Source organism: Acetobacter senegalensis, from assembly GCF_001499615.1.
Lineage (GTDB): Bacteria > Pseudomonadota > Alphaproteobacteria > Acetobacterales > Acetobacteraceae > Acetobacter > Acetobacter senegalensis.
Genome location: NZ_LN606600.1, coordinates 3,422,501 through 3,537,843, shown reverse-complemented (window position 1 = coordinate 3,537,843; position 115,343 = coordinate 3,422,501). Strand labels below are relative to the sequence as shown.

Annotated in this window: 85 protein-coding genes, 1 tRNA gene, 2 rRNA genes and 3 pseudogenes (2 of these 91 running past the window's edge); 32 read left to right on the top strand and 59 right to left on the bottom strand. The window is 53.4% G+C overall.

Translation table 11 applies throughout. The annotated features are described in order from the left end of the window. On the bottom strand, positions 1–543 hold the 5' portion of the coding sequence (locus tag ASN_RS16325; RefSeq protein ID WP_006557208.1) for a hypothetical protein. The gene continues 294 nt to the left of window position 1, outside the view; the window shows 543 of its 837 coding nt (coding positions 1–543); it begins with the start codon at positions 541–543; the stop codon falls past the left edge of the window. Positions 544–1,042: 499 nt separating this feature from the next. On the opposite strand from ASN_RS16325, the gene ASN_RS16320 reads away from it, so the two are divergent. From ASN_RS16320 to ASN_RS16310, 3 genes are read left to right on the top strand one after another with little or no spacing between them, the layout of a single operon-like run. Beyond that, positions 1,043–4,213, top strand: coding sequence for an efflux RND transporter permease subunit (locus tag ASN_RS16320; protein ID WP_058988834.1), 3,171 nt, complete (start codon positions 1,043–1,045; stop codon positions 4,211–4,213). After that, positions 4,206–5,396, top strand: a complete 1,191-nt coding sequence (locus ASN_RS16315; RefSeq protein ID WP_231948287.1) for an efflux RND transporter periplasmic adaptor subunit — start codon at positions 4,206–4,208, stop codon at positions 5,394–5,396. Before ASN_RS16320 ends, ASN_RS16315 begins: the two co-directional genes overlap by 8 nt. Further along, a complete protein-coding gene (locus ASN_RS16310) occupies positions 5,386–6,876 on the top strand; it encodes an efflux transporter outer membrane subunit (RefSeq protein WP_231948286.1) in 1,491 nt (496 codons plus the stop codon). Before ASN_RS16315 ends, ASN_RS16310 begins: the two co-directional genes overlap by 11 nt. Before the next feature lie 37 nt (positions 6,877–6,913). Here the strand turns inward: ASN_RS16310 and ASN_RS16305 are convergent, their stop codons facing one another. The 3 genes from ASN_RS16305 to ASN_RS16295 form a co-directional block, all read right to left on the bottom strand. Next, positions 6,914–7,798 (bottom strand): NAD(P)-dependent oxidoreductase, encoded by an 885-nt coding sequence (locus tag ASN_RS16305; protein WP_006557213.1) that lies wholly within the window; start codon positions 7,796–7,798, stop codon positions 6,914–6,916. After that, positions 7,795–8,916 (bottom strand): alkene reductase, encoded by a 1,122-nt coding sequence (locus ASN_RS16300; protein WP_058988833.1) that lies wholly within the window; start codon positions 8,914–8,916, stop codon positions 7,795–7,797. The genes ASN_RS16305 and ASN_RS16300 overlap by 4 nt, the downstream gene beginning before the upstream one ends. 75 nt (positions 8,917–8,991) lie before the next feature. Next, positions 8,992–9,873: a LysR family transcriptional regulator gene (locus tag ASN_RS16295; RefSeq protein WP_058988832.1), complete on the bottom strand. Its 882-nt coding sequence runs from the start codon at positions 9,871–9,873 to the stop codon at positions 8,992–8,994. 155 nt (positions 9,874–10,028) lie between these two features. Here ASN_RS16295 and ASN_RS16290 point away from each other — a divergent pair, with 155 nt between their 5' ends. The 4 genes from ASN_RS16290 (at position 10,029) to ASN_RS16275 (ending at position 16,754) form a co-directional block, all read left to right on the top strand. Beyond that, a complete protein-coding gene (locus ASN_RS16290; RefSeq protein WP_058988831.1) occupies positions 10,029–11,072 on the top strand; it encodes an SDR family oxidoreductase in 1,044 nt (347 codons plus the stop codon). Between the two features lie 114 nt (positions 11,073–11,186). Beyond that, positions 11,187–12,299: a nitroreductase family protein gene (locus tag ASN_RS16285; protein ID WP_231948285.1), complete on the top strand. Its 1,113-nt coding sequence runs from the start codon at positions 11,187–11,189 to the stop codon at positions 12,297–12,299. A gap of 641 nt (positions 12,300–12,940) precedes the next feature. Further along, a complete protein-coding gene (locus ASN_RS16280; RefSeq protein WP_231948284.1) occupies positions 12,941–14,227 on the top strand; it encodes an MFS transporter in 1,287 nt (428 codons plus the stop codon). A 637-nt stretch (positions 14,228–14,864) separates the two neighbouring features. Continuing rightward, entirely contained in the window at positions 14,865–16,754 is a 1,890-nt protein-coding gene (locus ASN_RS16275) for an N-acyl-D-amino-acid deacylase family protein (protein WP_058988828.1), read from the top strand. A 336-nt stretch (positions 16,755–17,090) separates the two neighbouring features. On the opposite strand, the gene ASN_RS16270 is transcribed toward ASN_RS16275, so the two are convergent. From ASN_RS16270 to ASN_RS16250, 5 genes are all read right to left on the bottom strand, one after another. Continuing rightward, positions 17,091–19,412: an ABC transporter permease gene (locus tag ASN_RS16270; protein ID WP_231948283.1), complete on the bottom strand. Its 2,322-nt coding sequence runs from the start codon at positions 19,410–19,412 to the stop codon at positions 17,091–17,093. 125 nt (positions 19,413–19,537) lie between these two features. Then, positions 19,538–20,935 carry a TolC family outer membrane protein gene (locus tag ASN_RS16265; protein ID WP_058989416.1) on the bottom strand — a complete coding sequence of 466 codons (1,398 nt, stop codon included), beginning with the start codon at positions 20,933–20,935 and terminating at the stop codon, positions 19,538–19,540. Positions 20,936–20,937: 2 nt separating this feature from the next. After that, positions 20,938–23,406 carry an ABC transporter permease gene (locus ASN_RS16260; RefSeq protein ID WP_058988826.1) on the bottom strand — a complete coding sequence of 823 codons (2,469 nt, stop codon included), beginning with the start codon at positions 23,404–23,406 and terminating at the stop codon, positions 20,938–20,940. 12 nt (positions 23,407–23,418) lie between these two features. Beyond that, positions 23,419–24,102: an ABC transporter ATP-binding protein gene (locus ASN_RS16255; protein ID WP_058988825.1), complete on the bottom strand. Its 684-nt coding sequence runs from the start codon at positions 24,100–24,102 to the stop codon at positions 23,419–23,421. A gap of 16 nt (positions 24,103–24,118) precedes the next feature. Further along, complete coding sequence (locus ASN_RS16250; RefSeq protein WP_231948282.1) at positions 24,119–25,441, bottom strand: efflux RND transporter periplasmic adaptor subunit; 1,323 nt, start codon at positions 25,439–25,441, stop codon at positions 24,119–24,121. 156 nt (positions 25,442–25,597) lie between these two features. Here ASN_RS16250 and ASN_RS16245 point away from each other — a divergent pair, with 156 nt between their 5' ends. Both ASN_RS16245 and ASN_RS16240 read left to right on the top strand, forming a co-directional pair. Then, positions 25,598–26,818, top strand: coding sequence for a sigma-54-dependent transcriptional regulator (locus tag ASN_RS16245; protein ID WP_058988823.1), 1,221 nt, complete (start codon positions 25,598–25,600; stop codon positions 26,816–26,818). Then, positions 26,819–28,033 (top strand): sensor histidine kinase, encoded by a 1,215-nt coding sequence (locus tag ASN_RS16240; protein WP_058988822.1) that lies wholly within the window; start codon positions 26,819–26,821, stop codon positions 28,031–28,033. Positions 28,034–28,295: 262 nt separating this feature from the next. On the opposite strand, the gene ASN_RS16235 is transcribed toward ASN_RS16240, so the two are convergent. Further along, the gene (locus tag ASN_RS16235) at positions 28,296–29,195 is read right to left on the bottom strand and encodes a LysR family transcriptional regulator (RefSeq protein ID WP_058988821.1); all 900 of its coding nucleotides are present in this window, start codon (positions 29,193–29,195) and stop codon (positions 28,296–28,298) included. Between the two features lie 164 nt (positions 29,196–29,359). Between ASN_RS16235 and ASN_RS16230 the strand changes: the two genes are divergently transcribed. From ASN_RS16230 to ASN_RS19765, 4 genes are all read left to right on the top strand, one after another. Continuing rightward, the gene (locus ASN_RS16230) at positions 29,360–30,517 is read left to right on the top strand and encodes an iron-containing alcohol dehydrogenase (protein WP_058988820.1); all 1,158 of its coding nucleotides are present in this window, start codon (positions 29,360–29,362) and stop codon (positions 30,515–30,517) included. Positions 30,518–30,571: 54 nt separating this feature from the next. Beyond that, entirely contained in the window at positions 30,572–31,933 is a 1,362-nt protein-coding gene (locus tag ASN_RS16225; RefSeq protein ID WP_058988819.1) for an MFS transporter, read from the top strand. A gap of 26 nt (positions 31,934–31,959) precedes the next feature. After that, positions 31,960–33,453 carry a CoA-acylating methylmalonate-semialdehyde dehydrogenase gene (locus ASN_RS16220; RefSeq protein ID WP_058988818.1) on the top strand — a complete coding sequence of 498 codons (1,494 nt, stop codon included), beginning with the start codon at positions 31,960–31,962 and terminating at the stop codon, positions 33,451–33,453. 226 nt (positions 33,454–33,679) lie between these two features. Next, positions 33,680–33,928, top strand: a complete 249-nt coding sequence (locus ASN_RS19765; RefSeq protein ID WP_157765206.1) for a hypothetical protein — start codon at positions 33,680–33,682, stop codon at positions 33,926–33,928. 122 nt (positions 33,929–34,050) lie between these two features. Here ASN_RS19765 and ASN_RS16215 read toward each other — a convergent pair whose 3' ends face one another. Continuing rightward, positions 34,051–35,250: an oligogalacturonate lyase family protein gene (locus ASN_RS16215; RefSeq protein WP_231948281.1), complete on the bottom strand. Its 1,200-nt coding sequence runs from the start codon at positions 35,248–35,250 to the stop codon at positions 34,051–34,053. Positions 35,251–35,457: 207 nt separating this feature from the next. On the opposite strand from ASN_RS16215, the gene ASN_RS16210 reads away from it, so the two are divergent. Together ASN_RS16210 and ASN_RS16205 are read left to right on the top strand one after the other, a co-directional pair. Next, complete coding sequence (locus ASN_RS16210) at positions 35,458–37,758, top strand: TonB-dependent receptor (protein WP_157765205.1); 2,301 nt, start codon at positions 35,458–35,460, stop codon at positions 37,756–37,758. 291 nt (positions 37,759–38,049) lie between these two features. Beyond that, positions 38,050–38,727: a DUF6250 domain-containing protein gene (locus ASN_RS16205; protein ID WP_058988815.1), complete on the top strand. Its 678-nt coding sequence runs from the start codon at positions 38,050–38,052 to the stop codon at positions 38,725–38,727. Positions 38,728–38,884: 157 nt separating this feature from the next. Here the strand turns inward: ASN_RS16205 and ASN_RS16200 are convergent, their stop codons facing one another. The 13 genes from ASN_RS16200 to ASN_RS16135 all read right to left on the bottom strand — a co-directional run bounded on the left by ASN_RS16200 (position 38,885) and on the right by ASN_RS16135 (position 61,116). Next, positions 38,885–39,865, bottom strand: coding sequence for a CmpA/NrtA family ABC transporter substrate-binding protein (locus ASN_RS16200; RefSeq protein ID WP_058988814.1), 981 nt, complete (start codon positions 39,863–39,865; stop codon positions 38,885–38,887). Continuing rightward, complete coding sequence (locus ASN_RS16195; RefSeq protein ID WP_058988813.1) at positions 39,862–40,476, bottom strand: ANTAR domain-containing response regulator; 615 nt, start codon at positions 40,474–40,476, stop codon at positions 39,862–39,864. The genes ASN_RS16200 and ASN_RS16195 overlap by 4 nt, the downstream gene beginning before the upstream one ends. Continuing rightward, the gene (locus ASN_RS16190; protein WP_058988812.1) at positions 40,476–44,468 is read right to left on the bottom strand and encodes a bifunctional nitrate reductase/sulfite reductase flavoprotein subunit alpha; all 3,993 of its coding nucleotides are present in this window, start codon (positions 44,466–44,468) and stop codon (positions 40,476–40,478) included. The genes ASN_RS16195 and ASN_RS16190 overlap by 1 nt, the downstream gene beginning before the upstream one ends. Before the next feature lie 7 nt (positions 44,469–44,475). Continuing rightward, entirely contained in the window at positions 44,476–47,373 is a 2,898-nt protein-coding gene (gene nirB, locus ASN_RS16185) for a nitrite reductase large subunit NirB (protein WP_058989415.1), read from the bottom strand. 29 nt (positions 47,374–47,402) lie between these two features. Further along, on the bottom strand, positions 47,403–49,043 hold the full coding sequence (locus ASN_RS16180) for an alginate export family protein (RefSeq protein ID WP_058988811.1): 1,641 nt from the start codon (positions 49,041–49,043) through the stop codon (positions 47,403–47,405). A 33-nt stretch (positions 49,044–49,076) separates the two neighbouring features. Continuing rightward, on the bottom strand, positions 49,077–50,297 hold the full coding sequence (locus tag ASN_RS16175; RefSeq protein ID WP_058989414.1) for a nitrate/nitrite transporter: 1,221 nt from the start codon (positions 50,295–50,297) through the stop codon (positions 49,077–49,079). Positions 50,298–50,561: 264 nt separating this feature from the next. Continuing rightward, complete coding sequence (locus tag ASN_RS16170) at positions 50,562–51,371, bottom strand: RBBP9/YdeN family alpha/beta hydrolase (RefSeq protein ID WP_082666740.1); 810 nt, start codon at positions 51,369–51,371, stop codon at positions 50,562–50,564. 51 nt (positions 51,372–51,422) lie between these two features. Then, positions 51,423–52,177, bottom strand: a protein-coding gene (locus ASN_RS19055) for an IS5 family transposase (protein WP_099048343.1) whose coding sequence is annotated in 2 segments (ribosomal slippage) — positions 51,423–51,847 and positions 51,847–52,177 — 756 coding nt in all. Because the reading frame shifts where the segments join, the coding sequence is not laid out codon by codon here. 73 nt (positions 52,178–52,250) lie between these two features. Beyond that, positions 52,251–52,904 carry a peroxiredoxin gene (locus ASN_RS16155; protein ID WP_058988809.1) on the bottom strand — a complete coding sequence of 218 codons (654 nt, stop codon included), beginning with the start codon at positions 52,902–52,904 and terminating at the stop codon, positions 52,251–52,253. A gap of 796 nt (positions 52,905–53,700) precedes the next feature. Beyond that, a complete protein-coding gene (locus ASN_RS16150; RefSeq protein ID WP_058988808.1) occupies positions 53,701–55,185 on the bottom strand; it encodes an ArnT family glycosyltransferase in 1,485 nt (494 codons plus the stop codon). A 12-nt stretch (positions 55,186–55,197) separates the two neighbouring features. Next, positions 55,198–56,064: a polyprenol monophosphomannose synthase gene (locus tag ASN_RS16145; RefSeq protein WP_231948280.1), complete on the bottom strand. Its 867-nt coding sequence runs from the start codon at positions 56,062–56,064 to the stop codon at positions 55,198–55,200. A gap of 850 nt (positions 56,065–56,914) precedes the next feature. Next, complete coding sequence (locus tag ASN_RS16140) at positions 56,915–59,500, bottom strand: glycoside hydrolase family 31 protein (RefSeq protein ID WP_231948279.1); 2,586 nt, start codon at positions 59,498–59,500, stop codon at positions 56,915–56,917. Positions 59,501–59,787: 287 nt separating this feature from the next. Beyond that, entirely contained in the window at positions 59,788–61,116 is a 1,329-nt protein-coding gene (locus ASN_RS16135; protein ID WP_231948278.1) for a TonB-dependent receptor domain-containing protein, read from the bottom strand. A 28-nt stretch (positions 61,117–61,144) separates the two neighbouring features. Here ASN_RS16135 and ASN_RS16130 point away from each other — a divergent pair, with 28 nt between their 5' ends. After that, complete coding sequence (locus ASN_RS16130; RefSeq protein ID WP_058988266.1) at positions 61,145–62,224, top strand: IS5 family transposase; 1,080 nt, start codon at positions 61,145–61,147, stop codon at positions 62,222–62,224. A 68-nt stretch (positions 62,225–62,292) separates the two neighbouring features. Here the strand turns inward: ASN_RS16130 and ASN_RS16125 are convergent, their stop codons facing one another. Further along, positions 62,293–63,915: a TonB-dependent receptor gene (locus ASN_RS16125; RefSeq protein ID WP_231948277.1), complete on the bottom strand. Its 1,623-nt coding sequence runs from the start codon at positions 63,913–63,915 to the stop codon at positions 62,293–62,295. Between the two features lie 284 nt (positions 63,916–64,199). On the opposite strand from ASN_RS16125, the gene ASN_RS16120 reads away from it, so the two are divergent. Together ASN_RS16120 and ASN_RS16115 are read left to right on the top strand one after the other, a co-directional pair. Beyond that, on the top strand, positions 64,200–64,703 hold the full coding sequence (locus ASN_RS16120) for an RNA polymerase sigma factor (protein ID WP_082666737.1): 504 nt from the start codon (positions 64,200–64,202) through the stop codon (positions 64,701–64,703). After that, complete coding sequence (locus tag ASN_RS16115) at positions 64,700–65,671, top strand: FecR family protein (protein WP_157765204.1); 972 nt, start codon at positions 64,700–64,702, stop codon at positions 65,669–65,671. The genes ASN_RS16120 and ASN_RS16115 overlap by 4 nt, the downstream gene beginning before the upstream one ends. Before the next feature lie 515 nt (positions 65,672–66,186). Here ASN_RS16115 and ASN_RS16110 read toward each other — a convergent pair. Beyond that, positions 66,187–66,819 carry a TetR/AcrR family transcriptional regulator C-terminal domain-containing protein gene (locus tag ASN_RS16110; protein WP_058988805.1) on the bottom strand — a complete coding sequence of 211 codons (633 nt, stop codon included), beginning with the start codon at positions 66,817–66,819 and terminating at the stop codon, positions 66,187–66,189. A gap of 83 nt (positions 66,820–66,902) precedes the next feature. On the opposite strand from ASN_RS16110, the gene ASN_RS16105 reads away from it, so the two are divergent. Continuing rightward, complete coding sequence (locus ASN_RS16105; RefSeq protein ID WP_058988804.1) at positions 66,903–68,354, top strand: FAD-dependent monooxygenase; 1,452 nt, start codon at positions 66,903–66,905, stop codon at positions 68,352–68,354. A gap of 103 nt (positions 68,355–68,457) precedes the next feature. Continuing rightward, entirely contained in the window at positions 68,458–69,645 is a 1,188-nt protein-coding gene (locus ASN_RS16100; RefSeq protein WP_058988803.1) for an alpha/beta hydrolase family protein, read from the top strand. Positions 69,646–70,100: 455 nt separating this feature from the next. On the opposite strand, the gene ASN_RS16095 is transcribed toward ASN_RS16100, so the two are convergent. The 8 genes from ASN_RS16095 to ASN_RS16055 all read right to left on the bottom strand — a co-directional run bounded on the left by ASN_RS16095 (position 70,101) and on the right by ASN_RS16055 (position 79,379). Further along, positions 70,101–71,452, bottom strand: a protein-coding gene (locus ASN_RS16095) for an IS3 family transposase (RefSeq protein ID WP_099048284.1) whose coding sequence is annotated in 2 segments (ribosomal slippage) — positions 70,101–71,116 and positions 71,116–71,452 — 1,353 coding nt in all. Because the reading frame shifts where the segments join, the coding sequence is not laid out codon by codon here. A gap of 307 nt (positions 71,453–71,759) precedes the next feature. Then, positions 71,760–73,241, bottom strand: coding sequence for a sugar porter family MFS transporter (locus ASN_RS16085; protein WP_231948276.1), 1,482 nt, complete (start codon positions 73,239–73,241; stop codon positions 71,760–71,762). Between the two features lie 333 nt (positions 73,242–73,574). Beyond that, positions 73,575–74,132: a VOC family protein gene (locus tag ASN_RS16080; protein WP_058988802.1), complete on the bottom strand. Its 558-nt coding sequence runs from the start codon at positions 74,130–74,132 to the stop codon at positions 73,575–73,577. 37 nt (positions 74,133–74,169) lie between these two features. Continuing rightward, entirely contained in the window at positions 74,170–75,300 is a 1,131-nt protein-coding gene (locus ASN_RS16075; RefSeq protein WP_058988801.1) for a Gfo/Idh/MocA family protein, read from the bottom strand. Positions 75,301–75,336: 36 nt separating this feature from the next. Further along, on the bottom strand, positions 75,337–76,515 hold the full coding sequence (locus ASN_RS16070; protein WP_058988800.1) for a Gfo/Idh/MocA family protein: 1,179 nt from the start codon (positions 76,513–76,515) through the stop codon (positions 75,337–75,339). Continuing rightward, complete coding sequence (locus ASN_RS16065; RefSeq protein ID WP_058988799.1) at positions 76,512–77,474, bottom strand: hydroxyacid dehydrogenase; 963 nt, start codon at positions 77,472–77,474, stop codon at positions 76,512–76,514. The genes ASN_RS16070 and ASN_RS16065 overlap by 4 nt, the downstream gene beginning before the upstream one ends. Beyond that, entirely contained in the window at positions 77,474–78,286 is an 813-nt protein-coding gene (locus tag ASN_RS16060) for an HpcH/HpaI aldolase family protein (RefSeq protein ID WP_058988798.1), read from the bottom strand. Before ASN_RS16060 ends, ASN_RS16065 begins: the two co-directional genes overlap by 1 nt. Position 78,287: 1 nt before the next feature. Continuing rightward, positions 78,288–79,379 carry an aldehyde dehydrogenase family protein gene (locus ASN_RS16055; protein ID WP_231948275.1) on the bottom strand — a complete coding sequence of 364 codons (1,092 nt, stop codon included), beginning with the start codon at positions 79,377–79,379 and terminating at the stop codon, positions 78,288–78,290. Positions 79,380–79,460: 81 nt separating this feature from the next. On the opposite strand from ASN_RS16055, the gene ASN_RS19760 reads away from it, so the two are divergent. Then, positions 79,461–79,859 carry a hypothetical protein gene (locus ASN_RS19760; RefSeq protein ID WP_157765203.1) on the top strand — a complete coding sequence of 133 codons (399 nt, stop codon included), beginning with the start codon at positions 79,461–79,463 and terminating at the stop codon, positions 79,857–79,859. Here the strand turns inward: ASN_RS19760 and ASN_RS16050 are convergent. Then, a complete protein-coding gene (locus tag ASN_RS16050; protein WP_058988797.1) occupies positions 79,832–80,254 on the bottom strand; it encodes a MerR family transcriptional regulator in 423 nt (140 codons plus the stop codon). The genes ASN_RS19760 and ASN_RS16050 overlap by 28 nt on opposite strands. Before the next feature lie 70 nt (positions 80,255–80,324). On the opposite strand from ASN_RS16050, the gene ASN_RS16045 reads away from it, so the two are divergent. After that, on the top strand, positions 80,325–80,972 hold the full coding sequence (locus tag ASN_RS16045; RefSeq protein ID WP_099048322.1) for a cation transporter: 648 nt from the start codon (positions 80,325–80,327) through the stop codon (positions 80,970–80,972). Positions 80,973–81,000: 28 nt separating this feature from the next. On the opposite strand, the gene ASN_RS16040 is transcribed toward ASN_RS16045, so the two are convergent. Continuing rightward, a complete protein-coding gene (locus ASN_RS16040) occupies positions 81,001–81,936 on the bottom strand; it encodes a DUF2493 domain-containing protein (protein WP_058988795.1) in 936 nt (311 codons plus the stop codon). Here ASN_RS16040 and ASN_RS16035 point away from each other — a divergent pair. Beyond that, positions 81,935–82,261: a hypothetical protein gene (locus ASN_RS16035; protein ID WP_058988794.1), complete on the top strand. Its 327-nt coding sequence runs from the start codon at positions 81,935–81,937 to the stop codon at positions 82,259–82,261. The two genes, ASN_RS16040 and ASN_RS16035, sit on opposite strands and share 2 nt — an antisense overlap. Here the strand turns inward: ASN_RS16035 and ASN_RS16030 are convergent. Further along, positions 82,251–82,586 (bottom strand): annotated as a pseudogene (locus ASN_RS16030) (toprim domain-containing protein); the annotation flags it as partial. The gene ASN_RS16035 and the pseudogene ASN_RS16030 overlap by 11 nt on opposite strands. Before the next feature lie 72 nt (positions 82,587–82,658). Between ASN_RS16030 and ASN_RS16025 the strand changes: the two are divergent. Then, the gene (locus tag ASN_RS16025; protein ID WP_058988792.1) at positions 82,659–84,035 is read left to right on the top strand and encodes an IS1182-like element ISGdi16 family transposase; all 1,377 of its coding nucleotides are present in this window, start codon (positions 82,659–82,661) and stop codon (positions 84,033–84,035) included. 73 nt (positions 84,036–84,108) lie between these two features. Here the strand turns inward: ASN_RS16025 and ASN_RS16020 are convergent. Continuing rightward, a pseudogene (locus ASN_RS16020) lies at positions 84,109–84,858 on the bottom strand (DUF7146 domain-containing protein); the annotation flags it as partial. 92 nt (positions 84,859–84,950) lie between these two features. Between ASN_RS16020 and ASN_RS16015 the strand changes: the two are divergent. Then, positions 84,951–85,226 (top strand): HU family DNA-binding protein, encoded by a 276-nt coding sequence (locus tag ASN_RS16015; protein WP_058988791.1) that lies wholly within the window; start codon positions 84,951–84,953, stop codon positions 85,224–85,226. Between the two features lie 77 nt (positions 85,227–85,303). Here ASN_RS16015 and ASN_RS16010 read toward each other — a convergent pair whose 3' ends face one another. From ASN_RS16010 to ASN_RS15950, 14 genes are all read right to left on the bottom strand, one after another. Further along, on the bottom strand, positions 85,304–86,506 hold the full coding sequence (locus ASN_RS16010; protein ID WP_058988790.1) for a hypothetical protein: 1,203 nt from the start codon (positions 86,504–86,506) through the stop codon (positions 85,304–85,306). A gap of 137 nt (positions 86,507–86,643) precedes the next feature. Further along, positions 86,644–88,725, bottom strand: a complete 2,082-nt coding sequence (locus tag ASN_RS16005; RefSeq protein ID WP_058988789.1) for a ParB/RepB/Spo0J family partition protein — start codon at positions 88,723–88,725, stop codon at positions 86,644–86,646. Positions 88,726–88,886: 161 nt separating this feature from the next. Further along, positions 88,887–89,855, bottom strand: a complete 969-nt coding sequence (locus ASN_RS16000; RefSeq protein WP_231948274.1) for a LysR family transcriptional regulator — start codon at positions 89,853–89,855, stop codon at positions 88,887–88,889. Positions 89,856–89,925: 70 nt separating this feature from the next. Next, a complete protein-coding gene (locus tag ASN_RS15995) occupies positions 89,926–90,786 on the bottom strand; it encodes a c-type cytochrome (protein ID WP_231948273.1) in 861 nt (286 codons plus the stop codon). A gap of 2 nt (positions 90,787–90,788) precedes the next feature. Further along, positions 90,789–91,145: a hypothetical protein gene (locus ASN_RS20335; protein ID WP_231948272.1), complete on the bottom strand. Its 357-nt coding sequence runs from the start codon at positions 91,143–91,145 to the stop codon at positions 90,789–90,791. A gap of 57 nt (positions 91,146–91,202) precedes the next feature. Then, complete coding sequence (locus ASN_RS15990; RefSeq protein ID WP_197603304.1) at positions 91,203–93,434, bottom strand: xanthine dehydrogenase family protein molybdopterin-binding subunit; 2,232 nt, start codon at positions 93,432–93,434, stop codon at positions 91,203–91,205. Continuing rightward, on the bottom strand, positions 93,431–93,904 hold the full coding sequence (locus ASN_RS15985; protein ID WP_197603378.1) for a (2Fe-2S)-binding protein: 474 nt from the start codon (positions 93,902–93,904) through the stop codon (positions 93,431–93,433). The genes ASN_RS15990 and ASN_RS15985 overlap by 4 nt, the downstream gene beginning before the upstream one ends. A gap of 411 nt (positions 93,905–94,315) precedes the next feature. Next, a complete protein-coding gene (locus ASN_RS15980) occupies positions 94,316–94,711 on the bottom strand; it encodes a (R)-mandelonitrile lyase (protein ID WP_025829351.1) in 396 nt (131 codons plus the stop codon). A gap of 71 nt (positions 94,712–94,782) precedes the next feature. Further along, positions 94,783–95,904: an MFS transporter gene (locus ASN_RS15975; RefSeq protein WP_197603303.1), complete on the bottom strand. Its 1,122-nt coding sequence runs from the start codon at positions 95,902–95,904 to the stop codon at positions 94,783–94,785. 424 nt (positions 95,905–96,328) lie between these two features. Beyond that, entirely contained in the window at positions 96,329–97,075 is a 747-nt protein-coding gene (locus ASN_RS15970) for an SDR family oxidoreductase (RefSeq protein WP_025829352.1), read from the bottom strand. Between the two features lie 17 nt (positions 97,076–97,092). Then, on the bottom strand, positions 97,093–97,905 hold the full coding sequence (locus ASN_RS15965) for a class I SAM-dependent methyltransferase (RefSeq protein ID WP_231948271.1): 813 nt from the start codon (positions 97,903–97,905) through the stop codon (positions 97,093–97,095). 78 nt (positions 97,906–97,983) lie between these two features. Next, positions 97,984–98,895, bottom strand: a complete 912-nt coding sequence (locus tag ASN_RS15960) for a LysR family transcriptional regulator (RefSeq protein WP_025829354.1) — start codon at positions 98,893–98,895, stop codon at positions 97,984–97,986. Between the two features lie 96 nt (positions 98,896–98,991). Continuing rightward, a complete protein-coding gene (locus ASN_RS15955; RefSeq protein WP_197603302.1) occupies positions 98,992–99,699 on the bottom strand; it encodes a dihydrofolate reductase family protein in 708 nt (235 codons plus the stop codon). A gap of 121 nt (positions 99,700–99,820) precedes the next feature. Beyond that, entirely contained in the window at positions 99,821–100,468 is a 648-nt protein-coding gene (locus ASN_RS15950) for an NADPH-dependent F420 reductase (protein ID WP_058988785.1), read from the bottom strand. Between the two features lie 502 nt (positions 100,469–100,970). On the opposite strand from ASN_RS15950, the gene ASN_RS15945 reads away from it, so the two are divergent. Genes ASN_RS15945 through ASN_RS15935 form a run of 3 tightly spaced genes read left to right on the top strand, consistent with a single transcriptional unit; the run spans position 100,971 to position 106,805 of the window. Then, positions 100,971–104,162 (top strand): efflux RND transporter permease subunit, encoded by a 3,192-nt coding sequence (locus tag ASN_RS15945; RefSeq protein ID WP_058988784.1) that lies wholly within the window; start codon positions 100,971–100,973, stop codon positions 104,160–104,162. Continuing rightward, a complete protein-coding gene (locus ASN_RS15940) occupies positions 104,152–105,330 on the top strand; it encodes an efflux RND transporter periplasmic adaptor subunit (RefSeq protein WP_058988783.1) in 1,179 nt (392 codons plus the stop codon). The genes ASN_RS15945 and ASN_RS15940 overlap by 11 nt, the downstream gene beginning before the upstream one ends. A 2-nt stretch (positions 105,331–105,332) precedes the next feature. Further along, on the top strand, positions 105,333–106,805 hold the full coding sequence (locus ASN_RS15935) for an efflux transporter outer membrane subunit (protein ID WP_058988782.1): 1,473 nt from the start codon (positions 105,333–105,335) through the stop codon (positions 106,803–106,805). Positions 106,806–107,019: 214 nt separating this feature from the next. On the opposite strand, the gene ASN_RS19755 is transcribed toward ASN_RS15935, so the two are convergent. The 4 genes from ASN_RS19755 to ASN_RS15915 all read right to left on the bottom strand — a co-directional run bounded on the left by ASN_RS19755 (position 107,020) and on the right by ASN_RS15915 (position 109,914). After that, the gene (locus ASN_RS19755) at positions 107,020–107,160 is read right to left on the bottom strand and encodes a hypothetical protein (RefSeq protein WP_157765202.1); all 141 of its coding nucleotides are present in this window, start codon (positions 107,158–107,160) and stop codon (positions 107,020–107,022) included. A gap of 469 nt (positions 107,161–107,629) precedes the next feature. Beyond that, entirely contained in the window at positions 107,630–108,646 is a 1,017-nt protein-coding gene (locus ASN_RS15925; RefSeq protein WP_058988780.1) for an alpha/beta hydrolase, read from the bottom strand. Between the two features lie 15 nt (positions 108,647–108,661). Then, the gene (locus ASN_RS15920; protein WP_167541323.1) at positions 108,662–109,612 is read right to left on the bottom strand and encodes a PQQ-dependent sugar dehydrogenase; all 951 of its coding nucleotides are present in this window, start codon (positions 109,610–109,612) and stop codon (positions 108,662–108,664) included. A 17-nt stretch (positions 109,613–109,629) separates the two neighbouring features. Further along, positions 109,630–109,914 (bottom strand): hypothetical protein, encoded by a 285-nt coding sequence (locus ASN_RS15915; protein ID WP_058988778.1) that lies wholly within the window; start codon positions 109,912–109,914, stop codon positions 109,630–109,632. A gap of 304 nt (positions 109,915–110,218) precedes the next feature. Between ASN_RS15915 and ASN_RS15910 the strand changes: the two genes are divergently transcribed. The 4 genes and pseudogenes from ASN_RS15910 to ASN_RS15895 all read left to right on the top strand — a co-directional run bounded on the left by ASN_RS15910 (position 110,219) and on the right by ASN_RS15895 (position 112,230). Beyond that, on the top strand, positions 110,219–110,983 hold the full coding sequence (locus ASN_RS15910; protein WP_058988777.1) for a glucose 1-dehydrogenase: 765 nt from the start codon (positions 110,219–110,221) through the stop codon (positions 110,981–110,983). 6 nt (positions 110,984–110,989) lie between these two features. Continuing rightward, positions 110,990–111,652, top strand: a complete 663-nt coding sequence (locus tag ASN_RS15905; RefSeq protein WP_197603301.1) for a cyclophilin-like fold protein — start codon at positions 110,990–110,992, stop codon at positions 111,650–111,652. A gap of 75 nt (positions 111,653–111,727) precedes the next feature. After that, positions 111,728–112,021: pseudogene (locus ASN_RS20330) on the top strand (transposase); the annotation flags it as partial. Continuing rightward, complete coding sequence (locus tag ASN_RS15895; protein ID WP_058988776.1) at positions 112,009–112,230, top strand: hypothetical protein; 222 nt, start codon at positions 112,009–112,011, stop codon at positions 112,228–112,230. The pseudogene ASN_RS20330 and the gene ASN_RS15895, both read left to right, overlap by 13 nt. A 205-nt stretch (positions 112,231–112,435) precedes the next feature. Here the strand turns inward: ASN_RS15895 and ASN_RS15890 are convergent. The 3 genes from ASN_RS15890 to ASN_RS15880 form a co-directional block, all read right to left on the bottom strand. Further along, positions 112,436–112,512: transfer RNA gene (locus ASN_RS15890), tRNA-Met, on the bottom strand. 29 nt (positions 112,513–112,541) lie between these two features. After that, positions 112,542–112,657, bottom strand: a 5S ribosomal RNA gene (rrf, locus tag ASN_RS15885). 111 nt (positions 112,658–112,768) lie between these two features. Continuing rightward, positions 112,769–115,343, bottom strand: a 23S ribosomal RNA gene (locus tag ASN_RS15880) (it continues 166 nt past the right edge of the window).

The following is a 115,343-nucleotide window of genomic DNA, read 5'->3' as shown; positions in this document are numbered from 1 at the left end:
ATCGCCCATCGGGCCTCTTGATGGCATGACGGCTGGTATCAGCACTGTAAGGACATAGGAATCATAATGAAAGAAATAAGCGTGCTGCTCCCCCGTGTCGCCGGAAAACCAGCGCAGGATGTGATAAAATGTTTGATCTGGACCAGTTTTTCCCGTTCCTAATCTATAGATTGTCCGGCAGGACCGATTGAATTCGGATGAGAGAGACAGCGCATTCAGTAAGGAATCGCTGCCTGAGTGACCGGGATCAAAAGGACCATATTCGCCGCGTTGTTCGACAACCTTCTGCATAATGAAGGCTCTCAGGGAAGACAGGTGTGCCTCGTCAATACACTTCTCCACCATGCCGAAGCCGTTCTGGTTCATGTCCTGGACGATGCGGGCGAGAGTACTATCAGCTAAGTCCGGAAAGACCGGAGCAGATAAAAGTCTTTCTGCTGAGCTTATCTCTGCCGCAAATGTCGATTTTGTATTTTTTAAGCTCTCACCCCCAGTAGACGCAGAGTTCTCCGGGTGCAGAGGCGCAGGTCCATTTTTGTCCATTATTATGCTCCTGCGGCATGATTATGGGGAACGACCTATCGACACGAGAGTTCTTCCTCACGGCAATCATGTCTTGACGTCAGACCAGATCAGACACTGTGTACCATGAGCATTGATCGCAGGAAAATCGTTTAAACCATTCTGTGTAAAGAATAGATGAGAGAAAGCTGCTTATGGGAGGCCGAGGTTCTCGCTATTTTTTCACCCAAATGTGAACCCGCTCAAAGCCTTTCGATTGAAGACGAGGCTTCTACATATGGCCGGAAATGCGCCATGATCGTTCAGAGGTGAACAATCAGGTGCCACGCATCTGGGATCGACATCTCTCTTTAAAGTGGACCATCTCACACAAGTGCAAAGGGTCCTCTCTCTACATCATCGAAAGACACCACTTCATGCATCATCAAAGGAGTGGCAAACAGGTCTGTAACTCAGGAGACAGTGCGTTCGTTGTCACCGTGCGTTTGCAGCCCCCTCCACGGAATAGCCTTCTGTCGCCATGAACGCCATTGTTCGTCTGGCGCTCTCGCGGCCTTACACATTTATTGTTATGGCGATCTTGATCGTGATTGCGGGCGTTCTATCGGCAATCCGTACGCCAAAGGATATTTTCCCCAACATCGCTATTCCAGTTGTTGCGGTTGCGTGGACCTATACCAACCTATCCCCGCAGGACGTATCAGGCCGTATCCAGCTTCCTTTTCAGCGGTCGTTGACCACAACGGTTAATGATATCGAACATATTGAGGGGCAGGCGCTGACGGGTATCGGTATTACCAAGATTTTTTTTCAGCCCGGCGCAGATATCCGCCTTGCCAACGCTCAGGTTACCGCGATTGCGCAGACATTGCTGCGTCAGTTGCCGGTCGGAACAACCCCTCCCCTGATTCTGAATTACAATGCCTCAACCGTACCCATTCTTCAGCTTGGTCTGTCTGGGGCGGGGCTGACCGAACAGCAGCTCTATGATTACGGCTTCAACTTCATCCGTACCCGACTTGTCATGGTGCCAGGCGCCGCCCTCCCCTTCCCTAATGGTGGCCGTGTGAGGCAGATCCAGATGGATCTCGATCCTTCGCAATTGCAAGCGCGCGGCGTGTCCGGACAGGACGTGGCCAGCACACTGGCGATGCAAACCCAGATTACCCCAGCCGGTTTTGTCAAGATTGGGGAATATCAATATAATTTCCGGTTAAACAACGCTCCGCTGTCTGTCGAGCAACTCAATATGTTGCCTATCAAGACTGTGAATGGGGCGGTGGTGCGTGTGCGTGATGTTGCTCATGTGCGTGATGGCTCCCTGCCACAGCAGAATGTTGTGCATGTGGATGGTCAGCGGTCGGCCATGCTGACTGTTCTCAAATCGGGGGCAACCTCAACCATCGCCATTGTAGAGGGGATTAGGGCAACCATTCCCGATGCTGTGCGCGGGCTGCCAAAACAGCTTCAGGTCACCCCCGTCAATGATCAGTCGCTCTTTGTCAGGGCCGCCGTAAGTGGTGTTCTGCGTGAGGGGGCGATTGCAGCTGGTTTGACCAGTTTAATGATCCTGCTCTTTTTGGGTTCATGGCGTTCCACCCTGATCGTAGCAACCTCCATTCCGTTGTCTATTCTGGGTGCAATTGCCATTCTCTCAGCGCTTGGCGAGACATTGAATGTCATGACATTGGGGGGGCTGGCGCTGGCCGTCGGCATTCTGGTGGACGAGGCAACGGTCACAATCGAGAATATCGAACGACATCTGGAGATGGGTAAGGATGTTCATGCCGCCATTATTGACGGCTCAGGTGAAATTATCGTTCCTGCTTTCCTTTCACTGCTCTGCATCTGCATTGTTTTTGTACCGATGTTCTATTTGCCCGGCGTGTCGGGTTTTCTCTTCGTGCCTATGGCGCTGGCCGTCATATTCGCCATGATGATGTCTTTCCTTCTGTCACGCACACTCGTCCCGACGATGGCCATGTTCCTGCTACGGCCGCATGACAGGGAGAACAAAGCGCGTCCGGGTATTTTCACGCGCTTTGAGCAGAGGTTCGAGCATCACTTTGAAGCGTTTAAAGAGCGTTATGGCGGCGTGCTGGAAGTCGCGTTGGAGCATCGCTGGCGGTTTGTACTTGGCTTTCTCTGTTTCGGGTTTCTCAGTTTGGCGCTGTTACCTTTCTTGGGGCGCAACTTCTTTCCCACGGTAGATGCGGGCGCGATGACCCTTCACGTGCGGGGTCCTATCGGCATGCGGATCGAAGAAACCAGCGCTTTGTTTCTCGATATTGAAAAACAGATCCGTGCACGTATTCCTGCCGATGAGGTAGACTCTATTGCTGATACGATCGGCCTGCCGAATAGTGCCATCAACGTCGCGTATAACGCCTCCGGCACGATCGGCCCGGAAGATGGTGACATCCTGATTGCGCTCAAGGAGAACCATCATCCCACCCAACACTATGTGCGCATATTGCGTGCTGACCTGCGTCGGCTTTTCCCTCAGGCTGAATTTGCCTTCCTTCCCTCCGATATCACCAGTCAGATCCTCAATTTCGGCGCACCCGCCCCTATCGATATTCAGATTGTCGGGCCCAAGCCGGAAGAAACACGCCAGTTCGCTGAACTGGTGCTACGTGCGATACGCCACATTGACGGCCTGGTTGACGCACGCATTCAGCAATCCGCCAATTATCCAGAACTGCGTTTTGATGTAGATCGCACGCGGATCAGTCAGCTTGGTTTAACGGAAAACGATGTCACCAACAGTATAGCAACATCAATTGCAGGGACGACACAGACCGCACCGCTCTATTGGCTGAACCCGCAGAACAATGTGACCTATCCCATTGCGGTGCAGATGCCGGAATACCGGATTGCGGCTCTGGCGGATGTAATTGGCCTGCCTGTAACAGGCAGCGTTGCGTCAACCATGCGGCTTCAGGTGTTGGGGGCATTGGGCAAGATTACCCGCGGTACAACGTCTCCTGTGGAGGGGCAGTATAACATTCGTCCGCTCATCAACATTTTTGCGGGCAGTGATGGACGTGATCTTGGTGGTGTTGCCTCTGATGTACAAGCTGTCCTGGCGCGGCTGGATCATCAGCGGCCAGCTACAGTAAGCGTTGTATTACGAGGCCAGTACCAATCCATGACAACGGCTTTTTCCGGTCTCGGTGCGGGTCTTCTGGGCGCTATCGTGCTTATTTATCTCCTGATTGTCGTTAATTTTCAAAGCTGGATAGATCCTTTCATCGTCATTCTTGCCTTGCCAGTGGCGTTGGCTGGAATCTGTTGGATGTTGTTTGCAACTGAAACGCCTCTTTCTGTCCCGGCACTGACAGGAGCCATCATGTGCATGGGGGTCGCGACAGCGAACTCCATCCTTGTCATAGCGTTCTGCCGTGAGCAACTCAGCGAGCATGGTGATGCGTTGCAGGCGGCGCTGGTGGGAGGAAAAACCAGATTGCGCCCCGTGCTGATGACGGCTCTGGCCATGATTATCGGAATGTTGCCCATGGCGCTGGGGTTTGGTGAAGGGGGTGAACAGAATGCGCCTCTGGGCCGAGCCGTCATTGGTGGCCTTATCTTTGCAACCTGTGCCTCGCTTTTTCTGGTCCCGACCTTGTTCGCCATCATCTACCATCGCCGCAGACAGGATGGAGAGCATGGAGCATCACCCCATGCCTGATGTCATACCCCGCCCCTCACAGGAAAACAGCAGATCACAAGCAACAGGGCGTCCTCCGCGCCTTCGTTGGTTCATTCTGGCTGCGGGACTAACGTTTGGCCTGATTCTGGCCAGTGGCGTTTTTCTGCGTGTACATGCACGCCATCAGCTTCACGCAGTCACTGCTGCCGCAGCTATTCCTACCGTGACCATTGTCCATCCGGGTGGCATGGCCCCAGATAAGCTGGTTCTGCCGGGACGGCTGCAAGCGTGGTACAGTGCGCCTGTCTACGCACGCACCAACGGTTATCTCCTGCGGTGGTATGCCGATATCGGCCAAAAGGTACACGAAGGTCAGCTATTGGCGGAGATCGATACTCCCGATGTGGACCTGCAACTGAAAGGGGCACGCGCCGCGCTGGCAACCCGTGCCGCGCAGCGCAATCTGGCTGGAATTACCACCCGCCGCTGGGACCGCCTCAACGCACAGAATGCGGTATCACAACAGGAAACGGATGAGCGGCGCGGAAATTTTGCAGCCAGCGAGGCAATGCAGCGTGAGGCTTCGGCTGAAGTGGGACGGCTTGAAACCCTCTCCGGGTTCAAACATATCGTGGCCCCTTTTACGGGCGTCGTCACCAGCCGCGCGACGGATATCGGCGCATTGATCGTCGCCGGCGCGTCTTCTGCACAGCCGCTGTTCACTGTTTCGGATGTTTCACAGCTTCGCATCTATGTCAGTGTTCCGCAGGCCTATATTGCCCGTATGCGCGAGGGTATGGACGTTGCGTTCACAGTGCCAGATTATCCGGGCAGAACCTTTCAGGCCCATCTCATTCGTTCTTCTGATGCCGTTGACCCACAATCAGGCGCGATGCTTGTTCAGCTTCTCTACGAAAACTCGGAGAATTTGCTGAAGCCAGGATCTTATGCCCAAATTGCCTTCACCTTTCCCGGCACCAGCACCACCAACGCCGTGCGCATTCCCGCCAGTAGTCTTCTGTTCCGGCGCGCTGGCCCAACCATTGCGGTCATGGAGGCCAATCATCACGTCAAGATCCACCCTATTACCATTCTAACCGATTTTGGCACAGAACTTGAGGTCACGGGACTGTCTTCTGAAAGCGCCATTATCGATAACCCGAGAGACGATCTGCGCGACGGTGACGAGGTGAAACCTCAGGAGAATGGGCATGACAGTTGAGGCCGAGCGGCAAGGACAATCCGCGCGGCATCAGAAGTATAAAAAGCGCCTGTGGTTTGCGAGAATTTTCATGCCTGCCGATCTGACAGGGCGTGGGGTTGTGATTATGCTGTTGTCCGCCCTTTCTGGCTGCAACCTTGCGCCGCATTACCAAAAACCGGCGCAGACCGCCCTTCCGCTTACATTCAAGGAAAGTGGGCTCTGGACGCCCACACGTCCTGAGATGGCGATACCGTCTTCCGACTGGTGGGCCGTCATGCAAGATGAGCAACTGAACGGACTTGAAGCACGGATCGACACAGGCAACCCACAACTGGCGGCCGCCATTGCTCGATACGATCAGGCACGCGCCATGGTGCGAAGGGCACGTGCCGAATTCTTTCCTCAGATTAACGCTACAGCGAGTGCAGAACGGGAACAAACCCTGTTTTTACAAACCGGTTCCTACTTCGATTATCGTAATTATGCGGCAGGAGGAACTGTCTCCTGGGAACCGGATCTTTGGGGGCGTATCCGCAACCTCGTTTCTGCCGCGCGTTCAGGGGCTCAGGCCAGCGCAGATGATCTCGCGGCCATGCGTCTCAGCCTGCAAGCCGAACTGGGTGATGATTATTTTCAGCTTCGTGGCCTTGATGCTCGCATGGAGGTATTGCGGCAGACCGTTTCCTCCTATGAGGCTGCACTACAGCTGACTACCAATCGTTTTACAGGCGGCGCTGCCAGTGAACTTGATGTCGGGCGGGCAAGAACCCAACTGGCATCCACACAGTCCCGACTGGAACAGCAAGCAGCCGATCGTGCCCTGCTTGAACATGCCATTGCTGTATTGATTGGCGAAGAACCAACACTTTTCTCGCTTCCGCCCGTTAAATCCCTGGCGGCTGTTCCTGTCATTCCCATTACTGCACCGTCTTTATTACTGCAACGGCGGCCTGATGTGGCGGCGGCAGAACGCCGTGTGGCAGCAGCAAATGCCCGGATCGGTGTGGCCCGAGCAGCCTTTTTCCCCAACATTACGCTCGGATCGTCAGGCGGGTCAGAAACAACCGTCAGCACACTTTTTTCCGCCGGGACAGGTGTGTGGGCACTCGGCCCTGCCCTCGCCACTCTGGCTATTTTTGACGGTGGACGACGTTTTGCCGATTTGGCTGCCATGCATGCCGCCTATACCGAAGCAGCCGCAAATTATCGGCAGGTATCGTTACGTGCTTTTCGGGAAGTAGAAGATCAACTCGCCTTGCTCAATCATCTGGCTGATGCTTCGTCACGCCAGAACGAGGCTGTTACCGCCGCCACTCGTACAAACCAACTGGCGTCAATCCAGTATCGTGAAGGTGCTGTGGATTATTTACAGGTTGTTATTGCTCAGACGGCTGAACTGCAGGCACGAGAGGATATGATCACCCTCATGACACGCCGTCTGGTTGCAGGGATTGACCTTGTTCGCGCCATGGGGGGCGGATGGCAACCGAACAGATAGGGCCCGTAAGCCGGCACAGACCCATTACAAACCATGATTATTTCAGCCCGCTATCCTGCCGAGCCCGCTCCATAAGCACCACAAAATCCCGATCGGCGTCGCCTGCACTGATAGCGCTTAGAAGACGATCCCGCACCACGGAAGCGTAAGGCAGCGGAACGTCATAGTCGCCGCCAGCTTCCAGAAACATTTTCATATCCTTGAGGCCAAGTGTTACCGGCGGGGCGCCTGGGTGATCGTATTCATGCTCTACCATCAGCTTGCCGTAATTCTTATGAACGGGTGCCGTATAAAAACTATTGGTCATGATTTCAAAGATCTTGCGCGGATCTGTTCCTGCCTTCTCGTTGAGCGCAAAAACTTCTGCCATCTGCTCAATCGTGGAGTAAATCATGAAATTGAGAGAAAGTTTCACGAGGTTGGCTTGCACAGGGTCCCGTCCGGCATCAAATATCTGGGTTCCAAAACACTCGAGTAGCGGGCGCAGGTGCTTCACCGCCTCCTCTGCGCCTCCCGTGATGACGAACAACTCTCCCGCCGCAGCTGCCGGCGGGCGCCCCAGCACGGTGGCGCTCACATAAGTCTGGCCTCGCTCGGCGTGTCCATCTCGCAAACGGCGCGCCTGCGCCAGAGACAAGGTGCTACAGCAGACATGGATTGCGTTCTGAGACAGCCCTGTTGCGACACCGTCTTTGCCAAACGTCGCCTCTTCCGTGCTTGCGTCGTCAAACAACATCGAGAAAGTTACCTCAGCTTGACGGGCAACGTCTGCAGGTGTCTCGACAAATACAGCCCCTTGATCGATCAGATCATCTGCCTTGCTACGTGTCCTGTTATAGACGATGAGAGTATGACCACCTTTGAGCAACCGCTCCGCCATTGCATGCCCCATGGCGCCAAGTCCGACAAAGCCGATTTTCATGCATTTCCCCCTTCCTTAGCCTGGGCGAACGGGTAATCCGTCAGGCCAATTTCCGTTCCACCGTAATAATAGTCTTCCCGCACGGGGTTTAAGGTAACCCCGTGTTCCAGCCGCCAAGGCAGGTCAGGATTGGCAATAAACGGACGACCAAAGCCTATCAGATCGGCCCATCCAGCCCGCAATGCGTCTTCAGCACGCGCCTGCGTGTAACGGCCAGCATAAATCATCGTTCCACGATAGACGATCCGAAGAGCTTCCTTGAACGCCACGGGCATGTCCGGTGCATCGTCCCAATCCGCTTCTGCGATATGGATATAAACAGCGCCTAGATCGTCCAGCAGTTTTGCCGCCGCAACGTAGGTGGCTTGCGGCGTGGCATCACGCGTGCCCTGATGGGTCGTAAGCGGCGCCAGGCGCACCCCGACGCGGCGTGCGCCTATGGCCCCGATCATTGCTTCCGTCACCTCTTCAAGCAGACGCAGCCGGTTGCGGAGGCTTCCGCCATACTGATCATCCCGATGGTTGGATTCCGAGCAGATAAACTGGCTGATAAGATAACTATTAGCCGCATGAAGCTCGATACCGTCGAAGCCTGCCGCAATCGCATTGCGCGCAGCCTGCGCGTAATCGGCGATGATCTGGCGGATTTCGGGAACCGTCAGGGCGCGCGGCATAGAACTCTGCACCATCTGTCCGGCACCCGAAGCTGCGCCTTTATGGTTAAGATCCACATAGACTTTCACTCCTTCGGCCTGAATAGCTGAAGCCGAAACAGGTGCAGCACCCCCCGGCTGGAGGGACACATGAGACAGTCTCCCTACATGCCATAATTGAGCAAAAATACGCCCGCCTTTCGCATGCACTGCATCCGTGACCAGTCGCCAACCGTTTATCTGGGCCTCGCTGTAAATTCCTGGCGTCCACGCATAACCGCGCCCCTGTGGACTGATGGGTGTGCCTTCGCTGACAATGAGTCCGGCACTTGCTCGTTGCGCATAATACTCAGCCATCAACGCTGTGGGAACGTCACCGTCACCCGCTCTGCACCGCGTCATCGGCGGCATGACAATCCGATTAGGTAATGCAAGCTCGCCAAGGCGATAGGGGGTAAACAACATGCCTGTTTCCTGATGTTAGAGAAAAACGTCCCACAGTAACCGTCCCCCATGAGGCCCGGATATTGATCCCTCCCCTCAGCAGACGTCAACGAGATAATCCAGAAAGGCCTGCACGCGCCGTGAAAGATTCTGACCAGCAGCATGCACGGCATAAATGTTGATATCGTCCTGCTTGAAAGCGTCCAATGCCGTCTCCAGCCGTCCTGCTTGCAGATCTGCAGCGACATCGTAATCCGTCTTCAGCACGACACCAGCGCCAGCAATAGCCCATTGCCGCAGCAAGGCACCATCATTGGCTGTTCTATCACCAGACACATTCACTGAAACCAGAGTGCTGCCGTCGTGAAAACGCCAGATACTTTGTGGATCCCCCTTGCGTGAGAGGACGAGGCAATTGTGGCAGGCGAGATCCTCCGGGCGGTCAGGCTTGCCGTGAATGGCCCAGTAAGATGGCGCGGCACAGACTGACCGTCCTCCACGCATGATCAGGCGGGCCTTCAGGCGTGAGTCCGACAACGGGCCGGTGCGTAAGCCCAGATCGTAACCACCCTTGATCAGATCGGTTACGTCATCGCTTAGAGAAAGGTCAAAACGCACGGCCGGATGGTGTGCGATGAAACCGTCAATGACTTCCCACAGTCGGGTGCGCCCGAAATCGCTCAGGGAGGTGATCCGGATAACACCCTTTAGGGGGCCGTCTCCTCCTGCCTGATCAATAACGTCATCCAGCGTCAGAAGCAGTTCGCGGCATTGCCGCGCGAATTGCTCGCCTTCCGGGGTCAGTGACAGCCTTCGGGTGGACCGAAGCGCCAGCCTTGCGCCAACATACTCTTCAAGACGCCGAAGGCTGGCTGTTACGGCTGAGGGAGCAAGACGCCGCGCGCGTGCCACAGCGGCCAGACTACCGTTATCAGCAATGTCAAGAAAGATACGGATATGAGCAAGGACGTCCATCATGCATATAAAGTGCATAATGCCTTCACTCCAAAGTCAATTCTTCTTTATACGCCAAAAAATCATAATCAGTCAGACCATTTTGATCTGTTTTTACTTTGGCTGCCGACGGAATAACGTCATGCCTCGGCAGAGAAGACCTCATCTATGGAGACGTCATGAGTGCTCAACATGTCCTGATTGCCGGAGCCCAGGGGGTCGTTGGCCTCGCAGCGCTTGATGCTTTTCAGAATGCGGGATGGACTATCTCCACACTCAGCCGTGCACCGAAAGGACCCGGCAGTGGCACTCACATCAGTGCCGACCTTCTGGATACCGAAAGTCTGACCTCGCAGGGTAATGCTTTGAAGGGAGTTACGCATCTTTTTTATGCTGCTCTCAAGCCAAACCCAGATCCAGGTATCGAAGCGGATGAGAATGCCGCGATGTTGGAAAACCTTGTGTCAGCCCTCAGAAAATCTGGAGCGTCTCTTCAACGGCTTATCTTCATTCAGGGTGGCAAAGTTTATGGCGCCCATCTGGGTGTTTACAAGACACCAGCCCGAGAGGACGACAGCCGCCACTTCCCGCCCAATCTTTATTTCCGACATGAGGACTTTGCTCGTTCGCAGGAACGCGAAGGGCTGAAATGGACCGCTCTACGGCCCGATATCGTCATCGGTCATTCATTGGGCTCTTCCATGAATCTGGGTAATTTGATTGGGCTATACGGCGCTCTGTGTCGAGAGACGAAGACTGCCATGCAGTTTCCCGGCCCGGAGGCTGCCTATCGTAACGCGCTGGTCAATATTGTCAGCACTGAAGTGCTGGGCGAGGCCGCATTGTGGGCTGCCGAAAAAGATGTGGACGGTGCCTTTAACATTACTAATGGTGACGTCTTTCGCTGGTGCTACGTCTGGCCCAGACTGGCGGAATGGTTCGGACTGGATGTGGGAGAACCGCAACCAATCTCGCTAGCCCAGCGCGTACATGCTCTCAAACCCGTCTGGGCACAACTTGCTACCCGGGAAGGTCTGGCCGAGACGGATACGGACCGGCTTGCACTTGGTGGCTTCGGCGACTTCATCTTCCATGTCGAGAAAGATGCGATCTTCGATGTAACCAAGGCGCGGCAGGCAGGATTTCCCGGCATGATGCGACGCTCAGACGATGTGCTGCTGGCCCATCTGAACAGGATGCGTGAGCGCAAACTGATTCCATAAAAAACAATCGAAGTAAGGCGATAAATATGAGGCTTTTATCGTAAGGTTTCCAAGATGCTCGTAGATCCTCAACGCAGGTTGTTTCTTAGATCCATAGCGGGCGTTACGACCGTGATGGCCATAGGGCCCCTTTCCCCATCTGCTGGGCGCGCAGCCTCTCCTGTGTTCCCTTTAGGTGACCCTTGGGCTGCTTGGTCGCCAGAGGCTCTGCGTCATCATCACGATCCTCGATTACGCGGCATAGCTCACGCGATCCTTGCACCCAACCCGCAGAATCTTCAGCCGTGGGTGTGTGAACTACACGGCGATAATTATATCATACTGCGCAATGGAGGTGAACGTCGTCTAGCCGCCTCTGATATGCCGGATCGGCAACTCACCGTAGGGTTCGGTACTTTTTCCGAACTCCTCATCATGGCTGCTGAGGCAGAAGGTTATGCCGTCGAGATGGGGCTCTTTCCTGAAGGCGAACCCTGGCCTGTTCTGGATCACCGACCGATTGCCATATTCACCCTGCACAGACAGACCCCGCGCCGTGACCCGCTGCTGGACCATATTCTTGAGCGCCATACCAACCGAACACCGTTCGATCTGGCCCGGTCTGTCAGTATTCAGCAACTGACGGCTATTCGGAAGGCCACGCGCAAACCTGAACGCGTGCATCTTAACCTGGAACCGGGGTTAGCCACAAAAATACAGGACATTACCATGCGCGCGTGGGATGTCTGGATGATCTCCTCCCCTTCCACACGCCTTGAGGTGGCGCGCGTCACGCATATCGGTAATACCGCGATCGCCGCTGCGCCCTATGGCCCTTATGTATCGGATACTGCTCTGAAAAAAGCCGCGGGTCCCATTACTTTCGAGACGCTGTCAGACCCGAACAGTGTCCAGTTTAAGGTCAATCGCACAGCTTATCGCAGGGCAATACAGACCGGTTTGGCTCATTTATGGATTGTTGCCCCTCAGTTTGACCGCAAGGGCATGTTCGACGCTGGACGAGACTGGGTGCGGGCTCATCTGCAAGCAATCGCATTGGGGCTTGATATGGAACCTCATAGTCAGGCGCTTCAGGATTTTCCCGAAATTGTTCCTTATGTAGACGAAATGCATAACGCGTTGGGCGTATCAGCCCCCGCCCGTATTCATATGCTAGGCCGTATTGGCTATGGTTCTGCGGTAGGTCCTGCGCCCCGGTTGCCGGTTGAGGCACATTTGCAGAGCTAGGCTCATAATTAAGCTATGATCTGGACACGCAGAATGTGCGTGTTGGAGGCAAATCTCTCATCCCAAGTCTTTTCTATCGAACAAAGAATGGCTCCCACCTTGGAGAAAAAACCGTAATCAGAGCCATCCGGCCAGAGCCGCAAGAGAGGCAAGCAGTAATACGGAAGCCCCATCTACATTAAGAGCTCAGAAAACGTTGAATGCGAACAGCGTATGCATTGACGGACTCAGGCATTCATTCTTGTTGAATGAAACGGCCCATTCGCGCAAGCCGAAACAATGTGTGTTTCAGTCATACCGCTTATTCTGATAGCGTAAAACCTTTGACAGAGTGGGTGCTAAGTAAAGACGTAGCATGCTCAAGTTGTAGTCTCAGAACTGTATCTGGCTGGTAATGATACTTGTCTGTCTGGCTCACCAGAAAAGATATTGGTTTAATTGGAGCCGCCCACCACCGAAAGACCGTTCTACAAGCTTAAAAAGCGTGACGTTAGAGAGAAAAAGACATACAAATCTAACCACGGTTTAGGAAGATTAATACTCTTTCTTTCATCATACGTTTAACTCTATGCTGCCAGAAAATAAAAAACAGTTCGTTACACGATACGAAACCTCGCAATAAAATAAAAATAGAGGGAAATATGTCAGATATACCCGTTGATGAACTTGCAGTTATAAATAAAGTTGCCCGTAGGCTCTTGCCTTTGGTTACGGCATGTTATCTGGGAGCCTATATAGATCGTCAGAATATTGCATTTGCAAAACTACAAATGATGATTGATCTGCATGTAAGTGAAACAGTCTTCGCTTCTGGTGCATCACTGTTTTTTATTGGGTATATGATTTTTGAAATTCCAAGTAATTTATTACTTCATAAATTTGGTGCATCCAGATGGATTGCCAGAATTGGAATATCGTGGGGAATCATTACAATACTGCTCGCTTTTACAAGCAGTCCCCTCATGTTTTATATTTTAAGATTTTTGTTAGGTGCGGCAGAGGCTGGGCTATATCCAGGGATAATATATTACTTATCATTATGGTTTCCTGCCCAACATCGTGTTCGCATGATGGGATACTTCACATTAGCCAGTAGTGTTGGCAATATGCTTAGCGGACCAATTTGTGGCTGGCTTCTGAGTAAGCATGGTTTCGCGTCTCTGGCAGGTTGGCAAATAATTTTTCTAGTGACAGGAATTTTTCCAATTATTCTAGCCATTCTGGTTTTTTTCTTTCTTCCAGAACGGCCTGAAAATCAAAATTTTCTAAATAATATAGAGAAAAAATGGCTCATCGACACTCTTGCTTCTGAAAAAGAGAAGGTTCTTCAAAACGATTCCCAGAATACAAATGCCCTCAGTGTCATATTCGATATCCGAGTCATAAAACTTGCAATTTGCTTCATGCTAATTTCCATCGCAAGTTATGGATTAAGTTATTGGCTACCATCATTGGTAAATGAATTTGGTGTAGGATATACAGAAAACGGATTTCTAAACGCAATACCATACTTTTTAGCGACTTTAGCTTTGATTTTTCTAGTTCCTGCAGTCAGAAAAGGAGACCGCCCCCTTTATGCAATGCTTGCTGCATCTGTCTTTGGAATGATGTGCTTTATACTGTCAGTCTCTATACATAATAATGCATATCGCTTCGCGTTGCTAAGTCTGGGTGGCCCGTGCATTTATATTTTACTTCCCTGTCTTTGGGCTCTTCCTTCCAGATTCCTGAAAGATGCTAAGGCGGCGGTAGGTATAGCCACCATCACGTCGGTAGGAGGCTTGGGAGCATTTCTTGGTCAAAATCTGGTAGCATGGGTCCGTCACTGGACTGGAAGCGCTGATCTGCCAATGCTCGTTCCTGCCGGAGCGTGCCTTCTTCTCTTTTTCCTCGTTTACAACATGATTTCATCAAATAGAACTCAATGAAGTGCGGGAAGAATCTTAAATTACTCTGTGATATTTATATATTGGTTTATGCTCCCCAATATAATTTTTGTGAGAATAATATGAAATAGAAACGTTTGTATTATGTGTCCGAACATTTTGTGCTTTTATATTGAGTAATTTCACCCTAACCAAATTCTCAGTTGATGGAATGCAGAGGAAAAAATTTACCATAGTCAAACAATTAATTCTCCATGGTCTAAGTTCCTGCCAGATCATAAAATGCAAAGTTCGTCCATGTGGCCAGTTTCATCGCAGCAAGAGGAAAAATGGCTGTATACGGTCCATAGGATTATCCTTCTCAAGGGAGATATCTGACCCGATAAGGCACTTTTTTGCGGGAAGGTATCGGTGGATTGGTGCGATAGGCAGTCATATTTGCCATTCAACAACGAGTTGGGCTTTGTAGTAAGCCGATACCACCCTGTTTGTGTAAGTCTTTCTACGTGTATAAAAAACCCAATATAAATCCATAATTAGCATTAATTTTATCCATCAAAATCAGAATTCTGGAACCCTTCTGCCTCCCAATTGTTGTAATCACGCAGGTGGTCGCAGAACAAATCTTACACGCACAATATATTCTGCGTGTCTCTATTTACTGCTTGAGGGGACACATATGGTTGATATCATTTTCCGAAACAGCATTTTGTTTGATGGCTCCGGAAGTATACCTGTTGTGTCAGATGTTGCCGTTACGGACGGTAAGATTACCGCAGTTGGACGTAACTTGAAGGCCACCGAGGAGACAGCCGAGATCGAATGTCGGGGACTCTGGTTGATGCCAGGATTGTTGGATATCCACACCCATCTGGATCTGGAAGTTGAACTTGCTCCTGAACTGCCAGAGGTTGTGCGGCATGGCACCACAACGGTCGTGATGAGCAATTGCTCCATTGGCGTGACATACGGTCATCAGCGTCGTAACGGAGAGAATCCGATCGTTGATTGCTTCGCACGTGTCGAGAATATGCCAAAGTCAGTCCTCAGCCGTGTTGCGGACATGTGCGTTTGGTCAGACTCACAGGGCTATCTTGATCATCTGGAAAGTCTTCCGCTAGGCCCCAATGTCGTGCCACTAATACCCCATTCCATGCTCCGGATTGAAGTCATGGGGTTAGACGAGTCTGTAACACGCCATCCGACCAGGCAGGAACTTGCCCGCATGGAGCAATTGCTGGAAGCCGGGATGTTGCAAGGCTATGCAGGCTTTTCTACCGATGCACTCCCTTTTCATTTTCTTGCCAATAACCCCAACAAGAAGAAAAAAATTCCAACGCAATATGCCAGTTTTAAAGAGCTTCGTCGACTAACAAATATTGTGCGATGTTACGGTCGTGTTTGGCAGGCAACTCCGCCTAAAGACAACATCGTTGCAGCAGTGCGTAGTTTCATGCTGACCTGCGGACGTCTGTACCATCGTCCTCTCAACACAACTGTCTTGGCTGCGATTGACTTGCAGACCAATCGGTCCGCCATGTATCTGTGTCTCCTCCTCTCTTCGATGCTGAATTCCCGGATAATGAAAGGAGTGTTGCGTTTTCAGGCATTGTCGTCATCTTTCAGAATATGGAGTGACGGCGCCATTAACCCGATTGCAGATGAAATCCCAGCATTCCGCGCTCTCAACGAACTGGAGCTTGATGATCGTCAAGGTCGGTTACAGGTCATGAATGATCCTGATTGGGTCAAATCGTTCCGCGAGATGTGGCTCAAGGGCAAAAATGGCTGGTCACTTGCCAGACTACGTCGCCGGCTGCGTCAGGAAGATATTGTGCTTACTCGCAACCTAGATGACATGATTGTGTCAGAATGCCCTCTTGGCAACTGGGTCGGAGAAACGCTGGAAGCTCCTTATCGTAGACTTTTGGCCAGCCAAGTATCTCATGGCCAGCGTGGACCAGCCAATGAACCTGAGGCGGTATTTTTTTCAGGTTTTCCTAATCCGATAACAGATGATGCCACGTTTTTCCTACATCTGTTACGAGAATGGGATACGGATTTACGTTGGGAAACAACTTTCGCGAACCGTAATAGCAAAACTCTCAGGAAACTGCTCTTTCACGATCAAACGCTTCCCGGATTTAACGATAGCGGTGCACACCTTGCCAATATCGGCTTTTATGATGGAAACCTGCGGGCGCTGAAAATTGCACAACGGGAAGGATTGCAGCAGGTTTCTTGTGCTGTTCACCGCTTAACAGCTCTTCCGGCCGAATTCTTCGGGATCAATGCCGGAAGAGTGCGGGTTGGCGCACAGGCAGATCTCTGTCTGATCGATCCTGTGGCTCTTGCGCAATGGGATCCAGAAAGCACCTATTACTTCATTTATCGTAATCAATTCGGATGCAGGCAGATTGTTAACCGCCCGGTCGATGTCGTGAAGAAGGTCATGATTTGCGGCAAAATTGCATGGAATGAAGGGGGGTATTCCAAAGAATTTGGAGCATCTTCGTATGGACGTGTCCTGAGAGCAAAAGATCACCCATTAGAACAGGAAAGATTTTAGAATTCCTCTAAAATCACCTTCATACCTACGATGCGATTAAAATCACCGTCATAATCAAGTTGCGTTCATAAGAGTGTTGCTTCCGCCAACAAGATAAATACTTTCCCACATATGATGACGCCGTTGTGTTGGTGATAGGAAGCGCGTCAACTTTCGAAGTAAGATGCCACACCATGAAAGAGCTTCCCCTAATATTCATTCCAAAAGAAATGTCGTGATAATCTGCTTTCTGAAGGGAAGAAAATAGAATAGGCACTGAACAATCAAACTCTCTCTGACATTGCTGTTATGAGCACCCTCAGGCGGAGGAGTATACTTTCTTCGGCCATGCGAGCTTTAGATAGTCTGCCTTAAGGCTATCGCCGGCGAACGGATAGCTGCCCGTAAAGTCTGTCCCAAGACAGTTGCAACCGCAATAGCAAGGGCTCCCAACGTTACAATGATAAACGGCAGTGGTGTCAGAGCGATCCGTTCATCGAAGCTTGCCAGCCATACCTGCATCAATAGATAGGCTGCCGGCCACGCCACGAAGTTGGCGATCATAACCGGACGTAGAAACTGCATCACCAACAGCCAAAGAACGTCCCGCGTCTGCGCCCCCAGAACCTTTCGAATGCCAATTTCCTGCATTCTGCGTGAAACATTGAAGGTAGAAAGTCCATACAGGCCAAGGCTGGCTATCCCTAAGGCAACCGCGGACCCGATACCGAAAAGTAGGCTATGGCTGGCATCTGAACGATAATCCTCTGCAAAAATGTCGGATGCGCTTTCAGCCGAGAAAGCGACGTCCGGCGCGATTTCTGCCCATGCTTTTGCCAGACGGTCCATCTCAACATGTTCTGACGCACCGCTATATCGCACAAGCGCCCCCACATAGGAGACAGGCCCAGATGTTCCAAAATATAGAAGAGGTGCCATGCGGCTTTTCGCGCCCCGAAAACGGATATCATCAATAACCCCAATGACCCGATATGTTTGGGGGAGTCCCACCTCCCGAAGCTCCTGACCAATGGCGTCTTGGGGCGAAGAAAATCCGAACTGCTCTGCCGCCAGACGCGACAGAATAATACTGGCCCCATTCTCTGCTCCACGATCGCTTAAAACATAGTCTTGTCCATGCTGCGTATCAAAGAAACGTCCAGCGATGAGCCGCGCACCAATGGCATTAAAATAACCAGGCGTTGCTTTCCCCCAATGCATGGCATGCTTTTGCGTTTGCCCCACGCGGGTCCAGTCATCGTTATTCAGAAGGTGATGAGGGAAAATATCGGAACGTGTGGCAATCTTCACTCCCGGGACACTGGCCAAACGCGCTACAATTTCTTTCTGGCGCGTTGCAAGGGAGGCATCGTTAAGAGCACTGATGACAATGAGGCCGTTCTGTTTCATCCCGCGATTAAGAGTGCGTACATACGCAGCCTGATTGCTCATGACCAAAGTGCAGATGGCCAAAGTCATAGCAAAACTGAACTGTAGGAGAACAAGTACAGAACGCAGCGTAGATTCCACCCGGCCACCAGCAGGTGTCTTGCTTGCCGCAAGAACAGCAGCAGGCTGAAAAGACGAAATTACCAGAGCTGGATAAATTCCGGCAAGGCTTCCCGTTAGCAGGATAACGACGATGCTGATGCAAAGCACGAAGCCCCAATCCAGCGAAAGCCTCCATCCACTCCATGTATTGACCCAGTGCAGAGAGAGTTCCGTCAGGGCAACGCCAAATGCGGCGGCAAATGCAACCAGTATGAAAGCTTCTGCCATAAACTGGATGATCAGATTATACCGCGTTGCCCCGAGTACCTTTCGTACCGCGACTTCACGCGCGCGTAATGCGGAGCGTGCCGTTGCTAGATTGACGTAGTTGATGACTGCCGTGGCTAATGCGGCCAAGCCAATAAATCCCAGAATGCTGACAAGAGCCAGACTGTTACCCCCTTCCCCAATCGCAGCATTATGAAAATGGACAGTGGGCAACGGGATCAGTTTCATGCCTCCATTGCCGAATACCTCCCGGATCATCTCTTTACTCCAGTTGCCTGGATGAAGAACAGGATAACGGGCAAGCTCTTGATTGATACGGGGAACCGCCTGCGGATTGTCAATCCGAGCCCATATCGTTCCCCAGTTTGATCCCCAGTTTGTGAATGCCGGCTTGGAGAACCAGTTACTGGGAATAACTTCCACAATATCAAACCGCATTGTCTGGTTCGGGGTAACTGGTGCCAGCACACCAGTTACCATGGCTTCACTCTGGCTATTGTCGACCCGGAGTTTTTTGCCAAGTGCTTCCTCGGTACCGAAATATTTGCGCGCCTTCTCTGCCGAAATCACGACTTTTCCGGGACCATCCAAAGCCGTAGCCTTGTCTCCGGCAAGAAGAGGCAGGTCAAAAACCGAGAAGAACTTCCGGTCTGTCATCGTCACCTGTTCCTGTGCCAGCTTGCTTCCAACGCGCACCACGAGAGGTATCTGCATCACTCTTATGGCAGCATCAATCTCTGGAAAGTCCTGTTTGATGAAGGGAAACGGCACGAAACTGACTGCTTCATTTTCCGAGGTCTCATGGCCAGACGGATGAAAAAACTCATCGATCTGGAAAATCTGACTGGCATGCGGAACGGTGGCATCGTAACTATTCTCATAACGAACGATCAGAGCCATCGTGAGAAATACCGAGATCCCGAGCGCCAAGCCCAAAACATTGAGAAATGTATAGCGTTTGTGCCGCGAAAGAGTACGAAGTGTGGACGTAAAAATATCTACCAACATAATTCGTTTTCTCTTCTTTACCAGCCTGTACGGTCGAGTGCTGAAACAGGGGCTTGAAGTGGATCCCAACCACGGGTTCGAGCGTGCTGAAATTTTGCCTCAGCATCGTAATGACGCATGGTTGGGAGAAGATCCGCTGCCTGAAGATGACCTATGGCCGAGAGAAGATTGGCTTCTGCTACGATTGTGTCGTGGCGGCTGGAGGCCAGTTCCACTTGGGCAGAACGAAGATTTTCATCGGCATAGAGCACATCTGTCGTGCTGCGCAGTCCATAGCCATATTCGAGTTGATAGCCCTTTAAAGTCATCTCGCCTGATTGTACTTCGGCCATCCCGGATTTAATTGCCTGAATGCCGTTTTCGACAGCTTTCCAGTTCGTGACTACGTTTTGAAGAGCATTACGCCGCGCAGCTTCGACATTCTGTCGCGCCTGCTCATCCATATCGCGAGCCTGCCTGATCTGGGAGTTGTATAAATCCCCATTGTACAGCGGTTGGACCAGGGAAACCGTACCCGCAAGTTGCTCGCCATAGTCTCGCCCGCGAAACGGGGATGCCGGTCCAATAGTGCCGAAAGTGCCCTGAACCTCGATTTGCGGCCCCCATTGAGAACGCGCGGTATCAATATCTGCGCGGGTCGCGGCTCGGGTTTCTTTCATCTGGGCCAGTTGCGGATTGAATGTGATAGCCATTTTCAAGGATTGATCGATATTCGTAGGCAGGCCGGGCAGCCCATCGGGCATTGTCAGTTTCCTTGGGGGCACACCAATAACGGCTTCAAAAAGAGCTTCAGATGCTGCCAGTGTGGCACGCGCCTGTGTCAGCGCGACTTCCGCCGAACGACGACGTGTTTCGGCTTGCTCCACGTCTGTTTTTGTCACCTGTTCACTGGGTGCGCCGCCAAGATTGTACCGTGATGTGGTCAGTTGGACCTGCCGTTGGAGCATATTCAGATCCGCCTGCCGCACATCCCGCACGTAACGGTCACGAAGAACATCCATGTACGCACTGATTGCACGGGTAAAGACCTGTGCTTCCGTCAGCCTGAGAGCATGCCCTTCGGCCCGGGAACGTGCGTCAGCCGCTCGAACCTGATTGGCCACATGCCCGAACGAATAGAGCGTCTGCCTTGCCGAAAGATAACCCTCGGCAGCGTTAGATGTCACCGAACCAAGGCCATAGGCGGAACTATACGGCCCTTGTTGATAGCTGGCGTCCATGTTGATTGAGACAGTGGGGCGCCAGCCTGACCGCGCTTGAGCAGAGTTTTCTGTCACGGCACGCTGGTTGGCCTGCTCTCCCATAAGGGTTGGATTGCTCCGGTAAGCCAGTGCCAGAGCCTCCTGAAGGCTTTGGGCCTGAGCTACCGAGACAGGGACTGATAACAGGACAGATAAAGCGATCAACGGTCGCATGATCATCCCTCCGCCCTCAACGCACGCGCCGGTTCTACTTGGGCAAGGCGCAGGGTCTGCCCGAGAACAGTCAGTACGGCGATGATGATTGCCCCGCTTATGCCGATCAGGAAATATGCTGGGTTAAGAGCAATCCGTTCATCAAATTCGCTCAGCCATTGCCGCATGAGAACCCACGCCACAGGGCAGGCAATCAGGCACGCCAACAGCACCGGCCTAAGAAAATCGTGCACAAGCAGCCGGATAATTTGGGGGGCTGTGGCTCCTAATGTTTTGCGAATACCAATTTCGTGAAAGCGCCGTGCTGCGGCAAAGGCTGCCAGGCCGTAAAGGCCAAGACAGGCGATAAAAAGGGCCGCTACAGCTCCCATCGTAAAAAGGTGCCCTCGCCTTTCATCTCCGGCGTAGTAAGGTTCCATCAATTCATCGGCGGGCACAAAGTTGCTGGCAATGTCAGGCCGGAGCGTCCGCCAGGCCCGATTGAACCGTTCGGCCATGACAGAGCGCGGCACATCTTTGAACCGCACGGCGGGAACAGGGTTATCAAAACCACGATGCGTCAGCGTTGAAAAAGTCAGTATTTCCGGTGGAACAGTCTCACGAGGCGAACCGAAACGGATATCACTGATCACGCCAATTATTTCGTACTGTGTCTTGTCCATATGCAAAACTTTGCCAATCGCCTCGGCTGGACTGCTAAATCCGTAAGCCCGCACAGCTTTTTCATTCAAAATGACATTTTGCGTGGTGTTTGCACTCTCTCCCGGTAATGGAGAATCATCCTGCCCATGCGCAGAATCAAACCATCGACCGGCAAGCACACGAGGACGATACGTTTCCCTGTAGCCAGGCGATATCCGGTCTTGTAGTAACTGGGCTTCCACAGCACCACCCGGACTATTATAGGCGAAGTTGGTCCGCGTCTGGCTATGAGGGTCTGGTTCCAATTCTCCGAACGCAATGGATGTCACGCCGGGCACACCCCGCAGCATATCGAACATTCGTCTTTGAAGTCCGATATCTTCAGTCTCCATTTGCTGACCGACCAACAAACCGGATTTGACATAACCTCTGTCAGCAGTGCGGAGAAAACGTGTCTGTTGGTCTATGGCAAGCGTACAAATCACGATGCAGACGGCGATCGAGAATTGTCCGGCAACCAGAGCATTTCGTAACATTGCGGCCCTGCGCCCGCCCGATGGCATTCTTGTGGCAGCCAAAATGGTTGCTGGTTGATAACCGGACAGAACTAACGCCGGGTACACGCCTGAAGCGAGGCCACACCCAATAATAATAAGCGGGAGAGCCCATAAGATGAAACCGTAATCCACGTGGATAGCGTCACCCGTCATACTGGCCATGATGGGAACTAGCACTTCGCAAACGGCCATACCGACGACGCCTGCTATCAGGGATATGAGAAGGGCCTCTCCCATAAACTGGGTGAAAAGTGCCGAACGTGAAGCCCCGAGCGTTTTACGTAGTGCAACCTCCCGGGCGCGCATACCAGCGCGTGCCGTTGCCAGATTAACGGTATTGGCGCAGGCAAGGAGTAATGCCAGCAAACCAATCAGACCAATGCTGTCAACAACGTTCTGGTTGACACCATCATCTGCGTCCTGAACGGTTGCATCGTGAAAATGCAGATCACGAAGCAGGATTGCTGAAAGTGCATAGACCTTTTCAGGATGGGGCCCGAGCGAGATACGGTCATCTGCGCCACCACTGGCCCGGCGTTCGACAAAATTTGGCAGACCGTCACGAAGCGCGTTGATATCTTTCTTGTTTTTCAGCTTCAAAAAAACCTTGCTGCAACTACTTCCCCAAAAAAGAAAACAGGATCTTTTCTCTTTCATCTGCGGTGGTATCGGAAGGATCATCTCCACACCATCAAGAAGCCCGGGTCCGGAGATTGCTGCCAGAACTCCCGTAACAACATGGGTGCTTTTCTCGCCGCTCTGATTAATGGTAACTGTTTTACCAATCGCGTCGATGGTCCCGAAGAGGCTTAGTGCTGCACTTTTTGAGAGAATCAGACTATCCGGTTCTGTCAGACTCTTTCCCGTGTTTTCGTGCAACAATGGGAGCGGGAAAATACGAAAGAATGCAGGGTCCGTCATCTTCCCGGTGAATGTGATAAAATGCCCTTCCCGCTCTACCCGCACCGTCGTGCCCATTAACGGAATTGCCTCTTCAATCTGTGGGAAGTCCTGTTTGAGAAATGGAATGGCGCGGAAAGTTGTATCAGCGCTCTCATATGGCGTTGTACCGGGCTCTGACCAACGTTCGTCTATCCGCACGATCCGGTCCGCATCAGCAAAATTGGTGTTGAAGCTGTATTCAAACCGGACAAGCTGGGCGAGTGTCAGAAAGACGCCAATTCCGAGTGCGAGCCCAAACACATTGAGACCGACATACAGCGGATGGCGGTACGCCTGCCGTAAAACGCTTTTTGTGACCGTGCTCAACATGATTTTGCCCTTTCAGATGGCGTTCCGCACCGAAACAACAACCTGCCCATCGAGCATGTCGATCCGCCGCTTCGCGAGATCAGCGTGGCTGGGCGAGTGCGTGACCATGATAATGGTCGCGCCTTCGTCATTAAGGCCCTGAAGAATATCCATGACCTGTGCACCGTTTTCTGTATCGAGGTTGCCGGTCGGTTCATCGGCCAGAATAAGGCGCGGTTCACCCACCACCGCGCGCGCGATGGCTGCACGTTGCTGTTGGCCGCCGGACAACTGTGATGGGTAATGCCGCGCCCGGTGCGCAATGCCGACACGATCCATAGCCTGTGCGACACGCGTGCGACGTTCTGCTTTTGGCATATTGCGATAGATTAAAGCGAGCTCGATATTTTCCTCAATCGTCAACTCGTCAATCAAATTGAAACTCTGAAAGACATACCCTAGATGCTCGCGCCGGAATTTAGCGAGGGAAGCCTCATTCAATGCTGTCAGTTCATACTCGCCAAAACGATAGGATCCACCTGTTGGGCGATCAATTGTCCCGAGAATGTTCAGAAGTGTCGATTTTCCGCAGCCAGACGGCCCCATGATTGCGACGAATTCCCCCGCATCAATCCGCAGATCGATATCCTGCAAAGCTGTGGTTTCCACTTCATCGGACCGATAAAGACGCTGGATGTGCGAAAGTTCAATCAGCATATCTGTGCTCCTGCACTTATTTAATCGCGAGATGGTTGAAATTTTTGTAAGAATTGTAAGAAGAAACGATCACCTGATCGCCTTCATGCAGACCGTCGGTTATCTCGACCTGATCAGGATTGCGTCGCCCTGAGGTAATGCTCACCCGATCCGCCGTACGACCGTTCAAAGCAACCACAAAAGTTGAAGAGCCACCGCTCGCTTCCAGCCACGCACTATTAGGGAGCACGAGCGCACGATGTGTTTCGCCAAGTGTGATGCGCAGATCAATGCTCTCACCACGCCGCAAGCCTGTTGGCGGTGGCTTGTCAAAGGTTAGCTCCGCCCGGAACTGGCCGTTTGTTACCTGCGGGTGAACGCGCGAGACGGTCAGGGCAATTTTTGTGTCACCAAGATCAGCGTCAGCTCGTTCACCCACGGCAACGCGCCCGAGATAAAACTCATCAATATCCGCGTCGAGGCGATACAGTCCTTCGCTATCAATCTGACCGATTTTGTCACCTGCCTTGAGGGACTGCCCCGGCTGAAGTTCAAAGTTGGTCAGCCGTCCCGACAACGGTGCGCGTAGCACGAGCGCATCAAGGCTCGCCTCCACAACATCCAGATTGGAGCGCAAACGCTGCGCTTCTTCATCTATTTCCAGCCCCTGACGATCAGCAACCTTAACATCCTGCACCAACGCTCCTTCAAGTCTCTTGAGACGCTGGGCATAATAATCGGCCTCGTCACGGTAAGATTGAACGTTGGCATCAGATTCAAACCCCTGTCCGCGCAACTGTTCTCTGATAGAAAGCTCACGCCGGGCCTTTAGGAGATTGTACCGGGCTTCGGCGAGTTGTGTTTCTTCCGTTGTGCGTGTCTGTTGCAAAGTAAGACGCTGGGCACTCACAGCGCCAAGCTGGCTGGCTATCTGTGCCTTGCGGGAAGTGACATCCAGTTGGAGTTGTGGATTTGTGAGCCGCGCCAGCACATTGCCCTTTTCCAGCAATGCGCCGTCTTTCGCGACAACTTCCGAGACCTCACCCCCCTGTATGGCATCAATGAAGGTAACATTCAGTGGAGCGACCGTTGCTCGGACGGGCAGATAATCTAGGAAGGGCGCAGAATGAACGGTTGCGATGGAAAGCTGCGTCTGCGGAACGGAAAGCGTGCCTGACGCAGGGATCAGCCGCCATCCCACCCAAACGAACAGCGCCATGGCAATAGGGGTGCCATATCGTAACGCACGCCGGAACAGGAGCTTTTGCCGCGAGGGACGCACAGCCCGATCCATCCCAGCCCCCGGGATAGCGCGTGGTGTTTCGGCAGTTACTGGATTGTCAGGGATCGATTGATCCATACACTGTTTCTCCTCTTGAAAAACAGTGTATCATGAGGGATATGAACACTATCTAATTGTAAAATAAGAATAATTTTTCGTCATTACAACGCGCCCGTTCGAAATCGGACACACTGTCCGGATACGGACACCCTTTAGCAGTCTGTCAAGAGGACAATGAATACATTTCACAACGAATCAGCGGAGGACATCCTGCATCAAAATAGCTCAAATCCATCTCTGCTGTTCGTGGATGACGATCAGGATGTTCAGGCCGCCGCTCGTCTCCTTTTCCGTCGGCGCGGGATCAAAATGCTGTCAGCCTATGATACGCAAGAGGCCCTGACACAACTTGCTATCCACTCTTTTGATCTTGTGTTGTTGGATCTCAATTATAGCAAAGGCGCGACAAACGGGGCCGAAGGGCTCGCGCTGCTGAAGGATATCCTCATTCTTAGGCCAGATCTGCCTGTTGTGGTTGTGACGGGCCACAGCGGGGTTACAATCGCTGTTGAGGCAATGCGCGCCGGGGCATGCGACTTCGTTATGAAGCCTTGGAACAATGACCGTCTTGGAAATCTAGTCGACAAGATCCTTGATGGTCGCAAGAGCGAAACGATGGCGGAATCCGAATCAATCCTGATCATCGCGTCCCCAGACATGAAGCGGATCGTTGCGGAGGCTGATCGGTTGGCACCGACCCGCGCACCGCTCATCATTTGTGGACCGTCGGGTTCGGGTAAAACGGTGTTGGCACAGCGCATCCATGCATTGTCCCGCAATACCGGTCCAATACGGATGATCTATGCTGAGGAATGCAACAGGCTACCAGAAGGTGGTGGCACCTGGATTTTTCGTGATGTCGAAGCATTGGCTCCTTCATTGCAACGTCAACTGGCTGATCGTCTTGATGGAGGTGAGGCTGTTCGTGTTATCGCCTTGACCTCGCAGGATCGAAAAACGCTCGAAGCGCAACTTGAGCCTCGGCTGATGCTCCTCTTGGGAATGGTTACGCTTGTCATTCCACCCTTGAATGAAAGGCCAGATGATATTCCTGCGTTGGCCATGCATTTCCTGCGCTATTTTGCTTCCCGTCATGGCCTACCCGAACCCGTCATGGAGCCGAGGCATCTTGCAGCGTTACAAGCGGGACTGTGGCCTCAAAACGTCAGGTCCTTACGGGCTACAATTGAACGGGCGGTGTTAATGGGGACATGGGAGACGCCATCGGAATCCCCAAATGCCTCCGGCGACGGCACACCAACATTACGCGATGCGGAACGCTCCCTTATCGAGACAGCACTCCGCAACCACAGCTTCAACGTGACAAAAGCTGCCCGAGAATTGGGGCTGACACGTCCTGCGCTCTATCGCCGTATGGCGCGGTACGGGCTGTAAATGCGTAATGCACTAAGCGTGATGGGGCGGCTGGTTGGTATTATTCTCGCCTGCCTCCTGATCGAACCTATATGGCAAGAGGGATTTTTTGCAACGGCCGTCCTTTTGGTTTGTATTGTCGCCTTCTGTGCAACTTCACTGGTTGTCACTCACCTCGAAATGTTACGTCGTGTTCAACGCCGTGAGCCGTCGATAGTACACCCGCCGGATCGTGAGAAACTCCGCAACCGGGCGCTCCTGGACCACGCGCCGGTACCATTACTATTCCAGCGCGCGGATGGCACGTTGCATGCCGCCAATCGCGCTGCACGTCGCTTGTTTGAAACTGACGGTCCCATTCTCGTACCACCAGAGCCACTTCTGGCGGCTCTTGAGAATAACATGTCAGGGCCAGAAAAAAAGATGATCCGTCTGACGCCTCCATTAGGCGGAAAGCCTCATGTTTATGCACTATCAATTGGTCAGGGAGGTGGCGCGGTTGGTATCGTGACTTATATCGCTCTGACGGACGTGGAGGCGAGCCTCAATGCTGCTGAGGCTCAGGCTCTGCGCGATCTTCTTCAGATCCTCAGCCATGAAATCATGAATTCCCTGACGCCAATTGTTTCACTTTCAGCAACTGCAGAAGAGCTATTTTCTGAAGACACAACGGAAGACACGAAACCGCTTATATCTGATGCGCTTGCGACAATCCGTCGGCGCGCGAATGGCTTGGATCGGTTCGTACGGGGATACCGAGATCTTGCACGGCTGCCCGCACCCGAACTAAAACCTGTCAATCTTGGCGAACTCCTGCAAGAAACAGCAAGACTTTTCAGAGCTCGATGGACCGGGCGTGTCGAGCTCCAGTTAGATCTGCCATCTGTCCGAACAATAGTCAGGCTGGATAAAGCGCAAATGGAGCAGGCGCTGCTCAACCTACTGAATAACGGGGCTGAAGCTGCTCTTGCGCAGCCCTCTCCGTTCGTACAGATTGCCGTAGAAGAACGCTCCGGATCAATCAGCATTGTTGTGCGTGATAATGGTCACGGCGTTACTCCTGAACAGCGGGAGCGTATCTTCCAACCCTTCGTGTCGTTCAAACCAAACGGCAACGGTATCGGTCTCAGTCTCGCCCGGCAGATTGTACTAGGGCATGGAGGAACATTGATTCTTGACGAGGCAAAGCTCGAAATGAATTCTCCTTGGTCAACCTCGTTCCGCTGCCAACTTTGATATTTTCCAGTAATGGCAAGCAGCTACTTACGTCCGAGAGCTATCCATCTCATTTGTCTCTCTCTGCCACTCTGCTCGGCTTCAGCGATGATTGCTCCATCCCCGTTGGACAACAGATAAGACAGTTACAGTTCTTGACGTAGCGTCTAAGAACGCAGCATCAATCGTTCCTTTCTAGGTATATCTGCCCTTTTTTCCGCTATTCAGATATTTCTGAAATACGTAATAATATTATCAAATGATCCTATGATGTATTTCTCTTTTACAATGCAAACAGGGTTTCACTGTTCTGAACTTCGTTCCGTATAAAGCTACATACCTGCTCAATGCGAGCAGTTTTTTGCTCTTCAGCGCGGGTAATCAGCCAGTAATGGCGTTCAAGCCTTACTTGATGAGGCAAGACGGCAATTAACTCTGGCCGCGTTGCAGCAACAAAGGTAGGCAGGACTGCCATACATAAACCGGAGCAAGCGGCTTCCATTTGCGCCTGCACACTTGAGTTCTGAATTCGCACCATCTTGCGCGAGACACCAAGATGCCCCAGATAGTCCAACTCCCGCATAAAAATCATTTCATCTACATAGCCTGCAAACAGGTGTGATGAAAAATCATCCAGCCTTCTGATGGTTTTTTCCCGATCAAGATATGCACGAGTAGCATAAACGCGCAAATAATAGGGCGTCAGCTTTTCGCAGACAAATCGATCATCCACTGAAGGCATCACGGTAATGGCTATATCAGCATGCCTACGCGAGAGCGCGACAATCTGCTGTATAGTCAGAATTTCAATCGTCAGGGCAGGATTATCCGTCATCAGCGGACCAATGCGGGAAGCCAGAAAGAAATTAGCAAACCCCTCAAGCGCGTTGATCCGCACAATGCCTGTCAACCCATGAGCCGGGTTGGTCGCCTGTGCCACCTGTGTTGCCTCGCGGTCCATGGCTTCCGCTGTGGTTAACAGGTCCTGCCCGTAGCGTGTCAGTGCATAACCGCGCAGATGCCGTTCAAACAGAGTTTTGCCGATCGATGTTTCCAAAGAAACAATGTGTCGGCCCACAGTTGCGTGATCAACGCCCAATAAACGTCCCGCTTCTGATAGTGAACCCGAGCGCGCCACAGCGAGGAAAAACTGCAGATTTCTCCAGTCCAGACTGCGTTTCATGGGATAAGAATCCTTGATTATCGGTGCTTATGTGCAGATTTGCACACCAATTGGGCGAAATCTCCTGATTTTCTAGTGATGCCTTTTGCGCGTTCACTACTCAGACAAGAACAACAGCCGGAAAGGAACGGCTCACGCCGTAACCATTCCCAGGAGAAAAGGCTATGACAGCACTTTATCTGCCCTCTCTGGTACGTATTGGAGGCGGTGCGCTGAACGAACTTCCCACCGCATTGAAGCAGGCCGGGCTTTCCGCCCCCTTTATTATTACCGATGGATTCATGGCCAAATCCGGCCTTCTGGATAGGGTGCAGGCGCTGCTGGCTGAAGCGGATATTCAGTCTGGCGCTTTCCCGGATGCTGTGCCGGACCCCACGGTCACATCAGTTGACGCCGCGCTCGCTGCGTTAAAGCGCGGTGTTTATGACTGTGTGATCGGCCTTGGCGGGGGCAGCCCGATTGACACCGCCAAAATGGTAGCGGTGCTCGCCAAGCACGGTGGCATGCCTTCACAATTGAAAGTGCCGCACGTGCAGGATGAGGCAGGCCTACCCATTATCGCCATTCCCACCACTGCTGGCACGGGATCTGAAGCCACGCGCGTCACGGTCATTACTGACGAAAAAACCGACGAGAAAATGCTGTGTACAGGCTATGCCTATCTGCCACACATTGCCATTGTCGACTATGAACTGACCCTGACCATGCCGCGCCGTCTCACGGCTGATACCGGCATTGATGCGCTAACCCACGCACTTGAAGCCTATGTGTCCAAACGCGCGTCCCCTTTTACCGATGCTCTGGCGCTGGCAGCCATGAAGCGTATCTGGTACGCCCTACCCATCGCCTGTGCAGAACCCTCCAACCGTGACGCGCGCGAGCAGGTGATGCAGGGTGCGTTCGAAGCGGGAATGGCGTTCTCCAACGCATCGGTGGCCCTTGTGCATGGTATGAGCCGCCCTATTGGCGCACATTTCCATGTCGCGCACGGGCTTTCAAATGCCATGTTGCTGCCGGAAATAACGGCATGGTCTGTTACCGGCGCACAAGCGCGTTATGCCACCTGTGCCCGCGTGATGGGTATTGTGCCATCGGGTACGGAAGACGGTGCTGCCTGCGCTGCACTTGTCGCAGCACTTCGTGAACGTAATCGACAGTTGGATGTCCCCTCCCCCGCCGCCTACGGGCTTGAGGAAGGCCGCTGGAACAGCCTGCTACCCCTGATGGCTGAACAGGCTCTCGCTTCTGGCTCTCCAGACAACAACCCGCGCGTGCCAAATCACACCGAAATTATTGATCTATACCGGAAAGTCTGGGCCTGACGACAAACGGCTGCGTATAAAAAACAGTAAAGCTCCTGATAGGAGACCAAAATAATGATATCCCATGAAAAAGAAGAACGCTCTATGCGTTCTCTGGTGCTTGCCTCAAGTGTTGGCACCGTTATTGAATGGTATGATTTTTTTCTCTACGGCAGTCTGGCCATTTTCTTTGCCCGCCTGTTTTATCCGCCAGGCGATGACGTTGCTGCAACCCTCATCAGTGTAGCTACCTTTGCAACCGGGTTTGCCGTGCGTCCGCTGGGCAGCCTGATATTTGGATATATGGGCGATAGTGTCGGGCGAAAAACCACTTTTCTGATCACGCTCCTTATCATGGGCTGTTCCACAGCTGCTATTGGCCTGCTGCCTACATTTGCAACAGCCGGTTATGCAGCGCCTGTTCTGCTTATTCTATTACGCATTGTGCAGGGACTGGCTCTAGGCGGTGAATATGGTGGGGCAGCAACCTATGTGGCAGAACACTCCCCGCCGGGTGAACGCGGGAAATGGGCCAGCTACATTCAGGCTATGGCCTCCGGCGGTTTTGTACTGTCTCTGGGGATGGTGCTCACCCTGCGCCTGTGGTTGGGCGAAGATGCATTTGGCACATGGGGCTGGCGAGCACCATTTCTGGTATCATTTGTTCTGGTTGCAGTCTCTTTGCGTATTCGTCTTCGGCTTTCCGAATCTCCTGTTTTTGTGGAAATGCACAAACAGGGTAAACTGTCCAAATCACCTGTGCGCGATGCCTTCCGTATTCCGGGTAATGCGCGGCGTATTATTCTGTTCCTCTTTGGGGTTGCCTGTGCACAGGCCGTTACATTCTACACGGCTCAGTTCTATGCGCTGTATTATATCCAGACATTTATGAGAATGCCTTTCCTGCCAGCCACCTTGTCTGTCGCAGTCGGTGCGTTTCTGGGAGTACCGTTCTTCGTGCTATTTGGTGCACTGTCGGACCGAATTGGGCGGAAACGTCTGTCGCTTGCGGGTATGGCAGCGGCTGTACTGTTCTATATCCCTATCTTTTCCATTATTCGCCACGCCATAACACCAGAAAACACGAGTTACGCTACAATTTCAGCCTGCGTGTTTGTTCTGGTTATCATTGCTGCTGCCGTTTACGGCCCTTATGGCGCATTCATTGTTGAAAGCTTTCCCGCCAATGTGCGCTACACTTCCATTTCCGTTCCGTACCATATCGGGAATGGCATTTTCGGCGGTTTTCTACCACTGGTCAGTCTCTGGCTGGTTACACAGACAGGCAATCCTTACGCGGGACTGCTCTACCCGATGGGCCTGTGCCTGATCGGCTTTTTCATCACACTGTTCTGGGTACCTGAAACATTGAACGTGCGAAAAGGCGCGCACACCCAGATCGTCTCCCTCTCACATGAAGCTATTGGCGAAGGCTGATATTCAGTAAAACAAGGATAAGAAAAATGAATACAATTCAGCACATCATCGGTGGAAAGCCTATCACGGGTAACAGCACCCGATTTGGCGACGTATTCAACCCAGCTACAGGCGTGGTCGAAAAAAAGGTTGTGCTTGGCACACAGGATGATCTGGAGGCCGCTGTTGCCGCAGCCAAGAAAGTCTTCCCCTCATGGGCAGAAACACCACCGCTGACCCGCGCCCGTATCCTGTTCCGTGCACGAGATCTGATAGAACAACGCATGGATGATCTGGCTGCAATTATAACAGCAGAGCACGGAAAAATCCTGTCTGATGCCAAAGGGGAAGTCACACGCGGACTGGAAGTTGTTGAATTTGCAACCGGCGTGCCGGAATTGCTGAAAGGAGAATATACAGAACAGGTGGCACGCGGCATTGATGCATGGACCATGCGCCAGCCTATTGGCATTGCTGCCGGGATTACGCCCTTCAATTTTCCGGTGATGGTGCCCTTATGGATGGCCCCAATGGCGCTGGCGACCGGTAACTGCTTCATTTTGAAGCCTTCTGAACGTGATCCCTCAGCATCCGTGCTACTGGCCGAAATTCTGCAAGAAGCTGGCCTCCCGGACGGTGTGTTTCAAGTCGTGCATGGGGACAAGGACATGGTAAATGCCATTCTGAAGCACCCTGATATTGCGGCTGTCAGTTTTGTAGGCTCTACCCCTATTGCCCAGCATGTGTATGCAACGGGCACCGCGCACGGAAAAAGAGTACAGGCTTTAGGGGGCGCAAAAAACCACGCCCTTGTCATGCCAGATTGTGATCTGGAAAAAACGGTCGATGCCCTGATCGGTGCTGCCTATGGTTCTGCTGGCGAACGATGCATGGCTATTTCCGTGGCTGTGGCCGTAGGGCCTGTTGCGGATACTTTAGTGGCAGAACTGGCCAAAAAGGTAAAAGCCATCACCATTGGTAACGGCACGCATGATACCAGTGAAATGGGTCCACTGGTCACCGCACAGCATCTGGCCCGTGTAAAAGGATTGGTCGATGCAGGCGTCAGTCAGGGCGCAAAACTGGTTGTGGATGGGCGTAACGTGACAGTGAAAGATCATGAAAAAGGATTTTTCATTGGTGGTTCACTGTTTGATAACGTCACACCAGAGATGGACATTTACCGGGAAGAAATTTTCGGCCCTGTTCTGTGCGTCATGCGTGCGCCAGACTTCGATACCGCACTCAAGCTGATAAACGGGAGCCCCTTCGGAAACGGTACGGCCATTTTCACTCGTGACGGTGACACCGCCAGAACCTTTACCCACAATGTAACAGCCGGAATGGTGGGTGTGAATGTCCCTATTCCGGTGCCTATGGCATTCCATTCTTTCGGTGGCTGGAAAGACTCCCTGTTTGGAGATCACCATATGCATGGGCCAGAAGGCGTGCGTTTCTTTACACGCATGAAGGCTGTAACACAGCGTTGGCCGGCAGGTATCCGTTCTGGAGCGGAATTTGTGATGCCCACTCACGGATAAATAAAGCAGTAGGCCGGGTAAAAGCGACCCGGCCTCTTGTGAGTTTGTTATGCCGTTAAGCGTCTGGATTCAGAAAGATTTCAGTCCGTTTCTTGCCCTAGCCAACCGCAATCATTCCTTATCAGGTAGACTCATAGTACGTTTTTTGTCGAGCTCGCATTCTTCATCTGGTGGGCTGGTGTTTACATCTCGGCACCCAACCTGACCAGTGCATGGCTCATGCTAAGTGGCTTTTGCTTCTGCCACATCAGAATGGCTTATCGGCAGCCCGGTGCTGGCGGTTATTGCACGTTATGCTCCAGCCAGCCTGAATGCCCTGATGGTCGGCACTTATTCTCTCACTGTGGGGGCTGGCGTGTATTGGGGGAGCGAAATTTCGGGTTTTGCGAGCCCAGTAGTCAAGACAGCCCCTTACGGAGCCATCATTCTGAGACACTGTTCGGCGTCTTGGGTTTGGCTGCTCTCGGGTTGGTAACTATCTCCCTGCTTCTCGCTTACGTCATCAGGCGGCAGGGCGGCCGCCATCAGGAAGATGATCTCGCATCAGTTTTATACTGACTATATTGGGTGACGCGATTACGCAGCGTTCTTATGATGTCATTTATGCACCTCAACAGCGAAGACATATGTCGGGCCGAGCATATTTGACCGGAAAATCACATACTTGCCATCAGGCGTGAAATTAACGTTCGGCTCTAAATGGTAATTATGTTTGGACATATTGACCAAGCGTTCTGCCTGGAACCGGCCGGGCTGAATGAGATGCTCACCTAAACTGTGGTCATCCTTTATCAACTCTGGGTGAAACAGATAGAGCCACTTTGCTCCAGGCGCATCGCTACCGTCGCCAGCAAACAGTGTCCCGTCAACAGACCTAGTAAAATGGATGGAGGATTCTTCCGGGGCATAATGGAACCATGTCCTGTCACCATTTTCGACGTTGTAACCTGCAACGAATGAGATCATTCCAAAAGGTATATGGAGATCGTACCATATATTTTTCCCGTTATGGTCCCACCACTGGTGGCCACTGCCCTCCATTTTCATGATACGCGGGTTGATATGTTTATTCTGTGAACCATCAGTGCGAATGGTCCAAAGTTTTTCTACCTGCTGCCACTCACCTTGATGGGCGTACATGAGCAATGTCGAGTCAGTTGGGGAAAACTGTAAATGATCGATCCAGTCCGTGCTGGCAAAAACTGGTTTGATCTGACCTGTGTGTAGATCTACGGTAAAGACAACCATCGGCAGCCTTGCGGCAAGACGTCTGGCCATCTTGGTCTTCTTATCTAACGGTTCATCTGGTGTATGTTGCTGAGCGACCTGCCCGGCTTGGCGTCCATTATAATCTTCGCCATCCCCAATGATGTAACTTCCTACTCCCAGTGTCTCATCAGCATTAATGGAAAAGATGCCTGCGCGACGTGGCAGATCAGCTATTTTTTTCTGCTCTCCCGTCTGGATGTTGGCACTCCAGAGCGAAGCATATTGCGCATCGCCCTTTAGCCCTTTGAAATAATAAACTGTTGGTGTTTTTTGCCCCACAACAACAGCGCCAGGGCCGCCGCCAACTGGTCCTTTTACCAAAGGTTTGGCTGTAAACGTAGCCAGATCAATCACCCCAATACCACGGTCTGCTGTCGTGTATATCATCTGCTTCCCGTCGGGCGTGTAAGCATTGATGTTAAAATAAAGGCTTGCAGATCCAGGTTCATCTGTCACCCGAATGACGCGATGACCCGTATCAGGATCAATCCACGATTGTGGAGGTGATTTTTTTTCAGCAAGAGCCATGGCTGGCAGTAGGAGCAACGCAAGGCCGCCCAAGACACAGCGGGCCGAATAACGGAAGAGCATAGATGGACCTTTTTGTTAACACCGAACCCAGTTGTATATTAATATCTATAAAACGGCATATTACGATTTATTAACTATACCATCTAATTATAACGTGCAAATCGGCATACCAATATCAATTACCGTTTTTCAGTGGTGGTTAAGTTGAGTATCTCAAGACACGCTTTTGCTAGTGGCTTTTTGCTGGCGACAACCCTGCTGAGCACCAATGCATGGTCCGAGCAAACCTCCCCTTCTTCCAATTCAAGCCATAAGAAACTTCACAAGCTTGCCAAACAGAGAAGAAATCTCGCAGCAGGAGAATCTGTGGAGGTTTTAGGAAACAGGATCACAATAGATAGGCAAAGACCCACCTCGTCATCCTATCATTTCACGGGTAAGGAACTTGAAAGTGAACGGATCAATACCATTGAAGACCTTCAGCAACTCTCTCCAAGCCTGAATGTTGACGCTGCAGATCCTTTCAACAGTAGTATCTCTATTCGCGGCATGGGTGACGGAGGCGGCCAGACTGGGGGGGAAGCCAATGTTGGTATGCCGAGTAGTGTCGGCCTGTTTCTTGATGGTGTTTATTTGAGCCGTCCTTCCATGATGGCTCATGGGTTTAACGATCTGGATTCTATTGACGTCTATAATGGCGCAACTCAAGGAACCTTGTATCCGGCTAACGTGACGGCTGGTGTTATTGACATCAAAACAAGAGTGCCAACAGCCACAACGCGCCGTGAAGCATTCTTTTCTTACGGCAGTTACGGCTACATGCGTGCATCTGCGCTCGTATCGGGGAAAATACTGAGTAATCTGTACGGAAGCATAAGCTATAATCACACTGCTCAAGGCGGCTATATAAAAAATGTCCGTTATGGAAATAGCGTGAATGGCTATCACGGAGATAGCGTACGCACTCAACTTTACTACACACCAACTGAAAACCTGAATTTTCGTCTGATTGCAGATTATAGTGCTGAACGCGAGACGCCCACACCGGTTCTCTATAAAAGCATTACTGTGGAAGGCGTGAATCAGTTCGAAAATATGTCCGCCGCTTTGGGAAACCATATTATAACCGGGCGTGCAACTGACCTTGATTACCAGAATTATGACACAACCCAGCAACTGGGTGTCTCTCCACAAATAAGCTGGAGATTTGGTGGCGGCTGGAAACTTTCGTCTATCAGTTCATTCCGCTACTTCTATACGAACCCTGTCATGTCTGACCCATACAGCATTAATGTCTATTACAATTCTGGCACGAATGTCAGGGATAGAACGTGGTATGAAAACATTCGCTTTGATTCCCCCCAATGGAAGACGATTAATTTCGCAACGGGTTTTGCCTATTCTGGTGAGAGCCTTAACACAAATGCGATTAGCCAATATAGTGATGGCGTTTCCGGTGCCTGGTATAAAAGCACTAGTTACGATAATTTGACCGTTTATCGCTATGGTTCTTTAAGAGACGATTACTATTCTCTCTATGCGCAGGCAACAGCGCACCCTTTAAAGAGGCTCACGGTTAAATTTGGATTTAGAGAAGGAATTGATGATAAAAGTGGAACATTCAGAAGGCTGAATAAAAGTCCATTTTACTCGGGGGTGTTAAGCAAAACGACAGCTTTGCCATCCGCTATGGTAAATGTTGATTATGATCTGGATAACCTTACAAAATTTTACGTGGCGCTGTCTTACGGTAAAAAAGCAGGTGCCTTAAACATATCCTCTGGCTCGGCAGGCAAGGCTGGGTTCGATAGCCTTTATATCAAGCCAGAAACGACAGAGAGCATTGAGGTCGGTTTGCATAAAGATATTCCCGCAGCAAAGCTCGACTTCAAAATTGATTACTTTAATGCGTTAGTCAAAGATTTTCAGACCCAAGGCTATGATACGGAAACTCAACAGACCTATTTGACTAATGCAGGAAACTACAGGTCTCGTGGCGTTGAATATACTATGAACTGGCACCCGATAAAAAACCTAACTGTCACACCAAATGTTTTGTATAATGACACAAAATACCTGAGCTATGACAATGCTCGGTGTGCACCAGAAGTCTCTCTGCAAAGTCAGCCGCCTGCCTCCTGTAACCTGAACGGGCGTCCTGTATTCCGCGCGCCCAAGCTTTCCTTGAGCGTGATGGGACGTTATGAGCATAGTTTGAATGACAAGTCTTCCCTGTACGCAACTGTTCGCTATTCCTATCGTACAGCGACTTTTGCAACGGTTGACGATTCTCCTTCAGCCAAAATACCGGCCTATGGCCTGCTGAATTTTTCATTGGGCTATAAGCTGAAAGTTCATGGTACTTCTTTGGACACATCTATTTGGGTCAATAATGTTTTGGATAAAACGTACTATATGAGCCTTCGTGAAGGGGATTATGGTTCCGTTTTCGGGTGGATGGGAACCCCGCGTGTTATTGGTGGGTCTGTTGGCGTTCATTTCTGACATTTAAAGCTTAGATGCATATGTGGCCATGTGTGAGTTTATGCGGATAGTGTTAAGGAGTTGCGCCGAAGCATGGCCGGGCGGTGTAAGGTTTTCATTTTTGATGAAAGACGTGTTTTATTGATAGTTCTTATGATCAGAAAGTTTGATCAGCCCGCCCCGTCAGGTTTTCTGCCATCGTATTTTACATCTTTTCTAAAGTTTCAGTATGATAGGTGCGAAAGTGAGAAAACTAATAGCTCTATTCTATGAGAGAGACGGCTTTTTATGACACTGTTTAGGCCCCTATTCATGCCCCACACGTGGATTGTGGGGCTTACGGTAAGTCTGATTATTCAAGCCTCAGCATTTCCCAAAGCTCATGCTGAAAGTACGGTCACCGTACAAGATCGACAACACCATACATGGCGTCTGGAAGCAGAAAAAACTGCGCAGGGCATCTCTCCTTCGCGTATTGAAGTCTCTACTAACGGACTTCGGGTGTGGGCACAAAATGGTTTGACGCTCTGGCTTCTTCTTCCTTTGCACGGTAACTATACGCTCTCTTTTGACCGCAAAATCTTCAAGCCTATAGGCAATTTCCGTGTTTCAGATATGAACATCTTCTGGAATGCACATGAAAAAGATGGTGGTCTTCCTCGTCCACGCAACGGAACCCTTGCTGCATATAATAGCCTTGTCCTTGAATATGCCGGAATTGGTGGCAACGCCAACACTACAACGCGGTTCAGGCATTATGACGGATCAGGTAACCGTGTCCTGCTGCAAGAAAGCAAGGATCAGTCTGATCTTCTTGTTGCTGATCATGTTTACCATACCATCATAAATGTTCGGAACGGCACCACCTCAGTCTCACTGGATGGAAGAGTCATTTTCTCTGGGCCAGTTATATCCGAGATCCCAGGTTATTTCGGCATTCGTACTGTTGGCTCATGGCAGGAGATTTCGCATCTCTCGGTTTCAAAATAATACCGAAAAATTCGTATAGAGCCGACAGAGGTATAGGCCCCCTCCTCGCGCAGATCACCTGTCATATATGGCACGTGGAAGTGCAAGAGATGTAACGGCATTCCGCCGAAAATTAAGCAGGATGGCTTCTTCTTATTTTCAGCAGGCGCTACATTAGTCAGACAGGGGATGAAGCCGCGGGAATAGGTCCGCTCCAACGCTTGAGCATCTGTTGTTCTACCTCCCCGATCCACTCAAGCGCTGTCATGTCACTTATGATCCAGTCGAGATCAGAGGGCAGAAGTGTGCCATCAGAGAAAGTGACGCATTCACGAGCCTCCCCGCCGGGCAAGATGGTGCGGGTCGAGGCTGGGGGTGATAGCAACCCTCCGTCTGCTATGGGAGCAGCCAGTGCCTGCGTAATTTCTTCACGATGCGCGGGCTTCTGGCAGAAGGAAAGCGCCTCCTGAACCGCAAGCGACATACGGCTTACCTTTTGTTCGCAAGCTAATAGTTTTCCCGATGCGACAAGGACCTTCTCAAGGTGACCGGGAAGGACGGTGGCCGATCCCCCCACCTGAAAGGCAAGTCCGAGTTGCTCTGCTTCAGTGCCCCATGGCGGACCAACACAACCGCCATCAATCGCGTTTTCCGCGAGCGCATGGATCATATCAGCGGGAGGCATGACGGACAGAGTGACCTCATTCTCCATATCCACATCAATCATCTTCAGGAACCGCCGGAGAATGAGAAGATGAGTGGAATACATATGAACAATGGCTATGCGCGGTTTCCTGCCGATAGCATTGCGCCAGATATCAAAAGCATTTCGGCCATGGGATCCTGCTTGCCATACTCCGCTAGCCGGGTTGATACCGCGCAGCATGATCGTGTTGCCGCCTCGGCTGATCCGTGCCAGAGGGCAGAGTTCGGCACCATGGCCACGGTGCCCAAGCGCCGTCATCATAGCAAGCGGTGCGAAAATAACAGCGGCATCCATGCGGTTCCACGCCAACCCATCGGCTATATTCGCCCAGGATGGGGAGACAACAATCTCGGTTTCCAGCCCATGACGGGCAAAAATTCCCTTTTGCTGCGCCATGATGACGGGGGCGCTGTCAGCCAGCTTCAGCACGCCAATCCGTAATGGTGCGTTCATGATGCCTCATCCTTTTTCTGCGCTACCAGATATTCCTCGGCAACCACCGCTATCCGACGCGAGGTCTGCATGGCCCGGCGCTGGAGCCACCGGTAGGCCTGTGCTTCGTTAGCTTTTTCATTTTTCATGAAAGATCTCTTTGCCTGCTCTATAAGCCTGCGTTCGGCAAGGGCGATCTGTGCTTCGGTCAGTTCGTCACGTGTGCGGCGGAAACGGGCATAAAGCGCAATAGCGGCACGCAGAAGCGGCTTTACATCCCGCGGTAAGGCTTCAAGAACATTATAGGAACACACGCCTGTATCAAAAGCTGTCTCCATCAGATCAACGTCATCTTCGTCCACAAACAGGGCAACGGGCCGCTCAAGCGCCGAACAGGACAGAGCGCGAATGCTATCCAGCGCGTCACGATCCGCCCTGTCCAGATCAACAAGCACCACGTCTGGCCCGTAATCGCGTACGGCATCAATCAGTGCTTTATCGGGCGGAACGGTCAGAACATCCAGCGAAGGATCAGCATGCAAGGTTTCTGACAGCGCGCGTCCTCTGCGGGGATTTTCATCTGCAACCAACACCCTGAGGCGCGTGCCTGATGATTTTTTTTCCTCATTCATCAATAAACGTCACGCAGATAGCGGCCTTCACGTGTCAGATTGCTCACAAATGCGTCTGCATCACCTGAGGACAGATTGCCATGGCGCGCCACAATCCGGCGCAATGCCGCGTCAACATCCCGTGCCATGCGTGTTGCATCCCCGCATACATAAACATATGCCCCTTCCTTCAGCCAATCCCACAATTCTGTTCCAGCTGCTTCCATACGGTCTTGCACATAGATGCGCTTTGATTGATCACGTGAAAAGGCAGTGTCCAGACGTGTTAGTAATCCTGCCGCCAGAAAAGCATCAAGTTCGTCCTGGTAGTAAAACCCTTTTGCGGCGTGGCGCTCGCCAAAGAAAAGCCAGTTTCGGCCCGTGGATTTCCGTGCCGCCCGTTCCTGCAGGAACCCGCGGAAGGGTGCAATGCCAGTGCCGGGCCCGATCATAATCATGGCAGCGTCATCGTCCGTTGGCAGACGGAAATGCGTGGTTGGTTGGATAAAGACCGGAATTTCCGCATCTTCCGTCAATCCTGCCAGCCAGTTTGAACAAATGCCGGGCCAAGGCGTGCAGCTTACCCCCATTGTCAGTTCAATTACCCGCCCAGCCACCTTTGGCGAGGACGCAATCGAATAAAGCCGTGGTTGGAGACGTCGGAACAAAGAAGCAACATCCTGCGCCGTAACGGTCAAAGAGGCCTCTTTTAGCAAATCAGGCAGGAAGTCGGGCGCACGCCCCCCAAGTGCAGCCAGCATGGCCGGATTGGGGCGTGTCAGATCAAGATGACGGACAAGCGCTTCACGTAGCCCTACTGTGCCGCAGCCACGCAGAACAATGGGCGTGTCCTCTGCAAGACCAAGGGCGCGCAGGGCCACTTCTACATGATGCTCCGGGTTGCGGGGCCATATGCCTAATGCGTCTCCGGGGGTCCAGTTTAACTCTGTCCCACTGACATCAAGACCAATGCGCCGTGTGTCCCTGTCATATCCCGTCGCACAGAGGCGTTCGTTGATACAAAGCCGCGCCATAACCGGGGCGTCGCGAGAGCCTGAGACTGGGGCAGCTGGCTTTTCCACCTGCAGAGGCAAGGCCGGCAGCATGGCTTCCGTCTTGTCGGATGATAGCTGGGAAAAAGCATTCAGCAGAGTGCCCCGCCACGCCTCCACCATATCTTCAAAATCAGGTTCGCATTCCACCCTTTCCAGCAAGGGCGTCGCACCAAGTTCCGTCAGATGCCCATCTAGCGCCCGCCCGAAGCCGCAGAAATTCGCATAGGAAGAATCTCCCAAGGCTAAGACCGCAAAGGTCAGGCCGGACATGGGGCCTTTTTGCGTTCTCAGCATATCCCAGAACGGAACGGCACAGTCTGGGGGATCACCATCACCGAAAGTGGACACGACAAAGAGAGCCGCGCCCACAAAATTGCTGGCTGTATCAAATGTATCGAGGCACTTCGCTTCTGCTTCGTGACCGGCCTCCCGGAGCCATGTCACGATCGTTGCGGCCAGCCCTTCCGCACGCCCGGTCTGGGACGCCCACCATACGATGATCTTCGGCGCAGTTGAGGCATTTGCCTCCTGTAGCGGCAAAACCTCATGGTCCGCATAGGTCCGGCTGTAAAGACCCGCGAGAAGGCCGCTAATCCGGGCCCGCATCTGTGCTGGCAGGGGAGCTGATGCAGGCAGCATGGGCATTTCGCCTGCACCTGGCGGTGCCATTTTCAGTCCGTCAAGAAATCCGGAAAGCCACGCTCGCGCGTCATCGGACAATGATGCCGCGACTGGCTGATCCGACCGTTCCAGACCAAGATGACTGGTTAGAGCACGCAGCATCATAACGGAATGTCCCTTCCTGCTCGGTTCCGCCCCTTCGGGGGCTGGACATGCGGGCTTTTCAATACGTTCCAGCGTCACCGCGCAGAGTTTAAAGCCAGGTTGCAACGACAACGGATCAACCGTATCCGGAGTGACGGAATTGACCGTCAGATCCTCTCCAAAGCGGTCGTTCCAGTGAAACGGTGCAAAACAGGTGCCGGGCCTTACTCGGGTGGAAATCTGGGCTGGCAAAACAATCTGCCCCCGCCGTGATGTGATCCTGACACTATCATCCTGTTTCAAACCCAGCGCCTGCGCATCACACGGCGCTATCTCCACAAAGGGGCCGGGGTTAAGGCGGTTGAGGCTTTCAACCCGGCCGGTTTTGGTCAGTGTATGCCACTGGTGCTGCAACCGACCGCTGTTCAGCACGAAGGGAAAGTCCTCGTCCGGCCATTCCTTGGGCCGCATCCAGGGCCGGGCAAAAAAGACCCCCTTCCCGTCCGGGGTTGCAAAAACGGGCCCCTCCCTATCGGGAGAAATATAGCGGATGGGGTGTCGGGCTTGCGTGTCCCCTGCAGGAGCGGGCCACTGCACCGGCCCCTTGTGTAGCCGTTCATGACTTACGCCAGCAATATCATAACCCGTCTTCGGATTACTAAACTGGCTTGCTTCCGAGAACACCTCTGCGGCAGAGGTAAAAGCAAAGTCTTTTACGAAACCCATGGCCCGCGCCACACGTGCAATGATATCCCAGTCCGCCAAGGCCTCTCCCGGCGGGGAAACCGCTTTTCTGGCAAGCGTCATGGTACGATCAGAATTGACCTGCACACCATCACCTTCAGCCCACAGGGCGGCGGGCAACACGATATCTGCAAAACGGGTCGTTTCGCTGTCTGCGAATGCATCTTGCACGATAACGCATTCTGCTGCCTCCAGCCCCCGAATGACGTGGCGGCGGTTGGCAACAGTTGCAACGGGGTTTGTGCATATCACCCAACATGCCTTGATCTCACCGCGCTCCATTGCCTCGAACATGGCAATCGCGCCGCCTCCCCCAGTTTCTCGTAGCGTGCCGGCAGGAAGAGCCCACAATTTTTCGGTAAAGGCCCGGTCTGCTGCCACGAGCGCACTGCGCTGGCCCGGCAGGCCCGGCCCCATATAGCCCATCTCGCGCCCGCCCATGGCGTTGGGTTGGCCCGTCAGCGAGAATGGTCCACTACCGGGGCGGCAGATAGCACCCGTAGCAAGATGGAGATTGCACAGCGCGTTGGTATTCCAGGTACCTGCAATGCTCTGGTTCAGGCCCATGGTCCACAGACTCATCCATTCTCCAGCTTCAGCAATCCAGTGTGCTGCTGTCAGGATGTCTTCAACCGGCAGGCCCGTGATTTCAGCCACTGTCTGGGGTGCATACTCATCCAGAAAGGCTTCCATCGCCTCCCATCCCGTCGTAGCCCGGGCGATGAATTTTCTGTCTATTGCATCATTCTTCACCAGCACATGAAGAAGGCCATTAAGGAGCGCCAGATCCGTGCCCGGACGAATGGGCAGATACAGGTCGGCTTTTTCAGCAGTAGCCGTGCGGCGGGGATCAACAACAATCAGCTTCGCGCCCGCCCGTTTGCGATCCATCAGCCGCAAGAACAGGATTGGGTGGCAATCCGCCATGTTCGCACCGATGACGAAAAACAGGTCTGTGCAGTCAAAATCCTCGTAACTACCCGGCGGGGCGTCTGCCCCGAGAGAAAGCTTGTAGCCCGTGCCTGCGGCTGCCATGCAGAGACGGGAGTTGGACTCGATATGCTGGCTACGGACAAATCCTTTGGCCAGCTTGTTGATGAGGTACTGCGCCTCCATCGACATCTGTCCCGATACGTAAAAGGCAATAGCATCCGGCCCGTGCGCATCAAGGATAGCACGTAGCCGCTCAGCAGTTGTTTCAATGGCCTGCTGCATGGCAACGGGGACGACCTTTTCGCCCCGTCTGGAACGGATGAGAGCCCGATGCAGGCGCTGATCGGACAGAAGCGGTTTGTCGCAGGAACTGCCTTTGGTGCACAGGCGACCACCATTTGCAGGATGTGCGCTATCGCCACGCACTTTCCTGATACGATCGTCCTCCACCTCCAGTATGACGCCGCACCCTACCCCACAATAGGGGCAGACTGTGCGAACTTCTTCCCGCGCCATGACTGAATCAGACCAGAACAGGTTCCGGTGCGGCTTTGATCGTCTTGGCCCGGATTTCTACTCTCCCGTTTTCTACACGCGCGTCCCATGTCCGCAACTGGACGGTGGGGTCCTCAAGGCATTGCCCGTCTTCCAGACAGAAATGCTGTTTGTAGAGGGGAGACGCAACCACCAGTTGCCCCTTCAGATCACCCATCAGTCCTCGGCCAAGCACGTTGGCGTTTGAGAACGGATCATGGTTATCTATCGCATAGACCCGCGCAGCCGTCTCTTCCGTGCCAGGCAGATAGAACAGGGCAATCTGGTTACCCTCATGCCATGCCACAACCCCTGATTTTGCCACCAGGTCGTCCTGGCTGCACAGTTCAGTCCATTGCGTTGGGCCGGCCGAGGCTGCAGTTTCGGGCATATTATCCGCCGGGCGGACCTGTTCCCGCTCTGGCAAGGTGCGTATGTTCGGGTCAGGGCGACCATCATTGACGAACGTACGGAACCTTTTGAGTTTTTCACGGTCGGTCAGTGCATCACGCCACTCGCACTGATAGCGATCCACCACCATCTGCATCTGGCGCTCAAGTTCTTCGCAGATACCCAAGCTATCGTTTATGATGACGTCACGCAGGTAATCCAGTCCGCCTTCAAGATTTTCTCGCCAGACAGAGGTACGCTGAAGTTTATCTGCGGTCCGGATATAAAACATCAGGAAACGGTCAATGTATTTCACCAGCGTGTCAGAATCGAGATCTGTCGCAAACAGTTCTGCATGGCGGGGCCGCATACCCCCATTGCCGCAAACGTAAAGATTCCAGCCGTTTTCTGTAGCAATTACTCCCACGTCCTTGCTTTGCGCCTCCGCACATTCGCGGGTGCACCCTGAAACGGCAAATTTGAGCTTATGGGGAGAACGCAGACCCTTGTAGCGGTTTTCCAGATCCAGCGCCTTGCTCACGCTGTCCTGTACCCCATAACGGCACCATGTGCTGCCCACACAGGATTTTACAGTCCGGGTGGATTTGCCATAGGCATGGCCGGTCTCGAACCCGGCTTCCAGCAATTCGCCCCAGATATCGGGCAGTTGGTCCAGTTGCGCACCGAACAGATCAATACGCTGGCCGCCGGTAATTTTGGTATAAAGACCATATTTCTTTGCCACCTGCCCAAGGACAATCAGTTTATCCGGCGTAATTTCCCCCCCCGCTATGCGCGGCACGACAGAATATGTGCCGTTTTTCTGCATGTTGGCCATGAACGTGTCGTTCGTGTCCTGCAACGGGATATAAAGCGGGTCGGTAATGGGCTTGTTCCAGGCTGATGCAAGGATTGAACCGACAGCGGGCTTACAGATATCGCAACCAAGCCCCCCATTGCCATATTGTGCCATCAGCTCTTCAAACGTCTGGATTCCGTGTACGCGAACGAGGGAATAAAGCTCCTGCCGTGTATAGGAAAAATGTTCGCACAAACTATGGTCAACAGTAATGCCACGGGCTTCCAGTTCCGTTTCAAACACGGTCTTGAGCAGGGCCGAGCAGCCACCGCAGCCAGTGCTGGCTTTTGTGGATTGCTTAAGCCCCGCAAGGTCCGTGCACCCTTCCTCAATGGAGGAACAGATCGCCCCTTTTGTAACGTTGTGGCATGAGCAGATCATGGCTGTATCGGGCAGCGCGTCAGCACCTAGCAGATCCGCCCCTTCCCCGCGTGGCAGGATCAGTGCAGCGGGGTCGGCCGACGGTTTAATGCTGTTCTGCACATACTGAAGAATGGTGTCGTAATAGGCGTTGTCCCCCACCAGCACAGCCCCAAGCACGCGGCTGCCATCCCCTGAAAGCACAAGGCGACGATATGAACCGTCCATCTCCCCAATGAAGCGATAGCTCAGGCTGCCCGGCGTGGCGCCATGTGCATCACCGATGGAGCCCACATCCACGCCCAGCAGCTTGAGTTTGGTGGACATATCCGCCCCGCAAAAGGCGGCGTCTTCCCCGGCAAGCGTGGTGGCAACCGTGCGGGCCATTGTGTATCCCGGCGCGACCAGCCCAAAAACTTGACCGTTCCAGCAAGCACATTCGCCAATGGCATAGATATGCGGGTCAGAAGTAAGGCATCGCCCGTCAATCACGATACCGCCGCGCGGGCCAATAGCGAGACCGCAGTCACGGGCCAATCGGTCCTGTGGACGAATACCGGCCGAGAACACCACCAAATCAGTTTCCAGAAATGTGCCATCGGCAAAAACCAGCCGATGTCGGTGCGTTTCCCCTGCAATGATCTGCTGGGTGGCATGAGCCGTAAGGACATTGATCCCTAATGCCTCAATCCGTTGCTTCAGAGCCTGACCGCCCTCGTCGTCCAACTGTACTGGCATAAGGCGAGGCGCGAATTCAACAACGGCCGTGGATAGCCCCAATCCCGCCAAGGCATTTGCGGCTTCCAGCCCCAGCAATCCTCCGCCAATGACCACACCGTGCGCGGCCCCTTCCGCCGCAGCCCGGATCATGTCCAGATCATCCAGTGTGCGATAGACTAGCCCCGCAGTGCCCGTATTGCCGGGAACCGGTGGCACGAAAGGTGTGGAACCGGTAGCAAGGATTAGCGTGTCATAAGGCAACAGACCTTCAGCACTTTCCACCATCCGCGCCTCCCGGTCGATGCGCGTCACCCTTACGCCACGGTGCAGTATCAGGCCGTGATGGGCGTGGAAATCATCCGCATGCAGCCGCAACGCCAGAGCATCCTGTCCGCTCATATACTCCGTCAGATGCACGCGGTCATAGGCATCGTGAATCTCATCGCCAAAAATATGGATCGTGCAATTTTCATGCAGCCCATGCATCACAAGCTGTTCGGCACAGTAGTGGCCAACCATCCCATTACCGATGACGACGATATTTCCTGTTTTGGACATGATCATTTCTCCTGTCGTGCTATCGGCGGTCAGAACTTGAATTCCATGGTTTGCATGTAGAAAGCGCCGTCCTTTGCGCCTGCGTGATGCATACCGTGTGATGCGACAAAACCTGCGATGTCATGCGTCCAGGTCCAGTGGGGCGCAAAGTTCCACGCAAGCTGGGTCTGGGGTGTAGCTCCAATGAACCCGCCCGAAAGACCATTGCGCCAGCTATAGATTTTTCCAGTGCCATACACCGCATCCTGCGTGCTTTCGCGCCAGAAAAAGGGAACGTGCAGCTTGAGATGCAGGTTCGCCAACGGTGCAGCCGCAATAACAGGCCCAATACCAATCAGGTTTTGGGATGTCAGAGCCAGTGTTACATCGTTATAGTAGGGCAGCGGAAAATAAGGGGTGGCGAATGTGCCGACCGCACCATCCTGACTATGGTAGGACCCACCTGAAAACACGTCCCCCTGCAAGGCAATGGATGGTTTGGCTTTCAGATTTTTTGCCGTCCAGCCGAACGTGCCATTAACTGCATAAGCCCGGACTGCCCGTGTGGGATTGTTCCCGGCAGGCCGGAATTCTCCGCCCTGAAACACGCCGGTGAGGCTGATATCGAAGGGACCGACATTCCCCCACACCCGTGAACCGATATTGTCCCGGCGGGTCGATCCCGCCCGTGTACCTGTTGTGGTCGCCAAAGCGGCTGCTGCTCCGTTGAACAGGTAGTCAATGAAGAATACATCCGCAAAAATCTGGCTCTTCTGTCCCATGACCGAAAATTGCGGCAGCGCAGTGGAGGTATAGATGCCATACATCCGGGCGTTGTAGTTCGTGCCATCGGCAAACACATTGCGAGGAAGCTTGTTGGTCTGCATGAAATCGAACAGATCCAGCCGGAAAGATTTCCACACGGCATAACCGCGAAATCCATCCCACGATTGCTGGGCATTGGTCAGGTCCCGCGCGGACTGCATGGTGACGGGGGCATCTAGAAAAATCTGGCGACCACCGATCACGCCCATTTTAGCCCCCAGCATTCTGCCCTTTACCTCCAGAATACCCTGCTGAAGATCCAGCCGCTCACGCTGTACGCCATTCTGGTAGCCGTAATAATTCGATCCTCCGGCGACACCCCAAAGAAACTCAGCATAGGCGCGTACGTGGTCTCCCAAATGGAGATCCGCCCCATACTGGTTACGCAGCAGAATGCGGCTGGCGTCTGTTTTGCCAGCAGTTCCCATCATGGGCTGGTTCTCAAAGATGTAACGCAGCCGTTCTTCCCCGTTGAGGGAAAGCCAGATGTCTCCCTTGTTGGTCAGGGAAATGTGTTTCAAGCGGTTAAACCAGTCCTTCCGCCGCTGTTCGGGGGCTGTCGTAACAAGGTCGCTCCAGTCCTCCGCCCAGCGCGCCTGACCAAAACCACCGACAGTTCCGAACCCGGCTGCCGCCCCTTTCCCGGCGTTGAATACTCCCCAGTCAGGACTATGCGGCAATGTAACATGGTGAACCGCCGCTTTTTCTGCCGGTGGAGATGAAGCCGACTTCATTTTGGTGGCCGTCACGCCAGCTGCAGGCGCGATGTCGGCCTGTGCCGCATGGCCCACATTCAGACTGACAAAAAGGGTGGTGATACCTGCCGTAAGCGAGGCTGGGCGAAACACTGCAGAGATACGGGTCACGGGACACGTTCCTGATTAAGTAGGGAGCAATAATTACGAAGACGCAGCAGCATCGGCCTCGGGCGACATGTGGGACTGCTCAGCCGTCCAGCGGCGGCGGCACAGCCCGACACAGAGAAACGCCACCACCGTGATCGCGGCAAAGCCCATAAAACCCGGCCCGTAGGAACCCGTAGCCTGGCGTGCGGCCCCAAGGGAGGATGCCAGATAGAATCCCCCTACCCCGCCGCTCATGCCCACCAGCCCTGTCAGAATACCAACCCGGCTGGGGAACCGTGTCGGCACAAGCTGGAAGACAGCACCATTCCCCAGACCCAGCACAAGCATACCAAGAAAAAAGGCAGGAAACGCAAACCAGATTGTCGGCAGGCCGAACCCAATCAGAGCAAAAATAACAGCAGCAAGTGCGAACAGGATGCTCAAAGCGCGTTCCCCGCCGATACGATCAGCCATGGCGCCCCCAAGCGGACGCACGAACGACCCAACAAACACCACGAAAGCCGTGCAGCTTCCTGCAATGGCGGGAGGCAAACTGTACTGATCGTTGAAATAAATGGTCAGGAACGAAGCAAGCCCTACAAAACCGCCGAATGTCACGCCGTAGAAAAACATCAACAACCAGCAGTCGCTGCTACGCAGAACGGGCAGCCAAGCCACCAGACCTCCGCTGGACCGACGCTGAGGAGGCTCGCTGGCCAGAAACATAAAGGCAATCAGAACAGCGATCAAAGGCAGGGTTGCCAGCCCCAGCACATTTACCCAGCCGTAGAGAACTGCCAGACCGGGCGCAAAAAGGGATGCAAGCGCCGTGCCGGAATTACCCGCCCCGGCAATACCCAACGCCGTACCCTGATAGTGTGGCGGATACCATGCAGACGCGAGCGGCAGAGCAATGGCAAACGATGCCCCGGCCACCCCTAACACCAACGCCACACCGAACAATGCGCCATAGCTGTGTGGCGCAATCAGCCACGTCAGGAATAGCCCGGCAATGACAAGAAGCTGGGCTCCAATCGCAACCCGACGAGGCCCGAAATGATCGACCAGCGCGCCAGCCAGCACACGTAGCAGAGCCCCAGCCAGAACTGGGGTAGCCACAAGCAGCCCCTTCTGTCCGGCATTCAGGTGCAGATCATGAGCAATCGAAATACCGAGCGGTCCCAGCAGGACCCACACCATGAAGGAGACATCGAAGTAAAGAAACGCCGCCAACAGGGTACGCGGGTTTCCGGCCTTGAGAAATCCTTTGTCCACGTCATCGCATCCAGTCTCCACCAGCAAAAGGAACGGAGACGCCTTCTTCAGGCACGGAGACCATCGTTGGCCACCCGGGTGTCGTCGTGAGCGATTCTGCCATTTCCCTATCGTTCACCGCCATTGATGAACGAGTTGATAGGAAACCTGCGTCCTCTTTTATTTGCACACGGAATAATGCGATGTCAAAACATTTTGCTCATGACGAAGCTACTAAGCCCGGCGCACGCTGATGGTATGTGCATGTCGTAAGGGTTTTCTGGGCTATTGCAGTGTCTTTTTCGGATGCCGTGTCTGCCCTGCATTGCGCAGCACAATCGTTTGAGTCAGTCTGTCCAGAAAGAGCAACCCATCAATCCAGTATCCAAGGTCGCACTGATTCCCAATATGACCTTTCCGTCCCGCATCGACGAACGACGCCTGCCAATGGCGAGCAAGGGTTCGGGCACGCCTTACGCCAAGCCATGGATCATTTCTGCTTCCCACCACTAACGCCGGAAAAGGTAGCGGTGATAAAGGTATCGGACTAAAAGCGGCAACACGATGCAAATGCTCGGACGGCCCATTCTCGACGTCTGCAGGAGCAACAAGCAGCGCCCCAGCCACGGTACTGGGCAATAATCCCTGCTGCGCAGCGTGCGCTACCAGGAGGCAGCCCAGACTGTGGGCAACCAACAGGACCGGTTTCTTACTGTGCGTTACCGCCGCACACAGCGTCATCAGCCAGCTCTTGTAATGAGGTTTTGACCAGATTTCCTGCCGAACACGGCTGACGGCAATATCGTAAGAACTGAAGAGTTTCTGCCACTGGGATTGCCAATGCTCCGGCCCGGAACCATCAAGCCCCGGAACAATCACGATTTCAAATGGTGCCAGAGATCCTGAAAGATGCCGAAAAACTGCTTCTGAAACAGTCGTGTCCAACAAAGCCTCGCCTTGTGGCCCGCGTGCCCGACGAGACGCTGTTTTACGTCGTGGAGGAGACGGATATGCCGCTAGCCTCCGTTCGACGGAAGGCGGCATACTCATGGCTTTATGGGCCTCGAAGACCCGTTTACGTATATCCTGTCGCATTCACCCACTCCCCCCTCGCAAAAAAGACTTCGGCTGCCCTAGAGCGTGTCGTCAGTTAAGTAGGATAATGATTGAAGCGAACTGCACGGCTGCGAGGAAGGTCGATTTCAGCTTGTCGTAGCGTGTTGCGATAGCACGGAACTGCTTGAGTTTATTGAAGAACCGCTCGACAAGGTTCCGTTCGCGGTAGAGAGCGAAGTCGGTTTCCCGTTGGGTTGTTCTATTGCGTTTCGGCGGGATGACCGGAGTAATCCCGCGCTGTGTCAGCCGATCAATCAGTCTGTCCGCGTCATACGCCCTGTCGGCGAGGAAGGCATCCGGATCGATGTTTTCCAGCATCGGTTCCGCCTGGCTGATATCCGCATCCTGCCCCGGTGTGATGCCGAGTTCCACCGGATTGCCCAGAGCGTCGCAGATGGCATGGATCTTTGTCGTCAACCCGCCTCGTGATCGTCCGATGGCCTGATCCGCGCCCCTTTTTTGAGGGCTCCGGCACTATGCTGATGTGCCCGGACAATGGTGCTGTCGATCATCATGTATTCATTGTCGTGATCCGCGGCTAGATGGCGAAAGATCCTCTCAATAACACCGCTTTCACACCAGCGGCGCAGACGCCGATGCACGTTTTTCCAGTCTCCGAAACGGGCAGGAAGATCACGCCATGGAATGCCTGCGCGATAGCGATACAGCACGGCCTCCACGAACAGGCGGTTGTCCGCTGCTGTGCCGCCGACATGACCTTCACGACCGGGGAGAAGGTCTTTTATCCGTTCCCACTGATCGTTGCGTAAACCGTAGCGCCGCATCTGTTGCTCTCCCACAAAATCGGGAAAACAGTCAGCACAGGACGCCACAAAGTACAACCCTCACGTGCCATACTCAGCGCTTAACTGACGACACGCCGTAGGAGAGTTTCACTAGACGCAGATACGGCTTGAGTGTTTTCCAGCCTTGCGGAAACAGCTTCTGTGCCTGTTCATTACTGACGGAAGGCGCGATGATGACGTCATCTCCCAAATGCCAGTCAGCAGGCGTTGTCACTTTCTGCCTGTCTGTCAGTTGCAGACTATCCAGCACCCGTAAAATCTCATCAAAATTTCGGCCTGCTGACGGGGGATAGGTCAGCGTCAACCTGACTTTCTTGTCAGGATCAATAATGAAGACGCTCCGGACCGTTACTTTCGGGTCTGCCTCCGGATGGATCATACCGTAGAGTGTAGCCACCTTTCTGTCTGCATCGGCTAGAATTGGGAAATCAACACTACTCCCCTGAGTTTCGGCAATGTCGGCTTCCCACCCGGCATGATCTTTCAGTTCATCGACAGATAATCCCAGCACTTTTGTGTTTCGTTTGGCCCACTCCGGTGCCAGACGTGCCACTGTCCCCAATTCTGTGGTGCATACAGGCGTGAAATCCTTGGGATGACTGAAGAGAATTCCCCACGAAGACCCAAGCCACGAGTGAAAGTGAATAGGCCCCTGAGTGCTTTCCTGCACAAAATCAGGGGCAGTCTGCCCAAGTTGAATGGTCATAGAGGCGGCTCCAAATCACACTTAGAAACATGAAATTAATTAACCACATTATTTTATGGTTGTAAAAATTATAATTCAACATATTTTAGTGAAATATGAACCGGAAGTTCTCCTACGAGAAACTCCTTTTTTCACTCAGGCGAGGAGAACGCTTCTATGCCGCAAAAAACACTTTGGTCAGGTGTGCTCGCATTCAGCATTATGCTTGTCGCAGGTTGCCTTACTGTATCCAAGCCAACGGCAAGATCAGCCGTGTTTGCCTTCTCCGAGGCAACCTCCTGCCTGTTTCAGTATGATGTTACGCAACCCACCGTGAAAATAGCGTCACGCTAAAAATACCATGAGAAAAACAGTTATTCTCCCGCCATTTTGCGGAGATATATAATAAGGTGTGGAGGGTTCTAAAGACCCTCCTTTTATGGTCGAATGGAAACTATACCCATTGATATACCAAGAGATGAAAAGTCCCCAACGGGGATTTCTCGAACCCTTTACGAGTATATACCTTCTACCAGGTGAGTAAAAAACTTAGAATATTGGTCGAGGCATAATACCACTTGCACCGCACAGCTAGATGAAGAGCGCTAAAAAACCTTCGCTCACGTTTTTCCACTTGTTAAAATCCCTATGCGTGACGGTTTTTACGCGATCAGGAAAAGGCGTATTTCTAGCCCCCTACCTCATCCAAAGCCTTTATTAAGCGAACCGCCGAACACTTCAGGGCTGAAATTAGCACACAGCGACACTCGCAGAAAATCCTTATTCCAAACCCTCTGGTAACGTAGTGTTCTATACTTCATTTTGGAGAGCCAGTAAGTTTGTAGACAACAATAGAATTGTCCTTCAGGGCCACCCTATAAGCAGGATAATAATATGAAGAGAGAGACTGATAAAGTAATTGCCGAACTTGCATATTTTCGCCCTCTATAGCAGGTTCTCTCGACAGAATATACATCGGCTTTTGATTTAGTATATGCTGAGTTTCAATTAATGGGTTCATTCCTGTCGAATTTCTTTCTATATATTCATGAAAATGCCCAGGAAATGGATGTGTTGTCATTTTGCAGAAATTTGCAAAATCATAAAAAATAGGAGACCCACTGTAAATAAAAAGACAACCTTTATTCTTGGACATATTCGAAAGAATATTCTGGAAAACAATCTTATTCCCACGAGAATTCTGATGCTTTATTATTGTAGTTTGCCCTTTGAACGTCATATAGCCCAAAAGGAGTAACATCCAGATTTTGCCTGCGCTTCTGTTCCAATAAGCAGCTGATACAATTGTCAAAGACGTAAAAAGAGGCAGCGCATAATGAGTATACCAGCTTCCAAAGACAGCTACCCCTGAAAGTGCAGAAAAAGTCCAAAGATCAAAAAAACGACCGCATAGCTTCTGCTGCTTGGTCATGTCCAAACAGAAAATTCTTCTAAAAGGAATACTCACAAGAAGCGGGAGCGTAAACTCCAGCATTTTTGCGGCTTGATGCCTGACGAGGGCATGGTTCCGTTGGCCCCGATGGAAAATTGATGCAATATTTGCAAACCACCATTCCTGACCATGACCAGCCATCATGTAGGCCACAGCAACTCCAATTGTCGGTAAGCAGGCAATGCAGATCCAGATGACGGCTTGGAGAGAAAGAAATCGAATGGATTTTGTTGTCTGGTAAAGAGCAAAAAGAAGGAAAAGACCTGAAAAAATTCCTTCAAAAAGCGTAGTATATTTTATCTGGATTGCAATGCCCATGATGAGCATTACGGCATATGCTGTTTTTTGTATGTCGGGTTGCCTTCCCCTTTTTTCCACAACATTTTTGAAAATGAGGTACATACTAAAAGCAACCAATAAATTATAAAATACCGGAGACTGGCCGCCTTCACCGCCAGCAATATTTAGACAACTAATATATAATAATGCAGCCAAAAAAGCTCCGAATGGAGATGAAATTGCCATCGCCATTTTCATAACAATCATACTGGTGAACCCCACACATAATGTAGCACCAATTTGATAAGCTAATATTCTATAGGGTCCGAATAAATGAAAAAAACTATATAACAAGAATAAACCAAGAGGCTTTCTGTCCCAGATATCGACAAAAGGAACGGCACCCTGCAGTATCTGGCCACCAACAAAAAGGTAAAATCCTTCATCAACGTCAATTAATGGATTTCCTAAAGAAGAAAAACGGGATGCAATACAAAAAGACCAAAGAAAAACATAAAGAATAGACACATAGTTAAAACTGAATATAAAATTTTTCAGATAAGAATGCATAAAAATATCTTTCTATGAAATGCCGCCTAAAACCTTCTTCACTTTCATTCTTGCTATGAATTTTAGAAGATTTAAAATAACGCCAAAATCCAGCTTACTTTCGCCGTAACGGCGTGGTTTAAACGTGGTTGGAACTTCTTTTATTTTTAAAGGTAATGAACTGGAGCAAATGAGATCAAGTAAAATTTTAAACCCTGCACCAGACATTTGCGTTGCCGCCTTTTCAAAAAGAGCCCGTTTAAACATAAAAAAACCACTCATTGGATCTTGTAACTGAATGGAGAGTAATCTTCTTGTAAAGGAAGAGCCACCTTTTGAGAGGAAATGGCGCCAAATGCCATCCAGCCCGTTATCATCACCACCGACAACATAACGACTGGCAACCACCAGATCATATCCGTGTTCAGTAATTTCACGGAGCATAGGAACAAGGCAACATTCATCATGTTGCAGGTCACCATCCATTACAGCAGCAAAAGGTGCTGAAGACGAAAGAACACCTTCGATTACTGCGGAGGAAAGCCCCTTACGGCCAACACGTCTGATCCCTCGTATTCGCGGGTCTCTTGCCGCACATTCCCGAATGACATCAATCGTATTGTCTGGGGAATTATCATCGACAAAAATGATCTCCCACACTACGCTGCTCAAGGCTTTATCAATGGCGGACACGAGTATTTTAATATTTTCTGCCTCATTATAACAAGGAACAATAATGCTAAGCTGGGGGCTTTCTCGCTTTGTGTAGACCGGTGTTGTGTCAGTAAGAAGTAGCGAATTTTTAGAGTGAAACATTTCCACGCGTTTTCCGAAAAGTTTCTTGGATATCAAACGGAAAGATGTGGCCGTCTTTTGGTTTGAGCATGTCAGTATGGACATGTGTCCTGTCATGTCCGCTGTCTTGTGAGGAAGCTCTTTGTTTTCAGAGCAGAAGACCTCATCAAGATTTCAAGGATTGTATCAATCTGTTTCACTATGTCACGAACAGCTGCTTCCACACTATCAGAATTGCCGAGTTGAAGAGGCCACGCCGCCATAATTTAGTGCTCCCACATCAGGAAGCTTTATTAAAGCGAATTTCTTCCGATAGTCATAAAGCATAAATATCTTGGCACCGCATTTTATGTCTTCTTTAACGGATCGTGCAGACCTGCGGTGCCTCCGTTGCCATTCTGGCGCTGAAGTATTTCCCCATTTCATTATCCAGCATGCGTGTAGCCCGAAAACTCCATCGGATAACCATCGCAATTACGTCATATGTCGAATCTGATGCTTCGATCCTATCCAATCTGTATCGATAGCGCAGTAACCGGGTGAAGCAGGCTGATTTCTTTGAAATCAAATGAAAGATAACAGATTAGCTGTGTGAAGGACCTCTAAGGCGTCCAGATTCAGATAGCCGGAACAGCATTGTCTACCGTTCAAAATCCGACGCTTTTGGTCAGAACTGCCATCTTACATGCTCAGGTGAAAGTTGACTGCCTCACTATAGTTCCCAACATGCAAGACTTGTTCTTTCTCCTTAAAATAAGGAGCCCTCCCCCGTTCCCTACCCGAAAAAACTCTGGAGCACAAAATCCCCCCCCTTCCTCTCGGCAGTTATCTAGAAATCAGAAAGTTTCCTGTTGTGAATGAGGCAATTAGAGCTATCTTGCATAATAGCGCACAGACCATGAGAGGTTTTGCAGCTCAAGCAACTTTCACACTGACGCTCCTGTTGATGAGCGCATCAAAATTGATCCACCTCCTTCATGACGGCCAAGGCTTTAGCAAGCGCCTTTCGTAACTCGCTAGCTCTCGCACTCATGGCTTGAGGATTATGCTTATTGACACCATAAAAAAGCGCGCGCTCATTTGTCTCAATCGCTTTATGCAACAAATCCGCATGAGCACGTAAAGCCTCACTTGCCTCCCTGCTTTCCCTTTTGAACTGCCCCAATTCATCTATTGCGCAACTTGGGCAGTAACTCATGCGGTCGCCAGTCTGCAATGCAGCCACAAGAGCATCCGGAGCATGCAGAAACCGCTCAAAAGGAGCCAAAGCCGCATATGACGCCCTTAGCAAGGAAAGGCGCCCAGCAAAACCATCGCGTCCTTCCTTCGTAGCAACTGGCGCAACATCACGTATCACATCCACAACCACTGATTTCGCAACATCTGTTGGAGGAACAGGTATAATCGTTGTCAGTGTGTTGCCATCATATCGCCAGCCGGCAACATTTTTCCGCACTGTAAAATTAAGCGAATGTCCGTTAACTGATACGCTGACAGGCGGTAAATCCGCGGGTAGACGAATTTCGTAAGACCGAAGATCGGTCACGCTATGAGCAAGAGCCGTGCGCTGCTTCCCTGTTAGTCGACCGCTTTTTTCTGGACCAATAACAATATGCAGCCTGTCTTTTTTCTGAGGACCTCCTCCTCGCACGACCTCTACCGGAAGACGTGTATATTGCCCCGTCTGGTAGGTCAGCCCTTCCCCCGTGTCGTCATAGACTTCATAGTCGCTACGCTGCCCCGCTCTTAGCGGCCAGATATTTAGCGCCAGAACAGACTTTGTATTTGAACCTTCGCCTGTAGCTGCCTTACGCTCCGGTATGATGGCACCTGCCCGCATCAATACGGGTATCTGTTCCAACGTATAATGCTTAACGCGTAACTGCGGCCCATTAAGTAAAGCGCCACTACACTGCTCAATCCACTCACCCGGAGGCACCCAGACCGTCTTCTCGGCCAAGCCTGTCATCGGATCAACAGGAGCGGTAATGGGTGCGGCTATCATTTGACTTCCGAAAACATACTCTCCTTTTGTGCTATAGGCATCATCCTGCTCTGGCCACTCATAGTACAATGGATGAAGGAAAGCGACGCCGTTTTCATATGTCTGACGCGCTTCTGTATACAGATAAGGAAAGAGAAGAGCACGCTGCCTTAAAGCATCCTGCATGACATCTGCATATGGTTCGGGATAAGCCCAAACCCGACGCTCAGCGTCAGGATTTTTAGTGGTATGTGTTCGAAAAATTGGACTTAAAATACCAAACTGTATCCAGCGGGTATAAAGTTCGGGTTCGACCGCGCCCGGCGCATGACCACCGATGTCATGGCTCCAATAAGCATACCCAACATTTGCAGCGGTAGCCGTAAACCACGGTTGAAACGCCAATGATGCCCAATCTGACTTAGTGTCACCTGAAAAACCAATCTGATAACGGTGATTACCCAAACCGCCCCAGCGATGAAAAATCAGAGGCCGTATCCCCTCTGCTTCTTGCTCCATAAAATGCAGGTAGTTCAACCACCATGTTGGGTTCAACCCAGGCAGGGCGGTCTTGTTTTCCTGCTGCCAATCCAGCCACCAAAAATCTACGCCTTGTTTTTCCAAAGGACGATGAAGGAGTGAAAAATATGCATCGACATAATGTTGATCCGTTGGTGCAAAAGGAACATAAGACTCTTGTCCTGCAGAAAGGCCAAGGGTCGCTTTTACATCCGAGTACGCGTCTTCCCACTTCTGCACACCAGAAGCTGGATGCAGGTTAAGTGAGACTTTAACGCCGCTATCATGAAGTCTTTGCAAAAAACCTGATGGATCAGGAAAGAGAAGTCGGTTCCAACTGTAGCCTGTCCAACCGAGTTTGTGACCAGATAGATCTTTTAATCCCCGGGCTGCAAGTTGATCCTGATTAAGATGCCAATCCATATCGAGCACCATGACATCTAACGGCAGGCTATGCTGTGCAAAGTCATCCGTTAACGCCAGCAACTCCTGATCGCTATAGGACCAATACCGTGACCACCAAACTCCGAAAACCGATTTTGGTGGTAAGGGAATTTTCCCTGCCACCTGCGTAAAGTCTCCGAGTGCCCTTTTGTAATCATGGCCATAGCCAAAAAAATACAAATCCTGACGCGGTCCGGAACGAGGGGCTATAGCCCATGGCCAAGTGAGAGGAGAAGCCGAGGAAGTCTTCTGAACAGGAAAATCCCTGTCGAAAACGGGTCGCCCCGTGTCATCAACAAGAGCCCATCCGCTGCGGGAAACCAAACCAGGTTCCATGGGCTCGCGAAGTTTTATGCCATCTGAACCGTCAAGAGTGCGCGTCGTCCCAAGAAGGTTGGCATCATCAGTCTGGCCCGGTCTCCACTCTGGGCGCGGGCTGCCGCAAGTTACGTTCACATGAAGACTGTCGGCTGTGAATGCGCCATTTCCTTGAGGTCTGTAATGGAGAAAAAGACACGCAGTCCGGATCTCCAATGCGCCGTCCTGTGCCAGTTGAGTATAATCCGGCACAGGCAGGTTCCGGTTAACAAACACCAGAGAGGCCCTATCCTCAAACTGTCTGTCTTCCGCCCATTCCATACGTACTAGCCTGTCCGTCAGAATGGTAAAACGCGCGTTGCCAAACCTGACCGTAGCGGCGGGATTGGCAACAGGAGAGCTGCGACCAGACACTACCCACTTTTCTGATCCAGTCGCTGGTATGCTGGCCGCATATGTCGGAGACGGTGAAACAGTGACGAGTATCAAGCTCAGACATACCCGTCGGCGAGACCATTTTCCGCCTTTGCAACCAGCTCCCATCTCATCCCACCTTAAGTTCATTATTTATAGTCAAGAATGACATGAAAATATACACCGCGACCCAAGTAGTTTGTATTGTTGGTGTACTGCAGCTTGGAACCAATAACATTATTGAAATGCGTATTGCTGAGGTTTTGCACTTCGTATTTAAAGCTCACATTTTTATAGACCTGATGCCATAGTGCCATGTTCAGCATGAAAACACTTCCCTGCCCGGTATTTTCATCTCGAGTAGACCCCAATCCGGTCAGGAATTTTCCGTTATAGTTTGCAGTGGCACGCAAAGCACCTTTGATAGCTGGTATGTGCCAGGTCACAGCGCCATTTACCAAAACATCTGGTTGGTAGATCAGATGGTCACTGCGTAGCATCGTCGTGCCGTTAGAGTAGTGCATATGTCCCTGCATCCAGGTTGCATTCATGGAAAGGTCAAACACCTGGCCAAGCAGATGGATGGACCGATCCAATGCCGAGAACTCAACCCCACGCAGAATAGACCCGCTTGCGTTCATAGGTGTGCTGCTTTGGAATATTTCGCCATCCTGCATGTAGATATTGGTAAGATTATAGATGTCATCTTTAATAATCTTGTTGAAGAATGTGGCGCTCACCATCCCATTTCCATGGTCGAAATATTTATCCACGGCAACGTCAAAGTTATGGGCCTTACGTGGTTTCAGATTGGGGTTGCCACTACTGATACTGCAACTCGCCACGCCACTATCATCATCCGTCCCACACGAAATTTTTTCCGCTTGAGCAATATTGGAAGGCGTTGGGCGTCCAATAGAGCGGCTATATGAAGCGTGCACATTCACGTTCCATGGAAAATGATGGACAATATCAAAAGATGGTAGAGGATTAATGTAATTTCCGTTCCGGCGTGTGAATCCTTCAGATGCGATATTATTGGATGATGTCGGCGACCATGAGGTATAATCAACATTATCCACACGCACCCCGGCGATAAAAACCGTATGAGGCAACGCATAATGAAGTGAAACGTACCCATCGGTAACATCTTCACGGTAGCGGTAGTCACTCATTCTGGAATTATAAAGACTGGTCGCCGCGTTGGACTTGCTCTGAGAAAGGCTGGACCAATCATATTTCAACCCATTCACGTTCATGAATACAAACGGAATGCTCCATTTCCACGGGTAATAATTGGAATACATGGCATCGCTCGTAACATCGAACCCGTTATTCCATATTTTATCTTTTTCATCGAACTTGATGTTGAAGCCCCGCCATTCAAAACCCGCAGCAACACCAAAACCTCGTGAATTCGGCCTTACGTGGAGGGTTCGAAAAACCCTCTGGTATTGAGGTCTGCTCTGTGATTCCATTTTCCTTGCGTTGATTGGAGTATGGATCATGAAGCAGGCGGGATTTTTTGACGTTGAAGAGCGGCTTGCCCGGCTGAGCGGGCTTGGTGATCAGCTCGAAGCATTTTCCCGGACTGTGGATTTTGAAGTCTTCCGCCCTGACCTGGAGAAGGTTCTGGCGTATTCTGACGGAAGCAAAGGCGGACGACCGCCATTTGATCCGGTGCTGATGTTCAAAATTCTGGTGATCCAGACGCTCAACAATTTGTCTGATGAGCGGACGGAATATCTGATCAACGATCGCCTCTCCTTTATGCGTTTCCTTGGGCTGGGACTTTCAGATCGGGTGCCGGATGCCAAAACGGTCTGGCTGTTTCGCGAGCGTCTGACCCAGGCGGGTGCGATCGATGGGCTGTTCAACCGCTTTGATGCGACCCTGCGCAACGCCGGGTATTTGCCGATGTCCGGCCAGATCCTGGATGCCACACTGGTAGCGGCTCCAAAGCAGCGGAACACCAACGCAGAGAAAGCCGATCTTCGGGAAGGACGTATTCCTGAAGACTGGCAGGACAAGCCGTCAAAGCTGTCGCACAAGGATCGTCATGCGCGCTGGACGCTAAAGTTCACCAAAGCGAAGCTGCAGGATGATGGAACCATGCCATCCAGTGATCTCGCCATCCCGTTCTTTGGCTATAAATCGCATGTTTCCATCGATCGGAAATACCGGTTCATCCGGAAATGGAAAACAACGCATGCCGCCGCCAGTGATGGCGCGAGATTGAGAGAGGGGCTGCTGGATAAAACCAATACGGCCTCAAGTGTCTGGGCTGACACGGCCTATCGCTCAAAAGCCAACGAAGACTTCATGGAAAAGCAGGGATTTGTTTCCAAGGTTCATCGCAAAAAGCCGCATCTCAAGCCTATGCCCCGGCATATCCAGAAATCAAATGCTGGAAAGTCGGTCATCCGCTCGCGTGTCGAGCATGTCTTTGCCGATCAGAAGTCACAGACGGGGCTGTTTGTCCGGACTGTCGGTATCAGTCGAGCCACCATGAGGATCGGCCTGGCCAATATCGTCTACAACATGCGCCGCTTCCTCTTCCTGCAGCGGATCAGCACCACAGCGTAGCTATCAAGCGGATAACAGCGCCCAATCTGCTCAAAACGCAGACCGGATGCCATCGCAAAAACCGTCAATCAAATCGCCAAAAGCCAGAAATCACGGGCCACGCACATCAATTGACGGTTCTTCGATCCCTCCACGTTGTAACCATAATCAGCCCGGACTGTAGGGATACCTTCAGTCGATTTCCGCCACTGTTGCTGCATCTGATACGCCGACCATTTGGCGTTCTGAACCTGGCTCGGGTCTGAAAGAGAGGTAATACGGAACATCTCCCCGTTCTTCGGGTCACCCGCATAATTGGCATAGAGACTGGAAGGATAGGTCCGCATACGTTCAAGCGGCTGGTAGTTGTCGTAATCCTCCCATGTGTAGCCACCACGCACCACCAGATCATGCTTGCCACGTGTCCAGTCCACATGGCCGATAAGGCCGTTCGAGCTACGTGAATATGTGTTCTGAATACGCCGAACATAAATGGAGTTAACCTGCTCCGTGCCGCTGGTGGGTGTCTGATTGGTCACGGAATTCTTCAGGTTGTATGCATCCCAGTCGCCCACCTGGTGCTCCTGCCGCCGGTACGTCCAGCCCATAATAGACGCGGTAAGGCCAGTATTGACCGGACGCCACTCAATCTTGCCAGAGCCACCTAACGTCGTCACAGAGTTGGCGTATTCGGAACTTCCATAAGAAGATGGAGCCACCATACCGTTCCACTTAGCAGAACTTGGCTCACTAATGGACTTACCCGCCGTATCAAAATACTGAAGACCACCACTTGTACCGGTCTGGTTCGTCACACGGTTCTGATAGCGGCTTGAAATAATAATGCCGAATTCTTTATTTTTACCAAACCGACCTGAAATGACGGCTTTTTCCCCTGCCCCCATGTGTTTTGGATAGCCGGATAGGCCGTTCTGTCCTGCCGCGCCACCATATAACGAAGCAATTCCGTAACCATCCAAATAAGCATACAGCCCCTTGTGGTCAAAGGCACTCATGGGGATCATGTCGATCACGCCACCGATGGCATCCCCTGATTGCTCGGCCGTGAAGCTCTTGTAGATATTGGTATGCGATGTCATCTCCACGGGAGTGTCCTGTAGGTTGACACGCCGCGTTCCTGAGCCTGTTTCGCCAATAGAGGCCATCGTCAGGCCATCAACCGTCGTGTGGTTCAGGTCGGGACTGATACCACGCAAGCTGACGTAGCGGGGCTCATCCCCGTTGTAGATAGCTGCCACACCCGGAAGCAATATCAATGAGGACGCGATGGAGGAATTACCGCCCAGATTTTCAAACGGATCGTAAGCGATACTGTCTACAATGACATTGGATGTGCGTTTTTCCGATTTTACCTTTCTGTGGGCAAAGGAAAAAATCGTCTCAACATCGTTAGCCTTTATTTCTGCAGATTTTTTACCAATTGCAGAGGCTTTTTTGATTGTAAAACCTGCGCCGGGCACAATCTCGGCTTTCAGTCCGGAGCCAGAGAGCAGACGCTGCAACGCCTCTGTCGGGGTCATGCGTCCTTTCATGCCACCAACATTGATGTGGCTGGTCGATTGCGGGGAAAACAGAATGGTCTGGTGGGTCTGAACAGAAAGAGCGTTCAGCGCCTTAGCCATGCTGCCAGCAGGAATTTGGAGAGAATACTGAGATTGAGAAGACGCCCCTTCAGCGGTACCACTGCTCACCCCCGCAGCATGCGTAGCCCCTGACATGCAAACAGACGCTGCAGTGCATAGCAGAACGGGCACCAAACCCCGCAATGCCGTGTGACAAAACCAATACCGTTTCAAACTATTCCGTCGCATATTTCCACAATCCCGCTGGGCCAATACGTGTTGCATTCAGAACCAAGACAAACCACAGGAGACCAATCCTCACCTCGGGATTTGGATTTCACGAAACTTTCACAAATTGTAGGGCAGAAATTCTTCTACACAGCGGCAGGCTTCTTCCATTGACCTAGAACGGCATGAGCAAACGTGTGACAAAAAACTGGTTACCGCAGCAGCAGGTCTGGGCAGCACTTCGGCAGCGTATTCGCGCCCTCACACACAGGGACGATGCGGAGGATCATTTGCAGAGCGCGTTTGTCAATTATCTGGAGCGAGAGGGCGAACCGGTTCGGGAACCCCACGCCTACATCACGCGTAGTGCCATCAATCTGGCCCGCAATGCCCATAAACGGGAGCAAACGGGGTACGTAACGCTGACGGAAGATAGTCTTCTGCCCTATTTTGAAATTGCAGATCCCGCCCCATCTCAAGAAGAAGTATACGCAAGCCGTCAGCGCCTGGCCCACTTCAGGGCGGGCTGCAGCCAGTTACCAGAAAAGACCCGACTTGTTTTTCTACTTCACCGCGTAAAAAAAATGAAATATCAAGAGATTGCAAATATTTCGGGCATGAGCGTAAGCAGTGTTGAAAAACATATCGCAAAAGCCTTAACCTTTCTTTCCGCATGGATGGAGCAGTGACCAAAAGACAAGAACGTACTGCCATCCGGAATCACGCGGCATACTGGATTGCCCGGCTTCACGCCGAGAACTGCACAGAACTGGAAAAACAGCATTTTCGGCAATGGCTGAAGGCGAGGCCAGACCATGCAGTAGAATTTGAGGCGATGACAGATTTATGGGAGCTTGGTGGTGGTCTGGCTGATGGCATTCCGTCGCATCACGCTCCACCTGTTGCCACCTTTCCTGCGCAGCAGAAATCAGTGCAAACACGACGCCGCATGCTGGCAACATTTGCTGCTTGTGCTGCGGCAACAATTCCTCTTTCAACTTCTCTGCATGCAGCGCGTGTTCTACAGACCGCATCAGGTCATTTTTCAGACAGTGTACTTCCCAGTCAGGTCAAGTGTTTTCTTGATACCAACACTCGGCTTGTTTGCGCCCATAACAACCGTTATTTTCGGCTTGAGCACGGGCAGGTTATTTTGTGTTCTCAGGCTCCTGCGCCAGCCCAATGGGTCGCTGCGGGAGATGTAAGGCTCTATCTGCAGGACCATTCATCAGCAATCATACTCGCGGAAGAAAACCGGATTGAGGTCACTGCCCTGAAAGGGAAAGTTTTGGTCCATAATGCGTCCCTCACCGGTTCTTTTGTCAGTGGGCAACACCTCCCGTTAGGGGAACGTTTGAGCTTTTACACCAATGGAACCTACCATGCGGACCGACCAGACCTTGAAGCCCTGCTCGCTTGGAGAAAAGGGTATCTCATGTTCCAGAACCGTCCTTTATCCGAGGTTGTGGCCGAGATTAACCGCTACCAGACGCAAAAAGTTGTCTTTACGGCCGGCTCGCTCAAAGCCATAGGAAACATGCGTTTAAGCGGGATTTATTACATTGGGCAGGGTAAAGATTTTTTCCGCATTCTACCCCATTTGCTGCCCATCCAGCTTATATCCCATGGCTCCAGAATTGAAATTCTGCCGTCATAATTGAAACATATCCAAGAAGAGCACAGACTTTAGAGACAAGTGAGGAGGATATCAATTTGGGTGAAGACGTCCCACTATGTTGCATGGACGAGCATCTACGGCGGCCAAAGCCTAGCGCACTCTCTGCTAAGCAGGAATTGGCCATATCTTAAGAAGCAAAGATAATCACTGGTTCTGGTTATATACGGCAGAACTGCCACTTACCCAAAAAGCAAAAAATAACAATAAAAATACAGAAATAATTCGGCGCCTTACATTTTCCGATAAATAACAAGGAGAATAATCCATTGCAAATAAATAATATTTACAACAATAAGGTAGCTATCTACACTCAAAAGAACTTACTTTCCTGGAATGCAGAAACTACAGCTTTTATGCACTACACAAAGCCCTAACTGACAATATACTATAATACTGTTCCTCCATCCCACCCGGCATGAAACAGCAATCCCCATTTAGAAACAGGGCTTCGTGGAATTTTTTGGTTGTAATCATCACGCAGACATCTCCACATACTATTTTTCTGGAGCAAGAAGATAATGAGCCAGCCCCTGGAGAGCCATATTCAGGCCAAAGTGAAACCCTTCATGCGGGTCACTCTTTAGGATATGCTGCCATGCTGAAGCTGCTACCGGATAGCGTAGCAAAAGAGCCTGAAGATCAGGGCTTTGGTTGTGATCTGGGCGTTTTTCAGAAAAAGCCTGTTCTTCGATTGTAAAACCCATAACATAATAGAGCGTGGAGAAAGTACCCCACGTGGCCGTACGATCATTCGCGCCAGCGTCTTTAAGGCTAGATATCATTTGCGAGCTGATCCGGGCTACATTACCGGAAAGAGGATAGGTCCGCGCTAGAAAACGGGCACCATCCCGGTGAGCCAATAATGCCTGCCTCACCTCGCAGGAAATTCTAAAAAACATATCCTGCCATTGTTCGCCAGCGGTTGCAGTAGTCGCAACCTCTTCAAGAAGAGTATCGGCAACAGCTTCGAACAACGCATCCTTGTTTGCAAAATGCCAGTAAAGCGAGGGCACCTGAACACCAAGCATGTCTGCTAGCTTTCGCATTGTCAGACCTTCCATACCCAGCTTGTCCAGCAATTGCAGCGCTGAACTGATAACTTGTTCCCTTACAATTTTGGCGCTCACAGCTTCTCCATTTCCTTCTTGCTCTTCAAAACTAATAGCGTTAGATTCCGAATCTAACAATGTTAGTTTGAAGGATGCCAGTCATGAAGACGTCGTACGATGTATTGGTCTCCGGCGCGGGCCCCGTTGGCTTACGGGTTGCCTGTGAGCTGAAACTTGCACAAATCGATGTCGCGGTGCTTGATCGGCGCGCTGCCCGTATTACTGAATCCCGCGCGCTGGCCATACATGGGCGTACGTTGGAAATGTTGGGGCTGCGCGGCTGCGCGGAAGATTTTATTAAAGCTGGCCGTAAAATTCCCCTGATGGAATATGGGGCACTGGATACGCGGCTTTCTTTTTCGCCTTTTGAAAGCCGCTTTCCGTTCACGCTGTTTCTTCGCCAGACCAAAACGGAAGAATTTCTGGAAAGGCGCGCTTTAGCTCTCGGCGTGCCTCTGCTTCGTGAAACGGAAGTCACTCAGATTGAAGAAAATGAGGCAGAAATGAAGGTAACGACTTCCCGCGGGCAGTTTTCTGCCTCGTGGTTGATCGGAGCCGACGGTGCGCGCAGCCTGGTGCGGCGGCAGGCAGGTATTGGCTTTGACGGTTTTGATGGTCGTGTTACCGCCATGCTGGGGGATGTGGTTCTGGCAAAGCCGCCAGAAGAAGGCGGCGTCGTGTTCATGGTTACCCCTCGTGGCGCACTCATGATGTCTCCATTGGGTGATGGTGTGCATCATCGGGTAATTGCTATTGATGCGGAGCGGCCTTCGGTAGAAAAGGACGCCCCGCTCACGGTCGCAGAACTAGCATCTGCTACATTGAAAATCTCCGGCAAAGATTATGCGATGGGCGAAGCATCCTGGCTGTCCCGCTTTACAGATGCCACACGCCTTGCCTCTACCTATAGAAAAGGCCGTATTCTATTGGCCGGGGATGCTGCGCATATTCACGCTCCCATGGGAGGTCAAGGGCTGAATGTTGGCCTGCAAGATGCAATGAACCTCGGCTGGAAGCTCGCTATGGTCGTCAAAATGCAGGCACCTGAAAATCTGCTGGATACCTATCATTCCGAGAGAAGGCCAGTTGGTCAGATGCTATTTGACAACACGCTGGCACAGGTTGCGTTGGCGACCAACTTCACGCCGCCCAATTTGTCATTGCGTAATACAATGAACGATATTTTATCTTTCCCTGATGTAAACAGCCGCCTTGCCTCGGAGATTTCCGGATTTGGTGTTGCCTATGGATATGACAAAGTTGTACCCGAAAACTTACCAGCGCACCTGCTGCCCGGCAAGCGTGTTCCAGATGTTGATCTAATGATCGAAAACAAATCTGCCACACTCTATGGGTGCATGGAAAAAGGTGAATGGGTGCATCTGGCACTTTCCTCAAAAAAACAAGATATTTCAGAATCTCCTGAATGGCTGGATCCGAATATTGTGAAACACATAACAGCAGACTGTGTTGATGATAGTCCGTCTTTTAATGGTGTGTCATCTGTATTGATCCGTCCAGATGGGTATGTCCATAGCGTGACGATGGCGTGAACAGAAACATATCTTTAGGCGTGATCGTTCAGGAATGCCTCAATATTCCTTATCTAAATATCTCGTTGAAAATCAGACTGTTTTACAGAAAGCCCTGCAACGAATGACAGAAAAATCCAACATCCCGGTTCGTTCTGACGCTACCGACTACGGCGTTTCCCGCTTCTTCCGCAACCAGACTTTTCATTTTCAGACCCTTCGGGCTCTGAACGACATCGCGGCCAATGGCGCTGATCTCAATGAAGTGCTGACAGCAATCAGCACTATCCCAGATGGCGACACAAACGCGTGGTTTGGTGCCTTTTCCAGTCTTGCCATGCGCACTGAAGACCGTATCCGCGCCTGCGCCGATCCGCTCAGCAATGGCTACGCTTGGCTTCGTGCCCATAATTACTGGCGTACCGCCGAATTCCTTCTGCGCTCTGATGACCCGCGCCGCAAAAACACCTGGACACGGGAAATCGCCGCTTTTGATAACGGCCTGAAACTGGCTGGCATCGCCCACGAACGTTTCACTATTCCCTATGAAGCTGGCTGCCTGCGTGGCATTCTCTATCCGGGTCCTGACGGGTGGCAGAAAAAGCCGCTCATTGTGCTCGTTGGTGGATATGATTCCACTCTGGAAGAGTTGTATTTCGTCCTTGCCAAAGCCGCACATGACCGCGGTTATGGTGTCTTGACCTATGAAGGGCCAGGCCAAGGCGGCGTCTTACGTGAATACGGTCTCACCTTCACCCCGGAATGGGAGAAGCCCACTGCGGCCATTCTGGATTACTTTGAAGCTACACAGTTCCGACCGGAAGAAATTGTCCTCGTCGGCATGAGCATGGGCGGTTACCTTGCGCCGCGGGCAGCCGCCTTTGATCCACGCATCACTGGTATCGTTGCTTATGATGTCCTGTTCGATATGGGGAGCATTGCCGAACGCTACGCCACCCTAGCCCAGAATCCCGATGCCTCGAAAAATCCCGATCTGGTATGGGCCGTTGATAACGCATTGTGGACCCTCGGTGTAAGGACCCTGCCGGAGGCTGTGGAAGCTATTCGCCCTTATACACTCCAAGATGTCGCTGCAAAAATCACAGCAGATGTCCTGATTTTAGTCGGCGAACACGACCACTTCATTCCCGCCTCTCAAGCTGATGATTTCTCAAAAGCCTGTACTGCTGCAAAGTCTGTCGAAACTGTCACCTTTGATACCCTCTCAGGTGGGGCCGAACACTGCCAACTCGGTGCCCAGACGCTCTGGCACGCTGCTTTTTTCAGTTGGATGATCCGCAAGTTTAGCTGAGCATTTATTTTTTGTAAGCATCGCAGCCGGCAACTGTGGTGCCATTTACACTCTGGCATTTTCTGGATGTACAATCTGGCAAGCTAAAGATAGCTACCCTGCCCTCGTAGCGGTCAGAAAATGCCCACAGTTACGCATGATGGATATCTACCTCGAGACGGCCTATCTATGGTTCCTATAATGGCCCGTTGCGAGCCAAGACTTGCGTTCAGAATAACAAGATGCGGACGATCAAAGTGACTTTTCAGTTGCTTTCGGGTACTCGTCCGCTTCACGTAAATAAGCCACCATACAGCGCTGATGTCTGCAAAAAAATGTAGATCAGGGCATTCAATAATCTTGAGGGACGGAGCGGCCTCCCCGTTCCCTTTCCTATCGCAATGTCCGTCGTCGAAAGATTTGGGACTATGGATGGTGTGAAATAACGGAGGGTCTGGCCCATCTGATTATGATGTTTAGGCGGCACGCTGCTGATGAAGCAAGCGTCGTTTCTGGATGGTAGCTCTTTTGATGCGCTCACGTTCGAGCAGGATTGTCTGCCCCCGTCCGAACCAGACATCTGCCGGCGTGAGATTGTTGAGGCTCTCGTGATAGCGGCGCTGATTATAGTTTTCGACGAATGCCTCGATCTGGCTTTCGAGATCTCCAGGCAGATAATAATGCTCAAGAAGCACGCGGTTCTTGAGCGTCTGGTGCCAACGTTCGATCTTCCCCTGTGTCTGGGGATGGTTGGGAGCGCCACGCACATGATCGATGCTGTTCTGATTTAGCCATTTCGCGAGTTCGTCAGCAACATAACAGGGGCCGTTATCGGAGAGCAGTCGCGGCCGGTGTCTGACCGTGGCTTGATGAAGCCCTGATGCCTGCAAGGCGAGTTCCAGCGTTTGCGTCACATCGGATGCGGCCATGGTCGTGCACAACTTCCAGGCGATGATGTAGCGTGAGAAATCATCAAGGATGGTCGACAGATAGAACCATCCCCATCCGATAACCTTGAGATAGGTGAAATCCGTCTGCCAGAGCTGGTTCGGCGCTGTTGTTTTTGTATGGAAGCTCTCCGCCGCCTTGATGACGATGAATTTCGGACTGGTGATCAGGTCATGGGCCTTGAGCAGGCGATAGACCGAGGCTTCCGAGACGAAATAGCCCTGCTCGTCGGTGAACCGCACGGCAATTTCACGAGGCGACAGTTCCGGCGTCTCCAGCGCCAGATCAATGATCTGTGCACGGATATCGTCCGCGATGCGGTTCCATATCCGATTGGGTCCAGAGGGTTTGTCCGCCAGGGCTTCCGGGCCGCCCGTCCGATAGAGATCGCACCAGCGGTGAAAGGTTGAACGCGGGATACCAATCTTGCCGAGAACCTGCCGAACCGGCAGGGCTGATTGCTCGACAAGGCGGATGATCTCGAGCTTTTCCGAAGCCATATATCTCATGCGGGGTCTCCCCCAGCCCCGATCATGCTTTTTTTAAGCAGGCGCAGTTCCAGTGTCTGCTCGGCCACGACCTCTTTCAGGGCCCGCGCCTCGTCACGCAGATGACGGACTTCACTGGTTGTGGCGTTACGCGCCGTATCGCCCGCAAGTCGTTTCTTCCCGGCTTCAAGAAACTCCTTCGACCAGGAATAATACAGGCTTTCGGCAATACCTTCACGGCGGCACAGCTCAGCTATGCTGCTCTCGCCCCGCAGGCCATCAAGCACAATGCGGATCTTCTCTTCCGCCGAATACTGCCGACGCGTCGCCCGGCGGATATCGCGGATCAACCGTTCCCCCGATGTCGTCTCCGGCAAGGATTTCTGGCTCATACTTCACTCCTTCGTCGTTACGATGAGCCAGAAATCCTCCATTATTCAATTCACCAATTTCGTCCCATAGATCCTGACGGCGGACACGTTATGGATGACCAGACCTCTATTATGTCCCCATGGACGCCATCAAGAAAAGAGTGGATTTGAGCATCCATCTTTCTATTTCAATAGGCAAACCGTAAAATCAGGCTAACTTTCTCCGTGAGAATAAATAGGTGTCATGCGCGCCATTCCTAGCTGCGCAATCTGGCCCCACAAACTGGCATGCAGCAGAGAAAGCCGCATGCCTTTTTTCCCGACAGGTTTACTTCTGCCCGGGTATATCCGTCAGACCATCTTTCGGAACAGTCGCCGTGCTGGCCTTGGGTTGGCGTTTTGGGGCCAGCATGACGCTTTCGATTTTCTCCAGCGCAATGCCTTTTGTTTCCGGCACATAGCGCTCCACAAACCACCATGAGAAAAGCGTAAAAAGCGCGAAAAGCCACATCGGCAATGCACCGTGAAATAGGGAATCAAGTCTTTGATTCTGCGCTATCATCGGAAAAAGCTGGCTGACGATGAAGTTCATCACCCAGTTAGCCGATACCGCGATGCTCATACCCACGCCACGGATCCGGTTTGGAAAGATCTCGGCGATCAGCACCCATGTCAACGGCCCCCATGATAGACCAAACAGCAGCATGTAAACCAACATACCAGCGAGGGCTGAATATCCCTGTGTTTGGGTATAAAGCGCCCAAGAGGCAACCAGCAGACCAATGATCATGCCGATCGAACCGAACCGGAACAGCGGCAACCGCCCTTTGTGATCAATGACCCAGCTTCCCAGAACCGCACCCGATACGGATGCCACCCCAATCCATATGGTCTGAAACAAAGCGTTCTGTACACTACCACTGACCGAACCCAGTACCAGCGGTGCATAGTACATCATACTGTTCACCCCCGTAAGTTGCTGCAGCATTGCGACCGATGCCCCCACGAAGATAATCCAGCGTGCCCCTTTAGAGGCGACAGCCCGGCCCAAATCAGACGTCTCGATCTTATGTTCCAGGGAATCCTTGATTTCTGTCAGAACTGAACGGGCATGCTGCTCATTGGAGATGCGCGTGAGGGTCTGCATCGCGTCATCATCACGTCCGCGCAGAACATGCCAGCGCGGGGATTCCGGCATAAAGAAAATTGCGGCGCAGAATACAATGCACGGAATGACTTCTGATCCCAGCATCCACCGCCAGCCCACATTTGTAAGCCACTCCTCGGTGGCGCTACGAGCGATCAAATAATTGACGATGAAGACCGCTAACTGGCCGCCGACAATGGCAAAAGATTCCATGTAAAGTGCGCGCCCGCGCATGTCTTTTGGTGAAACTTCTGACATGTACATGGGAGAAACTGAGGACGCTACACCCACCGCGACCCCGCCAATGAAGCGATACACCACAAACCATGCAAAACCCGTCGCCAGCGCCGCACCAATGGCTGACGCGGTAAACAGCACAGCGGAGACAGCCAATGTCGGGCGCCGACCAAAGCGATCTGCCAGCCAGCCCGAAACCGCTGCCCCCAGGATACAACCAAGCAGCACGTTGGAGACCGCCCAGCCAATTTCTGCCGGTGAAAGGTGAAAATAGGACTGCAATGATCCAACCGCGCCCGAAATGACAGCTGTATCATAACCGAACAGAATGCCACCCAGCGCCGCGATCGCACATATTCGCAGCACGTAGCCTACATCATGTTTGTCCGATTGGACAAACATGATATCTTTTAAGGATCTTTTCATTTTTTACTACTCCAACAGGTATTTGTTCTTGTTGTTCTGTTTCAGCAGAGTGACGCGAGAATTTTTCCAGCGCCTTTCAATGAATCCAGCCGTAGAATACGCTACGTGGTGACAAACCTTTTTCCGGAAACCACGTCTGCGGCCTTTGCTATCATTAGCCTGAAGTCCGAAACTCACTCTTCTTCCACAATCTTGTCGCACTTACAGACAACACGGCTGTGGCAGAGAGTCCTTTTGACCGGATTACAGGAAAGAGTGCATATTTTTTATCTCGGAATAGAAAGATATACATTCCTCAATAGAAAAAGAGAAAACGATCGTTAAACAATACATTTATTCGTTTTGTGTTTCGAGGATTGTGAATTCCTCTGTGTTTTCCTTTACCTCATTCCCCACACGCCACCCCTGAACAATTTCATAGGGATGCGTATGAATTTCGATAATGGTACCGAATGGATCACGACAATAGACCATTCTGTAAATGCCGGACGGGGGGCGATCATCCCATATCTCTGAAATCTGGCTACCCCCGGTTGCAACAATCTTGCCGATCAGCCCGTCTATGTCCGGATCTGTTACGCATATGTGAAAGGGGCCGGACTGATCAAACCGGATATCGGTGACATCGGGCAGTGAAGCGGGTGAGACAGGCTGAAACAGCTCAATACCCACCCCGCCGCCCGTTGAAAGATGTGCGATGCGCACGTGCTTGCACCGCTCGCCCAACGCATCCTGAAACTGTGCCTGTGCTGGTGGACTGGCAACCAGATCGAACGGACCACTAAACAGCCGATACCCCAGAACCTCCGCGTACCACGCTATGGCGCGGTCAATATCTGGCACGCTGATACCGATATGGTTCAGCGGCCGAGGACAAGTGGTGGATGTCATGATTTCTGCCCTTGCATGATGAATAAGGCAACGTGGTTCAGGGTCTGGAAACAGCCTGCACCATGACGCCAATCAGGTCGCTTTCCGGTGGTTCCTCGACAGGCGGCAGAATGACAACCTGATCCTGCTGTATGCCCTCCCGTGCGGCAAGGGGTGGCAGGGATTGAGGTTCCCCGGTGCGCAGAGCTGCCTCCGCGGCAACCAGAACACGGACGTCCCGCAACCCATCCTCACCATCCGGTTCGGGGGCCTGGTCTTTAAGGATACATTCCGAAAAATAGAAGGTTTCTCCCCCGAACTGCTCAACGGGGCCATGGGAGTGCCGGTCTTTCTTCCCATCAATCAGTGTGGTGTATGTAATGGCAACGGATGGGCCAAAAGTATAGCATGGGTCGACCTTCACGCTGCCTCTGCTACCAAACAGAGTCATACCTTCCACGGGTGCGCTGGCATAGCTGACTATGAAGTCCGCAATCCGGCCATCCGCAAACCGCAACGTGACCGAAACCGTATCCTCAAAATTGAAATTCCGGCCGGGCGTGCGTGTACCAGCAGCCGTAACCTCCACAGGTTCAGCCCCAAACATATGGCGGACCGCATTGATCGGATAATTGCCAAGATCCGGCACCGGGCCCGACCAGTACCCCCCATGAGCGCGATGGTTTGATTGCGGCACATCCTGCCCAAATACCGAACTGAATCCGACAAGAGTGCCAAAATCCCCGTCGCGGCAACGTGACACCAGTTCCACCGTTGCTGGTTCACAATGCAGACGGTAGGCAATCATGAGCTTGCCGCCCCCATTCCGCTGGGCCTGGAGGATTGCTTCGCAGTCCTCCACACTGGTCGCCATGGGTTTTTCAAGCAGAAGATGCAGGCCCGCCTCCAGCACCGGCACCGCATACTGCCTGTGCAGGCTATTCGGCGTTGCCAGATAGACTGCGTCAATCTCACCCGATGCCAGAAGGTCGGGCAAGTCATCATAATGCCAGACCCGCACACCGTAGCGGGCTTCAAGGGCCTCTGCTTTTTTCATGTCGCCGGTCATCAGAGCAGCCAAGGTGGAATTGGCGGCCCGCTCGATACCAGGAATAAAAGATTGTTGGGAGATTTGCCCGCATCCAATTACGGCGTAGCGGATCTTTCGGTCATGTGTCGGCTGGTTCATGGTAATTCCTCCATGACGTAATGAGATATTCAGGCATTATGCCTTTTCGTGCTGCCGATATTCTTCCTGATGCTGTACCTTGTCCGTCGGCACTTCCCGCCAGGCAGCGGACCGGCTTGACGCGTGAATGGTCTCGACCAGTGTCTGGATGCGCAAGCCCGCGCGAAAATTGAATGGTTCAGGCTGATGACCGGCCAATGCTTCCAGATACCTTGCCACTTCTATCGCCTTGAGGTCATTGAAACCCAACTGGTGACCCGGCGCCACGCAGAACAGACCATAGGGCGCATGCTCCGGCCCCGCTTCAATGCGGCGGAAGCCCTTGCGGCCCCGCGCATCGCTGGTGGAGAAAAAATGCAGTTCGTTAAATCTCTGCTGGGTGAAGGCAAGTGCGCCCTTCGTGCCATAGACCTCAAAGTCATGCTGCATGGTGCGACCGGTGGCAATCCAGTTCCCCTCAACTGATCCCGTCGCCCCATTCTCAAAGCGCAGGAGGGCGCGCCCGATATCATCCACCTGAACTGCACGCGTACCACCCTTGCCATCCGGCCGCGTCTTGATAACCGTCACGCAGTCCCCCATCACCTGTGTAATCGGGCCTGCGGCTGGCCCCATCAGGAACTCAGCAGTTGCAAGGGCATGACTGCCAATATCAGCCAGCGCCCCGCCTCCCGCCGGATCAAGGCGGAAAGTGAAGGGAGACATGGCGTCCGCCATGTAATCTTCCGCATGCAGGCCACGGTATCCCCTGATTTCACCCAGTTCGCCCGCCACGATCATATCGCGTGCCAATGCGAGCATGGGGTTACACAGGTAATTGAAACCGACCTGTGTCTTTACTCCTTTTGCCTCTGCCGCATCGGCCATTTCACGAGCATCAGCAGCAAGCGGTGCCAAGGGTTTTTCACAATAGACATGCTTGCCCGCAGCAATCGCCGCCAGCGCCATTTCCTTATGAAAGGCATTAGGGGCCGTGATATTGACCACGTCGATTTCGGGATCGTTGACAAGGGCGCGCCAATCACTGGTGGAGCGGGCAAACCCCAGAGCATCTGCCGCCTTCGCTGCTGCCTCATCAGTAATATCAGCCAGACACGCCAGTTCCAGCTGAAACGGAAGATCAAACACACGGGACGCGGTTGAATAGCCAAAGGCATGGGTCCGGCCCATAAAGCCACTGCCAATCAGGCCAATGCGCAGTTTACGTTTGGTCATCTGACAAACTCCCTGTTCACAATAAGGGCGGGATCAAGCGCCCCTGCAAAAAAATCCAGAACATTCTTTACGGAATAAACAGCCATGCGTTCGGCCGCCTGTGCAGTCAGCCCGGCGATATGAGGGGTCAGGATGACCTGATCCATATCCAGCAACGGGTTATGGGTGGACGGCGGTTCAGGATCGAATACATCCAGCCCTGCTGCCGCAATGCGCCCGCTGGACAGGGCTTCGGTCAGGGCCACTTCATCCACCACGCCACCGCGCGCGGTATTGACAAGAATGGCGCCCGGTCTGACATGCCGTAGTTCGGTTGCACCCAAAAGTGGACGATCGCCCTTGGGTACGTTGACGGAAATGATATCCGCCCACTCCAACCCGTCATGCAGGGTTTCGACGCTGCCTACCGCACCAGTTGGCCATTTGCCTTGGGCGGCAAGGAACGGATCATACGCCCGGATATCCATACCAAATCCGGCTGCCATGGTAGCAAGATGGCGGCCCGTGCGGCCATAACCGAGTATCAGGAGCCGCCTGCCCCCGACCTCTCCCGCCATAAGCCGGTTGCGCCACTGCCACTGCCCATCCCGCACAGCCTGATCTGCCCGGACCAGATACTTGGCACAGGCAAGAATAAGCGTCATGGCGTGTTCCGCCACGGATACGGAATTGACGTCACCTGCAATACACAGCGTGATGCCACGTACATCCAGCGCCTGCAGATCGACCGCATCATACCCAACGCCGTGACGGGAAACGATTTTCAGCTTCCGTGCCCTTGCTACCGTAGCAGCAGAAAGAGGCTGGGTACGCAGCACCAGAGCATCGGCATCCGCTATGAATGGGGCGTAACTGTCTTCTGATATTTCTTCGATGTAATCATAAGTTACATTCGGCGTGCGATCGAGCAGAGCAATACCCGCTGAATGCAGGTGCCCCGCAACCAGTATGTGGGGCATCAGTACACTCCTCCCTCTACAGCCATCACGCTATCGTGGCTGACCAGCTTGCGAAACCGCGCGACACTGGCACCGGCAGCCGCAGCAAGCAGCCGGGAATCTCCCGATACGGTGGTCATGTTAAACCCCCAGTTTATGGCACGTGCGGCATATTCCGGTGTGCCACAATGCAAGGCTGCGCGAATGCCGCTGTCCTGACAGGCAGCTAGGATTTCATGCAGGCTTTCGATCATCTCCGGTTCTTCACGGTCAAATCCCGGAGGCAAGCGTCCCGCAGCCAGGCTGAACGTAAGGTCCGCAGGGCCAACATAAATGCCATCCAGGCCCGGCGTTGCGGCAATTTCGGTCAGATTGTCCATGCCCTGCTGTGTTTCGATCATGGCGAAGGCAAGAATTTCGTCATTTGCACCGCCAGCATAATTGCTGCCCGCAGCAAACGAGACCCGCGTGGGGCCAAAGCTGCGCTGCCCGTAAGGGGGATAGCGCATGTAACTTACAAACTCGGCAGCCTGCGCCGCCGTGTTTACCATCGGGCAGATGACACCATAGGCACCAGCATCAAGCATTTTCATGATGATGCCCGGTTCCATCCATGGCACGCGAACCATGGGTACCACACCAGATGCACGCATGGCCTGCATCATGGGCAGTGCACTGGAATAATCCAGCGCACCGTGCTGCACATCGATGGTGACTGAATCATAACCTTGGGCCGCCATGATTTCAGCCGTGAAAGGATTGCCGATAGAACACCAGCCATTCAGCGTGGGTTTCCCTTCGGCCCAGAGTTGTTTGAGACGGTTGGGAATCATGTCAGAACACCACCTGTGCCAGTTTTACGTCCAGATAATCCAGAATGCCTTCGCTTCCCCCTTCCCGGCCCATGCCGGAGAAATTGGTGCCACCAAAAGGTGCCTCTGCCGCTGCCAGAGCAGCCGAATTGATACCCACCATCCCCGCCTTCAGTTCCGCAATCGTGCGGCGTGCCCGTGTGGGCGAACGGGTAAAAGCGTAGGCAGCAAGCCCCATATCCGATGCATTGGCTCGCGTCAGAACTTCGTCATCACTTGAAAAACGGGTAATGGCGGCAATGGGACCAAAATTTTCTTCAGCCATCACGCGCATATCATCAACCACATGGGTCAACACCGTTGGCTCATAGAAATAGCCACTATTGAACCCTGATGGGCGTTGACCGCCCGTGCGCACCTGCGCGCCACCCGCTACTGCATCGCCAACAATGGCTTCCATTTCCGCCAGGCGGTGCGCATTGATGAGTGGCCCCATACCGACGTTCTCATCCAATCCATCACCTAGCCTGATTGCTTTTGCGCGCCTGACAAAGCCGTCCACAAACGCATCATGTAAGCGGTCATGGATATAAAAACGGTCCGGAGCCACACAAACCTGGCCAGTATTACCAAACTTTGTCTGGGCCGCAGTATTCAGGGCCAAGTCCAAATCCGCATCATCATAAACAATCAGCGGTGCGTTACCGCCCAGTTCCATTGACACTTTCTTCATTGTGTCAGCGGCATCACGGATCATCTGCTGACCGATGCGCGTGGAGCCGGTCAGCGACACCTTCCTCACGACTTTTGTGGCCATAATCGGCCTGTAGGTCGCATCAGTTGTGCCCACAACCAGATTGACCACGCCGGGCGGCAGATTTCCCGCTCGACAGCAGTCAAACATGACCATGGCCGTACCCGGTGTTTGTGAGGATGGACGGGCGATTACGGAACATCCCGCTGCCAGTGCGGGAGCCACCTTGCGGGGGACGGCAGGGCCGGAATTTTCTTGTCTCGCGAGGAATGACGGCGCAGCCGTCAGGGGAAGAAAGTTCTGGAACGCCATTGCGGCCAGCCGATCGAGGCGCAGCCGGTCTTCGGCTAGATCAGCCATTCAACAGAGGCCATGGTGTGCGGACCCGACAGCCCCCCAGGAGATAAGATGCCGACATGACTGGTCCGTCAGGTGGGGAACGTGCGGCACAGAAGAATATCGCGCTCGCCCGGTGCGACCGTCTTCCATGCTGGTGGCGCGGGCTGCGGCCTGACACCAGCCCCCGACTGCCGCGTCCCTGCTGCGAACGGTTCGGGCCGCATCCTCTGGACCCGTCGTTCCAACGAAGGCCTGCCAGCCGGTTGCCCGCTGGACGATCCCTCCTTCGCCATGGCTGTTTCGACCTGTTCACTGGTGAGGAAGGAAGCCATCGCCTCCCTCATCCATCGTCCCCGCAGCCGGACCGGGGAAAGAGGTCACAACCCGCACCCGATCTCTCCGGGCGGAGCCTTTCGTGGCGCGGTCAATCCCATTTGCTCCGACCGGCAGCGCGGGCAATGGGGAGCCAGACGTTACGCCGCCGTCTGGCCGTCCACGTGAGGCTGCAGCGCCTCGATGATCCGGCATTCGGCGACCTTCCCATGCTGACATTGCGCAAGAAGCTGTGTCAGTTCCTGTCGGAGTGTCTGCAGATCCTGAATTCTGCGCTCAATATCCGTGACATGAGCCTGGACAAGTTCGTCCACCTGTTCACACGACCGGGCTTCCTGCCCGGCCAGATCCAACAACTCCCGCACCTGTTCCAGAGAAAAACCGAGTTCACGCGCCCGGCGGATAAAGCCCAGACGTCCCAGATGCGCGCGATCATAAACGCGGTAATTGCCACTGCTCCGGGGTGGATGCGGCAGCAATCCGATGCGTTCATAATACCGGACGGTCTCGACCTTCGTTTCCGTAAGGCGTCCAAGTTCGCCAATCGTATATGTCCGCGTCATGAAACTCTTGACCCTGTAGTGACTACAGGGTGGATATGGGGTGCTCGTCGTTATTTGCGAGAGTGTCGCCATGCCCTGCTGTCATGACTCCTGCTGCCCGAGTTCCACACCTCCTTCGACCAATCATGATGGCCGCCGCTGGCACCGGGCGCTCTGGATCGCCCTGATCGTCAATGGCGGGTTTTTCCTGACCGAGATTGTCGCCGGCGTCATGGCGGGCTCCGCCTCCCTGCAGGCAGATGCGCTCGACTTCTTCGGAGACACCGCGAATTACGCCATCAGCCTCACCGTCACGGGCATAGCGCTGACGTGGCGCAGCCGGGCGGCCCTGCTCAAGGGCGCCACGATGATTGCCTTCGCCCTCTGGGTGCTGGGCAACACACTGTGGCATGCCTGGTCAGGCACTTTGCCGCATGCCGACACCATGGGCCTGATCGGCGCCCTGGCACTGTTGGCCAATGGTGGTGTCGCCCTGATGCTGTACCGTTTCCGCAGCGGAGATGCGAACATGCGTTCGGTCTGGATCTGCTCGCGCAATGACGCCATCGGCAATCTGGCGGTTCTGCTGGCGGCACTCGGAGTCTTCGGCACCGGCACGGGATGGCCGGATATTATCGTGGCCTTCATTATGGGAGGGCTGGGCCTCCATGGCGGCACACAGATTGTGCGTCATGCCATTGCAGAGACCACCAACGCCGGGACGGAACTGGCGGCCTGAAAACGGGCACAGAAGGTTCGGCCGGCGCTCACGCGCCAGCTTCCCTGCGGAACCTCCAGACCGGAATACCCATCTGTTTGGCCTTGTCGGCCAGATTGTCCTGAATGCCCGAGCCCGGGAAGACCATGACGCCGACGGGCAGGACTTTCAGCAGGGCATCGTTCCGCCGGAACGGGGCGGCCTTGCCGTGCCGATTCCAGTCGGGTTTGAAGGCGATCTGCGCGACCTCGCGATGATCGGCCCAGCGGGAGGCGATGAATTCCGCACCCTTGGGCGACCCACCGTGCAGCAGCACCATATCGGGATGCTTCTCGCGCACCTTGTCCAGACGGTTCCAGATCAGGAGATGGTCCTCGTAATCGAGCCCGCCTGTCACCGCGACCTTGGGTCCGGGAGGCACGAGCAGCTCCGTTTCAGCTTTCCTGCGGGCGTTGAGGAAATCACGGCTGTCAATCATGGACGCCGTCAGGGTGCTGCGGCTGACCAGCGAGCCGGAACGCGGCCGCCAGGGCGACATGGTCAGGCGTTCGAACTGGTCACAGGCGAGATCGCGGAAGATCTCGTAGGCATTGCGTCGCTCCAGCAGGGTCAGCCCTTCGGCGATGAGGCGCTCCAGTTCCACCGAGCGGATCTCGCTGCCATCCTGTTCCTGCTGGCTACGTTTCTGCGCCTGCTCGTTGCGGTCAAGATCACGCTCTACCTGCCCGACCATGCGGTGAAAGACGTTGACCGTGGACCAGAGCAACGGTTCGAGATCGGGTTCCAGCCGCGTGTCCGTCAGAGTGGCGGACAGGGCGTCGAAGATATCGGCGACAGCGCCCTCGATCTGGCTGGCGTCGGGCAGCGGCCTTGGGTCCGGCTCGTCCTCAAACGGACGGTGGCCGTAAAGCTGGAGTTCCGCCAGCACATGGGCGGTGGAAGAGGTGGCGTGGGCGGGTTCGAAATCGTCCTGTGGGCGGGTCATGGGTCTGTCCTCCGGTTCTGGCCGCGCCCCTCGCGGCCTTTCCGGGGGCGGACAGCGGCAGACGAAGGCCGGGCCGGAACCGCGCAACGCGCGGCCGGAACGCAGTGGAGGATGGCAGGGAGACGGCTATTTTGCTTCGCGATGCAAAGCGCGGCACGCGCGGCGGAAAATAACCGTCTCCGCCATTGCAGGCCCGGTCTGGCTGACGCCCGCTCCCCTTCCTGAAAGGCCGCGGACGCGCCCCATCCGGAAACAGGACAGCCCCGCGCTACACCGGAAAGAAGACGGACCTCACATCCTCTTCCCGGCCCGCCTCAGTGCGTGACCGGATGCAGGAACCGCACCACGTCCTGCGGGGCAAGCTGGGGATGCAGGATCGCCCGCATCGCCCCACGCCCGAGATAGCGCAGATCATCGTTGAAATCCGCCAGACGCGGTGACAGCACAAGGCACTCGATCCCGGCCTCCTGCGTCCGGGTCTGCAGGGTCGTCACCGCATGGTCTCCGGCCGGATCGTCATCGCGCAGCACGTAGAGGCGGCGCAGCGTGGCCGGAAACGTCATGGCGGCGAGATGCGCCGAGGACAGGCAGGCGGCCAGCGGCAGATCGGGCATGACCTCGCGGAGCGACAGCACTGTCTCGATCCCCTCGATAGTGTTGAAAAAGTCGCGCTTGCTTTGAGAGTGAAGCACTGATTCACTCTTCGCAGGAGGACCCTGCAAATGATGGGTGATCGAACAAAAATACAGGAGGCACTGTTCTACGAGTTCCGTCTTGAAGATCATGTGCCAGCTGGCCACCTTTTGCGTTCAATTGATCGCTTTGTCGATCTGGACGGCCTGCGTGAGCATCTTCGCCCATTTTACAGCGGCACGGGGCGGCCTTCAATCGATCCCGAGCTGATCATCAGGATGTTAATCGTTGGCTACGTGATGGGTATTCGGTCCGAGCGACGGCTATGTGAAGAAGTCCATCTTAACCTGGCCTACCGGTGGTTCTGTGGCCTTGGTCTCAACGGCCCTGTACCTGATCATTCGACATTCTCGAAAAACCGGCACGGACGCTTCCGGGAGAGTGATCTGCTTCGCCAAATGTTCGAAATGACCGTCCGGCAGTGCATCGCCAAGGGACTGGTGGGCGGTGAAGGCTTTGCGGTCGATGCCAGCACGATCAAGGCCGACGCTAATCGGCAGCGCAGTGTTCCGAGCCCAGACAAGCTGCCAATCGAGGCAGCCCATCGTGCTGTGCGGGAGTATTTCTCGGTGCTGGACGATGCTGCATTTGGGTCTGCTACGCCCGTACAACCAAAATATATCTCTCCGGTCGATCCTGCGGCACGTTGGAACGCTGCAAGCGGTGGCCTTGCTTATTATGCCTACTGCACAAATTACCTCATCGACCTTAAATCGGCTGTCATCATGGATGTAGAAACCACGACAGCCATCCGGCAGGCCGAGGTTACGGCGCAACGCAGAATGATAGAGCGTACGCAGGAAACATTTGGAATATGGCCCGAAAGGCTTGCTGCGGATACAGCTTATGGATCCGCTGAAAATCTTGCGTGGCTGGTTCATGAGCGTGGCATAGAACCTCACATTCCGGTCTTCGACAAATCTGCTCGACAGGACGGGACTTTCGAACGCCGAGATTTCACATATGACCACGTGCACGATCTTTACGTCTGTCCTGGAGGACAGCAACTGAAGCAGCAGTGGCGCAAGATCAACTCGGATCAACCAAATGCCCCTCCCGACAACCTACTTCGATACCGTTCGTCGAAACTGGCGTGCGACGTATGCACTCTCAAACCAAAATGCTGCCCCAATCAGCCCAATCGTAAGGTTCTGCGCTCTATTCATGAAGGCGCTCGTGATATGGCCCGCGACATTGCTTTAACCGACGCCTATATTATCTCCAGACGAGAACGAAAGAAGGTCGAAATGCTGTTTGCTCACCTCAAGCGCATTTTGAAGATCGATCGGTTGAGGCTCAGAGGACCAAACGGTGCCCGTGATGAGTTCCATCTCGCCGCAGCTGCCCAAAATCTCCGCAAAATGGCGAAACTGATACCTCCCGGAGCGCCTGCCTTATCCACCTGAGGCAAGAAAGTTGCACTTATGTCGAAGTGGCTTGGCAACACTTCCACTCTTCACCATGAGTTTTTCAACACTATCCCTCGCCTGCCGCCAGAACATCAGAGGCTGCGCCAAAACGCACGGCATGGCCGAGCAGGTCGCCCATCGCCCGACGGGGCATTTCGACGGGTGCCTTGTCCTTTCCGTCCCGTGCCAGCCAGGTGCGATGCACGCCGGTAATGCTGCCGTCGAGGTCGGTCACGGCAGCGATCAGAGCGGGCCAAGTCTCGGTCGGGCTGTCAGCATCGGCGCGATAATAGCAGTCAGGGTGGAAACGCAGCGATGGCAGGTCTCTCAGGCGGCTGAGGTCACGATGGCACAGCCAAATTTCCGCCAGCGTACCGGCCATCGGGCGTGACATCGCCCAGAGCCGTCGTGCGGCATCAGCGGTCCCTGACGCCTGTGGGGTAGCATCGTGGCCAAACGCATGGGAACTACTGCGATCAGAAGCCGGTCGCGGTGCCGGTTGCGGCAGGCAGAGAAAGCGCCGGGCCTCGTCGGCGACATCACGAAAATCCAGCAGCCCGAGGTTTTCGCGGATGATGTCGAGCAGATCGCCATGCTGCCCTGTCGCGCCATCCGTCCATTTTCCCGCACGGCCACGTCCATCCGGTCCCCCATGCAGACGGACATAGAGCGACCGTCCCGGCGTGTTGTGGACATCGCCGACCAGCCAGTAATTGCCATGCCGTCGCCCGGCCGAGAGGTAATGACGGCACACCGCTTCTGCGTTCTCCGCCAGCCTGCGGGCCAGATCGGCGGCATCCCATGGCGGCATGTCTGTCATTGCACCCTCCCTGCAGGCTTGAAGACGCCATAATTCCCCCGTAACGGCAGGAGCAGCGGGTTTCGGCCCGACAGATAACGAAGGATAGTCCCATGAAGATTGCCGATCTGGTCGATCATATCGCCACCACCACCGACACGAGCAAGACCGATACCCGCAAGGTGCTGGACGCTCTGGTCGAAGCGATGACCACTGCCGCCAAGGCCGGTGATGAAATCACCCTGCCGAACTTCGGCAAGTTCAAGGTGAAAGAAGTCGCCGCCCGCGAAGGCCGCAACCCGGCCACGGGTGCGACCATCCAGATCGCAGCCTCGCGCAAGCTGGCCTTCACACCAGCCAAGGCGCTGAAAGACAGCCTGAACGACTGACCTGCCGACAGGCAAAAGGCGGTGGACCCTGTCCGCCGCCCCTTCCCCACCACGCTGGCCTCTGATGATGGGCGCGTTCATCCGACCTTCTCCATCAGCTTGCGTGCCCTGCCCTCCAGATCCAGCCGTGTGTCCTGATTGGTCTTCGTCCGTGCCAGTGCCGTGATCCCCTGCACGAAATCGAACACGCTGTCGGGCTTGCGCCCTTCCTCATGCAAGACCGTTTCGATGATCTTCGTGGTTTCCGGTTTAGAGAACCCGCGACGACGCAGGAAGGTTTCACGATCCTCGTCATTCTTCGCCACCAGCGCCCGGCGTGACGCCTGGATGCCGGAGACGAACGAGGCCGGGCTGGCCGCGGCAAAATTCCGCAGGGCCGGTGTCGCCTGATGCACGAAACGCGAGGCGGCGAACTTGCTATGCCGGATCGTGATCTGTTCGAAATTTTCGATGCCCCAGAGCATTCTATTTTCACACACTCGGCGCAGATAAAACGACGCAATACCGAGACTTTTACTTCCGACTTCTGAATTCCAGGCATAGAACCCCCGGAAGTAGAGATCGGGGTCGCCGTTGGGCAGGCGTCCGGCCTCGATCGGGTGGGTATCGTCGACCAAAAACAGAAACACGTCCCTGTCTGATGCATACAGCGTGGTCGTTTCCTTGGTGATATCGACATAGGGGTTATGGGTCATGGTCGCCCAGTCGATGACGCCCGGCACCTTCCAGTTGGTATCGCCTGTGCCGTCGCCGGCGATCTTGCGCACCGCGCCGACCAGTTCATGATCCCAGATGCGGCCGTAATCGGGGCCGGTCACGGCGCGCAGTTCCACCCGACCGTCTTCGGTTTCCAGCGTTTTGACCAGTTCGGCCCGGTGCGACAGCAGGCCGTGCTGCAAGTTGATCGCCGCCAGTGGCGCGGGAAGATTGCGCAGATAGGACGACGGCGCACCGGCCAGACTGCACATCTGGCCAAAGGACCAGTGGGTCGGTGCGATTGGCTCATGCTGTCCCGGAACGGTCAAAGTCAGGCGCTCGGCATTGTCGCGCGCGGCCTCCACGCGAATGGCGCGGCTTTCCACCGTGCGGGCCGTGGCCCGATCCGCGCGCGTCAGGGTCGCAGCGTGCAGATCTGACAGCGAGAGATACCGCTCGTCATCGGGGCGCGAGAACCATTCGGACGATACGCGGGCGCTACGCTCCCCACGCGAAGGATCGATCCGGAAGCCGCCGGACGCGGCGCCACGGGACGCCGGGGGCAGGATGGTGGTCGTGGTCATGGAAAACTCTCCTCTATGCCGGTTATTCGGCACAGAAGGCGAAGCCGACCTCTCCCTCTTTCCGGGGCGCCAGACATGAAAAAAGCGGCTTCCGGGCACCGGAAGCCGCTGTCTCAAAGTTCCTGACCTCATAAAGGCTACTCGGCGGCGATGGCCTCCATACCCTCGTCCACCGTTGCCGTTTCAACCGGCACCTGCTCTGCACCTCCTGCCGTGCGCAACGCCTCGGGAAGCCAGCCCGAACCTTCCAGCAGCCGCTCGGCCTCGCGCGCCATGTCGGGCTTTTTCAGGTGGGCAATGCGCTCGGCCGCCTCGTCACCGCGTGCTTCGCGCACAGCCTGCAGGATGCGGGCCTTGGTCACCCGGCCGAGATAGTTCTCGACCGTGGGTTGCCAGCCTGCCTCGACCAGATCGAGGCTGAGGGCCGATGCCAGTCGGTCTGCCCGCTTCAGACGCTCGGTCACGCTGCGCTGGGACACCGCGCCATAGGCGGGCATGCGCTCATAGAGTGCATTGACCCCGAAGGAGAGGCAATGGGCCAGTAATGCCATGCGGCTGGCATCGTCCAGGCCGTCGATCCAGCGCCACAGCGCATCCTCGTCATCCGGCAGATCATGCTTCCAACCCTCGTTGCGCTGGCGCAGCGCATGGGCCGGCACGCTGCCCGGCATGTCGGGCGAATGGACCGGCAGGGAAATTTCCCGGACATAGGCTTCCAGGCAATCCGCGCCCGGCGTCTGCCAGCAAACATCGCGCACCAAGGTGTGCAGCAGTTCGGTCAGGGCGATGTGCGGGTTGCCAGCGAAAGCATCCCGCAGGGCCAGCGTGCGCCAAGCCGTCAGTTCGGTGAGCAACCGGTCGGGCAGCGACTTGATCCCGTCTTCTTCTTCGGGTTCAACGTCGGGAGAGATGCTGTAGCCCTCCCCGCCCACATCGCCGCCATCATCTGCAATACGTGCATCTCGCCCATCATACGCGGGGTGATCGTATTCATCCGAACCATCGGCATTCTCGATCTCAGCAGGGTCGGCCGGCATGTCCTCTGGTAATACGAAGCCCCGCTCCACCTGCAGCGTGCCATCGCTGGCAAGGCTGACGAACGCGCCGGCCCGCGCCATGTCAGCGGGATCGAACGCCAGAGGCCGTTCTTCCAGGGCAAGGATGGCATGTTCGATCTCGCCCAGCCGTGCATCCACCTCATCGGGGTATTCATCGGCCTGGGCATATTCAGCCTCGATGGCTTCCTGCTCGGCACGCAGAGCGTCGAGAAGGGCCGTTTCTTCATTGGACAGCGGCACTCCCGTGCCCTCGATTTCCGCGAATTGCCGTGTGTGGCCCCATGGGAAAGACAGGGCCGTCTCGACCCATTTCCAGCCCTCGGCGCGGATATCCTCTGCGGCTGCATGCAGTTTTTCCATGACCAGCCGATCCAGAATAGCCGGATCCTGCAGCCAGCCACCATCATCGGCTTCGAACAGGTCGCGCATGATAGGACCACCGGCCGCGAGATAGGCGTCCAGTCCGACAAAGCGTACGCGGCGATCCGAGGCCCGCACGGTCTTTTCTGTCAGCATGCGGCGGATGACATAAGGTTCACGGTTATGGCTCTGGGACACGATGTCCCAGACCTGTTCCTGGCGGGTATGGTCATCGCTGACGGAAAAGGCCATCAGCTGTTCCAGCTTCATGCCATCCTGCTCGTAGATATCCAGCAGTTTGTCGGACACGGTCATCAGCCGCAAACGCTGTTTGACCACGGTGGGCGCCACGAAAAACGCTGCGGCGATTTCCTCCTCGGACATGCCCTTCTCCAGCATGTCACGGAAGGCGCGGAACTGGTCCAGCGGGTGCAGGGCCACGCGCTGGACGTTCTCGGCCAGGGAATCATCCTCGGCGAGAATGGCCGATCCGGCCTCGCGGACCACGCACGGCACGGGTGCCGTCTTCGCGAGTTTCTTCTGCTTCACCAGCAGTTCGAGCGCACGGAAGCGTCGTCCGCCAGCGGGGACTTCATAGGTACCGGTCTCGGTTCCTTCGCCGTCAAGAACGGGGCGGACGTTCAGGCTCTGCAGCAGCCCGCGGCGCTCGATATCGCGGGCCAGTTCCTCAATCGACAGGCCGGACTTCACACGCCGCACGTTGGACTGGGACAGCACCAACCGGTTGAACGGGATGTCGCGGGACGAACTCAACGTAATTTTCGGAATAGCGGTCGCCATGGCGAAAACTCCATGACGGGCGGACGGGAGACTCTCTCCCACCCTCTCAACCCGTCACGAAAATTCCCGCAATCCTCTGACTCTGACGGAAAAATTGGAGCATCCTGCGAAACGACCGCTACAAAAAAGCTCCTATGACTGACCACAAACACAGGCTGAGATTAGCTTGCTAATGACCGATCAAAATTCACTGTTTTTCCCAAATGATCAGACAACATATCGATCGTTAAACTGAGGCGAGCCGACATAAACTTCGTTTCCGGCCAGATCGCATAAATATCCTGAGATGCCAAAGGCAATTTCTCCAGAAGTGGGACAAGTCGCCCTTCCTTGAGATGATTATGAATGAGCCAGCGTGGTAAGCAGGCAACGCCCATGCCTCGAAGAGCGGCGTCAGCCATTGCTTCCTGATTATCAAATTGCAGCCGCCATTTAGGGGGAAGTTTGAACTCCGTGACACCGGTATCGCAAAAATTCCACAAGCATGGCTGTTCATTTTTCCAATAAACCAAAGCATCGTGATGTCGAATATCTTCCAGAGTATAAATTGGACCACATCGTGCCAAATAAGAAGGCGACGCACATAGTACTTTATTTTGAATAGCGATCTTGCGCACATTCAGATAACTAGGTAGCTCGCGGTCCAGTCCGTTACGAACAGCCAGGTCAAACCGTTCGGCGACAAGATTCTGTTCTAAATCTGAAAAACGGAGATCCAACTCCAGTTCTTCGTACTCGCTAGCCAGATCGAGCAGGAATGGTTCCACACAATATCTACCGAGCAAAGTCGGCATGATTATTTTCAATTTACCTCGGACATTAAACCGTCCAAACTCCAGCACAGATTGACCTGCTCGAACCTCTTCAAGGGCACGAACACATCTCTCGTAATAAATATGGCCTTCTTCCGTCAGGTTGTGTCGACGGGTCGTGCGCTGGAAAAGCTTTATCCCTAATCTTTCCTCAATACGTCCAATCGTTTTTGCAACAGCCGAGCGTGAAAGCGACAGGCGTTCAGCAGCCTTGGCGAACCCCCCAGCTTCGACAACCTCCAAGAAAACACTGATGCCTTCGAAATCATCTCTCATGTGAACAATCATCAGTACATTACTGATATTTTTGAGTTTCATTAATCGAAAAATCTATCAATTCATAAAATTTCTTCTCGCAGATACGTTGATCGGCGAGAGACCATATGAATCAATGAGTTTTCAAAATAACCGGGCTGCTGCTGGCTGAAACGGTCTGCTTCCTTAGTTTTTTGACATCCCCCCTCGTCACGGGAGGCTGCCGGTTTCCCCATGACGAGCGGACAAAGGTCAGCACGTCCGCAATTTCCCCATCGGAAAGCTGCGCGCGATATGACGGCATCCGATAGGAATCCGGCACTCCGGCCGCAACGACACGGCCAGATCCGTTAAGTGTGACGTTGATGGAGGAGGAACTGTCCGGCACCAGAGACGAAGCTGCTCCTGCCAACGGCGGCACCCATTGCCCCTGCCCGCGCCCATCCGCCCCATGACAGAAGCTGCACTTCGCCATGTAGGTCTGCGCACCCGGGATGCTCTGTCGTGCTGCGGGTTGGAGAGACGCAGCCTGTGTCGGCTCATACTGCCACGGCGCTCCGTCTCCTTGCTGATCGCCTGGCAGAGACTTGAGATAGTGTGCCACAGCCCGCAGATCATCATCCGAGAAAAACTGTGTCGAGTTGTTGAAAGCCTCTGTCATGGAGCCGAACACGACGACATGGTCGTTCCGGCCGGTCTTGAGAAAACGGAAGACATCGTCCTCGCTCCACCGACCCAGACCCGTGTTGGCATCGTTGCGCAGGCTGGGCGCAAACCAGCCATCGATCAGAGCCCCGGAGACAAAGGCCGCACTATGACTGTCTGTCCCCTTTTCGTTGAAGGCCAGACTTCGCGGTGTATGACAGGCCCCGCAGTGCCCCGCCCCTTCAACAAGATAGGCCCCCCGGTTCCATTGGGCATCTTTGGAGGCGTCCGGGCGATAAACGTCTGACGGTGCAAAAACCACATTCCAGAAAGCCAGAGGCCAGCGCATGTTCAGCGGCCAGGGGATCGTGCTTTTCCGGTTTTGTCGAAATCCGTCAGCGTATAGGCACCGATTCCCGTCTCACGATCAGGCGTGATGTTCGTGGCGAAGATTGCGCCCATCGGCGTCACCATCTTCAGGCCCCCGGTATAGGCTGCCCCACCCGGCACACTGTGACAGGCCACACAATCCGTCAGACGGGAAACATACTCCCCTCGCGCCACGAGCTGCGCCGACGGCTCCCCCTGAGAACCGGTTTTCTCAAAGGACGACGCAGGGAGGCGGGTCACGAACCATGCCGTTCCCGCAGCCAGAACAGCCGACGCAGGGATCACGACTGCGAAAATTTTCTTCAGGCGGTTAGTCATGTTCAGTTCCGCACTCTTTCTACTGCACGCGGGACGTGCCAGACGACGATCAAAGTCTCAGCTTGCAAAGTCATGACGTGACAGCGGCATGCTTCGGATACGCCGCCCGGTCAGGGTCGAAACCGCGTTCGCCACTGCGGGTGGGATGGCAGGCAGCGGTGGCTCCCCGACGCCGCCCATCTTCTCGCCACTCTCGACAATCTTCACATGCACACGAGGCATCTGATTCAAAGCGAGAATTGGGTAGCCATCATAGTTCCGCGCGCGCGGCATACCGTTCTCGTAAACAGTCTCTTCAAGAAGCACCTGAGACAGTCCGAGAGCTATGGCTCCATTGACCTGCGCTTCCACAATCGCGGGGTTCACGACCTTTCCAGGGTCGATGGCTTCCCAGACCTCGTGCACCCTGACACGCCCGTTTTCGAGCGACACTTCCGCAATCGCCGCAGCTTCAGACCCGAAAGGGGACGCCATGCCGATCCCGCGCGCCCGACGTGAGCCATCCGCTGCCGTAAACGGACCACGCTTCCAGCCACCGGACAAGTCTGCGAGCTCCTTGAGCAAAGTCGTGAGGCGCTTGTTGTCTCGCAGCAGACGTAACCGCAGTTCGTATGGATCCTGATTTCCTTTGTCCGCCAGTTCGTCCAAAAAAGTTTCATAGAGAAAGTCATTCATGGAGTTGCCGACGGAACGCCAGTAGCCGAGCATCACAGGGCTTTTGATGAAATGCTGGGCAATCCGTCGGTCAGGGATGTCATACGACTTTCCGGTCAGCCCTTCGAGAGCACTGTCATCCAGCTTGTCACCGCGCTTGTTGTTGAGACCTTCTGTTGGGCCTTCAGTCGCGCTGACGGCCTCAAGAACTACGGGAATGCCGTTCTCATCCAGTCCGCCACGAAAGCGTACTGCCGCCATTGGCCGCAGCGTATCGCGCAAGAATTCTTCTTCACGGCTCCAGATCAGCTTGATAGGACGGCCGGTCTCCTTTGCCAGCGTAATCGCTTGTGGGTAGGGACTGGCTGTCTCGTAGAGGAAATGACGACCAAAAAATCCGCCCAGCATTTGGGAATGAATGACAACCTTTTCAACGGGGAGACCCGTGCGTTTGGCTATGTCCGCACGGAACATGTCCGGTGCCTGATTGGGCACCCAGACCTCCAGCGTACTGTCCGGGCTGAAGCGGGCCAGCGCGGAGGGCGGCTCAAGTTGTGCGTGATTCACATACTGGCTTGAATAAGTCGCTTCCACGACCGTATGAGCATTTTTCAGCCCACGGGTCACATCGCCTCTGGTTTCCGCATCCTCACCGGAACCGCGTGCATCAGCCAGATCCTTCCGGAAAGCTTCCGTCGAAAAGTCGGCGGGCATGACCCGCATCGTCGTGTCCGCTCCAGGCTCCTGCCAGTCGATCAGCGCTGCTTCGGCCGCCCGCTTTGCGTCCCACCAGCGTTCGGCCACCACCGCAAATACGCCCGGGAGACGATGTATGGAATGCACACCCTTCATCGCCCGGACCTGATCTTCGTTGCGTACTGTCTGGATGATCATACCAAGCCGGGGCGCATGCTGAACGGCCGCATGAAGCATATCATCCACGCTGACATCGACCGTATAGACCACCTTGCCCGTCGATTTGTCATGCACGTCCACACGCGGGACCGGCGCACCGATCCAGCGAAACTGTCCCGGCTCCTTGAGCCTGACAGTGGCGGGATCTGGCACCGGCAAGCTCATTGCTGCGTGAGCCAGATCCCCATAGGCGATCGAGCGTTCGGACGGCTTATGAATCACCCGGCCAGGCTGCGTCGTCAGCTCCTCTACAGGTACGTCAAACTGCCGAGCGGCCGCCTGTAGCAGCATCTCGCGGGCCAATGCCCCGAGCCGACGCATCGCAGGATAACCATTCCGGATAGACATGCTGCCGCCGGTAATGCGCATACCGTTGTCCATGACAACATACTCGTCGCCGGGAGGAGCGTTCTCGACGACGAAGGTCGCCGGGTCAGCATCCAGTTCCTCACCGACGATCTGGGCCATAGCCGTGAATGTACCCTGCCCTCCTTCCACAAAGGGGCTCTGAAGCCGCACCGTACTGTCGGGTCGTATTTCCAGAAATGCCGGAACCTTGGTGCCCCGCAGCTTCGTCGCATCTGCCCGCGCAGTCCGTTGGGGTACAGCAATTCCGAGAACGAAGGCTCCTGCCGCGACACCAGCCGAAGAGAGCATAAAGCGACGCCGAGAGAGATTGACCGGAACCTCCCCCATCGCATCGAACAGAGCGTTCCTCACTGCTTCGCCCCTTCCTCTGCTGCCTCTCCTGCCAGGTCGTGGATCGCTGCGCTGATGGCGTTATAGGTTCCACAGCGGCAAAGATTGACCATGACAGCCCTGATATCGTCGTCCGTGGGATGCGGGGTCTGTTTGAGCAGCGAGGTCGCCGCCATAACCTGTCCGGATTGGCAATAACCGCATTGAGGAACCTGATGCCTGATCCATGCAGCGACTACCCGTTTGCCGATATCGTCCTGCTCGATCTCTTCAATCGTAGTGATCTGTGCGGCGCCCAACTCCCCTACTGGCGTGACGCAGGAGCGAACTGCATTCCCATTGATAAGAACCGTGCAGGCACCGCATTGCGCAAGGCCGCACCCGTATTTGGTACCGGTCATTTTCAGGTCGTCACGCAGCACCCATAGCAGAGGGGTATCCGGATCGGCATTGATGTGGTGCTGCACACCATTGATCGTCAGTTCCATCAGCCCCTCATTATCAGACACGATTGATCAGATTGCTGTTTTCAGTGAGCAATGGAAGCGACACTCGCTTTGCTTCCATTGACAGGCATTGGCTGGAATTCTTTAGTCAAAGAAAAAACATTCCTGCTAGTTCCCAATATAGATCTTTCCCACTCAGAGAATAATCCAGAAAAAATATCTTACGGTCATGAAAATAATTCATAGATCGGCTTTATACACGATCCAAAAAACTCAGCTACCGGGCTTACTCTTAACGCATACGTCAGGAGTTCACCAAAAAATCACAAGGAAACAAGCTCATGTGGAAGGTATCGAGGCGGGGAGCCGCAACGTTCACCTAACGACGAGTAGCAAGCTGACAACCCGGGACAAACATGCGGCGACTAAATGGTGAATCCACCCGTTGCTAACTACTCAGTTGCTGTACTCGTCGTCAGAAACATGTTCGAGCCAATCGACTGGAGAACCGTTCTGCTTTTCCTGAATGGCAATATGGCTCATCGCTGTAGTCGCTGTCGCTCCATGCCAATGCTTCTCACCAGGCGCAAACCAGATCGTATCGCCGGCACGGATTTCCTCGACACGACTGCCTTCGCGCTGCACCCAGCCACATCCAGCCGTAACGATCAGGGTCTGCCCGAGCGGATGGGTGTGCCACGCGGTTCGAGCGCCTGGCTCAAACGTGACGAGTGCCGTCGTCACCTGCGCGGGTTCGGGTGGATTAAACAGGGGATCGATGCGAACCGTCCCGGTAAACCAATCGGCAGGCCCCTTTACTGAGGGTTGTGATCCAATGCGCTTGATATCCATGATAAGTGTTCCTGCACGTAGTTCGAAAGCGTTGGCCTTAGCCAATTTCCAAACTTGAATGCCCTCAAAAATTATTGGTAGCGGCCCTGCCGCATCGTCAACAAAGCCGACAGAGCTGCGAGCACAAGTACAAGCGCGCTGGCAGCAAAGGTCGCCTGATACCCAATCCTGTCAAAAAGAATACCGCCAGAAGTCGCTCCCAGCGTTATGGCAAGCTGGACAACGGCAACCATCAGGCCGCCCCCTGCTTCAGCATCCCGGGGAAGCATCCGGGCCAACCAAGTCCACCAACCAACAGGAGCGGATGTCGCGAACAGGCCCCACACAGTCAGTATTATGGCAGAGACAACAATCCATTTTCCCAACATAAGGAGGCCAAATGCCAGAAACGCCATCAGCAGAGGAATAGCAATCAAAACCGGATAGACACTTTTCTTCAGCATAACGCCAATCAGCACAGTGCCAATAAAGCCGGAAATTCCCATCAGCAACAGGATCAAGGATAGCGTAGACACCTCGACATGCGCCACATCTTCAAGGAACGGCCTGACATAGGTAAAGAGCGTGAACTGCCCCATAAAAAAGAGGCTGACTGCAATCATCCCCATTCTTACAATTGGCCGCGCCAGCAGGGCGAACACACTTGCTGACTGTTGATGACGTTCACTGGGCATGGATGGAAGGCTGATAAGCTGCCAGACGAAAACAATCACAGCCACCGGCACCACGCAGAAAAACGCACCACGCCAACCTATCAAACCACCAAGAAAGCTGCCAGCAGGTGCCGCAATAACTGTAGCAAGAGCATTGCCACCATTTAGGATCGCAAGCGCACGTGGAACATGGTGATCTTCGACAAGACGCATCGCCGTTGCGGCAGACATTGACCAGAAACCACCGATCACAACACCGATCATCGCCCGTCCGAGCATGAAAAGGACGTAATTAGGTGCCAGAGAAACAACTGTTCCTGAAACGATCATCATCGCGATAAGAACTAACAGTAGTGTTTTGCGATTGATCCCTTTTGCCAATGAAGAAATAAAAAGGCTGGTGAAAACCGCAAAAGCGCCCGAGACCGAGATGGCCTGACCCGCTTGCCCTTCACTGATATGAAGGTCAGCCGCAATAGGCGTTAAAAGACTGACAGGCATAAACTCCGATGCGACAAGCGCGAAGGCGCCAAGAGACATGGCGAGCACAGCGCCCCAAGACCCAGCCTGCCTGTCAGAGTCCTTATTCGCTTCAGATGATGTTTGAGAAAGAGTATCCATTACACCTCGGCATTACGAATATTCATCAGCACAGGTATTTCGAAAAACGACAAGCAACGTCAGCAGATCGCCTTCATCTGCACTCTTATTTTCATGCCTGTGAAATTTTATTATGCTGACTGGCAGAGTTCTTAAAAGAATGTAGGGAACGTCGGGCATCCAGACTAGCCCCTATAAAACGCGCATAGTCATGAATAATATTCATGAATGACAGTTCCATTGGGCTTGAGGCTTTGCTCTCTGAAAGACTTGCCTATTGGTAGTTTTCTCAAACTTATAAAAAAGGCCGCGTCCTTTTCAGGACACGGCCCATCTCAAGTGTAACACGCCTGTCAGCGCTATCTTATATCTGTTGCTTTGTGGGACGGAAAAGGATTTCGTTGATATCCACCTCTTCCGGCTGGCTGATCGCAAAAGCCACGCACCGGGCAAACGAGTCAGCACCGATCGCAATACCAGGTACAAAATTCCTGAGTTGTTCCGCGGTCGCCTCATCATGAACGCTATTAAGGAGTTCCGACTCAACCGCCCCCGGTGAAATGATAGTCGTGCGCAGGTTGTATGGCTTCACTTCGGCGCGCAATCCCTCAGAAAGCGCACGAACAGCGAATTTTGTAGCGGAATAAACAGCACTGTTTTCCAGAACGCGATGCCCTGCAACGGAAGACACGTTGATGATCTGACCGCTTTTCTGCGCTTTCATGTGCGGAAGGGCGGCTGCAATACCATACAAAACACCCTTGATATTGACGTCGATCATCAGATCCCACTCATCAACACGCAGGTTTTCAAGTGGCGACAGAGGCATGACACCCGCATTGTTGAGCAGCACGTCAATCCGGCCATAAGTCTTGACCGCCGTATCAACGAGGCTCTGAACCGAATTACGATCCGTCACATCCGTTTCAATCGCCAAAGCCTTGCCACCTTTGGCGGCAATATCTTCAGCAAGCGTCTTGATCCGGTCTTCGCGCCGCGCTCCCAGAACGACGATCGCACCCTGGGCTGCCAGATGTCGTGCAGCTTCAGCCCCCAGCCCACTGCTGGCACCTGTTATGACAACGATCTTCTTCGCAATGTTACTGCTCATGGATAGTCTCCGGATTTTTAACGATCGATTTTCTGGAATTTGAGGACGAAGTTATCGCCCTCCCCGATTGCCGCATATTTGGCGTGATCCTTATCCCCCAGGGCAAAGGTCGGAGGCAGTGTCCAAACACCCTTCGGCCAGTTGGCCGTATCACGCGGATTGGCATTGATTTCCGATGAATCAACAAGCTTGAAGCCTGCTTTTTCAATGAGAGAAATCGCGTAAGACTGCCGGACATACCCATCCTGAGCATGCGGATCCTGCGGGGCATTTGTGTGGCCACGATGGTCTTCAACACCGAATATCCCACCCGGTTTCAAAGCCCGATGGATGGCCGCAAGCATCTGCGGTGCATTACCGGCTTCCATCCAGTTATGCAGGTTACGAAAAGTCAGAACGAAGTCGACACTGTCAGGCGCAGCAAAATCGAGATGGTCGCCGTCAAACTGTGTTGTCCTGAACGTTTCCTTAAGTTCGGGATGAACTGCCACCATCTTGCTGAAGGCTGAACCCGCGCCATCTTCAGGACCAAGAGCCAGAGTATAAACGCCTTTGCCCCGTAGATAGGGACCAAGGATCTGCGTCCAGTAGCCCCCACCCGGCCAGATTTCGACAACACTGGCATCCGGACGCAAGCCAAAAAACTGCAATTCTTCCAAAGGGTGCCGGATCGGATCACGCGCAACGAAGCGGGTATCCCGCGTGGGGGAATGAACAGCCTGTTCCAGCGTTGGTGCTGCCATGGCTTGCCCTGCTCCGGTCACGGCAAGAGCACACACGATTGGATAAATCGCCTTCATGATATTTTCCCGTTCCTTTTTGATCGCCATGTGACCATGTTTCTTCATGTAGGAGCTATCTACAGGCTCTATTAGTCCCTTTCTGATGCTAACGATCTTCGATTTTACTCATGAATGCGAAGATTCTGCCGGTTCGTAACGCATTTCCTCGACAAAAAGTGAAAACGGCATGGTAGTCTGGTGGTGGTGGGGAAAGCAGAGATGGTATCCAGTCCAATAAGGACACCAGTCCTGAAGAACTTTTACCAGACGTCCATCGGCAATATATTTCTCCGCGACCATTTCCGGCATATGCGCCAGGCCGAGCCCGTCCAAGCAGGCATCCCGCACAGGAAAAATGCTGTTGAATATCAAAGGACCATCAACGCGGACTTTAACATCCCGACCGTTCTTCTCAAATTCCCAGGCATAAATCCCACCATGTGTTGGCAGACGCATCGTGATGCATTTATGCTTCAGAAGGTCATGCGGAACCTTCGGTTTCGAGTTCTTCCTGAAATAGGATTTCGCGCCCACGACGACAAAACGAATATCTGGAGTGAGAGGCACCGAAGTCATCTCCTTGGTCACCTGCTCTCCCAACCTAATTCCGGCATCAAAACGCTCGGCTACGATATCCACCAGCCTAAGATCCGCATTGATTTCAATTTTTACGTCAGGATATTTTTTAAGGAACTGTTCAACCCTCGGCCTGAGGATGTAGGCGATGACATCGTCCGTTGCAGTGACACGGATCAGGCCGCTCGGCACATCCCGCAGTTCACCTAGAGAGGCAATCTGACTTTCAATCTGATCAAAATGCGGGCCAATGTTGCGAATGAGATAGTCACCTGCATTCGTGGGCGTCACGCTACGCGTCGTCCGTGTCAGTAATCGCAGGCCCAGACGTTCTTCCAGTAGACGAACCGTGTGACTCAACGCAGACTGGGACACACCCAGCTTTGCAGCGGCCCGCGTAAAGCTCTTCTCACGCGCCACAGCCAGAAACGCGATCAGGTCATTAAAATTCTCGCGAGACATATATGAGCCCTTTTCATGAACATGCTCATATTGTTTAGGCGCAGTTCTGCTTGCCGTCGAGATTTAGCTTCCCCAGCGCTCCGAGCACTCATAGTATCATCCAGCTTTCGTGCTGCGTTCAACGCGATATCGCAGCCACATCACCCCCCCTTCCAATGTCTCGGAAGATATGAGAGCCAACGACTGGCCGAGCGCAGGTTGCTCTTCAGAATTGCCCGGATAATCAAAGATGCTTGGCTCCCCGGAAAGGCCGTCAAGGCCGGGATATACCAGTAGGCTGAGTTCATCGATCAGACCGGCGCGAAGAAACTCTCCATTCGTAATACCACCCCCTTCAAGCAAAAGACGTTCGACCCCGAAGTGCTCGTACAGCCCTTGCATCGCGACAGCGAGCATTTCCTCCCCACTTCCAACGAAGAGATAGGAGACGCCTACTGCACGAAGGTGCGACAGATAGCTGTTGGATACTTCTTCACCCAGGATGGCCGTTGCATGATCTCCATCGATATCGTCGTCTGTGTAGGTCAGACGCCCATGGAGATCGACCACGACCGCTAGGTTCCTTTTACGTCGATCCCCGATGAACGGCGTGCGAGGCCAGACCTGTTCGGTAATCTGTCTGTCCGTTGGCCAAGGAGAACTGCCCAAAATTTCAGACATTGTGTGCCGGCCGACGATCCATGCCGGCGCATCGTGCCTAAGCGCAATCTGTTCGTAATACCCCATCAGCACGTGGCGGTTTGTTCCCGCACAGGGCGCTGTCCAGCGCCTTGTGCGCAGCCGACCGTCGATCGACGTGATCATGTGACAGATTATTCTGGGACGCATACATTTCCTCAAGCGAAAAGCAGACAGCCATTTTGTTAAGACCGTTCCGGATCAAAACCCATTTCTGAAACCTTCTTCTCTAAAAAAAGGCGTCAGCTTACTGGCGGTCCAATCGACTAAATCGGTAAACCCACTCCGGGCCCATAGGAGTTTCATAGGCCAGTTCCGCGCCCAGCATCGAGAAGGGTTCGATATACCGGGCCATTTCAAGTGATCCCGCGTCTACGGGGCTGAACCCAGCTTCGGATATTAATTGGGCAACAAGCTGTTTGCCGGCTCCATTGTCCCCGCAGAAAACGACGCTCGGCCTGTCCACTCTCTGCCTGCCCAGATATACCGGACGCAGACTTTCGCTGGGGATCGTCTGGAAGGCCGCGACTATGTGTGCATGAGGCAACATACGGGCCAGAGCTTCCGCCCCGGAATCTGTATGAGCGATCACCAGTTCGCTATCCGTTTCATCAAGCGGCATGCAGCAACTCATGACGGTCTTGCCGGACAAGTCACCCGCACATGCGAGAGCATCTTCTACGCGCATCCAATGAACAGCGAGGATCACGAGGTCGCAGTTGCGGGCGGCATCGTCGGGCGTGCTCCAACGGGCCTTCCGGCCCGCCGCCTGCGTGACGGTTTCCAGCTTCGTATCCGTACGCGCGTAGCTGAAAATAATATCATGCCCGCAATCGGCGTAGACCTCGCCCAAGGCACTTCCCATTCGACCCGCGCCGATAATACCGATGCGCATGAATAGCTTCTCCTATATAAGGGGAATATCGAACATATCTGACTATGTAACTGGGTGAGTGTGATATTTTTATTTTCCAAAAAAATTACTTAATCATGATGCCCGACTATTTTTAAAAAATTTGTTTTTCCAAACAACTCATATTTCCTTCAGGCTTGTGTCATAACTACTTAATTTTATCACAACACATTTATCTTTTTTAAATACTCCAAAGCCGCCATCTAAAACTATGCCTAATAAACGTATTCTATTATGAATATAATTCATTAATAAAAACTGCCTATCCAGACACGGTGACCTCGCGGCTCCATCGTTACGCTTCTGGATTAATGAATATAATTCATTATTATATTCAAAATATAGCGTATAGTCGTATGATGAAGAGATACTTTATTGTCAGTATCCACACATCAATGCCGGTGTCGCACGACGTCAGGGCACTCTGCAATCTATTACCCTGAGTTACCCAACATCAGACTCGAAAAAAGGAAATTGCCAATTCATGGGCATTGTTGGTCTTGCGCTCCGAAAGCCCTATACTTTTATCGTCGGGTCATTACTGATTCTTCTGCTTGGCATTTCCGCTATCTTCAGGACGCCAACCGACATTTTCCCGAATATCGATATTCCAGTCATTACTGTTGTCTGGTATTATGATGGTCTTTCGGCACCCGAAACCGAAAAACGCATCAGTACCTATACAGAATTCTCGCACAGCTTTTTCGTCAATAATCTGCGGACCATCGAAAGCCAGACCACACCCGGTCTTGTGCTTCAGAAACTGTACTTTCAGCCGGGAGTGGATATCGGGGTTGCTCTTGGACAAACTGTTGCCGCCACCCAATCCATTCGTGCACAGCTTCCACCGGGCGTGCAGCCACCCATTATCATGCAGTACAGCGCCTCCAGTGTAGCAGTTCTGCAGCTTTCCCTGTCTTCTGATAAGCTGACGGAAAGTGAGTTGTACGATTATGGTGTCTACCGTCTGCGTCAGCAGATGGCGCCAGTCCCCGGAACACTTCTGCCCCCGCCGCATGGCGGCAAGATCCGCCAGATCATGGTCGATATTGATCCGACTAAGTTGCAGGCGATGAAAATCAGCCCATTGGATGTCTCCAATGCCATCAACGCGCAGAACCTCACACTTCCGGGCGGCACGGTGAAATTTGGACCGTCTCAATACAACATCCAGATGAACGGTATTCCGTATTTTTCAAAGCAGCTTAATAATATTCCGCTGCGGAAAGACCCGAATACCGGTGCCATCATCCGTATCCGCGATATCGCGCAGGTCCGTGATGGTTGGGAGGTGCAGCATAACATCGTGCGCCGTGAAGGGCAGCGCTCGGTTCTGCTGCGGATTATGAAAGCCGGAAATGCGTCCACGCTGGCGGTTGTGAACGCCATGCGTGATACAGTGCTGCCCCTCTCACGCGCTGCAGCACCTCCGGGCATGAAGATTGACGAACTGTTCGATCAGTCCCTGTTCGTGAAGGCCGCCATCAAGGGCGTGGCGTCTGAAGCCGTGATTGCTGGTTTGCTGACAGCAGCCATGATCCTTGCCTTTCTGGCAAGCTGGCGTTCCACGCTGATTGTGGCGGTCTCCATCCCACTCGCGATCCTGTCTTCCATCGCCATTCTCTCTGCAACCGGAGAGACCCTCAATCTCATGACATTGGGTGGCCTTGCGCTCGCCGTGGGCATTCTGGTGGATGATGCCACGGTCACGATCGAGAATATCCACCGCCTGCATCATGATGGCGCAGACTTGCGCAAAGCCGTTCTGGATGGTGCCGCAGGCATTGCACTGCCGACACTGGTGTCCACGCTGGCGATTTCCTGCGTTTTTGTATCTGTGGAATTTCTGACGGGGCCATCACGGTTCTTGTTCACGCCCATGGCGCTCGCCGTCGTGTATGCGATGCTGGCCTCCTACGTTATTAGCCGAACGCTGGTGCCGATCTTTGCAGCTCTGCTTCTCCGCTCCGAAGAACAGGCCAAAAAACGGCGAGAAGAGTCTGGAAAGCCCCCTACGATTTTTGAACGGTTCGGCGCGAAATTTGATGCCCGGTTCGAGCGCCTGCGGAATGGTTATGAAAAGACGCTGTCCGGCCTTCTGCATAGCGCTTGGAAAGTTCCGGCTCTGGGCGGCATCTTTGTTCTGACCGCTGTGCTTCTTGCAACGCAGGTGGGACAGGACTTCTTCCCTGTTATTGATGCCGGAGAGTTCAAGCTGCACGTCCGTGCGCCTGCAGGAACAAGGATTGAGACCACCGAACGGATTTTCGATCAGGTTGAAGATACCATTCGCGAAGTTGTTCCCCAGAATGAGCGTGAACTGGTGCTCGATGATATCGGCATTCCTTTCCGTTTCTCCATGCCCTTTGATGATGGCTCAACCATAGGCCCGAATGACGGGCAGATCATGGTGGCCCTGAAGGAAAAGCATCGTCCGACAGCGGAGTATATCAGCCGTCTGCGCACAGTTCTGGCCAAACGCTTCCCAGATGTCGTGTTCTATTTCCAGCCCGCCGACATGGTGACGCAGATCCTGAATTTTGGTCTGACATCCCAGATTGACGTGCGGATTACGGGGTATGATCAGGCGAATAACCGCGTGGTTATGGGCAAGATCATGGAGGACATGCGTCATGTGCGCGGTCTGGTGGATGTGCACCTGCACCAGCAGCTTGTAGCACCTGCCCTGAACGTATCGATCGACCGCGAACGGGCGCAGGACCTCAATCTCGTTCTGAACGACGTGGCCCGCAGCGTCATGGTCTCGCAGGCCTCCTCCAATACAGTCACGCCGAACTTCTGGCCCGATCCGCAGATGGGAACGCTTTACCCGGTTGCCGTACAGACACCGCAATATCAGGTCAACACCGTTGATGATCTGGGCAAGCTGGTGGTGGCAGGGAATGCATCACAGGTGGCCGGTATTCCGACTCTGCTCCGGAACGTGGCGACCATCGAGCGCACGGTCGCACCTGACGTGATTTCACACAGCAACATCCAGCCGGTTCTGGATATCGACGCCAGTGCCGAGGATCGTGATCTGGGAAGCATTGCTCGTGATATCGGGCGGATTGTCGCGCGCCACAAAGGCGACCTGAAACCCGGCAACAGCATTGAGGTGGCAGGGCAGATCGACAGCATGAACACGTCCTTCACGCGCCTTGAAATCGGCCTGCTGGTGGCGGCGGTTGCAGTCTATCTGCTGATGGTCGTGAACTTCCAGTCCTTCATGGACCCTCTGGTTGTCATACTAGGGCTGCCGGGCGCCATGTGCGGCATCGTGCTCATGCTTTTCGTCACGGGCACGACTTTCTCCGTGCCCTCGCTCATGGGTGCGATCATGAGCGTGGGTGTGGCGAGTGCCAATTCCATCCTGCTGGTCACCTTCGCCAAGGAAAGCCGTGCGCATGGCATGACCGCCATGGAGGCTGCGATGGAAGCCGGGCGGGAGCGTTTGAGGCCAATTTTAATGACGTCGCTGGCCATGGTGATTGGCATGCTGCCGATGTCGCTGGGCCTCGGAGACGGCGGCGAGCAGAACGCACCTCTGGGCCGCGCTGTGATTGGCGGCCTGATGATTGGCACCTGCACCACGCTTTTTGTTGTCCCCTGGCTCTACAGCCGTCTGCGCCGTCGTGAATCCCGCATGCTTGAGGAATATGAGAATGTCATCTGATCCTGTCATGTCCCACTCCGGTCACGAACGCAGGCGGTTCTCCCCCGGCATTGTTGCCGGACTGGGTGTCATCCTCGCAGTTGGTTATGGCGTTTATACCCATGTCGAGCGTGCGCACGCGGTCACGGCAACGGCCAGAGAGCGCGACCAGCAGGTTCCTGATGTGCGGACCATGATCGCGCGTGCTTCGACACAACCTTTGTCGCTGGACCTGCCAGGCGAAACCGTAGGAATTGAGACAACACCCATCGGCGCACGCGCTTCGGGCTATATCGACAAGCGGTTTGTCGATATCGGAACCCCCGTGCAGGCAGGACAGGTTCTGGCGGTCATCCGAGCGCCGGAACTTGATCACCGTGTTGAGCAGGCGCAGGCGACACTGGCGCAGGCTCGCGCCAATCTGGCTCTGGCGCAGATTACCGCGCGGCGGTCTGGCGGGCTTGTCGGTGGAGGCGCTGTCAGCAAACAGAATTTCGATGTGGACCGCCTGACACAAAATGCCCGGCAGGCCGAACAGAAAGCTGCTGATGCTGTGCTGGCTGAAACAGCGCAGCGTCAGGCTTACACGACGGTGATCGCCCCTTATGACGGCGTTGTCACCGTCAGGAATGTAGAGGCCGGAGATCTGGTCAGCGCTGATAACGCCACATCACGCCCCCTGTTTGTGGTCACCCGCACCGATCGGTTGCGCGTACGTGTCCACGTTCCCCAGGATGCTGCTCTGACAGTCAAAGTGGATGAGCCAGCTTCGATCGTGGTGCCGGAACGACCTAGTCAGACTTTCAAAGGCACAGTCACGCGAACTGGGCACGCGCTGGAACAGGGAAGCCGTATGCTGCCCGTTGAGATCGAAATTGATAACCACGATAATCGCCTGACAGCCGGGCTTTATGCGGAAATCCATTTTGACCTGCCTCGGGCTGCTTCCGTTATTATGGTTCCCTCAGAAGCCCTCAATTATGAGGCTGACGGATTGTCTGTCGAAACTGTCACTGCTGACAATAAAATCGCGGTTCACAAGGTCAAGATCGGCCGGGATTATGGAGATCATCTGGAAATTCTGGATGGATTGCCCGATGGCAGCCAGCTTGTGGTGCATCCTCCGTCCGCCTTGCATGAAGGCAGTGTTGTCGCGCCACAACTCGACAAGAACCTGAAGGTGATCTGAGCGTGCGGGCTTCATTCCTTCTTCACGGGATCACGCTGACGGCTTTGCTCGGCGGCTGCACCATGATCCCGCATTATCACAGACCGGCTGCACCGGTGTCCACGACATGGCCATCCAGCGGCGAACGCCCTACGCACGCTAAGGATGACACGACGCTCATGCAGGACTGGCGCGATTTCTACCGCGATCCTGTCATGCAGACCCTCATCGCCACAGCGCTGGAGAACAACCGGGATCTACGCATTGCGCAGCAGCAGACTGCCGCAGCCAGTTCGCAATTCGACATTGAGAACGCAGCCCTGTTCCCGACTTTGAACGGAACGGCGGGTGCCAATATCCAGAAAATGAACTCTCATATCTGGAGCCTCTCCCGCACGGACGAACCGATCTACATGCGGCAGTATGCAGTCGGCTTCGGTGTTTCCGCCTATGAAGTGGACCTATGGGGGCGCATACGGAGTGCCTCCAGAGCCTCGTTCGACCGCTATATGGCCAGTGCGCTGAACCAGCAGGCGATGAGGCTGAGCATCATTTCCAGTGTTGCGATGGCGATGCTGAACTGGGTCGCCAACAATCAGGCGGTCACGGTTACGCAGAATGTTCTGGAAAACCGACGCCATACTTACGATCTTGTCAAACAGACAGCCGAAGTCGGCACAGGTACGCAACTGGACCTGGCGGAAGCCGAAGCCTCCCTGCATGATGCCGAAACCAATCTGCAAATCTACACGCGACAACGCGCGGAGGCCCTTGATCAGTTGACATTGCTGGTGGGCACCCCGCTCACGGACGCCATGATCCGATCCATGAGCACCAAGACTTCTCTTGATTCCATCACGGCATTTCCAGTCGTACCGGCTGGCCTGCCGTCCGACATGATAAACCGGCGACCGGATATAGCGGCCTCCGAAGGCGAGTTACGGGCCGCCAATGACGATATCGGTGCAGCGCGGGCCGAATTCTTCCCGAAAATCCAGATCACGGCCGCCAATGGCACGGCAAGCAACAATATCACCCGCCTCTTCCAAAGCGGCATGGGCGCCTGGAACGTCGCACCGCAGATTACCTTGCCGCTCTTTGACGCAGGTCGTCTGACCGCCCAGCTCAAGCAGGCCCGTGCTCGCAAACGAGAAGAAGTGGCGCGCTACGAGCGAACGATCCAGTCCGCGTTTCGCGAAGTCGCGGATGCGCTGGCCGGGCGGGAAACCTATCTCGGGCAGATGGTGGCCCAGCAGGCATCGGTCGCTGCCAATCAGCGGCAATATACCCTCGCCCTACAGAGATTCAGGGCCGGCTATGACCCCTATCTCGGAACACTTGTTGCGCAGAGGGCGTGGTACACCGCCCAGCTTGCAGCCATTACGACCCAGCTCCAGGCCCTGTCGAACACTGTGACCCTCTACAAGGCGCTCGGCGGCGGTTGGGGCACGGAGATACCGCCCCGCAAGGCACCCCTTGCCGAGCATATTCTCTGACGATCGGGCTCATTCGACACACAGACGACACAGACAATTCACGGCGCGAGAGCCGTGAAGGAAAGAGCACATGCCTCAGCCATTACCACCCGTCCCCGCGACGGCCACACTCACCTATATGCGGAGTAAGGTGAGTGAAGCCGATGCCATGTTCAGGCAGGGGTTGGGCAACCTCTCCCAGCCCTCTGACATGATACGGCTTGCCAGCAGGTTGTTAGATCTCTGCAATGACGTATCCGATCACCTCAACCATCTCTGCATTGTGAAACCTGTAGCGTGCCGCAATGGCTGCGACACCTGTTGCAGAAGTCTCATCCAGGTCAATCCGATTTTTGCACACCTTGCGCTGGATCATGCACAACCTTCCTGCACGAAGCAGTACACCTCCTATGGGATGATTGGCAGGCCAGCGTGCATCATCCTGACAACATGTCGGCTTCTTCGCTCTAACTGTCCTGTTCTGGAATGTGTGTCGGAACTGTCGAGGCGTTTATCAGGTCCAAAAGTTCATCGGGAATATCGTCACCGAGAATAGCGCCGTATTTGTTCCGCAGTTCATGTCTCAGCCACGCGTCAACCACCGCGTCCCGTTGACGGTCCTGATCGCAGCTGCGTGAACTTTCTGGACTCAATGACTGCGCTCCTTTTTCAGATGGTTGTTCCTTGTTTGTCAGCCTTCATTCGAGACTAGGTACGACACATGTTGATACTGGTATGATAGCGGCTGCCCGAAGCCCATAGCGTTCGGCCTTACCCTGCATAGTTGGACCGTTACGTCCACACTGAACGGTCCAACACGGATGATCACCAGCAGGTTTCAGCGCTTATTTCAGATTCTCACGAAAGAAATTAGCCAGCTTGGCGAAAGGAATAAGTTTTGTTCTGTCATAGAGATCAACATGCCCCGCGCCCGGCACGATATAGAGTTCCTTTGGCTCGGCTGCACGCTGGTAGGCATCTTCACTGAATTCACGCGAATGCCCTTTCTCTCCGACAACAAAAAGCAGATGACGCGGCGAGATGGTTTGTATCTGCTCGAACGGGTAGAAATTCATGAATGAAACGTTGCTGACAAGTGTGGGATGCGTCGTGGTATTGGGAGAATATCCGCGCGGCGTCCGATAGAAATCATAGAACTCGCGTTCAACAACCGTCGAGTTTTTTGTCAGTTTTTCTGGCGTTCCACTCGTATACTTGATCGGAGCCCCTGAAAATTCGGCGGTGCGCTCTTGCGCAGCATCCTGAAGAATTTTCTCTCTCTGCTTGAGCGTAACAGAATGGTGCAGTCCGTTCCGGTTAGCCGCTCCCATGTCATACATGCTGACAGTTGCAATAGCTCTAATCCGTGGGTCGATCTGTGCAGCACTGACAACAAAGCTGCCGCTCGCGCAGATGCCGAGTGCTCCGATACGTCCCCTGTCTACAAAGGTTTGTGTCCCCAGAAAGTCTACGGCTGCCAGAAAATCATCCACGTAGATATCGGTCGATACCGTATTACGGGGCTCTCCTTCGCTTTCACCCCAGAAGGACAGATCGAAATCCAGCGTGACAAAGCCCTGCTCGGCCAGTTTCGTCGCATAGAGGTTAGCACTCTGTTCCTTGACGGCTCCCATCGGGTGGCCGACGACAATGACCGCATATTTTCTGTTCTGTTCCAGGTTTTTGGGCGTGAAGAGGTTTCCCACTACTTTCATGCCCATCTTGTTCTTGAAAGAAATTTTCTGAATCGTGACGCGATCGCTTTTGTAGAAATTGTCTGCACCATTCGACATGTCCGCCGCCATGGCAGGCACTCCCACCAAACCCAGGGTGATTGCCAACATCACCATGATCTTTTTCATGATTATCATTCCTCTTTATTGACCTGGTGTCAGGCGAAGGAGTTTCCCGTCATCCGTCAGGACATACACCGCCCCGTCCGGACCTGACCTGACATCACGTATCCGGCTGCGCAGATCGGCCAGCAGCGGTTCCTCATCCCTGACTTTGTCGTTAGTTGTCAGTGTCAGACGATCGAGAAATCCGGCACGTAAACCGCCAACGAACACGCTATCGTGCCATTGAGGAAAAAGATTGCCTGAATAAAAAGCAAGACCTGATGGTGCTATAACCGGATCCCAGTAATAGCGAGCCTGTTCTGTTCCAGGTTTTTCGGTCAGGCCGCCATTGATCTTCTCTCCTGAATAATCAATGCCGTGTGTCACTAAAGGCCACCCATAATTCTTACCTCGTTCGATAAGATTGAGTTCATCACCACCTTGTGGCCCATGTTCTGTTTCCCACAACCTGCCATCTGGTGCGAAAGCCAGTCCTTCTTCGCTGCGGTGCCCAAGAGTCCAGATTTCCGGTCTTGCTCCTGCCCGACCAATAAAAGGATTATCTGACGCGGGTTCACCGTCCGCCGTAATGTGAATGATCTTGCCCAGATCGCTATCAAGATGCTGGGCGACATCCCAGGGCGTAATGCTGGAACGATCCCCTACAGTCATGAACAGGGTTCCATTCGGTGCCACCGCGATGCGACCGCCCTGATTGGCACCTTTTGTAGACGAGACCGCTGGTAACGCCCGAAAAATCACGGAAACATCCCGCAAAATACCAGCTTTCTCATCCAGCGTAGCGCGCGCAAGAGCAATATTGGTCTTATCGTCTCCCACATCCTCGCTATAGCTGAAGAATATGCGGTGATCCTTTGCGAAGTCGCGATCCAGCGCAACGTCCAGAAGCCCCACCTGACCGCCATAATGGACGGCTGGTAAATTCCTGACAGGCCCAGAAATCCTGCCCTGTGCATCTACGATACGCAACGCCCCAGGCTTTTCCGTTACCAGCATGGCCCGTCAGGCAGGAATGCAAGGCTCCAGGGCGCATGCAGCCTGTCTGTCAGAACCGTGACGTGAAAGGGAGAGGTTGCATGGTAAGGCGCCCGGGTCTGCCCCACGAATGCAGGCCGGTCACTCTCAAGTTCCGGCGGACGTGTTTCGATGGCATGCCCCTCACGCCATGAAGGTTCGGCAGCAGCATAGGTATTTTTGACAGATACGGAAACAAGAACTGTCCCGAACGCAAGAATACCAAGAGTTACCAGCCTCCCTTTAGCGTGTCGCATTTCCTAATCCTTCGCATTCCAGCCCGAGATGACAGTTCTCCTTTCCCTTCCGGGAGGACATGTCATCCGCATAATTACGCCCAAGCCCACAGGTACGAACCGTTGTCCATGTAGGCACCAGCCTAGACTCCAGATAGCAGGTGCCTTTGCCATACGGCCTTGACAGCGATGTTATCTTACGTCCATGCCATTAATGTTGGTAGTCGATAAAAATTGCATACGGTTATGAGTTATTTTCATTAATTCAGTTCCGTCCGGCATTTTGACATCGTCTGCCTCGCACAGCGAACAAGGGAGATTCATCATGTCAGTGCAATTTGATTATTCGGGCAAGGTCGCCATTGTCACCGGTGCGGGCACGGGTATCGGGCGTGCGACCGCTCTCGCCTTTGCCAAGGCCGGAGCAAGCGTCGCGGTAGTTGGCCGTTCGGAAGGAAATATTCAGGAGACATTACGCCTCATTACAGAAGCTGGTGGTAGAGCAATCTCCATTATTGCCGACGTCTCAAAGGAGAATGAAATCAAAAGTGCTGTTGCAAAAACCGTTGCGGAATTTGGACGCCTTAATTTCGCATTCAACAATGCGGGCATTGAACACAAGGCACTCGCAACTGCCGACATTCCGCCGGAGATGTGGGAAAATGTTATCTCAACCAACCTGAATAGCGTTTTCTTCAGTCTGAAGCATCAGATACCCGAAATGTTGAAAATTGGCGGTGGTGCTATTGTCAGCACAGCATCGGGCGCTGGCGTGAAGGGCTTCTCAGGAAACGGGGCCTACTGTGCATCCAAATTTGGAGTTATTGGTCTCAGTAAAGCTGCAGCTCTTGACTACGCATCTTCAAATATTCGCGTTAATGTCGTGGCTCCTGGCATCATAGAAACCCCGATGATGACCCGTTTCACTGGAGGAACCGAGGAGGGACGTCAGGCCGCTATCGGACAGGAACCTGTGGGTCGGCTGGGCAAACCGGAAGAAATTGCCGGAACCGTACTGTGGTTGTGTTCGGATCTCGCTGCCTTCACGGTCGGCGCAACGTTCGTAGTGGATGGCGGTCAGACCGCATAAGCAACAGTGCTGTGGAAAGAGAATTTCCACAGCACGTCAAAAAACACTCTGTATAAGTCAATTTTTTACTTCTTTATCTTTCCCGCAGATAAAAAAATCATGTTACTGGAGTGCAGCGGTATGCTTCCGAATAAAACAGAAGTAAAATCCTATATCACCCGATTTAATTTCGGAATATCATACCGAGTTACTTTCGCTGTTTTTTTAGCTGCCACTAACCTTGCATTGTCAACGGCTCAAGCCGCACCATCCACCAAGACCAGTCAACATTCAGGGGAGACCACATGGATAAATACCAAGAATGTCAAACTCCAGATTCAGATTGGCAACACAAGAATGCTGGCGACTCTTAACAACTCGCCAACTGCACACAGCTTTGCCGCGCTGCTTCCGATAACAATGACCTTGCGAGACCTGAGCACCGCAGAGAAAGTCAGCGATGCATTGCCTACCCGTCTATCTGAAGAAGGTGCGCCGAAAAGAGACATGGGGACGATCGGTGACATCGCCTACTATGCACCTTGGGGTAATATTGCTTTCTATCGCGACGAAGGGCCTGACGCATCAGGGGTGATCAAAATTGGAAAAATCATATCTGGCCTAGAAGCCTTAAACTCTTTTGGGCGAGTGACGATTACCATATCGCTAATTAATCAATTTCAGCCCTAACCGGATCGGGCGCCAATCTGGTTCCGGCAAACTGGATCGTTTTTGGGTAGAGTTTTTCGCGGGCCGTTTCTCAGGATGGGAGAAACGAAAAGGGACGACGGCATCCCCATTGCGGAGCTTTGTCGAAAGGCTGAGATCAGTCAGGCATTATATTTTCAACTGGAAGAAGAAATATGACGGCCTACTGCTGATGGAGATGCGGCGACTGAAGCTGCTTGAGGATGAAAATGTCACGTTGCGCAAGTTGGTGGAGGATATATCGTTGGAGCGGGAAATGCAGCAGGACATGATCCTTCAAAAAATCTGAGACCTGCTCGCAAGCCCGAACTCGTGGACAAGCTTAAGAAGATATCGACATGGCGCGCCTGCGCGAGGAACGTCGTCATGCGGCGCGCACCAATGATAGCTGGGCAACGGATTTTGGTCACGACCGGCTTGCCGACAGGGCGCATCTATGGGGGTATCAGAATGGGGTCGTGCTGACTTCTTCAGCCGGGGCAAAAATAGAGGCTTGGCGTGTCGACTACAACGAGGTCCAGCCTCGACAGGACCATCGACAAAGCGAGACCTTCTCCTAATCGAGAGAAACAGGCCCGAGAGTGCTCATCACCTCGAACACGAGGTAAGTGGCTTCGCGCCTGCATCACACACTTGTGAAGTCCGACAAAAATGCGCCGGATTATCTTTTCGTCTGTTTCCTATGTGTTTCCTGCACCGCGTTTTAGACAACAAAAAACCCGCCTCAACGGGCGGGTTTTAATGTGTGATATCAATTACTTATCGTGGTTGCGGGGGCAGGATTTGAACCTGCGGCCTTCAGGTTATGAGCCTGACGAGCTACCGGGCTGCTCCACCCCGCGTTTGTGGTGATTTTAGGGTGATTTGGAAGACCTGGCGGCGACCGACTTTCCCACGACTTAAGCCGCAGTATCATAGGCGCTGGGGGTTTTCACGGCCGAGTTCGGGATGGGATCGGGTGGATCACTCCCCGCCATGGCCACCAGGTCATCCAAATCACCCTTGAGTTGGGGTGGTGTGGACGGTTGGGTATGATGAAGTATGACGTTTTGCATGGATGATTTCTGTGCACGGGCCGTTCTTTTAAGGGAACGGTAAGAGAGTGAGCCTATTGGGCGATTAGGACCAGTTAGCTACACGCATTACTGCGCTTCCACACCTGGCCTATTGACGTGATGGTCTATCACGGCCCTTGGGGAGACCTAGTTTTGAGGTGGGTTTCCCGCTTAGATGCTTTCAGCGGTTATCCCGTCCACACTTAGCTACCCGGCGGTGCCGCTGGCGCGACAACCGGTGCACCAGAGGTGTGTTCATCCCGGTCCTCTCGTACTAGGGACAAATCCTCTCAAGTCTCCAACATCCACGGCAGATAGGGACCGAACTGTCTCACGACGTTCTAAACCCAGCTCACGTACCACTTTAATCGGCGAACAGCCGAACCCTTGGGACCTGCTCCAGCCCCAGGATGTGATGAGCCGACATCGAGGTGCCAAACCTCCCCGTCGATGTGGACTCTTGGGGGAGATCAGCCTGTTATCCCTAGAGTACCTTTTATCCGTTGAGCGATGGCCCTTCCACGCGGGACCACCGGATCACTATGGCCGACTTTCGTCTCTGCTCGAGCTGTCACTCTCGCAGTCAGGCGGGCTTATGCCATTGCACTCAACAGCCGGTTTCCGACCGGCCTGAGCCCACCATCGCGCGCCTCCGTTACACTTTGGGAGGCGACCGCCCCAGTCAAACTGCCCACCATACAGGGTCCCGGATCAGGCTAACTGACCGCGGTTAGACATCAGAAAAATTCAGGGTGGTATTTCAAGGATGGCTCCACGGGAACTGGCGCCCCCGCTTCAAAGCCTCCCACCTATCCTACACAGAATGTCTCTGATGCCACTGTAAAGCTGCAGTAAAGGTTCATAGGGTCTTTCCGTCTGACCGCGGATACCCCGCATCTTCACGGGGAATTCAATTTCGCTGAGCCGATGCTGGAGACAGCGGGGAAGTCGTTACGCCATTCGTGCAGGTCGGAACTTACCCGACAAGGAATTTCGCTACCTTAGGACCGTTATAGTTACGGCCGCCGTTTACCGGGGCTTCAATTCAGTGCTCTCACACCTCCTCTTAACCTTCCGGCACCGGGCAGGCGTCAGGCCCTATACGTCGTCTTTCGACTTCGCAGAGCCCTGTGTTTTTACTAAACAGTCGCTACCCCCTGGTCTGTGCCACCCGCCAATGGTTGCCCACCAACGGGTCTCGCTTATCCCGAAGTTACACGAGTAATTTGCCTAGTTCCTTCAGCATCGTTCTCTCAAGCGCCTTGGTATTCTCTACCAGTCCACCTGTGTCGGTTTCGGGTACGGTCTATACGCCAGAGCTATTTCCTGGAATGCGCAAAAAGCCAGTCCAATCCATTAAGGACTGACAACATCTTGCATTCGTCACTTCTGACAGGTTCAGGAGTGTTCACCTGATTCCCATCGACTACGGCTTTCGCCCTCGCCTTAGGGGCCGACTAACCCTGCGTGGATTAACCTTGCGCAGGAACCCTTGGACTTTCGGCGACAGTGTTTCTCGCACTGTTTGTCGCTACTCATGTCAGCATTCGCACTTCCGATATCTCCAGAGAGGGTCACCCCGTCTCCTTCACAGACTTACGGAACGCTCCGCTACCGCGCATATCATAGATATGCACCCACAGCTTCGGCACGTGGCTTGAGCCCCGTTACATTTTCGGCGCAGGGTTTCTATTAGACCAGTGAGCTATTACGCTTTCTTTAAAGGATGGCTGCTTCTAAGCCAACCTCCTGGTTGTTTTGGAATCCCCACATCCTTTCCCACTTAGCCACGATTTGGGGGCCTTAGCTGGTGGTCTGGGCTGTTTCCCTCTCGACAATGGACCTTAGCACCCACTGTCTGTCTGCCAGGCTATACTTCCGGGTATTCGGAGTTTGGTTAGGTTTGGTAAGGCTTTGGGCCCCCCTAGCCCATCCAGTGCTCTACCCCCCGGGGTAAATACCTGACGGTCTACCTCAATAGATTTCGCGGAGAACCAGCTATTTCCGAGTTTGATTGGCCTTTCACCCCTAGCCACAGCTCATCCCCGACTTTTTCAACAGGCGTGGGTTCGGCCCTCCAGTGCGTGTTACCGCACCTTCAGCCTGGCCATGGCTAGATCACTCGGTTTCGGGTCTTCTGCCAGCAACTCGGCGCCCTATTCAGACTCGCTTTCGCTACGCCTACACCTATCGGCTTAAGCTCGCTGCAAACAGAAACTCGCTGACCCATTATACAAAAGGTACGCCGTCACCCCATAAGAGGCTCCGACTGCTTGTAGGCATTCGGTTTCAGGTCTATTTCACTCCCCTCGTCGGGGTGCTTTTCACCTTTCCCTCACGGTACTTGTTCACTATCGGTCACCAGGGAGTATTTAGGCTTGGAGGGTGGTCCCCCCATGTTCAGACAGGGTTTCACGTGCCCCGCCCTACTCAAGCATTCTCAAAGACACTACGCATACGGGGCTATCACCCACTATGGCGGACCTTTCCAGATCCTTCTGCTTCTTCTTCAAAAATGACTGGCCTGTTCCGCGTTCGCTCGCCACTACTAGCAGAATCTCAATTGATGTCTTTTCCTCCAGGTACTGAGATGTTTCAGTTCCCCGGGTTCGCCTCAC

Coding starts and splice junctions, on each gene's coding strand:
- ASN_RS19755 (WP_157765202.1), bottom strand. CDS start 107,160: ATGATCCAGCGCAAGGTGTGCAAAAATCGGATTGACCTGGATGAGACT.
- ASN_RS16000 (WP_231948274.1), bottom strand. CDS start 89,855: ATGAAACTCAAAAATATCAGTAATGTACTGATGATTGTTCACATGAGA.
- ASN_RS16315 (WP_231948287.1), top strand. CDS start 4,206: ATGCCTGATGTCATACCCCGCCCCTCACAGGAAAACAGCAGATCACAA.
- ASN_RS16130 (WP_058988266.1), top strand. CDS start 61,145: ATGAAGCAGGCGGGATTTTTTGACGTTGAAGAGCGGCTTGCCCGGCTG.
- ASN_RS16025 (WP_058988792.1), top strand. CDS start 82,659: ATGATGGGTGATCGAACAAAAATACAGGAGGCACTGTTCTACGAGTTC.
- ASN_RS16235 (WP_058988821.1), bottom strand. CDS start 29,195: ATGAAACGCAGTCTGGACTGGAGAAATCTGCAGTTTTTCCTCGCTGTG.
- ASN_RS16055 (WP_231948275.1), bottom strand. CDS start 79,379: ATGGCTGATCTAGCCGAAGACCGGCTGCGCCTCGATCGGCTGGCCGCA.
- ASN_RS15995 (WP_231948273.1), bottom strand. CDS start 90,786: ATGCGCTGGCCTCTGGCTTTCTGGAATGTGGTTTTTGCACCGTCAGAC.
- ASN_RS15915 (WP_058988778.1), bottom strand. CDS start 109,914: ATGCGACACGCTAAAGGGAGGCTGGTAACTCTTGGTATTCTTGCGTTC.
- ASN_RS16145 (WP_231948280.1), bottom strand. CDS start 56,064: ATGTCCATACTGACATGCTCAAACCAAAAGACGGCCACATCTTTCCGT.
- ASN_RS16060 (WP_058988798.1), bottom strand. CDS start 78,286: ATGATTCCCAACCGTCTCAAACAACTCTGGGCCGAAGGGAAACCCACG.
- ASN_RS16170 (WP_082666740.1), bottom strand. CDS start 51,371: ATGCGACAGGATATACGTAAACGGGTCTTCGAGGCCCATAAAGCCATG.
- ASN_RS16155 (WP_058988809.1), bottom strand. CDS start 52,904: ATGACCATTCAACTTGGGCAGACTGCCCCTGATTTTGTGCAGGAAAGC.
- ASN_RS16010 (WP_058988790.1), bottom strand. CDS start 86,506: ATGACCACGACCACCATCCTGCCCCCGGCGTCCCGTGGCGCCGCGTCC.
- ASN_RS16270 (WP_231948283.1), bottom strand. CDS start 19,412: ATGGCTCTGATCGTTCGTTATGAGAATAGTTACGATGCCACCGTTCCG.
- ASN_RS16005 (WP_058988789.1), bottom strand. CDS start 88,725: ATGGCGACCGCTATTCCGAAAATTACGTTGAGTTCGTCCCGCGACATC.
- ASN_RS16080 (WP_058988802.1), bottom strand. CDS start 74,132: ATGACATCCACCACTTGTCCTCGGCCGCTGAACCATATCGGTATCAGC.
- ASN_RS15895 (WP_058988776.1), top strand. CDS start 112,009: ATGGCGCGCCTGCGCGAGGAACGTCGTCATGCGGCGCGCACCAATGAT.
- ASN_RS16225 (WP_058988819.1), top strand. CDS start 30,572: ATGATATCCCATGAAAAAGAAGAACGCTCTATGCGTTCTCTGGTGCTT.
- ASN_RS16135 (WP_231948278.1), bottom strand. CDS start 61,116: ATGGAATCACAGAGCAGACCTCAATACCAGAGGGTTTTTCGAACCCTC.
- ASN_RS15925 (WP_058988780.1), bottom strand. CDS start 108,646: ATGAAAAAGATCATGGTGATGTTGGCAATCACCCTGGGTTTGGTGGGA.
- ASN_RS16255 (WP_058988825.1), bottom strand. CDS start 24,102: ATGCTGATTGAACTTTCGCACATCCAGCGTCTTTATCGGTCCGATGAA.
- ASN_RS16305 (WP_006557213.1), bottom strand. CDS start 7,798: ATGAAAATCGGCTTTGTCGGACTTGGCGCCATGGGGCATGCAATGGCG.
- ASN_RS16070 (WP_058988800.1), bottom strand. CDS start 76,515: ATGACCAAACGTAAACTGCGCATTGGCCTGATTGGCAGTGGCTTTATG.
- ASN_RS15970 (WP_025829352.1), bottom strand. CDS start 97,075: ATGAGCAGTAACATTGCGAAGAAGATCGTTGTCATAACAGGTGCCAGC.
- ASN_RS16220 (WP_058988818.1), top strand. CDS start 31,960: ATGAATACAATTCAGCACATCATCGGTGGAAAGCCTATCACGGGTAAC.
- ASN_RS16250 (WP_231948282.1), bottom strand. CDS start 25,441: ATGGATCAATCGATCCCTGACAATCCAGTAACTGCCGAAACACCACGC.
- ASN_RS16195 (WP_058988813.1), bottom strand. CDS start 40,476: ATGAATGAGGAAAAAAAATCATCAGGCACGCGCCTCAGGGTGTTGGTT.
- ASN_RS15980 (WP_025829351.1), bottom strand. CDS start 94,711: ATGGATATCAAGCGCATTGGATCACAACCCTCAGTAAAGGGGCCTGCC.
- ASN_RS16120 (WP_082666737.1), top strand. CDS start 64,200: ATGAGCAAACGTGTGACAAAAAACTGGTTACCGCAGCAGCAGGTCTGG.
- ASN_RS15955 (WP_197603302.1), bottom strand. CDS start 99,699: ATGATCACGTCGATCGACGGTCGGCTGCGCACAAGGCGCTGGACAGCG.
- ASN_RS15910 (WP_058988777.1), top strand. CDS start 110,219: ATGTCAGTGCAATTTGATTATTCGGGCAAGGTCGCCATTGTCACCGGT.
- ASN_RS16065 (WP_058988799.1), bottom strand. CDS start 77,474: ATGCCCCACATACTGGTTGCGGGGCACCTGCATTCAGCGGGTATTGCT.
- ASN_RS16200 (WP_058988814.1), bottom strand. CDS start 39,865: ATGAACGCACCATTACGGATTGGCGTGCTGAAGCTGGCTGACAGCGCC.
- ASN_RS16105 (WP_058988804.1), top strand. CDS start 66,903: ATGAAGACGTCGTACGATGTATTGGTCTCCGGCGCGGGCCCCGTTGGC.
- ASN_RS16295 (WP_058988832.1), bottom strand. CDS start 9,873: ATGATGGACGTCCTTGCTCATATCCGTATCTTTCTTGACATTGCTGAT.
- ASN_RS16320 (WP_058988834.1), top strand. CDS start 1,043: ATGAACGCCATTGTTCGTCTGGCGCTCTCGCGGCCTTACACATTTATT.
- ASN_RS16260 (WP_058988826.1), bottom strand. CDS start 23,406: ATGTTGAGCACGGTCACAAAAAGCGTTTTACGGCAGGCGTACCGCCAT.
- ASN_RS16275 (WP_058988828.1), top strand. CDS start 14,865: ATGGTTGATATCATTTTCCGAAACAGCATTTTGTTTGATGGCTCCGGA.
- ASN_RS16190 (WP_058988812.1), bottom strand. CDS start 44,468: ATGGCGCGGGAAGAAGTTCGCACAGTCTGCCCCTATTGTGGGGTAGGG.
- ASN_RS16280 (WP_231948284.1), top strand. CDS start 12,941: ATGTCAGATATACCCGTTGATGAACTTGCAGTTATAAATAAAGTTGCC.
- ASN_RS16045 (WP_099048322.1), top strand. CDS start 80,325: ATGCCCTGCTGTCATGACTCCTGCTGCCCGAGTTCCACACCTCCTTCG.
- ASN_RS16300 (WP_058988833.1), bottom strand. CDS start 8,916: ATGTTGTTTACCCCCTATCGCCTTGGCGAGCTTGCATTACCTAATCGG.
- ASN_RS16150 (WP_058988808.1), bottom strand. CDS start 55,185: ATGCATTCTTATCTGAAAAATTTTATATTCAGTTTTAACTATGTGTCT.
- ASN_RS16100 (WP_058988803.1), top strand. CDS start 68,458: ATGACAGAAAAATCCAACATCCCGGTTCGTTCTGACGCTACCGACTAC.
- ASN_RS15975 (WP_197603303.1), bottom strand. CDS start 95,904: ATGTCTCTTGGCGCCTTCGCGCTTGTCGCATCGGAGTTTATGCCTGTC.
- ASN_RS16215 (WP_231948281.1), bottom strand. CDS start 35,250: ATGGCTCTTGCTGAAAAAAAATCACCTCCACAATCGTGGATTGATCCT.
- ASN_RS16015 (WP_058988791.1), top strand. CDS start 84,951: ATGAAGATTGCCGATCTGGTCGATCATATCGCCACCACCACCGACACG.
- ASN_RS16035 (WP_058988794.1), top strand. CDS start 81,935: ATGGGTCTGTCCTCCGGTTCTGGCCGCGCCCCTCGCGGCCTTTCCGGG.
- ASN_RS15965 (WP_231948271.1), bottom strand. CDS start 97,905: ATGGCGATCAAAAAGGAACGGGAAAATATCATGAAGGCGATTTATCCA.
- ASN_RS16205 (WP_058988815.1), top strand. CDS start 38,050: ATGCCCCACACGTGGATTGTGGGGCTTACGGTAAGTCTGATTATTCAA.
- ASN_RS16040 (WP_058988795.1), bottom strand. CDS start 81,936: ATGACCCGCCCACAGGACGATTTCGAACCCGCCCACGCCACCTCTTCC.
- ASN_RS16050 (WP_058988797.1), bottom strand. CDS start 80,254: ATGACGCGGACATATACGATTGGCGAACTTGGACGCCTTACGGAAACG.
- ASN_RS16245 (WP_058988823.1), top strand. CDS start 25,598: ATGAATACATTTCACAACGAATCAGCGGAGGACATCCTGCATCAAAAT.
- ASN_RS15945 (WP_058988784.1), top strand. CDS start 100,971: ATGGGCATTGTTGGTCTTGCGCTCCGAAAGCCCTATACTTTTATCGTC.
- ASN_RS16240 (WP_058988822.1), top strand. CDS start 26,819: ATGCGTAATGCACTAAGCGTGATGGGGCGGCTGGTTGGTATTATTCTC.
- ASN_RS15960 (WP_025829354.1), bottom strand. CDS start 98,895: ATGTCTCGCGAGAATTTTAATGACCTGATCGCGTTTCTGGCTGTGGCG.
- ASN_RS16075 (WP_058988801.1), bottom strand. CDS start 75,300: ATGAACCAGCCGACACATGACCGAAAGATCCGCTACGCCGTAATTGGA.
- ASN_RS16265 (WP_058989416.1), bottom strand. CDS start 20,935: ATGCGACCGTTGATCGCTTTATCTGTCCTGTTATCAGTCCCTGTCTCG.
- ASN_RS16230 (WP_058988820.1), top strand. CDS start 29,360: ATGACAGCACTTTATCTGCCCTCTCTGGTACGTATTGGAGGCGGTGCG.
- ASN_RS15950 (WP_058988785.1), bottom strand. CDS start 100,468: ATGCGCATCGGTATTATCGGCGCGGGTCGAATGGGAAGTGCCTTGGGC.
- ASN_RS20335 (WP_231948272.1), bottom strand. CDS start 91,145: ATGACTAACCGCCTGAAGAAAATTTTCGCAGTCGTGATCCCTGCGTCG.
- ASN_RS16085 (WP_231948276.1), bottom strand. CDS start 73,241: ATGAAAAGATCCTTAAAAGATATCATGTTTGTCCAATCGGACAAACAT.
- ASN_RS16310 (WP_231948286.1), top strand. CDS start 5,386: ATGACAGTTGAGGCCGAGCGGCAAGGACAATCCGCGCGGCATCAGAAG.
- nirB (WP_058989415.1), bottom strand. CDS start 47,373: ATGTCCAAAACAGGAAATATCGTCGTCATCGGTAATGGGATGGTTGGC.
- ASN_RS16290 (WP_058988831.1), top strand. CDS start 10,029: ATGAGTGCTCAACATGTCCTGATTGCCGGAGCCCAGGGGGTCGTTGGC.
- ASN_RS16285 (WP_231948285.1), top strand. CDS start 11,187: ATGGCCATAGGGCCCCTTTCCCCATCTGCTGGGCGCGCAGCCTCTCCT.
- ASN_RS15940 (WP_058988783.1), top strand. CDS start 104,152: ATGTCATCTGATCCTGTCATGTCCCACTCCGGTCACGAACGCAGGCGG.